96 protein-coding genes, 2 tRNA genes and 2 riboswitches (1 of these 100 running past the window's edge) are annotated in these 115,343 nt (G+C 44.1%); of the genes, 47 read left to right on the forward strand and 51 right to left on the reverse strand.

Annotated elements, in window-relative coordinates; translation table 11 throughout:
* Window positions 1-54: 54 nt before the first annotated feature.
* Together K7A41_RS09530 and K7A41_RS09535 are read left to right on the forward strand one after the other, a co-directional pair.
* Window positions 55-140: transfer RNA gene (locus K7A41_RS09530), tRNA-Leu, on the forward strand.
* 164 nt (window positions 141-304) lie between these two features.
* Entirely contained in the window at window positions 305-1,051 is a 747-nt protein-coding gene (locus tag K7A41_RS09535) for a DUF72 domain-containing protein (protein WP_265713559.1), read from the forward strand.
* A 13-nt stretch (window positions 1,052-1,064) separates the two neighbouring features.
* Here K7A41_RS09535 and K7A41_RS09540 read toward each other — a convergent pair whose 3' ends face one another.
* The gene (locus K7A41_RS09540) at window positions 1,065-3,719 is read right to left on the reverse strand and encodes an alpha-L-rhamnosidase (protein ID WP_265713560.1); all 2,655 of its coding nucleotides are present in this window, start codon (window positions 3,717-3,719) and stop codon (window positions 1,065-1,067) included.
* Window positions 3,720-3,863: 144 nt separating this feature from the next.
* Window positions 3,864-3,959, forward strand: a riboswitch (TPP riboswitch).
* 60 nt (window positions 3,960-4,019) lie between these two features.
* Here K7A41_RS09540 and thiS point away from each other — a divergent pair.
* From thiS to K7A41_RS09580, 8 genes are all read left to right on the forward strand, one after another.
* On the forward strand, window positions 4,020-4,226 hold the full coding sequence (gene thiS, locus K7A41_RS09545; RefSeq protein WP_028068300.1) for a sulfur carrier protein ThiS: 207 nt from the start codon (window positions 4,020-4,022) through the stop codon (window positions 4,224-4,226).
* 45 nt (window positions 4,227-4,271) lie between these two features.
* Window positions 4,272-6,086 (forward strand): phosphomethylpyrimidine synthase ThiC, encoded by a 1,815-nt coding sequence (gene thiC, locus K7A41_RS09550; protein WP_028068301.1) that lies wholly within the window; start codon window positions 4,272-4,274, stop codon window positions 6,084-6,086.
* A complete protein-coding gene (locus tag K7A41_RS09555; RefSeq protein WP_265713561.1) occupies window positions 6,083-6,694 on the forward strand; it encodes a thiamine phosphate synthase in 612 nt (203 codons plus the stop codon). Before thiC ends, K7A41_RS09555 begins: the two co-directional genes overlap by 4 nt.
* Window positions 6,646-7,293: a thiamine phosphate synthase gene (locus K7A41_RS09560; protein WP_028068303.1), complete on the forward strand. Its 648-nt coding sequence runs from the start codon at window positions 6,646-6,648 to the stop codon at window positions 7,291-7,293. The genes K7A41_RS09555 and K7A41_RS09560 overlap by 49 nt, the downstream gene beginning before the upstream one ends.
* Entirely contained in the window at window positions 7,275-8,045 is a 771-nt protein-coding gene (locus tag K7A41_RS09565) for a thiazole synthase (protein ID WP_028068304.1), read from the forward strand. Before K7A41_RS09560 ends, K7A41_RS09565 begins: the two co-directional genes overlap by 19 nt.
* Before the next feature lie 8 nt (window positions 8,046-8,053).
* A complete protein-coding gene (gene thiH, locus K7A41_RS09570; RefSeq protein ID WP_265713562.1) occupies window positions 8,054-9,178 on the forward strand; it encodes a 2-iminoacetate synthase ThiH in 1,125 nt (374 codons plus the stop codon).
* A gap of 5 nt (window positions 9,179-9,183) precedes the next feature.
* Window positions 9,184-9,894: a HesA/MoeB/ThiF family protein gene (locus K7A41_RS09575; RefSeq protein WP_265713563.1), complete on the forward strand. Its 711-nt coding sequence runs from the start codon at window positions 9,184-9,186 to the stop codon at window positions 9,892-9,894.
* Between the two features lie 141 nt (window positions 9,895-10,035).
* Window positions 10,036-11,277: a YaiO family outer membrane beta-barrel protein gene (locus K7A41_RS09580; RefSeq protein WP_028068307.1), complete on the forward strand. Its 1,242-nt coding sequence runs from the start codon at window positions 10,036-10,038 to the stop codon at window positions 11,275-11,277.
* On the opposite strand, the gene K7A41_RS09585 is transcribed toward K7A41_RS09580, so the two are convergent.
* The 7 genes from K7A41_RS09585 to K7A41_RS09615 all read right to left on the reverse strand — a co-directional run bounded on the left by K7A41_RS09585 (window position 11,274) and on the right by K7A41_RS09615 (window position 23,614).
* Window positions 11,274-14,699, reverse strand: a complete 3,426-nt coding sequence (locus K7A41_RS09585; protein ID WP_028068308.1) for a sulfatase-like hydrolase/transferase — start codon at window positions 14,697-14,699, stop codon at window positions 11,274-11,276. The genes K7A41_RS09580 and K7A41_RS09585 overlap by 4 nt on opposite strands.
* A complete protein-coding gene (locus K7A41_RS09590) occupies window positions 14,693-15,760 on the reverse strand; it encodes a hypothetical protein (protein WP_028068309.1) in 1,068 nt (355 codons plus the stop codon). The genes K7A41_RS09585 and K7A41_RS09590 overlap by 7 nt, the downstream gene beginning before the upstream one ends.
* Before the next feature lie 12 nt (window positions 15,761-15,772).
* Window positions 15,773-16,132: a response regulator transcription factor gene (locus K7A41_RS09595; protein WP_028068310.1), complete on the reverse strand. Its 360-nt coding sequence runs from the start codon at window positions 16,130-16,132 to the stop codon at window positions 15,773-15,775.
* Window positions 16,133-16,136: 4 nt separating this feature from the next.
* Window positions 16,137-20,039, reverse strand: a complete 3,903-nt coding sequence (locus tag K7A41_RS09600) for a response regulator (RefSeq protein WP_265713564.1) — start codon at window positions 20,037-20,039, stop codon at window positions 16,137-16,139.
* A gap of 292 nt (window positions 20,040-20,331) precedes the next feature.
* A complete protein-coding gene (locus K7A41_RS09605) occupies window positions 20,332-21,486 on the reverse strand; it encodes a TIGR03364 family FAD-dependent oxidoreductase (protein WP_265713565.1) in 1,155 nt (384 codons plus the stop codon).
* A gap of 15 nt (window positions 21,487-21,501) precedes the next feature.
* Complete coding sequence (locus K7A41_RS09610) at window positions 21,502-22,821, reverse strand: DUF5690 family protein (RefSeq protein ID WP_265713566.1); 1,320 nt, start codon at window positions 22,819-22,821, stop codon at window positions 21,502-21,504.
* Between the two features lie 214 nt (window positions 22,822-23,035).
* Complete coding sequence (locus K7A41_RS09615; RefSeq protein WP_028068313.1) at window positions 23,036-23,614, reverse strand: helix-turn-helix domain-containing protein; 579 nt, start codon at window positions 23,612-23,614, stop codon at window positions 23,036-23,038.
* Window positions 23,615-23,750: 136 nt separating this feature from the next.
* Between K7A41_RS09615 and K7A41_RS09620 the strand changes: the two genes are divergently transcribed.
* The 3 genes from K7A41_RS09620 to K7A41_RS09630 are packed head-to-tail and all read left to right on the forward strand — an operon-like array spanning window position 23,751 to window position 25,647.
* On the forward strand, window positions 23,751-24,683 hold the full coding sequence (locus tag K7A41_RS09620) for a ring-cleaving dioxygenase (protein ID WP_265713567.1): 933 nt from the start codon (window positions 23,751-23,753) through the stop codon (window positions 24,681-24,683).
* Window positions 24,684-24,715: 32 nt separating this feature from the next.
* Complete coding sequence (locus K7A41_RS09625; protein ID WP_028068315.1) at window positions 24,716-25,015, forward strand: GNAT family N-acetyltransferase; 300 nt, start codon at window positions 24,716-24,718, stop codon at window positions 25,013-25,015.
* Window positions 25,016-25,026: 11 nt separating this feature from the next.
* Window positions 25,027-25,647, forward strand: coding sequence for an alpha/beta hydrolase (locus tag K7A41_RS09630; RefSeq protein ID WP_037532086.1), 621 nt, complete (start codon window positions 25,027-25,029; stop codon window positions 25,645-25,647).
* A 27-nt stretch (window positions 25,648-25,674) separates the two neighbouring features.
* On the opposite strand, the gene K7A41_RS09635 is transcribed toward K7A41_RS09630, so the two are convergent.
* Complete coding sequence (locus K7A41_RS09635; protein ID WP_028068317.1) at window positions 25,675-26,961, reverse strand: Gfo/Idh/MocA family protein; 1,287 nt, start codon at window positions 26,959-26,961, stop codon at window positions 25,675-25,677.
* Window positions 26,962-27,274: 313 nt separating this feature from the next.
* Here K7A41_RS09635 and K7A41_RS09640 point away from each other — a divergent pair, with 313 nt between their 5' ends.
* Together K7A41_RS09640 and K7A41_RS09645 are read left to right on the forward strand one after the other, a co-directional pair.
* Window positions 27,275-27,466, forward strand: coding sequence for a cold-shock protein (locus K7A41_RS09640; protein WP_028068318.1), 192 nt, complete (start codon window positions 27,275-27,277; stop codon window positions 27,464-27,466).
* A 191-nt stretch (window positions 27,467-27,657) separates the two neighbouring features.
* Window positions 27,658-28,785 (forward strand): DEAD/DEAH box helicase, encoded by a 1,128-nt coding sequence (locus K7A41_RS09645; protein ID WP_265713568.1) that lies wholly within the window; start codon window positions 27,658-27,660, stop codon window positions 28,783-28,785.
* A 59-nt stretch (window positions 28,786-28,844) separates the two neighbouring features.
* Here K7A41_RS09645 and K7A41_RS09650 read toward each other — a convergent pair whose 3' ends face one another.
* From K7A41_RS09650 to K7A41_RS09660, 3 genes are all read right to left on the reverse strand, one after another.
* Window positions 28,845-31,115, reverse strand: coding sequence for a cation:proton antiporter (locus tag K7A41_RS09650; RefSeq protein ID WP_265713569.1), 2,271 nt, complete (start codon window positions 31,113-31,115; stop codon window positions 28,845-28,847).
* A 171-nt stretch (window positions 31,116-31,286) separates the two neighbouring features.
* Window positions 31,287-32,012, reverse strand: a complete 726-nt coding sequence (locus K7A41_RS09655; RefSeq protein WP_028068321.1) for a LytR/AlgR family response regulator transcription factor — start codon at window positions 32,010-32,012, stop codon at window positions 31,287-31,289.
* Window positions 32,002-32,739, reverse strand: a complete 738-nt coding sequence (locus K7A41_RS09660; RefSeq protein ID WP_028068322.1) for a histidine kinase — start codon at window positions 32,737-32,739, stop codon at window positions 32,002-32,004. The genes K7A41_RS09655 and K7A41_RS09660 overlap by 11 nt, the downstream gene beginning before the upstream one ends.
* A 298-nt stretch (window positions 32,740-33,037) precedes the next feature.
* On the opposite strand from K7A41_RS09660, the gene K7A41_RS09665 reads away from it, so the two are divergent.
* Entirely contained in the window at window positions 33,038-33,256 is a 219-nt protein-coding gene (locus K7A41_RS09665; protein ID WP_028068323.1) for a hypothetical protein, read from the forward strand.
* A gap of 78 nt (window positions 33,257-33,334) precedes the next feature.
* On the opposite strand, the gene K7A41_RS09670 is transcribed toward K7A41_RS09665, so the two are convergent.
* The gene (locus K7A41_RS09670; protein WP_028068324.1) at window positions 33,335-34,513 is read right to left on the reverse strand and encodes a thiolase family protein; all 1,179 of its coding nucleotides are present in this window, start codon (window positions 34,511-34,513) and stop codon (window positions 33,335-33,337) included.
* Window positions 34,514-34,885: 372 nt separating this feature from the next.
* On the opposite strand from K7A41_RS09670, the gene K7A41_RS09675 reads away from it, so the two are divergent.
* Complete coding sequence (locus tag K7A41_RS09675) at window positions 34,886-36,058, forward strand: acyl-CoA dehydrogenase family protein (protein WP_265713570.1); 1,173 nt, start codon at window positions 34,886-34,888, stop codon at window positions 36,056-36,058.
* A 27-nt stretch (window positions 36,059-36,085) separates the two neighbouring features.
* Window positions 36,086-38,212, forward strand: a complete 2,127-nt coding sequence (locus K7A41_RS09680; RefSeq protein WP_265713571.1) for a 3-hydroxyacyl-CoA dehydrogenase NAD-binding domain-containing protein — start codon at window positions 36,086-36,088, stop codon at window positions 38,210-38,212.
* A 63-nt stretch (window positions 38,213-38,275) separates the two neighbouring features.
* On the opposite strand, the gene K7A41_RS09685 is transcribed toward K7A41_RS09680, so the two are convergent.
* From K7A41_RS09685 to K7A41_RS09710, 6 genes are all read right to left on the reverse strand, one after another.
* Entirely contained in the window at window positions 38,276-39,727 is a 1,452-nt protein-coding gene (locus K7A41_RS09685; RefSeq protein WP_265713572.1) for a bifunctional 2-methylcitrate dehydratase/aconitate hydratase, read from the reverse strand.
* Between the two features lie 66 nt (window positions 39,728-39,793).
* Window positions 39,794-40,945, reverse strand: a complete 1,152-nt coding sequence (gene prpC / locus K7A41_RS09690; RefSeq protein ID WP_028068327.1) for a 2-methylcitrate synthase — start codon at window positions 40,943-40,945, stop codon at window positions 39,794-39,796.
* Between the two features lie 120 nt (window positions 40,946-41,065).
* Window positions 41,066-41,947 carry a methylisocitrate lyase gene (gene prpB, locus K7A41_RS09695; protein WP_028068328.1) on the reverse strand — a complete coding sequence of 294 codons (882 nt, stop codon included), beginning with the start codon at window positions 41,945-41,947 and terminating at the stop codon, window positions 41,066-41,068.
* Between the two features lie 244 nt (window positions 41,948-42,191).
* A complete protein-coding gene (locus tag K7A41_RS09700) occupies window positions 42,192-43,505 on the reverse strand; it encodes a PDZ domain-containing protein (protein ID WP_051606445.1) in 1,314 nt (437 codons plus the stop codon).
* Window positions 43,506-43,600: 95 nt separating this feature from the next.
* A tRNA-Leu gene (locus tag K7A41_RS09705) sits at window positions 43,601-43,680 on the reverse strand.
* Window positions 43,681-43,794: 114 nt separating this feature from the next.
* Window positions 43,795-44,529, reverse strand: coding sequence for an SIMPL domain-containing protein (locus K7A41_RS09710; protein ID WP_265713574.1), 735 nt, complete (start codon window positions 44,527-44,529; stop codon window positions 43,795-43,797).
* Between the two features lie 94 nt (window positions 44,530-44,623).
* Between K7A41_RS09710 and K7A41_RS09715 the strand changes: the two genes are divergently transcribed.
* The 6 genes from K7A41_RS09715 (at window position 44,624) to K7A41_RS09740 (ending at window position 56,193) form a co-directional block, all read left to right on the forward strand.
* A complete protein-coding gene (locus K7A41_RS09715) occupies window positions 44,624-47,458 on the forward strand; it encodes a prolyl oligopeptidase family serine peptidase (protein WP_265713575.1) in 2,835 nt (944 codons plus the stop codon).
* A gap of 171 nt (window positions 47,459-47,629) precedes the next feature.
* Window positions 47,630-49,819, forward strand: a complete 2,190-nt coding sequence (locus K7A41_RS09720; RefSeq protein ID WP_028068331.1) for a glutamine synthetase III — start codon at window positions 47,630-47,632, stop codon at window positions 49,817-49,819.
* 304 nt (window positions 49,820-50,123) lie between these two features.
* A complete protein-coding gene (locus tag K7A41_RS09725) occupies window positions 50,124-52,100 on the forward strand; it encodes an FUSC family protein (RefSeq protein ID WP_265713577.1) in 1,977 nt (658 codons plus the stop codon).
* A 125-nt stretch (window positions 52,101-52,225) separates the two neighbouring features.
* Window positions 52,226-52,338, forward strand: a riboswitch (SAM riboswitch).
* A 255-nt stretch (window positions 52,339-52,593) separates the two neighbouring features.
* Window positions 52,594-53,904: an O-acetylhomoserine aminocarboxypropyltransferase/cysteine synthase family protein gene (locus K7A41_RS09730; RefSeq protein ID WP_265713578.1), complete on the forward strand. Its 1,311-nt coding sequence runs from the start codon at window positions 52,594-52,596 to the stop codon at window positions 53,902-53,904.
* A gap of 27 nt (window positions 53,905-53,931) precedes the next feature.
* Complete coding sequence (locus K7A41_RS09735; protein ID WP_265713579.1) at window positions 53,932-54,975, forward strand: homoserine O-acetyltransferase family protein; 1,044 nt, start codon at window positions 53,932-53,934, stop codon at window positions 54,973-54,975.
* A gap of 36 nt (window positions 54,976-55,011) precedes the next feature.
* Complete coding sequence (locus tag K7A41_RS09740; protein ID WP_265713581.1) at window positions 55,012-56,193, forward strand: homoserine dehydrogenase; 1,182 nt, start codon at window positions 55,012-55,014, stop codon at window positions 56,191-56,193.
* 59 nt (window positions 56,194-56,252) lie between these two features.
* Here the strand turns inward: K7A41_RS09740 and K7A41_RS09745 are convergent, their stop codons facing one another.
* Both K7A41_RS09745 and K7A41_RS09750 read right to left on the reverse strand, forming a co-directional pair.
* Window positions 56,253-58,592 carry a GH92 family glycosyl hydrolase gene (locus K7A41_RS09745; protein WP_265713582.1) on the reverse strand — a complete coding sequence of 780 codons (2,340 nt, stop codon included), beginning with the start codon at window positions 58,590-58,592 and terminating at the stop codon, window positions 56,253-56,255.
* A 185-nt stretch (window positions 58,593-58,777) separates the two neighbouring features.
* Window positions 58,778-59,512, reverse strand: a complete 735-nt coding sequence (locus K7A41_RS09750) for a GntR family transcriptional regulator (RefSeq protein WP_028068337.1) — start codon at window positions 59,510-59,512, stop codon at window positions 58,778-58,780.
* Window positions 59,513-59,606: 94 nt separating this feature from the next.
* On the opposite strand from K7A41_RS09750, the gene K7A41_RS09755 reads away from it, so the two are divergent.
* The 4 genes from K7A41_RS09755 (at window position 59,607) to K7A41_RS09770 (ending at window position 66,714) form a co-directional block, all read left to right on the forward strand.
* Entirely contained in the window at window positions 59,607-60,941 is a 1,335-nt protein-coding gene (locus K7A41_RS09755; RefSeq protein ID WP_265713583.1) for a sugar porter family MFS transporter, read from the forward strand.
* 48 nt (window positions 60,942-60,989) lie between these two features.
* Entirely contained in the window at window positions 60,990-62,738 is a 1,749-nt protein-coding gene (locus tag K7A41_RS09760; RefSeq protein ID WP_265713584.1) for a class I mannose-6-phosphate isomerase, read from the forward strand.
* A gap of 31 nt (window positions 62,739-62,769) precedes the next feature.
* Window positions 62,770-64,065 (forward strand): amylo-alpha-1,6-glucosidase, encoded by a 1,296-nt coding sequence (locus tag K7A41_RS09765; protein ID WP_265713585.1) that lies wholly within the window; start codon window positions 62,770-62,772, stop codon window positions 64,063-64,065.
* A gap of 237 nt (window positions 64,066-64,302) precedes the next feature.
* Complete coding sequence (locus K7A41_RS09770) at window positions 64,303-66,714, forward strand: TonB-dependent receptor (RefSeq protein WP_265713586.1); 2,412 nt, start codon at window positions 64,303-64,305, stop codon at window positions 66,712-66,714.
* A 187-nt stretch (window positions 66,715-66,901) separates the two neighbouring features.
* Here K7A41_RS09770 and K7A41_RS09775 read toward each other — a convergent pair whose 3' ends face one another.
* The gene (locus tag K7A41_RS09775; RefSeq protein ID WP_028068343.1) at window positions 66,902-67,537 is read right to left on the reverse strand and encodes an NAD(P)H-dependent oxidoreductase; all 636 of its coding nucleotides are present in this window, start codon (window positions 67,535-67,537) and stop codon (window positions 66,902-66,904) included.
* A gap of 210 nt (window positions 67,538-67,747) precedes the next feature.
* Between K7A41_RS09775 and map the strand changes: the two genes are divergently transcribed.
* A complete protein-coding gene (gene map, locus K7A41_RS09780; protein ID WP_265713588.1) occupies window positions 67,748-68,512 on the forward strand; it encodes a type I methionyl aminopeptidase in 765 nt (254 codons plus the stop codon).
* 11 nt (window positions 68,513-68,523) lie between these two features.
* Here the strand turns inward: map and K7A41_RS09785 are convergent, their stop codons facing one another.
* The 6 genes from K7A41_RS09785 to K7A41_RS09810 form a co-directional block, all read right to left on the reverse strand.
* The gene (locus tag K7A41_RS09785; RefSeq protein ID WP_028068345.1) at window positions 68,524-68,769 is read right to left on the reverse strand and encodes a hypothetical protein; all 246 of its coding nucleotides are present in this window, start codon (window positions 68,767-68,769) and stop codon (window positions 68,524-68,526) included.
* Between the two features lie 19 nt (window positions 68,770-68,788).
* Window positions 68,789-69,064, reverse strand: coding sequence for a hypothetical protein (locus tag K7A41_RS09790; RefSeq protein WP_028068346.1), 276 nt, complete (start codon window positions 69,062-69,064; stop codon window positions 68,789-68,791).
* Between the two features lie 139 nt (window positions 69,065-69,203).
* On the reverse strand, window positions 69,204-70,634 hold the full coding sequence (locus K7A41_RS09795; RefSeq protein ID WP_265713589.1) for a TolC family protein: 1,431 nt from the start codon (window positions 70,632-70,634) through the stop codon (window positions 69,204-69,206).
* Window positions 70,635-70,647: 13 nt separating this feature from the next.
* On the reverse strand, window positions 70,648-73,800 hold the full coding sequence (locus K7A41_RS09800) for an efflux RND transporter permease subunit (protein ID WP_028068348.1): 3,153 nt from the start codon (window positions 73,798-73,800) through the stop codon (window positions 70,648-70,650).
* Between the two features lie 11 nt (window positions 73,801-73,811).
* Window positions 73,812-74,954, reverse strand: a complete 1,143-nt coding sequence (locus K7A41_RS09805; protein ID WP_028068349.1) for an efflux RND transporter periplasmic adaptor subunit — start codon at window positions 74,952-74,954, stop codon at window positions 73,812-73,814.
* Window positions 74,955-75,137: 183 nt separating this feature from the next.
* Window positions 75,138-76,037 carry an AraC family transcriptional regulator gene (locus K7A41_RS09810; protein WP_265713590.1) on the reverse strand — a complete coding sequence of 300 codons (900 nt, stop codon included), beginning with the start codon at window positions 76,035-76,037 and terminating at the stop codon, window positions 75,138-75,140.
* Between the two features lie 428 nt (window positions 76,038-76,465).
* Here K7A41_RS09810 and K7A41_RS09815 point away from each other — a divergent pair, with 428 nt between their 5' ends.
* A complete protein-coding gene (locus K7A41_RS09815) occupies window positions 76,466-77,245 on the forward strand; it encodes an alpha/beta fold hydrolase (RefSeq protein WP_265713591.1) in 780 nt (259 codons plus the stop codon).
* 59 nt (window positions 77,246-77,304) lie between these two features.
* Here K7A41_RS09815 and K7A41_RS09820 read toward each other — a convergent pair whose 3' ends face one another.
* The 4 genes from K7A41_RS09820 to K7A41_RS09835 form a co-directional block, all read right to left on the reverse strand.
* On the reverse strand, window positions 77,305-78,618 hold the full coding sequence (locus K7A41_RS09820) for a cryptochrome/photolyase family protein (protein WP_265713592.1): 1,314 nt from the start codon (window positions 78,616-78,618) through the stop codon (window positions 77,305-77,307).
* 49 nt (window positions 78,619-78,667) lie between these two features.
* A complete protein-coding gene (locus tag K7A41_RS09825) occupies window positions 78,668-78,799 on the reverse strand; it encodes a hypothetical protein (protein ID WP_265713594.1) in 132 nt (43 codons plus the stop codon).
* A 360-nt stretch (window positions 78,800-79,159) separates the two neighbouring features.
* The gene (locus K7A41_RS09830) at window positions 79,160-79,453 is read right to left on the reverse strand and encodes a hypothetical protein (protein ID WP_138097052.1); all 294 of its coding nucleotides are present in this window, start codon (window positions 79,451-79,453) and stop codon (window positions 79,160-79,162) included.
* Window positions 79,454-79,631: 178 nt separating this feature from the next.
* Window positions 79,632-80,219 carry a TetR/AcrR family transcriptional regulator gene (locus tag K7A41_RS09835; RefSeq protein ID WP_265713595.1) on the reverse strand — a complete coding sequence of 196 codons (588 nt, stop codon included), beginning with the start codon at window positions 80,217-80,219 and terminating at the stop codon, window positions 79,632-79,634.
* A gap of 77 nt (window positions 80,220-80,296) precedes the next feature.
* Here K7A41_RS09835 and K7A41_RS09840 point away from each other — a divergent pair, with 77 nt between their 5' ends.
* Window positions 80,297-80,860, forward strand: coding sequence for a GNAT family N-acetyltransferase (locus K7A41_RS09840; protein WP_028068355.1), 564 nt, complete (start codon window positions 80,297-80,299; stop codon window positions 80,858-80,860).
* 76 nt (window positions 80,861-80,936) lie between these two features.
* Here K7A41_RS09840 and K7A41_RS09845 read toward each other — a convergent pair whose 3' ends face one another.
* From K7A41_RS09845 to K7A41_RS09870, 6 genes are all read right to left on the reverse strand, one after another.
* Entirely contained in the window at window positions 80,937-81,332 is a 396-nt protein-coding gene (locus tag K7A41_RS09845; RefSeq protein ID WP_265713596.1) for a cytidine deaminase family protein, read from the reverse strand.
* On the reverse strand, window positions 81,329-81,955 hold the full coding sequence (locus K7A41_RS09850) for a GrpB family protein (RefSeq protein WP_265713598.1): 627 nt from the start codon (window positions 81,953-81,955) through the stop codon (window positions 81,329-81,331). Before K7A41_RS09850 ends, K7A41_RS09845 begins: the two co-directional genes overlap by 4 nt.
* A 20-nt stretch (window positions 81,956-81,975) precedes the next feature.
* A complete protein-coding gene (locus K7A41_RS09855) occupies window positions 81,976-83,115 on the reverse strand; it encodes an acyltransferase family protein (RefSeq protein WP_265713599.1) in 1,140 nt (379 codons plus the stop codon).
* Between the two features lie 114 nt (window positions 83,116-83,229).
* Window positions 83,230-84,015, reverse strand: coding sequence for a hypothetical protein (locus K7A41_RS09860; RefSeq protein ID WP_265713600.1), 786 nt, complete (start codon window positions 84,013-84,015; stop codon window positions 83,230-83,232).
* Window positions 84,016-84,273: 258 nt separating this feature from the next.
* Complete coding sequence (locus K7A41_RS09865; protein ID WP_028068360.1) at window positions 84,274-84,723, reverse strand: GNAT family N-acetyltransferase; 450 nt, start codon at window positions 84,721-84,723, stop codon at window positions 84,274-84,276.
* Between the two features lie 240 nt (window positions 84,724-84,963).
* Window positions 84,964-85,164, reverse strand: coding sequence for a hypothetical protein (locus K7A41_RS09870; RefSeq protein WP_265713601.1), 201 nt, complete (start codon window positions 85,162-85,164; stop codon window positions 84,964-84,966).
* Between the two features lie 298 nt (window positions 85,165-85,462).
* On the opposite strand from K7A41_RS09870, the gene K7A41_RS09875 reads away from it, so the two are divergent.
* Window positions 85,463-85,657 carry a YqaE/Pmp3 family membrane protein gene (locus K7A41_RS09875; RefSeq protein WP_028068362.1) on the forward strand — a complete coding sequence of 65 codons (195 nt, stop codon included), beginning with the start codon at window positions 85,463-85,465 and terminating at the stop codon, window positions 85,655-85,657.
* A 68-nt stretch (window positions 85,658-85,725) separates the two neighbouring features.
* Here K7A41_RS09875 and K7A41_RS09880 read toward each other — a convergent pair whose 3' ends face one another.
* Together K7A41_RS09880 and K7A41_RS09885 are read right to left on the reverse strand one after the other, a co-directional pair.
* Window positions 85,726-86,511 carry an alpha/beta fold hydrolase gene (locus K7A41_RS09880; protein ID WP_265713603.1) on the reverse strand — a complete coding sequence of 262 codons (786 nt, stop codon included), beginning with the start codon at window positions 86,509-86,511 and terminating at the stop codon, window positions 85,726-85,728.
* Between the two features lie 10 nt (window positions 86,512-86,521).
* Window positions 86,522-86,977, reverse strand: a complete 456-nt coding sequence (locus tag K7A41_RS09885) for an SRPBCC domain-containing protein (protein WP_051606450.1) — start codon at window positions 86,975-86,977, stop codon at window positions 86,522-86,524.
* A gap of 270 nt (window positions 86,978-87,247) precedes the next feature.
* On the opposite strand from K7A41_RS09885, the gene K7A41_RS09890 reads away from it, so the two are divergent.
* Window positions 87,248-87,697 carry a hypothetical protein gene (locus K7A41_RS09890; RefSeq protein ID WP_028068365.1) on the forward strand — a complete coding sequence of 150 codons (450 nt, stop codon included), beginning with the start codon at window positions 87,248-87,250 and terminating at the stop codon, window positions 87,695-87,697.
* A gap of 154 nt (window positions 87,698-87,851) precedes the next feature.
* On the opposite strand, the gene K7A41_RS09895 is transcribed toward K7A41_RS09890, so the two are convergent.
* The 3 genes from K7A41_RS09895 to arsC form a co-directional block, all read right to left on the reverse strand.
* On the reverse strand, window positions 87,852-88,283 hold the full coding sequence (locus K7A41_RS09895) for a hypothetical protein (protein ID WP_265713604.1): 432 nt from the start codon (window positions 88,281-88,283) through the stop codon (window positions 87,852-87,854).
* Window positions 88,284-88,488: 205 nt separating this feature from the next.
* Window positions 88,489-89,256, reverse strand: coding sequence for a DUF1266 domain-containing protein (locus K7A41_RS09900; protein WP_265713605.1), 768 nt, complete (start codon window positions 89,254-89,256; stop codon window positions 88,489-88,491).
* A 340-nt stretch (window positions 89,257-89,596) separates the two neighbouring features.
* Entirely contained in the window at window positions 89,597-89,947 is a 351-nt protein-coding gene (arsC, locus tag K7A41_RS09905; protein WP_265713606.1) for an arsenate reductase (glutaredoxin), read from the reverse strand.
* 147 nt (window positions 89,948-90,094) lie between these two features.
* Here arsC and K7A41_RS09910 point away from each other — a divergent pair, with 147 nt between their 5' ends.
* Together K7A41_RS09910 and K7A41_RS09915 are read left to right on the forward strand one after the other, a co-directional pair.
* Complete coding sequence (locus tag K7A41_RS09910; RefSeq protein WP_265713607.1) at window positions 90,095-91,003, forward strand: helix-turn-helix domain-containing protein; 909 nt, start codon at window positions 90,095-90,097, stop codon at window positions 91,001-91,003.
* A gap of 81 nt (window positions 91,004-91,084) precedes the next feature.
* Entirely contained in the window at window positions 91,085-92,086 is a 1,002-nt protein-coding gene (locus K7A41_RS09915; protein WP_265713608.1) for an aldo/keto reductase, read from the forward strand.
* A gap of 126 nt (window positions 92,087-92,212) precedes the next feature.
* Here the strand turns inward: K7A41_RS09915 and K7A41_RS09920 are convergent, their stop codons facing one another.
* Window positions 92,213-92,578 carry a hypothetical protein gene (locus K7A41_RS09920; protein ID WP_265713609.1) on the reverse strand — a complete coding sequence of 122 codons (366 nt, stop codon included), beginning with the start codon at window positions 92,576-92,578 and terminating at the stop codon, window positions 92,213-92,215.
* Window positions 92,579-93,042: 464 nt separating this feature from the next.
* Between K7A41_RS09920 and K7A41_RS09925 the strand changes: the two genes are divergently transcribed.
* A complete protein-coding gene (locus tag K7A41_RS09925; protein ID WP_265713610.1) occupies window positions 93,043-93,774 on the forward strand; it encodes a 3-keto-disaccharide hydrolase in 732 nt (243 codons plus the stop codon).
* 117 nt (window positions 93,775-93,891) lie between these two features.
* Here the strand turns inward: K7A41_RS09925 and K7A41_RS09930 are convergent, their stop codons facing one another.
* Window positions 93,892-94,362 (reverse strand): hypothetical protein, encoded by a 471-nt coding sequence (locus tag K7A41_RS09930; protein WP_265713611.1) that lies wholly within the window; start codon window positions 94,360-94,362, stop codon window positions 93,892-93,894.
* Window positions 94,363-94,568: 206 nt separating this feature from the next.
* Complete coding sequence (locus K7A41_RS09935) at window positions 94,569-95,168, reverse strand: nitroreductase family protein (RefSeq protein WP_265713612.1); 600 nt, start codon at window positions 95,166-95,168, stop codon at window positions 94,569-94,571.
* Window positions 95,169-95,309: 141 nt separating this feature from the next.
* Here K7A41_RS09935 and K7A41_RS09940 point away from each other — a divergent pair, with 141 nt between their 5' ends.
* Window positions 95,310-95,609, forward strand: coding sequence for a winged helix-turn-helix transcriptional regulator (locus K7A41_RS09940; RefSeq protein ID WP_265713613.1), 300 nt, complete (start codon window positions 95,310-95,312; stop codon window positions 95,607-95,609).
* Window positions 95,610-95,676: 67 nt separating this feature from the next.
* Here the strand turns inward: K7A41_RS09940 and K7A41_RS09945 are convergent, their stop codons facing one another.
* Both K7A41_RS09945 and K7A41_RS09950 read right to left on the reverse strand, forming a co-directional pair.
* Entirely contained in the window at window positions 95,677-96,585 is a 909-nt protein-coding gene (locus tag K7A41_RS09945; protein WP_265713614.1) for an NAD(P)/FAD-dependent oxidoreductase, read from the reverse strand.
* Between the two features lie 24 nt (window positions 96,586-96,609).
* Window positions 96,610-97,206 (reverse strand): class I SAM-dependent methyltransferase, encoded by a 597-nt coding sequence (locus tag K7A41_RS09950; RefSeq protein ID WP_265713615.1) that lies wholly within the window; start codon window positions 97,204-97,206, stop codon window positions 96,610-96,612.
* Between the two features lie 257 nt (window positions 97,207-97,463).
* Between K7A41_RS09950 and K7A41_RS09955 the strand changes: the two genes are divergently transcribed.
* Window positions 97,464-98,126 carry a DUF1349 domain-containing protein gene (locus K7A41_RS09955; RefSeq protein ID WP_265713616.1) on the forward strand — a complete coding sequence of 221 codons (663 nt, stop codon included), beginning with the start codon at window positions 97,464-97,466 and terminating at the stop codon, window positions 98,124-98,126.
* Window positions 98,127-98,191: 65 nt separating this feature from the next.
* Here the strand turns inward: K7A41_RS09955 and K7A41_RS09960 are convergent, their stop codons facing one another.
* From K7A41_RS09960 to K7A41_RS09970, 3 genes are read right to left on the reverse strand one after another with little or no spacing between them, the layout of a single operon-like run.
* Window positions 98,192-98,974: a response regulator transcription factor gene (locus tag K7A41_RS09960; protein ID WP_265713617.1), complete on the reverse strand. Its 783-nt coding sequence runs from the start codon at window positions 98,972-98,974 to the stop codon at window positions 98,192-98,194.
* Window positions 98,975-99,031: 57 nt separating this feature from the next.
* Window positions 99,032-101,584 (reverse strand): BamA/TamA family outer membrane protein, encoded by a 2,553-nt coding sequence (locus tag K7A41_RS09965; protein ID WP_265713618.1) that lies wholly within the window; start codon window positions 101,582-101,584, stop codon window positions 99,032-99,034.
* A gap of 52 nt (window positions 101,585-101,636) precedes the next feature.
* On the reverse strand, window positions 101,637-102,086 hold the full coding sequence (locus K7A41_RS09970) for a DinB family protein (RefSeq protein WP_028068379.1): 450 nt from the start codon (window positions 102,084-102,086) through the stop codon (window positions 101,637-101,639).
* Window positions 102,087-102,200: 114 nt separating this feature from the next.
* On the opposite strand from K7A41_RS09970, the gene K7A41_RS09975 reads away from it, so the two are divergent.
* The 9 genes from K7A41_RS09975 to K7A41_RS10015 form a co-directional block, all read left to right on the forward strand.
* Complete coding sequence (locus K7A41_RS09975; RefSeq protein WP_265713619.1) at window positions 102,201-103,505, forward strand: ATP-binding protein; 1,305 nt, start codon at window positions 102,201-102,203, stop codon at window positions 103,503-103,505.
* A 94-nt stretch (window positions 103,506-103,599) separates the two neighbouring features.
* A complete protein-coding gene (locus tag K7A41_RS09980; RefSeq protein WP_028068381.1) occupies window positions 103,600-104,199 on the forward strand; it encodes a TetR/AcrR family transcriptional regulator in 600 nt (199 codons plus the stop codon).
* A gap of 77 nt (window positions 104,200-104,276) precedes the next feature.
* A complete protein-coding gene (locus tag K7A41_RS09985) occupies window positions 104,277-105,473 on the forward strand; it encodes an efflux RND transporter periplasmic adaptor subunit (RefSeq protein WP_265713620.1) in 1,197 nt (398 codons plus the stop codon).
* Between the two features lie 24 nt (window positions 105,474-105,497).
* Window positions 105,498-108,686: an efflux RND transporter permease subunit gene (locus K7A41_RS09990; RefSeq protein ID WP_265713621.1), complete on the forward strand. Its 3,189-nt coding sequence runs from the start codon at window positions 105,498-105,500 to the stop codon at window positions 108,684-108,686.
* A 6-nt stretch (window positions 108,687-108,692) separates the two neighbouring features.
* Window positions 108,693-110,138 carry an efflux transporter outer membrane subunit gene (locus K7A41_RS09995; RefSeq protein ID WP_265713622.1) on the forward strand — a complete coding sequence of 482 codons (1,446 nt, stop codon included), beginning with the start codon at window positions 108,693-108,695 and terminating at the stop codon, window positions 110,136-110,138.
* Between the two features lie 369 nt (window positions 110,139-110,507).
* Window positions 110,508-111,614, forward strand: a complete 1,107-nt coding sequence (locus K7A41_RS10000; RefSeq protein WP_028068386.1) for a sensor histidine kinase — start codon at window positions 110,508-110,510, stop codon at window positions 111,612-111,614.
* Window positions 111,611-112,372, forward strand: coding sequence for a LytR/AlgR family response regulator transcription factor (locus K7A41_RS10005; protein ID WP_028068387.1), 762 nt, complete (start codon window positions 111,611-111,613; stop codon window positions 112,370-112,372). Before K7A41_RS10000 ends, K7A41_RS10005 begins: the two co-directional genes overlap by 4 nt.
* 214 nt (window positions 112,373-112,586) lie before the next feature.
* Window positions 112,587-113,708 (forward strand): efflux RND transporter periplasmic adaptor subunit, encoded by a 1,122-nt coding sequence (locus K7A41_RS10010; RefSeq protein ID WP_051606454.1) that lies wholly within the window; start codon window positions 112,587-112,589, stop codon window positions 113,706-113,708.
* 85 nt (window positions 113,709-113,793) lie between these two features.
* Window positions 113,794-115,343, forward strand: the start of a protein-coding gene (locus K7A41_RS10015; protein WP_265713623.1) for an efflux RND transporter permease subunit. It continues 1,600 nt past the right edge of the window; 1,550 of the gene's 3,150 nt are visible here — the first part of the coding sequence; the start codon lies at window positions 113,794-113,796; its stop codon lies off the right edge, out of view.

Below are 115,343 nucleotides of genomic sequence, written 5' to 3' on the forward strand. Positions count from 1 at the left end.
CACAACCTTGCCAAGGTTGGGGTCGCGAGTTCGAATCTCGTTTTTCGCTCACCTGCCTAGGTGGTGGAACTGGTAGACACGCAGGACTTAAAATCCTGTTCGCCCTAAAGCGAGTGCGGGTTCGATTCCCGCCCTAGGTACGAAGAAAGCCTCACTGGATCAGTGAGGCTTTCTTCGTTTACCTGCTGCGCCGCCCTCAGTTCTCCATCATAATTTCTATGCTGTGCAAAACTTTAAGGAGCTAGCCATTGTCCCCTGATAAAGGGTTCCCCTGACCGTAACAAGTTAGACAGATAATGTTATTATGAAAAAAGGAAACATTTACATCGGCACATCAGGATGGCACTATAAACATTGGAAAAGTATATTTTATCCCAAAGATCTTAATGAGCGCGATCAGCTCGATTACTACGTCAGAAACTTTACCACTGTAGAGATCAACAATTCCTTCTACCGGCTACCCGAACTGGACACTTTTGTAACCTGGTATAAAAAAGTTCCGGATAGTTTTATTTTCTCTGTAAAAGGGAGCCGTTTTATCTCCCATCTTAAAAAGCTCAAAGTCGATCAGGCTACAGTCACGGACTTTATACGGCGAGCAGAAGGCTTACAACATAAATTGGGGCCCATATTGTTTCAGCTACCGCCAAGCTGGAATGTGAATATTGAGCGTTTCCGGGATTTTTTATTGCTGCTGCCTGCCCAACACCGCTTTGCCTTCGAGTTCCGCAACCACAGCTGGAACAGTTCCGCCATCTATGAACTACTGGATAAACATGGCTGTGCTTATTGTATCTATGATCTGGCGGGATATCAGAGTCCGGTCAAGGTTACTGCCGATTTTGTTTACATTCGTCTACATGGCCCTGGAGAAAAATATCAAGGTAAATATGACGACACGAGCCTGAGAGAATGGGCAGAACGTTGTACTTCCTGGCAAACCCAAGGCAAAGATGTATTCGTCTACTTTGACAATGATCAAAATGCATACGCGACAGTCAACGCGGCAAGCTTGGCTGCAATGACGAAAAGCAGCTTTCCAAAAAGCTGAGCGGTGGGTAATTTTAATTTTGCTCTCTTACCTTTAATTTGAGGTGGAGTGTATGTTTACCCGCTTCGAGTGAGATTACTCGTCTATCCTCACAATCAATAGGTGGATAGAATGTCGCTGATGCATTTGCTGGGATTTTGACTTCGTACCGCACAAAACCATTACTAGACTTCCAATGGGAAGAAATCTGGCCATAAGGTGAATCATAGCTGATCGATGATTCCGCTAAACCTTCAGGGAAAATGGGCTTCAAAAGAATATGCTTAAAGCCGGGGTGCGCAGTATCCGGCAGTATGCCCCCTATCGATTTATAGAACCAGCCGCCAATTTCACCAAACATCATGTGGTTATCTGAAATGTCGCGTGTGGCTTTGAGATCCCAGTTCTCAAGCAAGGTCGTTGCCCCATTGACGATCCACCACCCCCAAGATGGATAGGTATCCTGAACCGCGACTTTATACGCTGTGTCACCGAAGCCATTGTCCTTTAGCGCCGTTAATAGTGCTTTTGATCCAAGCACGCCCACATCCAGATGATAACCTGTTTCCACTACCTTTTTATTCAGATTTGCAGCAACGGAATATTTCATTTCCTCGGGTACTACTCCCCAGTATAAGGGGACACTCAGTTCGGTTTGTGTGCCATTGCTGTAGATGCCTTTTGAGACATCCAGAAACTTGGCGTTGATGGCATTTTTGATTTTATTGCTCAACGCCTCGTATTTCAACTGATCCGCTGTTTTTCTGAACAATTTAGCTGCGCTGGCTAATATAGTTGCATCCGCGTAAAAATAAACCGAGGAAGTGAGCTCCAGATTTGATACGGACTTAACAGGCACCCAGTCTCCCCTACCAAAGGTGGTCAGGCCATTGGGGCTGATGCTGTCCACATAATCCACATACCTCTTGATATTCTCATAACAGGACGCCAGCAAACTGGGGTCACCATAAAATAGATAGGTTTGCCAAGGGATGATGGCTATCGTGCTGGTCCAATCCAATCCATTTGCAGTTCCATATCCCCATCCTCCCGTCGGAATAATATCGGGCAACACGCCGTTGGGCTGCTGTTCGTCCCGATGATCGGCCATCCATTTTTCATAAACCGTAATGGCGTCGAAATTGTACAGTGCTGTTTCAATGGCCAGATGCCCATCTCCTGTCCAGCCGTTCTTTTCACGTTGGGGACAGTCTGTCGGATACCCCATCAAATTGGACAAGTAAGCATTATTTGTTGCTGCCCACAGACGGTTGATCAATGGAGAAGATGTTTTCAGATGTCCGACAGGGCTTACATCGCTGTGCATAAAATAGGCAGTAATGGATGAGCTATCCAATACAATTGGCTGGCTGCTGTTGATCTCAACATAACGGAATCCCTTATATCCAAATTTTGCCATAAATTCGTCTTTCTCACGGCCGCTGAGTGTCAACAAATCTGTTTGAAAAGGCTCCAGTTCTTTGTTGCCCCTGTAGTAAACATCAATATTGGATTGATCCACATGGCCATCTTCAAGAAGACGTTCCCCATGTTTCATACGCACAACCGTTCCCGCTGGCCCGCCAACTTTTATTCGCGTCACGCCAGCCATATTTTGCCCAAAGTCGAATACATACGTATTAGCATTTATTTTTTTGACTGCTTTTGGCACATAGGATTTGACCAGACGGATGGGAACGAGCAGCTGGGATACTAGCTGCGAAGATGGCGGCTTCCGATACCGGACAGCTTCCCATTTGGAATCATCAAATTCGGACCGATCCCAGCCCGGCATTTCAAGACGCGCATCATAGTGTTCACCAGTATAAATATTATTATAACGAATAGGTCCCGCAGATGTCTTCCAGCTCTTGTCAGAAATGATTGTCTCCTCTGACCCGTCCTGATAGACGATACGAAGATCCAGGCGAAATGCTGGCCGGTCTCGCCAAGGTGCCTGATCAAAGTTCCAAACTGCTAAAGGCTGATGGTTATACCAGCCATTTCCCAATATAACTCCAATGGCATTTTTACCTTGCCGAAGCTGCGCCGTCACATCTTCCACAACATACAACGTCCGTCTATCGTAGCGCGTAAACATAGGGTCAAGACGATGATCACCGACCCTTCTGCCATTGATCGACAGTTCATAAAGACCAGCGGCAGCGATATAAATCCGGGCGGATTTGATCGGTTTGTCCGCACCGAATGCTCGTCTAAAATAAGGAGCTGACCGTTCATGCCTATCGTGCTGGTCACTGATCCATTTTCCTTTCCAGCGGTCCGCCTGCATCATTCCCGTCTCAAAGGAAGCAATTGTAGAGGTGCAGGCTTTCCCGTACTTATCCCAAACACGTACTTTCCAAAAATATTTCGTCTGCGGTTTCAATACATTACCTGCATATTGTACAAGCATGGCTGCACTTTTCTGTATCCCGCTATTCCAGACATCCGCTTTATCTTTTAAGAGTGCAAGAGAATCGCCATCGACCATAACCTGATAGGCTGTTTGTAAAGCGCCCTGCCGGTTGTCATCCAGTTGCCAGCTTAATCTGGGAGCCGCTTGATCCACCCCTAAAGGGTTTTGAAGATGTTCACAGGTTAAACGAATAGGTAGACATTGTTGCATTTGCCACCCGCTTACGACAGTAGCTGTACATAGCATGAGTATCGATAATATCTTCCGCATTTTGGTCTATTAAATTGTTTTAGCTATTCTATTAACTAAAGTATCAATTATTTTTTAAGATAGCGAACTATGCTGCACTGTCCTGCTTATTTCAAAAAATTAATAGATATCATTGTTTTATTCATTCAAATTATATTATCTTAGCATCAGCTTTAGGGGTGTCTGCATATGCAGGCTGAGATTTTACCCTTAGAACCTGATCCAGATCATACTGGCGTAGGGAAAAGTGCGATGTCTACAGGATACCTAGTGTATCTTTTTGTGGCCATTCCTAAAGTGGTATTAAAATAATAATTAGGAATGGAACTTACGATCAATCATCAAACCCGTTTTTTCGACCCCGCCCCCCACTCTTTGGAAGAGCTTTTACAGGCAGAACTAGCAGACAAAACACAAGGTGTCGCAGTCGCTGTCAATAACCGTGTTGTACCACAGCATATTTGGGCCTCTACACCGCTGAAGGCCAACGACCAAATCCTTCTGATCACCGCGACACAAGGTGGGTAAACTATTTCAAAAGAAAGTCTTTCACACAGCACTAATTTCCTTACCATGACATCACAAAACATCACACAGACACCCTTTCCGAATTCCAAAAAAGTTTTTGTTCCCGGAACACTTTACCCCATCCAGGTAGCAATGCGTCAGATCCAGCTCAGCTCGACAAAGCTGAGCAACGGCCAGGAGGAGTTCAATCCGCCCGTTACCGTCTACGATACATCTGGACCTTATACCGATGAGAATACCGCCATAGACATACGCAAGGGGCTTCCTCGTCTTCGTGAACAATGGATATTGGACCGAAATGATGTCGTCCAGCTGGATGGAATCAGTTCGGAATACGGAAGAAAACGGCTTGCCGACAAGTCTCTTGACAGCTTGCGCTTCGCCTACAGTCATAAACCGAAAGTCGCCGACAAAGGCAAAAATGTGACCCAGCTGCACTATGCGAAAAAAGGCATTATCACGCCAGAGATGGAATATGTGGCCATTCGTGAAAATCAGCGTATAGACCAGCTCGCCAACTGTACCCCCGGAATGGATCAGCAGCATCAGGGCGAGAATTTTGGTGCCAGAACTGCTGGAAAATACATTACTCCCGAATTTGTGCGTGAGGAAATTGCGGCGGGAAGAGCCATTATTCCCAATAACATCAACCATCCCGAAAGCGAGCCAATGATCATCGGCCGCAATTTTTTGGTAAAAATTAATGCCAACATCGGTAACAGTGCCGTAAGTTCGAGCATTGAAGAGGAGGTTGAAAAAGCAGTATGGGCCTGCCGTTGGGGTGCTGATACGATTATGGACCTGTCGACCGGTAAAAATATACACGAAACACGTGAATGGATTATCCGCAATTCGCCTGTTCCAATCGGAACAGTTCCGATCTATCAAGCACTTGAAAAAGTAAAAGGTGTGGCCGAAGATCTGACCTGGGAGATATTTCGGGATACATTGATTGAGCAGGCAGAACAGGGCGTTTCGTATTTTACAATCCATGCTGGGGTACTGCTGCGCTATATTCATCTGACAGCCAACCGCGTGACCGGCATCGTTTCCCGAGGAGGGTCCATTATGGCCAAATGGTGTCTCTTCCATCATCGGGAAAACTTTCTTTACACCCATTTTGAAGAAATCTGCCAGATTATGAAACAGTATGACGTGGCCTTCTCTCTGGGTGATGGTTTACGTCCCGGCGCCATTGCGGACGCCAATGATGCAGCACAATTTGCCGAACTGGAAACCTTGGGTGAATTGACAAAAATTGCCTGGAAACACGATGTTCAGGTGATGATCGAGGGGCCAGGTCATGTGCCTATGCAACTCATTAAAGAAAATATGGACAAACAGCTGGCCTGCTGTGACGAGGCTCCCTTCTATACATTAGGGCCGTTGACCACCGATATTGCTCCCGGATATGACCATATTACCTCTGCGATCGGAGCGGCGATGATCGGCTGGTATGGATGTGCCATGCTCTGCTATGTGACCCCTAAGGAGCATCTCGGCCTTCCCAACAAAAAAGATGTTAAAGATGGTGTCATCACCTACAAACTGGCAGCTCATGCGGCTGACCTGGCCAAGGGTCATCCCGGCGCGCAATACCGGGATAACGCACTCAGCAAAGCGCGATTTGAATTCCGCTGGGAGGACCAATTTAACCTATCGCTCGATCCTGATACGGCACGTGAATATCATGATGAGACCTTGCCGGCCGACGCCGCAAAGGTAGCCCATTTCTGTTCGATGTGCGGTCCAAAATTTTGTTCGATGAAGATTACACAGGAAATCAGAGACACTGCGGCACAGGGTATGCTCGAAAAATCACAGGAATTTATCGCCCAAGGCAAGGAAATTTACTTATGATCATAGCGCTGACCGCAGAAGAAACCGTTGTAGGCGAACTGGAAATCATCCCTGCTCTTTTTGAGCAGGGACTGGACCTCTTACATTTACGTAAATATCATTTTACGGATGCGCAGATGTGCCGATACATCGCATCTATTGGTGAGCAATACCATTCTAGGCTGGTCCTTCACTCACATCCCCACCTGTCCGCTGCTCTCGGCATTTACCGTGTTCACATAAATGAGCAAAGGCGGTCGCGCGGCCTATTCGACAAGCAGTTCGCCAACTGTATCTGCTCCACCTCAGTGCATCAGATACAGAAGTTCAATACCTTGGAAGACTGCTGGGATTATGCATTTTTAAGCCCGGTATTTCCCAGTATTTCCAAAAGTGGTTACGGAGAGCGGGATACGGTATTGGATCAATTGGCTTTTCGCTGCAATTTCAACGTAAATTTAATTGCTCTGGGCGGAATCACAGCGACAAACTGCCTCCTTGCTCTACAAGCCGGTGTAGATGGCATAGCGCTACTGGGCAGCTTATGGTGCCAGCCCGACCCCATACAAAATTTTATACTATGCAAAGAGACACTCTCCCAAGACTACAATATATTTCACAGGGGCTGACATTTGCCCAACAGAAGACCAACATATTGCGCGCATTGGACGCGGGGGCAAAATGGATTCAGATCCGATGGAAGCAGGCTGACGAGAAGCAGTTAGCGGCGTTGGCGATACACACCATGCAAGCCTGCGATCAATTTGGGGCTAAATGTATCATCAACGATGATGTGCAACTTGCTAAAGATCTGGATGCCCACGGTGTGCACCTGGGCCTGGATGATTGCGGCATCGCCGTGGCCCGGCAGATTTTAGGTCCCCAAAAGATTATCGGCGGGACGGCCAACCGCATTGAGGACGTACAGCAGCGCATTAGTGAACAATGTGACTATATCGGTCTGGGCCCCTTCAAACATACCCGCACAAAACATAAATTAAGTCCCTTGCTCGGTATAGACGGATACAAGAGCATGATGGAAGTGATCCAACATGCAAGTCCCTTCGTTCCTCCGATTTTCGCTATCGGTGGCATTGCAAGCCTAACGGACATCCAAAATTTATTGGCCACTGGAATATACGGTGTTTCCCTCTCAGGACTGCTGACAGAGACACCTCAGCTTATATCATCTATTCAAAACTTTTTATCATGCACACACTACAAATAGCCGACCGCCATTTTGACTCTCGATTGTTCCTGGGGACAGGCAAATTCGGCAACCTAGATGAAATGAGTGAAGCGATTATGGCTTCAGGAACACGACTGGTTACTGTCGCCCTTAAGCGGGTAGATCAGAACACTTTGGAAGACGATCTCATTGGCAGACTGAACCGTATGACAGTCGATCTACTCCCCAACACTTCTGGAGCGCGAACAGCAGAAGAAGCGGTTCTGGCTGCACAATTGGCCCGGGAAGCGCTCGAAACCAACTGGGTAAAACTGGAAATTCATCCCGATCCCCGGTATTTACTGCCCGATCCGGTTGAAACTTTGCGGGCGACCGAGACACTGGCCAAAATGGGGTTTGTCGTCATGCCTTATATCCATGCGGATCCCGTACTTTGTAAGCGTCTAGAGAATGCAGGAACAGCTGTTGTCATGCCCTTAGGTGCCCCAATCGGAAGTAACAAAGGCCTTCGCACCTTAGATTTTTTAGAAATCATCATTGAGCAAAGTACCGTGCCCGTCGTCGTGGATGCAGGGATCGGCTCGCCTTCCGATGCCGCGAAGGCAATGGAAATTGGAGCCGATGCGGTTCTCGTCAATACCGCCATTGCTGTTTCGGACAATCCATCCGAGATGGCCCGGGCGTTTAAGGACGCAGTTAACGCTGGCCGGAGGGCTTATGAAGCGGGCTTGGGTCCTGTAGTTTCCCGTGCTGTAAATTCAAGTCCTTTAACTTCTTTTTTATTTGATTAATAGCGAATATGAGCTCCTTTAAACATGTATTCCAACAATACCATTGGGAAGACGTTCAAAAGAAAATTTATAACACTTCCGAACGGGACGTACAAGACACTTTAAGCAAAACCCATCTAAACCTATCGGATTTTATGGTGCTTATTTCCCCTATCGCCACCCCTTATCTGGAACAGATGGCTGACAAAACCAAAAAAATCACTCAGCGTCGTTTTGGAAAAACCATCCAACTCTATGCGCCACTTTATCTCAGCAATGAATGCCAGAATATCTGTACCTACTGTGGATTTAGTATGGATAATAAAATTAAACGAAAGACTCTCAACAACGCCGAGTTAATGCTGGAGGCAATGGCTCTCAAATCCATGGGGATCGAGCACGTATTGTTGGTCAGTGGAGAAGCGAATAAAACCGTTGGTACAGACTATTTTATAAACGCGATACAGTTGTTAAAACCATATTTTTCTCAAATATCAATCGAAGTACAGCCGCTGGAGCTGGAGGACTATAAACGGTTACAATCTGCGGGTGTATATGCCATTCTGGTTTATCAGGAAACCTACCATCAGGAGGTATACAAGACCTATCATCCAAAGGGCAAGAAATCAAATTTTGACTACCGTCTGGATACTCCGGACCGCATCGGACAGGCTGGCATTCATAAAATCGGGCTGGGCGTACTTTTGGGTCTCGAAGACTGGCGGGTGGACAGCTTTTTCGCCGCGGTCCACATCGATTATTTAGAAAAGCAATACTGGCAAACCCGCTTTTCAGTCTCTTTCCCGCGACTGCGACCGGCAGCAGGCTCAGAGGCGCCCAATTTCCATCTTTCTGACAGACATTTATTGCAGCTCATCTGTGCCTACCGTCTGTGGAATGAAAATCTGGAGATATCCATCTCCACACGCGAGAACGAGAACTTTAGAGATCATATCATCCCAATTGGCGTGACAACCATGAGTGCAGCCTCCAAGACAAATCCCGGCGGCTATGTCGTCGACCCACAGGCCTTGGAACAATTTGAAGTCAGTGACGAAAGAGATATGGAAACAATAAAAAAACAGATCCGTAAAATGGGTTATGCGCCGGTTATGAAAGACTGGGAGCGTACGTATTCGGGGATAATACAATAATTTATATGGAGAAGGATCCTATTTTCGAACGCTACAGCAGACAAATATTTATTGAAGAAATTGGTGTTTCAGGACAGCGGAAAATCATGAGCAGCAAGGTGTTGGTCGTCGGCGCCGGCGGGCTTGGAAGTCCGGTATTGCAATATCTGGCTGCCGCCGGCGTTGGCCAGCTTGCACTTGTGGATTTCGACAAGGTCGAAATGCATAATTTGAACAGACAGGTCATTCATACAGAACAACATGTCGGTACAGCGAAAACGGTGAGTGCAGCCAAACAGATCCTACAGCTTAATAGCGCCCTTGATTTTCAAGCCTTTCACATTAAAATCGAGGCCGATAACGCCTCAGCAATGCTTGCGCCATACGATATTATCGTCGATTGCTGCGACAATTTTGAGACACGGTATTTACTGAATGAAACCTGCCTAATACTCAACAAGCCATTGGTGTACGGAAGCATACATGCCTTTGAAGGACAAATGGCAGTATTTAATTACAAAGGCAGCAAAAATCTACTGGACCTTTTCCCTATCGCTCCCGCTCCCGGACAGGTTCCCAACTGCGATATGAACGGAGTTCTAGGCCCCCTCCCCGGAATAGTGGGCAGCATGATGGCTATGCAGGTACTTAAAATCGCCGCGGGCCTACCAGTAGATAGGGATCAATTAACGCTTATTGACACCTATCATTGGCGCTTTAGTCAGATAGAGTTTTAACAGTGGCGTCAAATTTCGGGTTAAATAGTGCGTCGAACGGATCACATCTGTGGAAGTTGGCCAAAAATGCAAGCGAAAAAACAAAATTCGCTATTTTTAGTTATATATTAGCAGGCTTAACATGTCAACTATACATTCGGAATGAAAAAAGTATTGTATCCACTACTCCCCCTTGTTTTATTGCCCTTATTCTCCGTCGCGCAGGAGAGCACAATCACGGCAGATGACCTATTTTTGAAAGCCCGAAAAGTAGCTTTTGACACGAAGGATTATCCGCAGGCCATTCAACTGGCAAAGCAAGCACTCACCCAAGCTCCTGATTATACAGATATCCGTATTTTTCTGGGTCGGCTCTACACATGGTCCGACAAAATTGATTCCGCGCGAACGATCTTTACCGATCTGGACAACAAAAAAACTACAGATGAAGACTTTTTTCTGGCCTATGCCGCTCTGGAGTATTGGAACAACCAGGCTGATAGGGCAACTGAAATAACCGATAGGGGCCTCAATATACATCCTGAGTCTCAGGATCTGCTGCTGCTTAAAGCAAAAATCAACTACAGCACAAACCATTATGAGGTAGCCGAAAATGCTGTGCGACAGTTGTTGAAAATCAATCCAAAAAATGCTGACGCGAGATCGCTTGCCAAAAACATAGAAGAATATACCGCAAAAAATGCGGTCGGCCTAACCTACAACTTCGTCTATTTTGATAAGCAATTCGATGACAACTGGCATATCCTGGGCTTGAGTTACAAAAGGGCGACCAACTTTGGATCTCTTATTTTCAGAACGAATTATGCGAATAAATTTGCAGAAAATGGTGTGCAGTTTGAGCTGGAAGCATATCCACGTCTTTCAAAAATGTTTTACCTGTACTTAGGAGCGGGATACTCCAACAATGTGGGCATTTTTGCCAAATACCGGACTGGAGCATCGATTTATGCTAATCTTCCCAACAGTTTCGAAGCGGAAGTAGGCTACCGTCAGCTTTATTTTAGCGACAATATCTGGATGTATACAGCCTCAGTAGGCAAGTATTATCAAAACTATTGGTTCAACTTACGAACCTATCTTACTCCAGATGAGAAAAATATCTCACAGTCCTATACAGGCACTGTCCGTTATTATACAAAGGGGGCAAACGATTATCTCGGTTTCATCATTGGTACCGGTCTAAGCCCCGAGGAAAACAGAAACAATCTATTGGATAATGCCTTATATAAACTAAAAACATTCAAAATAGGTGGTGAATATAACCTTTCAGTCCGGCAAAGCAATTTGTTTTCTGTCTCCTGCACCTACTACAACCAAGAATTCAGGCCAAACGAAAAAGGCAATCAATTAGATATTATTTTGGGCTATATTCGCAAATTTTAAGGCTTGCGCAACTTATTGAAGTAGCTGATAAATACGCTATCCGGTAACAGCTGCTTCTCTGTATAAAACAATTTGTTTTTGCGCTTAAAGAGTTCAAATTTTCGGGATAAGGATTCCAGGACTGCAGGTTCGTCAGCTAGTTCTGCATTGAGCTTTCCATCCAGCCGATAAAGTTGTCCTTCTGAAAAGTGATAATTACCCAGCAAAAAATCGATAAGCTGGTTTTTACTCTGCATCATGGCAATACCATCACCTTCTGCTGAAATACCCTTATCCAATCCCCGTCCGATCCATGCTACCTGATCCGGTGTATTTAAACCGTAATTTTCGCGGTAATAGGCCAATATAGAAGGGGCTACATCAAAATGACTCACAATATGACGAAAATTATGAGATGTCTTTAGTAAAGGCGAATACAATAATAAAGGAACGTGATAACGGTCAATTTTGCTCTGCAACGGTACTTCAGGCATAGCGTGGTCTCCTGTGATCAGAAAAAGAGTATTGGCAAAATCGGGCCGCTTACTATAGGCAGTAAAAAATTGCCGCATTGCGTCATCTAGATTCAATACCGAAATAAGCTGCTTCCGGTTCTCCAAAGCCCATTTTTTGCGTTCTCCAGACAGATGAAGAGCCGCAAGCCGCTGGTCAAACAGCTGTTCATAGTGGCCGGCATTATTGATCAGGAAAGGATTATGTGTTGACAAGGTTAAAAGTACGTGAAAGTAAGGCTGTTCTGCAATATGTTGTACCTCTAACAATTTACTAAACACCGCCTGGTCTTCATATCCCCAGCTTTCGCCACTTTTTTCGGGCAGCTTTTTATACGGGGGACCAAAGGCATCCTGATCAACTAACGCGTCGATTCGATTGAACAGCATAAACTTTTTCATAAAATCAAAGTTTGAATGTCCACCGTAGAAAAAGCCAGTTTTAAAACCGTTTGCCTGTAGAATATTAAATAGATTAAAATTAGCGGGAAGACTATCCTGCTCCAAAAAACCGTGCATACCAAAAGGCAAAGAACCGGTTAAGGTCGGAAGGACGGAAAAAGTACGTCCAGAAGAACTTATATTATTCTCCCAATAAAGTGAATGCGACTTTAGGGAATCAATAAACGGAGTAAAGTTTCCTATATATCCATTGTCCGAACTGTAAGCATGCCCCAGCCCTTCAATAATAAGAACGACAAGATTGGGCGCTCTTTCAGATTTTTCCAGGTATGTCCCAAGAAAATCTCTAGTGTCCTCATTTTTTAAAAAAGGATATTTTACATTTATTTCTGTGGAAGATTCTTCTCTTTTTGAGAGGTAAGCTAACACTCCCGGATGCTCATTCACATAATCGGATAAATTGGAGTCAAAAAAATAACGCCACTTACTCCGGCTTGCATTGTTCGCAAATTCATCCCTCTCCAATTTTCCGTCAGAATATAGCGCTGGAGAAATAAAAAACGATAATAACCCGAAACCGATCAAAATCATACTCGGATATGCGTTTTTAAATGGTCGTTTATTGACCAGCCACAGTGGCGTCCAGGCGGCAACTATCAACAAAAGTAGCAAAGCAATATTAGTCAGGTTCAACATACCGCTGGCGTCAAGAATCTGTTTCATTTCGTCCGAACTGTAATAAAACACATCCGCCCCCAGCAGGTTTCGGGATTCCCCAAAATATAAAAACAGAATAAATTGCATCACTATAATAAATGAAAGTGACACAACCAACATCAATTTTGCCCAAAAACGGCTTACAAACTGAACGAGTAAATAAAGAACTCCCAAAACGGCTATCGACTGAAACACGAATAAGAGGTTGTCAATGAACAAATGACGCCCGGCATGCGTTTCGGCCAGCTGTACAAAACGGCTGTGATACCACCACCATTCTACGGCGATGGAGAACATGTATAGTGTAAAGAAGACCAAAAGCGACGGGCCCAGGAGCTGTAATGCAAAACTGAACTGGTTTCGGATATACTTCCATACCGGCTCGTTTGCATTTCGTTGCTGGAAGCCCTGCCTCGTCATTTCTCCCCAGCTATGTTTCTTCCGGAAGTAATCCGCTACTCCCTGCACGGCGGCCTTGACAACCAATGGATGAAAATAAAATGGTTCCAGAACCGCAGTAGTGATTAATGTCGACAGGTCACGCTTCTTACTGTAGACCTGATGGCTCACAAGATCCACCAAAATTGCATAAATTGAATATAGAATACCCGAAGCTAGAACAAGAGCAAACAATGCGAAGAAAAACGGCCAGTTTATAATTCCAAGTATAAAAAAGATCAGAAAAACAACATAACCAGAAAATTCTACCAGAGGTCCCAGAAATTCGAAGAAAAACCAATAAGGCATACTAATCATTCCCAAACGTCCATATTTCGGATTAAACAACAGTTTACGGTGCTTCCATAACGTCTCCATAGTACCCCGCATCCAGCGGTTACGTTGTTTACGTAATACATCTTTTGATTCGGGCACCTCAGTCCAGCACAATGGATCCGGAATATTCACCACTTCATAAGGTAATTTTTCCTCCTCCATATAACGCCGCATGCGAACGACAAGTTCCATATCTTCACCTACTGTATTACGGTCATACCCGCCACACGCTAATACGATCTGCCTATCGAAAGCACCAAAAGCGCCCGAAATCAAAATTAACCCCGACGCCCGTGACCATGCCATCCGCCCTAAAATAAATGCCCGTATATACTCCAAGGCCTGGGTGCGCCCTATCCACGTTTTCGGTAGATTTACATCCACAACCGTTCCGTTCACGACTTTACAGTTATTCGCAAGCCGTATGACGCCTCCACAGGCTATCACGCGTTTATCTGTTTGTTCTAAAAAAGGCTTGGCTAACCGTAGAATAGCATCCTGCTCCAAAATACAATCTACGTCAATACAGACAATATAGTCTCCCGAGGAAATATTCACACCAACATTGAGGGCATCAGCCTTGCCTCCATTTTCCTTATCAACAACCACCAGTTTTTTGAACGCCGGATTTTTGCTCTTATAAATTCCCCGTATCGGTTTGGTTTCGATGTCTCCCTGCACGAAGAATGAGACTTGCTCGAGCGCATAAGCCTCTATGAGCTTGAGCATAGAATCGTCACGACTTCCGTCATTGACTATAATAATTTCCAGATTGTGATAGTACAGGGACAATAATGAACGTACATTTTCAACAATTGTCATACCCTCGTTAAAGGCTGGAGCTATTAAGCTGAATGTTGGCGCGTTGGGGTTCGTAGCAATGATGCCATAATCGGTGAAGCTATTATCATGCTTGTACCGAAACACAGCTCCGTAGGCATACAAGCCTATCCAAGTATAGATGATAAAAACAGCTGCTGAATAAAGCAGGAATAACCAAACAACAATCTCATATACTATATGGCCAAATTCTAACATTGCTTCTCTTGTAACGCGTGGTTAATAATATGTGTAAGGGCAGTATCCTTAGTTGTTCCCCTTGCTATCTCGCGCAGATACTTTTCTTGTCCTAGGACAACAAGAACTTCTGCAGCGGCGATCTTAATTGCATTTTTTTCGCAGTGCAAGAGCTGTGTTTTTAGAAAAGACACACAATCCCTGCTTCTGGACTTTTTCATTGATTTTAAAATCTCAAGCTGCACATCGACAGGCTGCCCATTAAAACCGTTGATCAGCTGATCCATAGTTGTGCCGTTCTCTATTGCCTGCATAGTGCGGACTGCTTGTATACGAACCGCTGTTATTGTATGTGTCAACAGCCTTTGCACGGCATCGTACATGCTCATAAGCCTAAATTTGCGAATAAGTCTTAAAGTAAATATAACCACTGAAGCATTAGCGCTGGCGAGCCACAATGTAATACTTGGTTCGGATGCTTCCGGCACGATATGTATGGAATAGAGCAAACGCAGCTGTTGCCAATCGGACAAAGGACGATCAAAAGTATTTAGGAAGCTTAACCCCTCATAGCCCTTAAAGCTCACCAAAGCATATTGTGCTTCCTGATAAACGGCGGGTCTGGGGTCGTTCAATTTTGTTAAAATCGTAGGAATGGCCTCATGGACTGACATCGCGGCCAGCTCCTGAATGCCACCTGCAATCAGATAAGCTTCACGTTGACGCAACTTTCGCCAGGCCTCATCTTCCAGTTTAAAATCACTGAATAACTTCGCGATTGACTGCTTGGCAACGCCTGAAAATTTGCGCTCAGCATTTATTAGCAAATGTAAAAAGAGTTTCCGGAACGAGGGCTCACGTATATAAGTGGCAAATTTCACGTCACTATTATCGGAATCATCGCTTCCAACGATTGTCTTCATAATTTTATGCTCGATTATCTGCGTCCACAACTGCCTGTGATGAAGAATACGATAGCTGTAAAAACTATAACTCAAAACCGCGATGATTAACAACAACACGAAAATGAGCACCACGATGATGGCTACAATAAGTTCATGAAGCACGACCTGATGCTGCATACGATATTATGTTTATTTACTATTTGTTAATCGTTTGATTCTAAGCACAAGTTCATTCGGACTGAAAGGTTTGACCATAAAATCTGCTGCTCCGAGATCAAATGCGTCAACGACAACTTCTTCCTGGCCCATGCTCGACAATACTATAACCGGTATACTCTTCCCAAAGTTTTTTATGGCTGATAAAATTTCTATTCCAGAAGCAAAAGGCATCATAATATCGGTTACAATAAGGTCTAGATCCAGCTGGCTAATTTTTTCAATCGCTTCCTGTCCGTTGCGGGTTAAAATAACCTCATGTCCTTCATTTATTAACTTATGCTCCACGGTACGCAGAATCAATTCATCGTCTTCGGCAAGTAAGATCAACATAACACTATTTATTTAAGATTTTTGTAATCAATTTTATTCCGGTTTCTATTTCCCTTTCAATGGGTATTAAGGCTGCTTCCAGATCATCTGTTGTAGATACATGACTTTCAAGTTCGTTGGTAAGCTGAGCAAGTTTTACAAGTCCCGCCGTACCTGAAGTCCCCCGCAATTTATGAAGCAGCTCTTTTAAACGTTGACGGTCTTTCCCGTTTTTAGCTTCTGTGATATGCTGCCGTGCTGAGGTAATCTCCTGGATGACCAGATCGAGAAAAAAACTCAGGAATGCCGGATCATCACCTGTTTGTTCGGCCAGACGTTTCATATCCAGATGTTCATCAGTTTCTACGTCTCGCTTTTCCGTAACTATCGGTAATACTCGCTGTAAGGCATCGAAAAGATCCTGCTGCCGGATTGGTTTTGCCAGAAAATCTGACATTCCTGCCTCAAGGCAGCGTTCTTTCTCGCCAAGCACATTTCCTGCGGTTATACCAATTATGGGTGTATCAACATACTTGTCCATCTGCCGGATTCGCCTGCATGCTTCAATACCGTCTACTTCCGGCATCTGTACATCCATTAAAATGAGACCAAATGTTTTCGCTGTACATGCTTGAATCGCTTCAGCCCCGTTTGACACTTCCGTTAATATAGCATCTGGCATAATGCTATTCATCATCCGTGTATTTAGCGCCATGTTAACCGCATTATCATCAGCCAATAGAACCTCAATACCTTTACCATAGGTGTCAGCAAAAGTTAGCCCCTCCCGGCCATCGGACAAAACAACGTCTTCTTTATTTTGCTGTATTGCCTTCCGTAAGGTCTGATACAATTCGTCCGACTTAATGGGCTTAAGCAAACAAAATGAGCGTTCTTCCTGTCTAAATGACGAAATGACTTCATGTTCTTCCGAGGAGGTATGTAATACGATCAAGGGTATACCCTCTCCCTGCTGACGAAAGAGTTCCTTGATCTTTTCTATTGTTTCCAGTCCTGACAGTATAGGCATGTGGTAATCCATCAGAATAACATCAAAACGCTCACCTTTCATAAGCAGTTGAAGCGCTTCCATACCGTTCTCAGCAAGTACAGAATCAACCTCTTTGAAGGCTAACATATGCTGGATGATCATCCGGTTATTCGCATTGTCATCCACTACCAGCACACGATTCAAAGGCAACATATCATCCTCATAAACAATCTCTTCACAAGCCACATTTAAATCAAAATAAAATGTAGATCCTTTACCGACCTCGCTGTATAGATTTAATTGACTGCCCATATATTTCAACAGATTGTTAGAGATGGTCAAGCCAAGTCCAGTTCCGCCGTAACGTTTGCTGACCGAACTGTCTTCCTGAGTAAAGGCATCAAAAATACGCTGTTGCTTTTCAACTGGAATACCTATGCCTGTATCTCTGACCTCAAACCGCAACGTTAGCTTCCCCTCTTCATGATGAAGTTTACTGATTTTGAATTCTATCTCACCTTTTTCGGTAAACTTAACGGCATTCCCCAGTAAGTTAATCAACACTTGCTTTATACGGGCTTCATCGATCCAAATCAATGCCGGAAGTCCTTGCTCAATATTGAGAAGCAATTCGACTTCTTTGCGTTGAGCCTGATACAATACCACGTTGATCACCTGATTCGCGATATCATACACATTGTATTTATCCACAAAAAGCTCCAGCTTTCCCGACTCAATTTTTGAAAAATCCAGAATATCATTAATGATATTCAGCAGATTATTACCCGATTCGTTGATATAGCCCAAATATTGACTTTGAATATCGTTAAGTGGAGTCTTCAATAGGAGATCTGAAAAACCGATAACGCCATTTAGCGGGGTCCGAATTTCGTGACTCATGTTTGCGAGAAACTCCGATTTCGCTCTGCTTGCCAAATCCGCCAATTCCTTAGCCCGTTTTAGTTCCGCGTTGATTTTCACGGACTCGGTGATGTTTTGTGTAAAAATGATAATCCCTCCAATACTTCCGTCGCTAAGATGCCAAGGTCTTACTTCCCAATTAAAATGCTGAGGTTCGGCTATCCCTCCGACCTGAATGACTTCGTCCGTATTCTTATAGGGGACACCATCCAGCGCCGCGAGATAAATCTTTTTTCTTTGATCTGGAATCTGTGGAAAAAGCTCAAATAGATTGCGGTTGAGCAAATCTCCCCCGTCTTTATGGAAATCCTCTATCCATTGATTACTTAATGATACAAAGTTAAAATCACGGTCAAACATCGCCACCGATGCCGGAACATAATTGACGAAAGCGCGCAACATGGACTCTTTACGTTCGAGTTCCAGATAAAGCGATTTACTCTGATCGATATCCTGAATGATACCGAATACCCGCTTGCAGCTACCGTTGTCAAACTCTGGTATCCCTTTCACTCTGACCCAAATTGCAACACCGTCCTGTTTTAGCAGCCGTAATTCGGTATCATACGGCTTGCCAGTGGTAATGGCCTCCGCGAATATATCCCGCAATTTTTCCTGACTCTCGGGCTCGTAAAAGCCAATGGCATGCTCGAAATCTGGCGTAAAGTTTTGATCCACCCCGTGAATCAGTTTGGTCATGTCGGACCAATATATCTTATTTTCGGCCAAGTTAACTTCCCAACCACCCACCTGAGCCACGGCATTTGTCTGCTCCAAGATTTGTTTAGTATGTAATAAATCGTTTTCCAGGCGGAGACGCTCCGTCATATTTAGAGCTGTACTGACGACATAAGATTGCCCATTCTCATCTGTTTCTACCATATTGTGATATAACCATGAGATATTTTCTCCTTCTTTCGTCTGCAACACCATCATACCCGAATCTTCTTTATTTTTTGCGATCCGCTTCAAATACTCGACAACAAGGTCCACGTTCTGCGTTGGTACCAGTTGTTTAAGATTCAAACTTCGAACCTCCGCCTTTTCATATTTGAGTATTTCCCTACCTCTTTCGTTAACGGCTAGGATGTTACCTTCCATATCATGCATACTCATCAAACCAATGGCATTCTCAAAAAAACTACGAAAGCGACGTTCAGAGTTTTCCAATTTTAGCTTTTCATTGCGTTCTTTTGTCACATCCCGTCCAAATGCCAGAATTTCATCGTTCGCAACATCATATTTAAAATGCCACTCGATGATTACCGTACCACGTTGTGGTATTTCAGTATATGTTGTCGACTGAGCTCCATGAGAAAGATTAGTTAGCTGGGCAAGCGTCGCTTGCAAGCTGTTATCCTCGTCCTGCAATAGATTTAAAATGGATTGACCAATACTATCTGATCTCGACAAACCGAGTATTTTAGAGAACGCGGGGTTGATATCTTTAATAAGATGTGCTTTATCTAATACACAAATGATATTATTGGTCAAATGGAATATCTCGGAGAAATAACCGGCTTGTACTTTTCTCTTTTTTCCAAGCAAAAGCTTGGATACTGCTCTTCCGAGTTCCACCAGCGAATTTCGCTGTTTGTCCGACAGCGTCTTAGGCTGAAAGTCGATAACACAAATGGTACCTAATGCATCGCCCTCATCATCCATGAGCGGTACGCCAGCATAAAAACGGATATTTCCCTCCCGGATCAGCGGATTGCCTGATGAACGTTCATCCGAAAAGGTGTCTTCAATGACAAGTAACTCCTGACTCATAATAGTATACTGGCAGATCGTATTTTTCCTTTCCACAGTGTCCAGTTCTATTCCGACGCAGCTTTGGATGCGTTGGGTTTCCTCTTCCATCATAGCAATCAAAGCAGCAGGACAGTCGGTGATTAAACACGCCGCCTGTGCAAATACATCCAATTCAGGATCTTTACCTAGTCCCATTAATTCGTAAGATTTTAATTTTTCAATCCTAGCTCTTTCATTTTCAGGAAAAATCCGATTTGCCATGTATTTATATCCGTTAATTTGGTTTTTGCGTTTGTGAAGTTAACAAAAACATCAGTCAACGCATAAACAATAAGGAAATATTGCGTTTACACGCATTATCTATTAAACAACCTCGCTAAAAAATAGTTGGCGCCTTTACTGAGTAAAAAACGTTTTTTTGTATACGGGCCCTGCAAGCCGCTAGGTCGTGACTTCAGAAATTTTATTTCGTAGTGTCAGGATAGCAACAACCAAAAAGGTCCGGCAGCCTTTACAGCTGCCGGACCTTTTTGGTCTTGTAGGGAACATCATGCTAAACAAGCTTTTCGATACTCTGTTCCGCGTACCCAGCGCTGGCAGTCATGCCCTTCCCCCCGATACCCGTACGGATGTGTATACGTGGGCTGATATCAATCTCCAGCATATGGTCTTTATGCTGGGAATAAAACCCAGCCCAGGAAGAAGCAATCCAGTCTTTTTTTAGTGGGACAATGCGATTAGCTTCTGCGATCATCAACTCATTGATATGGCTGCTCACCGCAAACCCCAGTTCATCAAGGCAGTTTGCCGCTGCATATTCATGCGAGTCCCCAATAATGATACTGCCGTCGGCAGCTTGTTTGAATAAAATATGAATACCATATTTGCGCAGTTCCTGATAATATTCAGGTATAGGAATGCTCTGGAATGAAGGACAATATTCCTCAAAGCTTTCATAACGGCGGATGGTCAGTCCCGTCAGAATATTGCCGGGGAGATAAAGCTGTGACAATGGCTTGGTTCGCATCATCTGCAGTTTACTGATTTCTAAACCACTATCATTAAATAGCTCACGATACAGAATCTTAAACTCGTACCCGTTACAAATAAGAACTTTCGTTGCCTCGAAAACTTCAAGACCGCTTGTTGTTATACTGGCCTTGTCATTCCCCTCCTCACAGGTGATCACGGTCGTATCGTATTTCAACACATATTTTTCAAACTTGGTGCGCATAAAAACATGCAGCTTTTGAATCATAACTTCAGGCTCTATGCTGAGCTCCTGGTCAAAGACAATGGCTTCTTTGACATAATTAGGATTCAAATCTGGATACTTGGACAAGATCTGGTCTTTGGAGTACAGCTCATGTACATAGCCTTTTGTATGATAATGTGCTGCTAATTCGTGGATAACCTGCACCTCGTCCATATCGGATGCAATATAAATGCTACCATTGTTTCGGACAGATATATCCATTTCCTTTTGGATAGACTGATAGATATCTAATCCCCGCACACCATAGTCAAACCACTCTCCGGCCATACCGGACGGTACGACCTGACCAAAATTACGTACTGTGGAACCTACTGGAAAATTATCCTTTTCCAGTTGAAGCACGCGCAATCCTTTCTTCAATGCATGGTACGCATGGAAAGTTCCTAAGATCCCCCCTCCGACCACAATTAGATCATATGTATCTGTTCCCATTTTTTTAATATATTTTCATTTTACTATTTGTACTGTAGTCGTGGATGCCTGCCAAGCTTTGGCCCCCTCCCCCTCTTTTTCATCTTTTATCCGTTCTTTCTTTCGGACAAAATATATAAAAGAAAAGATACTTAAGATAGCGCCGATAGCCGAAGCCACGTAAACCAAATGAATAAAATATTCTCCCCAACTGACGGAAGTTGGTAAAAATTCTTTGTTCATGAGGACTAGGAAGCTTCCAAGATAACCCACGGCGTCGGCCATATACATCACAAATCCAATATTGCTTTTCATCTGATAGGTTGCTATCATCCGCTCAAAGAATATCGCATTGTAGGGAATATAAGCCATATATAACCCCAGACCAACCAGGAGCATCCAACTAAGTCCCCCAATACACTGATTCGTAAATAAGTAATTAGATACACCGGTAATTAGAAAGCCAGCAATAATCATATAATGAATCAGCTTAAATGCTTTCAGATTATCCTTAATAACAATTAACCCACCTATCAAAACTAACACGGCCAAAGCGATGACCCCGTCCACCTTTGCAAAGATGCCCACACCTTTAAGATGCAGCATCTGCCAGATCTCAATCTCAAAATTATCCCTGACATCCCGCAAAATTGTCAACATGCTATAAATTATGACTGTCAATGCAATACCCGGCATAAACATACTAAAGAAACTTCTGCGCATTGCCGCATCCATTGCCACTCTTTCGGTCCGCAGGAATTTGTCCTGAGAAGTGGGTCCCGGTGCATTTTCCAGCACCCAGACACACAATAGGAAGGGAAGGAAAAACAACATTCCCGTAAAAAAGGGCATCCAGAATTCATTGACACCCACAGTGACCATGAGCAATCGTCCCACTGATTTAATCAGGCCGGAAGCGAATACCAAGCTCACAGACATCACAGCACCCATGATCTCGGTAAACCGTCGCCCTTCCAAATAGCTAAAAACCAAACCCCAGACCATTCCCAGTGGAAATCCATTGATAAAAAGAAAAGCGACATTCCAGGGCCTGGGAAAAAGAGCAAAAGCCAGAAGGGCGCTCCACGAAACACAGATTAAAGTGACTAAATAACGGCCCCTATGGCTGTGTTTGCTCTCCGAAATAAATCGAATACCATAAAATTTAGAGAACAGATAACCGAACATCTGTATAATGACCATAATCACTTTATAGTCTATCCCGAGAACAGACTGATTGGAAAAGCTCGTAGCGGTAAACGATTTCCGGAATGAATACATACTCGTATAACATAAAAATGCTGCTATTGCCAGAAGTATGGCTACAGAACGCTCATCTAATTTGCTTATACGCATTTTTAATCGTTGATTAAACCTCATGATCCTGCTATTTAACAGGCTTTTCGCCCGCAATCAAAAGTAAATCATGAGAATTAATACAGAACTAAACTTTTGTTAAGTATTTATAAACAAATATAAGAAATATGTTTTTGTATATAGAACGGTACGTAAACATCAATGCAGCTGATGGGCTAACAGACCGTATTTACGCAGGTCATAAATAGCTGGGTCAGCGTTTGTTGTCGAAAAAATAAACGATAAGCATTAAAGCGTTGTCTTTACCGGTATTCCTTGGAGTATGGGGAAGCCGCCCATTAAAGAATATGGAGTCGCCTTCTTCAAGACGGACTTGCTGATCCTGAAATATATATTCAACCTGGCCTTTAATAATATATTTATATTCGTAGGCTTCTGTTTCCACTACCGGCCGTTGCGAATTAGGAAGTAGTTCCAAAAGGACGATATCTATGTTCGAACTATCTATTGCTGAACTAAAAATACGCTTATAAAGAAATCCGTCAGCAGATTCCTTTTCAAAAGGAATATAACTCTCTTTTTTTCGGACAGTGACCGGGCCGGAGTCTAAATCCGAATTAAAGTCCTTAAAAAATTCGTTCAAGTCGACATTCAGTGCACGGACGATGTTGATCAATACCAATAACGAGGGTATCGTCCGATTATTTTCGATCTGCGATATCAACCCCTTGCTTACCCCCGCTCTATCGGCAACCTCCTGTATGGTGATGCCTTTAACCTTGCGGATTTCCTTTATTTTATAGCTGATCTTAAATAATGTATTATCTTCCATAATCAATATCAAATGTAAATATTATTTTCTTGAGCGCTGTATTAAGTTTTTTGTGTCGATGTCTTTATTGATCTAGTTCAATGGATTTACCGGCGGTCATCCGTAATTTTACATCAGATAAAAAAAATTAAAAGTTATGGACAATTCAATTTTAGGATTGCATCATATTACGGCCATCGCCGATAATGCAAAAAGAAATCTTGACTTCTACACCAAAGTCTTGGGTCTCCGTTTGGTAAAAAGGACTGTCAATTTTGATGACCCTGGAACGTACCATTTTTATTTCGGAAACGAAAAAGGTGAGCCTGGTACGATATTGACGTTCTTTCCTTGGGAGGGAATTGGGCGAGGTGTACAAGGGACTGGTATGGCGACACATATAGGTTATGCGGTGCCTCCGGGCAGTCTGCCGTTCTGGAAAGACCGTCTCGATACACACCGTGTGGCTTTTGTTGAAAATGAAATCTTCGGGGAGAAACTGATCGAATTTAAGGATCCGGATGGTTTGCAGTTGCAATTTATTGAGCCCAACATCGAAGACGACAGAAAGGCCTGGACCACAACTGATATTACGAGTCAGCAGGCGTTAAAAGGCTTCCACAATGTCACGTTATCGCTGAAACGTGCTGACCCTACCTTAAAGGTCCTGACAGACATTTTAGGCTATTCAGTAAGGGAACACGAAAATGAAAGATACCGGCTGAAGACCGATAGTATCACAACTGCCCATACTGTCGACATTGTTGAAAATCCAGATCTTTCATATGGCAGGAATGCCGGTGGAACCAATCACCACGTGGCTTTCCGCGTAAAAAATGACGATATCCTTATGGAATACCGTGAAAAAGTTCTTTCTGCAGGGTTGGATATTACACCTAAAATTAACCGCGATTACTTCTTTTCTCTTTATTTCCGTGAACCGGGGGGTGTATTGTTTGAACTCGCGACGGACAATCCCGGATTTACGGTGGATGAGCCGCTGGAAAGCTTGGGTACAGCGCTCAAACTACCAAAACAATACGAAAGCTACCGTGCACAGATTGAAGAGTCGTTACCAAACATTGATTAAATATTCATTAAACAAGAACAAATACACAAAATATGGAAAGCACAGAGATTGTACTGGATAAAAATCAGCGTGGCGAACTGCAATTATTTTCCGATGGAGCAAAAGCTGGTTTGATGAGCATAGCCCTTATCGACGGAAAACTCGTCGTTTATCATACTGAAGTAGACGAAGCATATGAAGGACGTGGATTTGCTAAAATACTATTGGAAAAACTCGTTTCTTATGCCCGCGAAAACAAGATAATGATCGTGCCCCTCTGCCCTTACGTTAATGCCCAATTTCATCGCCATCCCGACATCTATAAAGATGTATGGTTTAAGAAAACAATTTAGAAACAAATATTATGAGTCATTTGGTTAATATCATAACAGCTGGACAAGCTCTGGAAAAAGCAAAGAAAGTACTGATCATGGTTCATGGACGTGGTGGTACCGCGACGGAAATCTTGCATTTGTCTACTTATTTAAAAGTGGATGGTTACGCACTTTTAGCGCCGCAGGCAGCTAATTATACGTGGTATCCTTATTCATTTATGGCTGCCAGGGAACGCAACGAACCTTGGCTGACCTCGGCAATTCAGGTCCTTGCGGATACAGTACAGCAGGCTCAGGACAACGGAGTAAAAACAGAAAATATCTACTTTTTTGGTTTCTCGCAGGGTGCCTGCCTGATTCTTGAATATTTAGCACAGCATGCCAATCGTTATGGTGGAGCGGCTGCAATTATTGGAGGCCTGATCGGCGAGGAAATTGATACCAGCAAGTATCAGGGTGATTTCGGGCAGATGCCGCTGTTTATCGGTACAAGCGATCCTGATCCACATGTACCATTACAACGTGTCCAGGCCTCCGTTGCCATACTAAAAAATATGAATGCAAACGTGCAGCTGTCCATATATCCCAACTTTGAGCACTCAGTCAATCAGGACGAAATCGCTATCGCCAATACATTTGTCTTTGGATAGCTTCTGCCCTACATCCGTTCTCCATGGCTATATTTTAGGGTATTTGTAACCGTTATGGTATACTGCTGCCAAATATCTGTTTGCATTGGAGTCTGTAAAACGCTGCTTGCCCTGATCCCAGTAAAGCTTCTGTCCAGTCCGGAAAGCAATGTTGCCCATCTGCGAGAAAATCGCGATGTGTGCTCCTGCTTCGATCGGAGCATGTAATAATTGTGGGTTTCGTTGTCGAATAGCTTCTACGAAGTTTGCCATATGTCTTTCCAGCCCATTGTCAGATGCAGGTTGGAAAGGCAGTGCTTCCATGCGCCCCTTTTCTGGAATCACCTCCCAGCCGGATCGATTTAATACCAGTGTACCATTGTTGCCTATAAATGCAACACCATGATTACGGCCGTAGGGGCCCAGATCAATTCCTTTTGCATGCTCCCACTGGATATTAAAACCGTCAAATTCGTAGACTGCAGTCATGGTGTCGGGCGTTTCGCCGGCATCGTCAGGAAACGCAAACTTACCGCCCGATGCCATCACGGATTTTGGGTCTGACACTTTCATCCCCAGTAGCGCGTAATCCAGCATATGCACGCCCCAATCGGTCATCAATCCACCCGCATAATCCCAAAACCATCGAAAATTAAAGTGAAAGCGGTTGACATTAAACGGCTTCTTTACTGCCGGACCCAGCCAGTCCGCATAATGCACTCCACTAGGTACAGCTGTATCGGGTTGCACTGGAATGCTGTTTTTCCAGCCCAAATACGACCAGGCCTTGACCAACCGTATTTTACCCAACTTACCGGAATGCACAAAATCAATCGCATCTTTAAAATGCTGCTGGCTCCGCTGCCATTGTCCCACTTGCACAATGGCATTATTTTTCTTTGCCACCTGCACCATCACCTGACATTCCCGGACAGAATTGCCGATAGGCTTCTCCACATAGACATGCTTTCCCGCCTCAACAGCATCTACCATCTGCAGACAATGCCAGTGATCAGGCGTTGCAATAATAACTGCGTCTACATCCGAACTGGCCAGCAACTGTTTATAATCGAGGTAAGTGGCGACAACCATATTTCGTTCTTGTAACTCTCGGGCCCTTTTATTCAAGACGGTCTCATCTATATCACAAAGAGCCGTACATACAATATTATTTTGCTTCAACAGCGCATTCAGGTCAGACCATCCCATGCCATTGACACCAATGACCCCAACACGGATTGGCTGATCAGACAACTGAGACGCCCGGGTGCTGGAGAAGAATGATGCGGCTGCTAAAATACTGGAAGTACGGATAAAATCTTTTCTATTCATCATATACGGGTTTAAGTACACTTGGTTTTGCTGATGATGAAAATACAAAAATCAATTAAGGCATGCATACAATGATTGTAAAATATATATAGACATTATAAAAAGGTGTTTAGATAAGCGGTTACCCTCACTGTTACATGGCATACATGATTTACCAGGTGCCCCCCTCATGCATCAATAGAAATAGCCACTTAAAGGGCTTTGAACGACTATTATTGTTGACAAAACGTCATCATAAAAAAAACTTGACGATTTACGAAAAAAAAACACGATTACTCATTTATTATACCTACCTTGCGACACTTAATTAAAAATAATGAATACAGGTAAAATTAAATTTTTCAATGAAACTAAAGGTTTTGGTTTTATTACACCAGAAGACGGTAGTGCAGACGTTTTCGTACACGTTTCTGCGCTTAAGAACCAAGTAACTGAAGGTGACGTTGTTACTTATGATGTAGAAAGAACTCCAAAAGGAATCAACGCTACAAATGTAAAATTGGCGTAATCCAAAAAATACACTTTCTTGTTAATGGGGTAATTCTTACTGATTTATCCCATTTCTTTTACATATTCATCCCTTGTTATTTCCTGTTTGTTTGCTTCCATCACTGCATGATAGATTTCTGAACAGTTATGAACCGCTTCAACGAAAGTAAATCAAGGTGTATTTAAGCATAATTTCCCAGTTACATTTTAATGGAATTCAAACAACTTAATCTGATCTCCCCACTTTTAAAGGCAGTCGCCGAAACGGGATATACTACGCCGACTGCTATTCAGCAAAAGGCTATTCCGGTCATTTTGGACGGAAAAGATCTCATCGGATGCGCACAGACGGGCACTGGAAAGACAGCGGCTTTTGCGTTGCCCTTATTGCAACGCCTGGCCGAAAAGAAGACGGGCATTGGTAAACAAGTACCTATCAGAGCGCTTATCTTAACGCCGACACGTGAACTGGCAATACAGATTGGCGACAATATAAATCTATACCGTAAATACCTGAGTCTCCAATACTGTACCATCTTTGGCGGTGTGAATCAGGACAAACAGGTTAAAGAAATAAAAAGGGGGGTCGACATCCTTGTTGCTACTCCAGGCCGTTTATTGGACCTCATGAACCAAAAACTGGTTTTTATTGATAAGATTGAGCTGCTGATCCTTGACGAGGCCGACAACATGCTGGACATGGGCTTTATCCACGATATCAAAAAGATTCTCGCTAAAGTTCCCGAAAAACGCCAGACTTTATTTTTCTCTGCCACAATGCCTCCAAATATTCGCAAATTTGCACAGGGCATACTCCATAAACCGGTTGAAGTAGATGTGACACCAGTCAGCTCCACCGCAGAGAAGGTAAATCAATGTGTCTACTTCATCGAGAAAAAAGATAAAATCAAATTGCTGACCAGCCTTCTTAAACAGAAGAAACATGAACGCACAATTGTATTTTCCCGAACCAAACATGGGGCTGATAAAATCGTCAAGCTCTTGGCAAAAAATGGTCTTCGAGCTGCTGCCATTCACGGAAATAAATCGCAAAATGCCAGACAAAGGGCACTGGGCGAATTTAAGGAAAGTCGTATTAAAATACTGATTGCCACCGATATTGCGGCACGTGGCATTGATATAGAACAGTTACCGCTAGTCATCAACTACGACCTCCCCAATGTTCCCGAAACCTATGTGCACCGTATTGGCCGCACGGGCAGAGCGGGTATGGAAGGTCAGGCGATTTCTTTTTGTGATGTGGAAGAAAGAACTTACCTGAGCGATATTGAGAAATTAATCGGACTGAAGATAAAGGTGGACAAGATCTCAACATAGCCAATTCCTGTATCGTCGTCAGGTCGAAATATTCTATTTCGACCTGACGACGATAAACACTATTTTTTCCGGTCCGCCACCAACAGGGTCGACGGTGTAAGCGGTAGCCAATCTACCTTTTTATTGACTATTTTATGCCAGCAGGGCAAACTCATTAACATAAGATCCTGTTGTGCCCATAGTTCCGCCCCTAACTTTTTAACGTCCACTACCGTCAGATGATTGGGCACAAGCTGCTCGATCTGACGAAGTTTTTCTCTAAAGGCTTCTTGCTTGCGCAATAACTGCTCACAATCCCATACGATCACCTGCGCGTCCGAGTGATGAATTAGCCGCCGTATAATAGCGCACAAGAATTCATCGTCTTTCAACAAAACAGGAACAATGATGCGCTGAGCTTTCACAAAATTTTTATCGATCAGAATGCCCACCATAGCATTGACCCTCGCATTGATCTGCTGATTCCTGTCAAATGTTGAAAAAGGAGATTCAGCATTTGCTACCGTATGCAAAAGTTTTTCTGGATTAATGATACGTGACGTAAAGTCTAAAAAGCGCCCTAATAGGCTGCCCCCATAAATCGACTCGCTCACCCCCAATAAGAGTAGATCTTGCTCCCTCTCGTTGGAAGTCTGCACAATTTCACGATCAATATCACTGGATATCTTAAAAACTGTCCGTATAGGCTGTTCCAGATGCTGCGCAGTCCGTTTTATCTCACGGAAACTATCCTGCTCCTGAGTTTCGACTTCGTAATGTCGAAGCTCATTTGACGGTTCAATATGAAGAGCAGTGATTTCAGCAGTATGTTTGGATTTCGCGGTAAGCGCATTTGCTAGATAAAGGAGTGAGATGCCGGTATTGCTCTTCGCAAAAGAAAGCAATATTTTAAACTTGGATTTTGTCTGTATTTCCTGCTCCAGCGACCGCTTTTTTGGCCGAAATACATAATGGATCAGATCTAATGAAGGACCTGTCATAAATGTGGTTACCAGCGCCATCACCACCATCATCGAGAAAAGCTCAGCGCTCAGAACCCCAAGGTCATAACCGATGTTTAACACGATGAGCTCCATCAGTCCCCTGGTATTCATCAGCGCACCAATGCTCAGACTATCCTTCCAGTTCTGGCCTACAAATCGGGCTGCCAAGGCACTGCCTGCAAATTTTCCGATCACCGCCACCAGAATAATCAAGCTTGTAATCAACCACAAATCAGGATCATTCAATAGCCCGATCTGCGTACGCAGTCCGGTATAAACAAAAAACAACGGCAACAGCAATAAGGTAGAGACATCTTCAATTTTTTCAATAAACGCAGTCCTAAAACGGCTATTTTCAGGCATGATCGCTTCTGCCATAAAAGCACCGAACAATGCATGTATTCCGAGTATCTCCGTTGTATAAGCGGAAAACAACAGAACGATAAAGAATATCGCAACGACCGATTTGCTCAGTCCTTCCCGAGTGCCTTTTAACTCACCCACACGCATCAGAAATGGACGTACAATTTTAATCATTAACAGGACATAACCTATGGACAACCCAATGGTATACAATGCGCTGGCGAAATTTCCGGCCTTTACAATTGCAATGACGACCGCCAAAATACACCAGGCGGTAATATCGTCAGCAGCGGCACAGGTGATCACCATAGCCCCAAGCTTACTTTTCTGCAATCCCCGCTCCTGTACTATCCTTGCAAGAACCGGGAAGGCCGTTATACTCATCGAAATACCAATAAACAAGCTGTATGACAGAAACTCCACATTAGCTGGAGCGTGATGCTGATAAAGAAAATAAGCGAGTGAAATGCCTAAAGTGAAGGGAATAACAATGCTCGCATGGGATATCACTACAGCATCGTGAGCCTTATTTCTGAGCACATTTAGATCGAGTTCCATACCGATAATGAACATAAAGAGAATCAACCCGATCTGACTCAGAAATTGAAGATTGTTGAGTGACACTGCAGGGAAGAGCGTTTGCGACAACTCTGGGAAATATAGACCCAACAAAGAGGGACCAAGAATAATTCCGGCAAGCATTTCTCCTATGACGACAGGCTGTTTGATTTTGATACATATCCAGCCCATAATGCGAGCTGCTATGATTATTGTTACAATCTGTGCCAACAGGATAGCCAAAGGATGGCCAAAGCTGTGGATCAGCGTCAACTTAAAATCTTCCCAGGCACCATGGCTCAGCTTTGTTCCGACGGGCATTTCCTGATGCTGCAATCGTACTCCCAAGTGGACGACCCAATACATGACAGTTAGCAAGGAGCCAATTAACGCCACATAAAAAATCGTATTTCTGTGTTTCTTCATCTTCGTCACAGTTCAATAAATACTGAATTAACTCTTTTTGCAGCTACCGTAAGACGATCTGTCATACCGCAGATCCAATAGCTATAGCAAAAATATGATTCTGCATGCGCTTTAAAACCTGCTTGCCATCGTGGAAACTAAAATATGTAATGAACTAAGGTAATTTTGTAATCAAACAATTTTTTTGAGGAAAGATCTCTTATAAGAATCCCCTAAACTAAAGACAATCGCATTATCTTCTGCATCAGGTAAACTGCTGATTATTTCATCTCCTGCAATGAATTTCACGATTCTTAACGCAACAATCTCCTTCTTATTAATACGGCAAAAATCCTGTGGTGGCAAAAAGGCAAGTAATTTATCAAAACTGATATTCTTGAGCAGAACAGTAGAGCCGTCGCGAAGGAAAACACTCTTATCGCGACTGTCCACATCCGCAATCCGTATGTAATCGATCTGATCAAAGTGGAGGATTGCTTTGCCCTTATTGGTATTGAACTGAGCAAAAGACGGCAGTTGAGGCTGTTGTAAACTCATCGCCCGTCTGACTTTTCTGATAGCCTGTTCGAGACGTTGCAATGATATGGGTTTGCGGATGTAGTCCACCGCGTTGATGTCAAAAGCTTCACTTGCATATTCCTTGTAAGCCGTGGAAAAGACAATTGGATAACCGGTCAGGATCTTAGCGACATCAAAGCCGTTCAAATCTGGCATTTCAATGTCCAAAATGCAAAAATCAAAATCCAAATACTTAAACTCCTTTAACAGGACGGCGGGATCATTAAAGGCTCTGACAACTTCCAGTCCCCGAATCTGCTCACATAACATCCTCAAAAATCGCAGGCTTGGAATCTCATCATCCAATAGTATACATTTCAGTTTTCTTTCAGTCTTCATATAATCTGATCTGGAGATACGCATTGTACATGTCATTTTCTGTAAAACGCCGTAGTATATGTCTGTTGGGATAATATAACATCAGCCGTTCTTCGAGCGTCTTGCTCCCTATTCCGCTTCTCGTTTTATTTAAGGGCGACCGTTTCGAAATTTTATTAGTGACTGTCAGTTCCAGCACGCCATGACGAAAGATGAATGTAATCGAAATAAAAGAATCCGGATGGTGGAAATCAGCATGTTTAAACGCATTTTCGATTAGGTCAACGGTTATCAGGGGAACCAGCGAAGGCCTTTCCAACATTTCGAGGTCTGTTTCGTCGATGTCAAATTTGACACGTATATCAAATAAAGGACTCAGCTTCACCTTGTTGACTTCTATCAAATTACGCACAAATTCAATATCTGCTTTTGGCGACACCAGTTCCATCTCGCTCTCATAAAGAACGTAATCCAACAGCATGGCGAGCTTGTCCATCGTGTAATAAGTTTGATAAGCGTGTGACAGAATACCGTTTAATGAATTTTTTAACAGATGTGGATTAAGTCTGTTGCGGTGCATTCGCTTCATTTGTTCGTTGTCCATCCGTTGGAAAATTTCCCGTTGTCTACGTTGCTCCAGCTCCAGCTTTTTGTACCTGAACCTAAGCTTAACATACAAAATCCATGGTACAGCAGCAGCCGGAACGAGCAATACCACAATTACATCGATAATTTCAGTCTTCATCATCCATTCAAACTTAACTAAAATTTTGTTAGCAGCGAAGGCCTCCTCGACAGCCAGCTGCTAAGAGCAGCGCAACCACAGCCTCTTCAGATCCGCGGTAGAACATTTAGATTAACGTGCACAAAATTTACAGCAATTAATTACAAAAATTAACAGTTTCATTACATTTTAATCATTTTAAACTATTAATTTCAAATAATTCTCCTTATATTGAGACTATTGTAATTAGCCGATCAATGATTGTCTGCGCTATTTTGGTTAAACCTGCCTGATTTTCAAATTGGGCCTAATACGAAACACAATGGAAAAGCTCATTTTCGAAACTAATGCACAACACCCCAGCCTCGTTGATAAGATCAAACAAGCTGTTGAGAAATTAAACGGTATTCATGACTGGAAAATAGACCTGGATTCAATTTACAATCTATTAACTATTGAGGGAATCCGGCTGAATCCGACCGAAATCGAGTCCGAACTCGCTCTTCACGGTGTAGAAGCCAGCCGTCTGTATGAAGAATAAATAGGCTGATTTTATTCATGGCCGCGCAAGTATCGAGGGTTTCGTCCAGTTAAACCGATTGTTTACCTGGACGAAGTACTATGCTTTTTTTATGATCATTGCGGAACCTCCACCACCACCATTGCAGATTGCAGCTAACCCCACTTTCCCGCCCTCCTGCTGCAGGATACTGGTCAGGGTCACCAGAATCCGGGCTCCCGAGCAGCCAAGCGGATGCCCAAGCGAAACCGCTCCCCCATAGATATTCACTTTATTTAACGCAATATCCAAAATTTGGGCATTTGCCAGTGCCACAACAGAAAAAGCCTCATTAAACTCAAAATAATCGACGTCCGCTAGTGTTAAACCCGCCTTTTTCAGAACTTTATCTGTTACCAGACTCGGTGTGGTAGTAAACCATTCAGGTGCCTGCTCCGCATCTGCATAAGCAATAATCTCTGCTAAAGGACTCAGCCGCAGTTCATTCATCCTTTCTTCACTCATCAACAATACAACGGCCGCTCCGTCGCTCAATGTGGAAGCATTAGCTGCAGTTACCGTCCCGTCTTTTTTAAACGCCGGTTTCAACTGCGGGATTTTATCAAAATTTACCTGTGAAAATTCCTCATCTCTGGAGACCACCTGTTCTCCTTTTCTTCCTTGGACAATTATCGGAGTGACTTCATTCGCAAATTTGCCTTTCTGCCAAGCTTCCAGACTCCGCTTATAGGAATTGATTGCATAGGCATCTTGCTGTTCGCGGCCGATGCCATATGTCTCGGCACACAACTCCGCAAAACTGCCCATGGGCTCGTTTGAATAGGCATCACTTAAGCCGTCCCGCTGTAAACCGTCTACTAGCGTCTGATCACCTAATTTTACGCCCCAACGCATGGCTCCCGAATAAAAGGGTGCTCTGCTCATACTCTCCATACCGCCCGCAACCACGACCTCCGCATCGCCCAGCAAAATGGATTGCGCGCCGAAAGCAATAGCTTTCATACCGCTTGCACAGACCTTATTGACCGTAGTTGCCGCTACCCCATCAGGCAAACCAGCAAGCTTGGCGACCTGTCTGGCAGGGGCTTGACCCAAATCCGCCTGCAACACATTGCCAATCAATATTTCATCGATTTGGCCGGCTACAACCTCAACTTGATTCAGCAGGGCACGAACCGCATGCGCACAGAGCATAGGCGCCGTCAGTGAAGATAGTCCACCTCCAAAACTTCCGATTGGTGTGCGCTTTGCCGCGACAATAAATACTTTTTTTGACATCACATATAGTTTATAAAGGTTCTTTGATATGTCGGCCTGCGCCGACAGTCGTTCCAAATCCCAAGGAGTATACTTCCGTCGAATTCTTATTTAAAGATAGAAAATATAATGTACGCTAACGAACACTCTGCGACTATTCTTTGACACAAAACAGAATAAATAGAAAAAAAACAATGGAATAACTTCCATAGATGATCTATATGATGAAAAATAAACAATAATAATTTGCTGGAAAATGAGACCTTTTCAGTAAATTAGATCAGCATTTCACAGCAGTCTCCACCTAAGGGTCATCCAGCGTAGGACAGCAGAAATGAAGCTTCCATGGATTTTCATTCCACTGAAAAAATAACCAATGTAAAATAAATTATTATGCACGCAAGAAAACTGTCCGCTGAACATCAAATTTTCCGCGAAACGCTCCGGGCATTTATTCAAAAGGAAATTCTTCCGCACATTGATGACTGGGAAAAAAGAGGTGAAATCGATCGACGTATCTGGAAAAGAATGGGCGATATGGGGTTTATGGGACTCAACTATCCAGAACAATACGGTGGTCTGGCTTTGGATTTTTATTATTCGATGATTTTATGCGAGGAATTATCCCATTGTTTCTCTGGGGGATTCACGATAGCGGCTTTGGTAATCCAATACATGTCTGCACCTTATCTGTTAAAATATGCAACCGAGGAATTAAAAGAACGTTATCTCAGGCCTGTCATTGCAGGAGAGATGGTCAGTGCTGTCGCGATTACGGAGCCGGGGGCGGGCTCCGATGTAAAAAATATCAAGACTACTGCTGTTCGAACGGGAGATTACTATATTGTCAATGGATCCAAAACTTTCATTACCAACGGGTATTATGGTGATTTTTTTATTACGGCTGTCAAAACCGCCCCTGATAAAGGAACGAAGGGCATCAGTTTACTGCTCATCGACAGGCATACGCAAGGGATATCGGCAAATAAGATCAATAAATTGGGCTGGCATGCCTCTGATACTGCCGAATTGGCCTTCGATCAGGTTAAGGTACCAGCGAGCAATTTAATTGGTGCGGAAGGTGAAGGATTCCGCTATCTAATGGACGGTTTACAGTTGGAACGCCTCACCGCTGCTATTCATAGCGTTGCAACAGCCGAATCGGCCTTACAGTACACGCTGGAATATCTGCAGCAACGCGAGGCCTTCGGGAAAAAAATTGCAGAATTTCAGGCTGTCCGCCATCGCATTGCCCAAATCACCGCTGATATCGCGACGACGAAGGCATTTGTTTACCACTGTTGTGACCTTCAGTACGAGGGAACATATGCAGTCCGGGAGTGCTCCATTGCCAAGCTCCAGGCCAGCGAGCTCGCTGGCCAGGCAGTCGGCCAATGTCTACAACTTTTTGGCGGTTATGGGTTCACTGAAGACTATAAAATCGCTCGTCTGTACCGGGATGTACGCGTGGGGACCATAATCGGCGGGACCTCTGAAATTATGCTGGAGATTATTGCAAAGATGTCCATTGACCATATCAACTATCAATCCCAAAAACCTGCGTAAAGCCAATTATCCACAACAAAGAAATAGATGATGATGCAAAAAAAAGAAAACCCCGACCCATCGCCGCTGTTTGACATACAACGGGACAGCGATGGAATTGTTTTCATACAGCCGCTGATCGAAATCCCCAGTGCCCGACCGGGCATACAGGTTACACTTGAGCACTTCGTCGTATTAATGACTAAGCTGCTCCAAGAACAAGAAACCACCGCGTTGGTGTATACCTCACCATTGAACGCCGATCAGGGAAACTATACGTCCCTGTTTAATCAGGTTTACGAAGGCATGTTCGACTCCAGCAACATGTACCACATGATGCTGGAGGTAATAAAATGGAAATCATTCAACAAGCCTATTGTATCGATACTTGACCGCTCCTGCACAGGCGTCAGGCTAGCGCCAATGTTATGGTCTGATTATCGAATTGCTATACAAGGGATCAGCTTGGGCTTTCCAGAAAGTAAATTTGGCGCCTTTACCGGCTTAGGAACAACCGTGCTCCTGCCTCAGATCATTGGCTACACTCAAACGTTGCAGCTATTAACACAGGGGAATTCAATCGGGAGTACAGATGGTCACAATTTAGCTTTGATCGATCATGTAGCAACTGATTTTGATGGCGGTATAGCGACGGCAAAACGCTGGATATTGAGCAAAAATAGAGCTACCGATCCGGCATTCCGCTCCTCTTCGGCGGACATGGAAAATACGGTGGCGGCGATTCAAAAAAAAACACGGGGGCTGCTTCCCGGTACCAATGCGGTCATCCAGTTGTTGCAATCAGCAGTATCTCGTCCGCTGGACGAAGTGCTGCAGGCTGAGGCTACAGTATATCTAGCTGTTCTGAAGACACCCGAAGTGCTGCACATGGTGCGCACCCTTGATCATGGTATACATCGCACACAACATCCTGACTGGCTAGGATGTACCTCAGATAATACGATCAGACAGATAGGCATTCTCGGCGCTGGCATGATGGGATCAGGTATCGCCTACGAGGCAGCTAAGGCCGGTTTAAATGTGATTTTGAAAGATGTCACCCTACTACGGGCCCAGCAGGGCAAAGCGTATTCAGCTCAGATTTGTGAAAAATTGCTGGCACAGGGCAATATGGACAGCGAGCAGCAACAGGCACTGCTGTCTAGGATTACGGCTACCGAGCATATCCACGATCTTTCAGGATCTGATCTCATTATTGAAGCCGTATTTGAAGATGCAACATTAAAAGCAGAGGTGACAAAACAAAGTTTTTCCTACCTCACCAAAAATGGTGTGTTTGCCTCCAATACAACGTCTCTTCCTATTAGCAACCTAGCCACAGCAACTCCTCATCCCGAGCGCTTTATCGGCATGCATTTTTTCTCGCCGGTAGATCGCATGCCCTTAGTTGAGATTATCCGCGGCCAACAAACAGATCAAAACACATTACAACAGGCCGTATTGGTCGCATTAAAACTGGGCAAAATTCCGATAGTCGTACATGATGGCCCTGCATTTTTTACTTCCCGCATCTTTTTCAACTACCTTCTGGAAGCCATCACCATGTTACTGGAAGGCATACCGGCCCAGCAGATCGAGACCGAAGCATTGACTGCCGGATTCGCTGTGGGACCGCTCGCGGTGCTGGACGAAATTTCATTGGAACTTATGCTGCATGTGTATGATCAGTTGCCCACCCTTCACGCCAGTCAGCACAGAGCCTATGCTTATCTCGCCAATATGATCAAAAATCAGCGAAAAGGTCGCAAATCGGGACACGGATTCTATGACTACGACAGCACTACGCGAACTAAAACAATTTGGCAGGACCCAACTTTGTCCATGTCCATTGATAGTGCCGCCCCCACATTAATACGAAAAAGACTACTTCATGTCATGGCTTTGGATAGCTATCGTTGTTTAGAGGAGGGTATATTGGATCAGCCCATTGACGGCGATATCGGTTCTATTCTTGGTGTAGGCTATCCTGCTTACACAGGCGGCGTATTTGGTCATATCGATCTTACCGGTTTACCGCTTTTTGTTCAGGAGTGCACATCATTCTTTCACTTCGGTGAACAATGGGAACTGCCCCCATCGTTAAAGACACTGGCCTGCAAGGACTTTAAATTTTATACAGGTTTTAGATCCAACTGGCAAAAAAGGGAAGAATAGGATGAATAGCGATAAGCTATTGTTCTGTTATATGAAGAAACAACAGAACAATAGCTTTCTATACTACCGTGCGTAGAGGTCCATAAGTTCAGACACATCGAGGTCGATAAAGGTGTCATAATCCAAGGTAACTCCAAGCAGCTGTCTTTGCTGCTTTTCTGAAAATACACGAGCCAGATTGATTTTGTACTTTTCGATCAATTTGGGAATACCCTCTTCCCTACGTCGGGGATGTCCGATCGGATATTCCACGATCAACTCCGGCAATACCGTTCCGTCTTTCAGTTCGACAGTCAGCGCATTGGAAATCGCCCGCTTTTGCGGATCATGATAATCCCTTGTAAACTGGCTATCTTCGACACAGAAAATCCTATTGCGTAAATCATCGATACGTGGATCTGCTGCCACCTGATCTTCGTAGTCTTCTGCCGTCAGCCGTCCAAAAATTAAGGGTACAGCAACCATATACTGGATGCAGTGATCCCGGTCTGCAGGATTATGTAAAGGCCCTTTTTTGTCAATGATGCGAATAGCCGCCTCGTGAGTCCGAATCGTCACACGCGCAATATCGGCACTGTCTTTGCCAAAATTTCGAAGCTGTTGCTGCAGCTGTATCGCGGCTTCGACGGCCGTCTGTGCATGGAATTCTGCAGGGAAAGAAATTTTAAACAAAATATTCTCCATGACGTAACTCCCATATTCACGCTGAAACTTAAACACATTACCTTTAAACAAAACATCGTAAAAGCCCCATACTGGCGCCGTCAGCACCGAAGGATAACCCATTTCGCCTGTCTTTGCAATTAAAGCCAAGCGCACTGCCCGGGAGGTAGCGTCTCCGGCCGCCCAGGATTTACGGCTGCCAGTGTTGGGCGCATGCCGATAAGTGCGCAGAGCTTGCCCGTCCACAAAAGCCAACGAAACTGCATTAAGCAGTTCTTCCCGGTTTAGACCTAGCAATTTGCCCACAACAGCAGTAGAAGCCACTTTCACCAAAATCACGTGGTCAAGTCCCACTCTATTAAAGGAGTTTTCAAGCGCCAATACTCCCTGTATCTCGTGCGCCATGATCATCGCTTCAAGGACTGCTTTGGCTTTCAAGGATTGTCTGCCTTGCGCCATTTCCGTTCTACTGAACCAGTCTGCTGTCGCTAATATACCCCCCAGATTGTCCGACGGATGTCCCCACTCGGCCGCTAACCAGGTGTCATTGAAATCCAGCCAGCGTACAATTGTACCAATATTGAATGCCGCTTGTACAGGATCCAGCTGATAGTTTGTGCCCGGCACTTTAGCACCGTTCGGAACGATCGTCCCTGGAACAATAGGCCCCAGTAATTTTGTACAGGCAGGATAGGTCAGCGCCTCCAGACCGCAGCCGATTGTATCAAGAAAACAGTAGAATGCCGTGTGCCAGGCCCGCTTGCTTTCGATTTTATAATTCAGGACATAATCCACAATAGCCACCAGGACCTGGTCTGGCTGTGGTCTTTCATTGGTTAAGATTGCACTCATTATTATATTTCTGATCAAATAGTAGTAGTTAACTTACTTATTGCATTTTAAAGGGCGTTACGTATTCTATCTTTCGGCGATGGGCACATAAGTCCTATCGTCTGGTCCGATGTAATTTGCGCTCGGTCGAATTATTTTTCCATCTTGGCGCTGTTCAAATACATGAGCAGACCATCCTGTAATACGCGACAGGACAAATAAGGGCGTAAACATTTCCGTAGGAATGCCCATAAGATGATACGAAACAGCAGAATACCAATCCAAATTTGGGAACATCCGTTTCTCCTCCCACAGGACCTTCTCCAGACGCTCTGCAATTAAATAAAGATTCATATCGCCGGCCTCCTCTGACAGTTCCCTGGCGACCTGCTTAATGACCTGATTTCTTGGGTCTGAAATCGTATAGACAGGATGACCAAAGCCAATGATCACTTCTTTATTTGCCAACCTTTTACGGATATCCACCTCAGCTTCATCCGCATTGGCGTATCGGCTCTGAATCTCAAAGGCGACCTCGTTGGCCCCACCGTGTTTTGGTCCCCGCAATGCACCGATTGCGCCCGCAATACAGGAATACATATCCGACCCTGTGCCCGCGATTACCCTGGCGGTGAAAGTGGATGCATTAAACTCATGTTCGGCATATAAGTTAAGCGAAATCTGCATTGCCCTAACCCAGGACTCGGAAGGCTCCTTACCATGAAGCAGATGCAAAAAATGCCCTCCGACAGTTGTATCAGAAGTCTCTACCTGAATCTCGCGGCCATGTTGACTGAAATGATACCAATATAATAAAGCAGATGCCATGGACGCCATCAGCCGGTTGGCGATATCTCTGGCTCCAGCCAGCGGATGGGTCTCTTTTTCGGGATTTACACTGCCGAAAAATGAAACATATGTGCGCAGCACATCCATCGCGTGTGCGGTAGATGGCAATTGTTTTAATACTTGCTGTACCGTGATCGGTAGTCCACGCTGGCTTATCAACTGACTCTGATAGCTTGTCAGCTGGGCTCGCGTAGGTAAGCTTCCAAAAATCAACAAGTAGGCTACTTCCTCAAAAGTTGCTTGATGTGCAAGATCCAAAATATCATACCCACGGTAATGTAGATCATTACCACTTTTTCCAACGGTACTTAAGGCAGTATTCCCTGCTGCTACGCCAGAAAGTGCTACACTTTTCTTTGGTTTAAATCCAGTCTCTGTTGTCTCTTTCATTAGAATAAGTATTTGTAAGCGTGTCTATCCTATTGCAACTACGCCTTATCCTACTGCATGTATTGTCAGGTAAGGCGATCTCATTCCTTTATGCATTCCTCAATGGTCATACTGGCATGATTATGTCTTTTTATTGAATAGCTGATCCAATCTGCTTTCATAAGCATAGTAATCGATACTTCGATAAAGCTGCTCCCTTGTCTGCATCTGGTCCAAGACTGCTGCCTGGCCGCCATCTTTACGGATATGGTCATAAACATCACTCGCAGCTTTATTTGCTGCACGAAAAGCCGACAATGGATATAATACGATCGACACATCCGCATGACGGAGCTCATCGAGGGTAAAAAGCGGCGTCTGTCCAAACTCCGTAATGTTGGCTAGAATAGGCAGTCCTGTCGCCCTGCTAAACTGCATATACTGATCCAGATTATGTACCGCCTCAGCGAAAATAAAGTCAGCCCCCGCCTCTTTATAAGCCACAGCCCGGTCGAGAGCGAGTTCCAGCCCCTCGGATGCCAAAGCGTCCGTACGTGCCCCAATGACGAAATGTTCGTCAGTTCTCGCATCGACTGCAGCCTTGAGACGGTCTTCCATTTCCTGCTTAGAGACCAGTTCTTTTCCAGGACGATGTCCACAACGTTTGGCTCCTACCTGATCTTCCATATGTACTGCCGCGGCACCAGCTTTAACCAAGCTTCTTATCGTGCGTGCAACATTAAAGGCAGAGGGACCAAATCCGGTGTCTATATCTACCATCAATGGAAGCTTGCAAACATTTGTTATGCGATCTACATCAATCAACACGTCCTGCAAAGAAGTAATACCCAGATCCGGAACACCCAATGATCCGGCGGCAACACCACCCCCAGAGAGATAAATGGCTTTGAAACCCGCCTGCTCAGCCAAAAGTGCGTGATTTGCATTGATAGCGCCCACAACTTGCAGCGGTTTTTCTTCAGTGATTGCTTCCCTAAAACGGAAGCCAGGAGAGTGTATCATATCATAGAAAATTTGAAATTTCACCAGCTATAAATCTCCAAAGAAAAACGCCGGAGCATTTACAGACGGATATTTAAGTTTACGTTTAGCCATGGCAGCAACAAATACGCCATCTTAAAGATACCAATTATAATGGGATACAAAAAAAATTATTTTCTAAACTATCTTCTTTTTACAGAAGAAAATACGGCTATAAGGGGAGCCAACTTCTCTCGGACACTAAGCTAGCAATAAGCCTGCAAATTCAATTCGGGTGAAAAGGCAACGGATCTTTTAAATAAAATCTATATTCCAGTTGTTGTCCGTCCCTTTCTACTTTAAAACGCATCTCCCTGCCCTCCTCCGATTTAAAAAGCGTGTGTATGGATTCCAGTGAATACGAAGAGGCCGGCCGCCCGTTAATTTTCAGTAGTTTGTCGTCCGGCATTAAGCCAGCAATCGCCGCAGGCGAACCAGCGCGTACTGTCGCAACCTTATACAGATTTTTCAACACAAAGCGATATTGAACGCTGTTGCCCATACGCACCTCAGTGCCCCCATCTTTCTTTAAATAAACAGGAACTTCCTCCTTCTCATATTTAATACCATCGTGAACAATTTCCAGACCACTCATATTCAAATAATAGAACTTATCAAAATTTCGGTTTTTTTGAAGATAAATTACATGATTAGGATAATCAAAAACTACTTTAAAACGACGCAGCAATTCGTTGCCTACAGACCCTATGCGTTCGTTAACAAAGGTAGCATGTTGGGTCGAACTCAATTCCGGATAAGCAACCAAAGGATAGTGCATTGTGAAAGACCCCAGCTTTAGGGATTTAATCCGATTTCTTTTCCCGTAAATCTCCCCATTAAATCCCTGCCCGATATAGTCGTGTATAAATGGAGTTTTAATTACGAATTTTTCTACTTTTGAGGGAATTAGCATAAGTGCATCACTGTTGCCCATATCAATTAGTACACGCCCTTCGACAGCAACATCGTCCTGATCAAAAGCAATAGCTGCATAAGGTCTACTATTCAGAATATCGATCGGCACACGTTGCATCTTGTTCAGTCCTTTTGGATAAACCTCCTTTTGAAAGACGGTAATCCTATGCTTTAAAAAGTCCATTTCAATAAGGTGATCATTAAAAAAGCGGCTGCCCATGATGCCGTTGACCTCCACTCCGATGCGCGTAGAAATGTCAATATGTGCATTATTTAAAATATAAATGGGTTGATCTAGGTCTTCATATACACCTGCTATCGTAACCTGATTATTTACGGACAAGTAGCCATCCAGTCCTTCGTCTTTACCTAACCCCTGAAATTTGTTGACGAAAACAGCGCTATCAATGGATTTGAGGGTCTCACCGAATATCATGGTCTCTTTGACCCCCGTATCTAGCAGAAAGTTCATAGCAAATCCATTGACCACAACCGGTATGATCACTAAATTATGGACAAAAAGAAACGGAAATTTGGCACTCTTTTTTTCCTTCAGAACAAAACTGTCCTGTCCCCAGACCAATGCATAGCAGCATAGCGCAACCGACAAAAAAAGTGCTTTCATTCGAGTTTATATTTGGTATTTCCAATTTAAACAAGAATATCTGAAAATAAAAAGGTTTAGATAAAAAAAGCCCGAAACCATGTTTCGAGCTTTCGTACCCGGAGCCGGAGTCGAACCGGCACGGTTTCCCACTGGTGTTTGAGACCAGCGCGTCTACCAATTCCGCCATCCGGGCATATCCGTTTGGGATGATGCAAAAGTAGGTTTTTTATTGATAAGGAGAAAACTTTTTGAACAAATTTAACACCCTTAACAATAGTGCTCTGACATACAGCCAAATAATTTTAGGCTAATCACTGATAAAACTCGCCTTTACGGTTATATTCGCGGTTTTCTTACGCGAAGTCGTATTAAAGGCCCCACCCGAAGAATATTCTTCATTGTCATTTTGACCGGTGATCTGAAATATTCCGAGATCTGCTTTCACCAGATCGCCCAATGAAGCACTGGATTCTTTGGCAATATTTTCCGCACGCTGATGCGCATTTTTCGATGCTTGCGAAATCAGTTCCAATTTTAGGTCTTCCAATTTAGAATAATAATAATTTGGCGTGCTTGAACTGAGCTCTATTCCTTTCGAAATCAACGTGGAAATCTCCCGTGAAGCATTGTCAACTTTATTCAGATCTCTTGATTCTACACTTACGGTCTGCGACAGTGTATACCCCGAAAAGGTGTTATAACCATTCCCCTTACCATCCGTGTGGTATTCAAAATCTTTAGCAATATTGACCGCTTCAAAGCGAATTTCCTCAGGTTTTATTCCCTGTTGAACCAGAAAGTCACGTACCAGGTTACGATCTGTTGCCAACTGCGCAGACGCAGCACTTAATTCATAATTCTTTCTGCTGAAAGTAGCATTCCACTTGACCAGGTCTGATTCAAAATCCTTTTTTGCATTGCCATTGACCGTAATTGTCTGCGTCGATTTAAATTTATACCGATATGCACTGCCAAAAACCCATGCCGCCAACAAAATCACAGCGCCTGCTATGACCGAAACAATAATAGATGATGATTTCATAACCAGTTTTTTATGTATTCGTAACAATGAATATACCAAAAAAACAACGATGTTTTATTTTTTATGGATAAATTGCAGCAAAAAGTATTACGATATGAATAAAAGAAATATCTGTATCTCCTTCTGTTTTCTCGCTGCCCTCACGGTGCAAGCGCAAAAGAAACCTTTGGATCATACGGTATATGATAGCTGGCAGAGCATATCATCTCCTTACATCAGTAAATCCGGTAAATTTGTTCTCTTTCAAGTGATGCCTCAGGAGGGCGATAATCAACTATTTCTGAAAACAAAAGATAATAAAGAACTGATTCAGATCCCGCGTGGCTATAATGCCAAGCTCAATGACACGGAGAATCACCTGATCAGTTTGATAAAGCCGCCATTCGCAGCAATACGGGAAGCAAAAATCAAAAAGAAAAAAGCGGATGAGTTTCCAAAAGACTCTCTCGCAATCTATGATCTGACAAATGCATCGTTGATCAAGTTTGCTGCAGTCAAATCGTATAAAATTGCCGAAAAGAACAACAATTTCGTTAGTTTCCTTTTTGATAAAGAGACAGGAGACAAAACATTTTCAGCTAAAAGTACTGTAGATTCAGACCAAACCAAAAAACAAAACAACGACAAGAAGAAAAAAACAGTTGCAACGCTGACTGTCTATAACCTTGTTTCGGGAGACTCTCTACAATTCTCTTCGGTAGACCAATATGCATGGAATAAAGATGGGACTAAGCTCGTCTTCTCGAAAAAAACCGATGTTAAAGACAGCCTATCCAAGGAATCAGGCGTTTATTTATACGACGTTGCAAGTAAAAATTTAAAGAAAATATCAAACGGAAGGGGCGAGTACAAAAACTTTAGCTTCGACGAGGCAGGCAACCAGCTGGCTTATCTTGGGGATCTTTCCAAAGAAAAAGCATTGGTAAAAAATTATAATCTCTATTATTACAGTGCTAGTGCTGGTGTAGACACCGCTCAGTATCTAGTGACCAAAAACAGCAGTGGTATGCCTGCAAATTGGGCGGTCAGTGGCGATGGGGATATACGATTCAGCAAAAATGGTGAAAAGCTGTTTTTCGGCATTGCACCAGTTCCTCGCGTCAAAGATACCACGCTCGTCGAATTTGAACACGCTAAAGTCGATGTCTGGAGTTGGCAGGATGACTATCTGCAGCCCATGCAGCTAGTCAATTTAAAGAAAGATCTGTCCAGGAACTTTCTGGCGGTTATCTATCCCAAAAACAGCCGTTCCGTCATACCGCTCACAGACGAGACCTTTAACTCTACCTCCTTAACGCACGATGGCAACGCAGAGTACATGCTGGCACGAACTGATTTCGGTAAGCGCATCGAAAGTCAATGGAAAGGTGGCACAAGAGATGATATCTATCTTGTTTCAACAAAGACCGGCCAGCGGGAGCTGATCCTCTCCAACTTCTCAGGATACGCCACATTGAGCCCTGACGCTAAATACATCTTGTATTTTGACCGCGACAAAGGCACATGGAATTCTTACCAGATAAGCTCTAAAAGAAAATTTGTATTGACAGAGGGGATTCCAGCAGCCTTCGCTGATGAGGAGAATGATATGCCCACCCAAGCAGAAAGCTACGGTATGGCCGCCTGGACTCCAGATTACAAAGGTGTTTACCTCAATTCACACTATGATATCTGGTTCTTTGAACTGGATGGCTCAAAAAAATCCATACTCACCAATGGCTATGGAGCGGCTTCACGCACAACGCTCCGCTATCTACCCCTACAAAGGGAAGAAGAACGGGACCAGCCGCTGATTCTCGATTATAAAAAAGGCGGTTTGCTCACTGCCTTTGACAACAAGACAAAAGAAGCTGGCTTTTACCAGTTCAAAGGACAGCATAACGATCCCAAAAATTTGCTTGTCGAAGCCAAGACGTTCAGAAATATAAGTGCCTCCGCTGATCTGCAGACGATTCTTTACAGCAAGGAGGATTATGCAAATTCACCCAATCTGTATACGAATACGATCAAATTAAACAACGAACTACAATTATCGGATATCAATAGACAACAGGCCAGTTACAATTGGGGAACAGCAGAACTTGTGCACTGGACGACGCCAGCCGGCCATCAGGCTGAAGGTATTCTTTATAAGCCGGAAAACTTTAATCCGGCGAAGAAATATCCGGTCATCGCCTATTTTTATGAGAAACTGTCAGACGGGCTTTATACGTATCAGCCGCCCGCCCCTACTCCTTCACGGCTAAACATCCCATACTTTGTCAGCAACGAATATTTGGTATTCGCTCCCAATATTAGCTACGAAACCGGGTATCCTGGAAAATCGGCTGAAGAATATGTTAATTCGGGTATGCGGCATCTTGCCCAAAACCCTTGGGTCGACAGTACCAAAATGGGTATTCAGGGGCAAAGCTGGGGCGGCTATCAGGTCGCACACCTCATCACCCGGACAAATATGTATGCTGCCGCATGGGCAGGTGCTCCTGTAGTGAATATGACCTCAGCATACGGCGGCATCCGCTGGCAGTCGGGTATGTCACGGCAATTCCAGTATGAGCATACCCAAAGCCGTATCGGCAAGACATTATGGGAGGCGCCTGAACTCTACATCGAAAACTCACCGTTGTTCCATCTGAACAAGGTCAATACACCGGTTGTCATTATGGCTAACGATAACGACGGTGCCGTGCCTTGGTATCAAGGAATAGAAATGTTCACCGCATTACGCCGCTTAAATAAGCCTGTTTGGATGTTAAATTATAATGGCGATGAGCACAACTTGATGCAACGCCAAAACAGAAAAGACATCCAGATTCGCGAACAGCAGTTCTTCGACCATTATTTAAAAGGGGCTCCCGCCCCCAACTGGCTGAAGAAAGGTGTACCAGCAACACTAAAAGGAATAGACTGGGGTCTGGATTACAAGTAAAAACGATAGAAAGAGGTCAATTTTAACAAATCGACCTCTTTTTTTTAACACAACAAGCCCAGAAAGTCATATTTTTTCAAAAAAAACATAAAAAAATTTCAGTTTTCCATAAAAACACAATATTTTTGAAACACAAAATCAACAAAACTGTAATTTAATTATAAAATACAAATGTCGAACCTAAGATTCAAAGCAGTAGAAGCAGCAGGATCACGCCTGATTGCTCCATTTGAAAAAGTTGAAACTAAAAAAGCAACTGACATCTACGGAAAAAACGTGTTTTCCGTAAACAAAATGAAAGACTACCTTCCTAAAAACTCATATAAGGAGTTAGTTGCATCTATTGAAGAGGGACAGATTATTTCTCGTGATCTTGCTGAGCACATTTCTCAGGCCATGAAGACATGGGCACTTAATCACGGCGTGTCTCATTACACACACTGGTTTCAACCTTTGACTGGTTCGACAGCTGAAAAGCACGATGCATTTTTTGAACCTGATGATGACGGAGAAGCGATCGAAAAATTCACGGCCGATGCTCTGGTACAGCAAGAGCCCGATGCTTCTTCATTCCCTAACGGTGGTATCCGCAATACTTTTGAAGCTAGAGGATATACCGCATGGGATCCTTCTTCCCCAGCGTTCATTTATGAGACAGGCGCAGGCAAGACTCTTTGTATTCCTACTGTTTTCGTGTCCTATACAGGCGAGTCTCTCGATTACAAAGCACCTTTATTAAAAGCCATCAACGCGGTCGATAGAGCAGCGACGGATGTTGCGCAATACTTTGACAAATCCGTCACTAAAGTAAACGCTTCACTTGGTATTGAACAAGAATACTTCTTAGTAGATCTTTCCTTATACAATGCCCGTCCGGACCTTCAGTTAACTGGCCGCACATTATTTGGCCATATGTCAGCCAAAGGCCAGCAATTGGAAGACCACTATTTTGGAGCTATCCCTGAGCGTGTACTGGCATATATGGTGGATCTCGAAAACGAAGCGTTAAAACTAGGCATCCCTCTAAAAACACGTCACAATGAGGTTGCGCCGTCTCAGTTCGAATGTGCGCCAATGTACGAAGAAATCAACTTGGCGATTGACCACAACCAATTATTGATGAACGTCATGGAACAGGTCGCTTTAAGACATAACTTTAAAGTCTTGTTACATGAAAAACCATATTCAGGTGTAAATGGCTCCGGCAAACACAACAACTGGTCGTTAATCACCAACACAGGTGTTAACTTGTTATCTCCGGGCAAAACGCCAAAAAATAATCTGATGTTTTTGACCTTCTTTGTCAACACCATCAAAGCAGTATACGAGCATGCAGATCTGCTGCGTGCTTCCATTGCCAGCGCGAGCAACGACCACCGTCTAGGCGCGAATGAGGCTCCGCCAGCCATCATTTCGATCTTCTTGGGTTCCCAACTGGATGAGCTATTGGAGGAAGTGGAATCTGCACGTGTAGCCAAAAAAGTAAAAGCTGAAGCGAATTTATGGCACGGTATTCCGAAAGTTCCGGAACTAAAATTAGATAATACAGATCGTAACCGTACTTCACCCTTTGCCTTTACCGGTAATAAATTTGAGTTCCGCGCCGTAGGTTCTTCTGCGAATTCAGCGTTGCCAATGACGGTATTGAATGCGATCGTCGCAGCGCAGCTTATCGAATTTAAGGCTGAAGTGGACAAACAGATCAAAAAAGGCACGAAGAAGGATCTGGCTATTCTCAATGTTGTTCGTAAATACATTAAGGATTCAAAAGCGATCCGTTTTGAAGGAAATGGTTACAGCGAAGAATGGGAAAAAGAAGCCGCTGCACGTGGTCTTTCTAACATCAAATCTACTCCTAAAGCCTTAGACGTCTATGTGAAAGAGGAATCATTGGCGTTGTTCGAATCACTGGGCATTTATTCAAAACGCGAGTCAGAAGCCCGTCACGAAATTTTGCTGGAAAACTTCTACAAGAAACTTCAGATTGAGGCACGTGTCATCGAAGAGATGGTCAATAACCAGATCGCACCGGCATGTTTTAACTATCAAAACGAACTTATCGAAAATGTGAAAGGCCTAAAAGAACTTGGCTTGGCAAAATCAGCATATAGCTCCCAGCTGAATTTCATAGAACGCATTTCCACGCATGTAAATACGATCCTTGAGCAAACTGAGGCGATGCGTCAAGAGCGTAAAAAAGCAAATCAGATTGAGGATGTACGTGAAAAATCAATCGCTTACGATGAGCTGGTCAAACCTTATTTTGATGTGATTCGCTACCACGTCAATAAACTCGAAAAAATCGTGGATGACAAAAAATGGCCTCTGCCTAAATTAAGAGAGATCTTATTCTTAAGCTAATCTTCATCATAATTTAAAACACGAAGAGCATCCAAGGGATGCTCTTCGTGTTTTAAGAGACCGCTATCAGCTGCTCCCCCGCCTTATTCCGTCGCCATTTGCGGTGACGGACACAGTTTATACTCGTTCGCTACACGCATACACATCAAAATAAAAATTTAAAAAAACTAGATAAACCCAAACAAATAAAATGTTTGTGAAAAATATAAAGTATTTTATTTGTATTTTTGTCGCATTAGTAATAAACTGATTGATGAACTTTGTATTATTGAAAGAGAGATGCTATCCGATTTGTAGCCAAGTTATGCGGTTCGTTCAAGGCGAGCATAGTGGTGACGCGCTGCGCAATGTATCGATCAGTATTTTGCCGAGCTTGGCAATTTTCGTAATGGGAGCTTCGGCCAGTACTGCTATCGGCATTGGCGTGGGATCTTTGTTAACCACATTGACCGATCCGCCCGGCAACCGAAAAGACAAGCTGGCTTCCGCAGCCATCTGTATCCCGACCTTTTTTGTTGCTTCGCTGCTAACGGCTTATCTATTTCCTCACCATTGGCCATTAGTCATTCTGCTTGCAATAGCTGGATTCGTCTTTACCTTATATGGTTTATTTGGTCCACGCTATGCTGCAATAGGCAATATGACACTCATTTTAATGAGCTTTGTTATTGGTCTAGCACCAAAGGATCCGCTAACCGTGAGTCTACAAATTACCAGCGGTGCAACGATTTATTATTTTTTTAGTCTCCTACAAGCTTATGTACATCCCTATCGGTCATTAAAATACGCCATGTCCAATGGCTTTAGAGGTTTATCTCAATTTTTGCTTGTGCGCACCCAATCCTATGATCCGGCTATCCCGCTCGAAACGACTTATAGTCGCGTTGGAAAAGTCCACAGCCAGATCAGTGAACAGCAGGAGTTGATCCGTTCTCTGCTGTTCCGCGAACAAAAAATCATCGGGCAGCAGTGGCACAAAAGCAATTATTGGCTCAGTCAGGTTTATGGCTTGATCGATCTGCATGAATTGATTACCGCACTGGACCACGACTATGATTCCATACGGAAAAACCTTTTGAATACTGGCAGCCTGCCTTTGATCCGGCGTGCCATTCAGGTTCTGGCAGTAGAAATAGATAGCTTTTCCCAGCCCAAAAAACGGTTTCGATATGCACAGCAGCTTTACTATAATAATGTTAAACTTGGAGAAATCCTTGCCGAACTCACCGGAATACAGCAGCAGCAAAGCGGAACTGCTCGTGTCATTCTTCGATCGATTATCAATAACATGCAAGCCATTATCGAAGTGCTCGGCCGCATTCAAGTGGCTTTCTATCAAAATCAGCAAATCCGGGACAGCATAGACAGCACAGAATATCAGCAATTTATCAACCGTCCCCTGAATAGCCCAAGCGGTATAAAAAGTCAGCTCCACCTCAAAAATCCCTTGTTTCGCTTCGCTCTGCGGATGGCTTTGCTTTTTGGTGCCGGCGCGTTAATTGGAACACTTTTGCTGGATTTTAAGTATACTTATTGGATCCTGTTGACTGTTGCAATTGTCGCAAGGCCCGCTTTCGCAATGACCAAGACCCGTAATATTGAGCGAATATTGGGGACAGCTTCAGGTATTTTAATCGGGATACTCAGCCTGACCTATTGTAAAAACCTTTCCATATTGCTTGTTCTTTCAGCAATGGGGCTTTTTGGCTTTTTCCTGTTCAACCGTTCCAACTATATGGTGAGCGTCATTTTTATTACATGGGGTATTGTTATCGCGCTCAATTTATTTGAAGGTAATATCGATGTGATACTGGGCAGCCGTATGATATTTACGCTGATGGGCGCGCTACTTGCTATCGCTGGCTACTTTTTAATTCCGGTACGCCAAAGCTCCGGCATGATTCAGCTGGCCAAAGATGTGGCAGATTTCAACCAGCAGTATTTTCAGATCATCAATAAAAGATTGTCGCACAATCTACAGAGCACGTTCGATATCCGCTTAGCCCGCAAAAAAGCACAGACCGCCATGGCTCAGTTTTCAGAAACCATCTCTCAACTCAAAAAGGAACCGGAGAAAAAATGGATGAATTGGACGCATATTCACCATTTTCAGGCGCTCTCATATCGTGTCAATTCGCATTTGGTCGGCCTATCCATTTCACTGGGTAAGACCAACAATGACAACTTGCACGACGACATAGAGGCCAGAATCAATGAATTAAAACCTTTATTAAAGGATCTGGAACAAACGGCCACACAGCTCCAAGCAAGCAAAACTTAACACGGAAATGATTCCTGAATTAATTAAAAATTGTTTTTCTTTTGCATTAATAGAAAAGAAGTTTATATTTGTATTGTCTTCTGAAGAAGATTTCTAATCAACACCTCCCTTAATCAGCAGGTCTTGATTTATAAAGAAGTGGCGAGAGACTGGCTCTATGACCCACTGGCAACCTTCAATTTGGTTGAAAAGGTGCCAAATCCTGTCCAAAACAATATCGTTTTGGAGCATATAAATGAAATAAGACAATGATTATTACATTACAGCAAACTATCCACACTTTAGGTTCCTATGAGACGAGCCTATTAACAACGAAAGAAGTACAACATCGCATTTCTATGGCTATGCGAATGCGTATGCATATGCACCTTTCAGCTTGTTAAGAATCATTTCCTCTTTTCTGGATAACGATGTTAACAGACCTGCCTGACGGGTGTGTATGCTTCTATTTACCTTATTAATAATTTTTTTGAAACCTTAAATCCGAAATATTATGTCTACAAAAAAGAATTTAAAATTTGAAACACTACAAGTTCACGCTGGCCAAGTGGCTGATCCAACCACCGGATCAAGAGCTGTACCTATATATCAAACAACCTCATTTGTATTTGAAAATGCCGAACATGGCGCTAATCTGTTTGCGCTGAAACAGTTTGGTAATATCTATACACGGATCATGAACCCGACAACCGATGTCTTCGAGCAACGCATTGCTGCGCTGGAGGGGGGCGTCGCAGCTGTAGCTGTCGCTTCCGGACAGGCTGCCCAATTTATCGCGCTCACCAATATTCTGGAAAGTGGTGAAAACTTTGTTGCTGGTTCCAACCTCTATGGCGGCACCTTCAACCAATTCAAAGTATCGTTTAAACGGCTAGGGATTGAAGCGCGCTTCGCCGCAGACGCAGAAGCAGATAAGATCGAAGCATTGATCGATGACAAAACTAAAGCGATCTATGTGGAAACGATTGGTAATCCCAGTTTTAATATCCCAGATTTTGAAAAGATCGCCGCTGTGGCCAAGAAATACGATCTGCCACTCATCGTTGACAATACCTTTGGGGCAGGCGGCTATTTATTTAAACCGCTCGAGCACGGTGCTCATGTCGTTGTTGAATCAGCGACCAAATGGATCGGAGGCCATGGAACAAGTATTGGAGGTGTCATCATCGACGGAGGTAATTATAATTGGGGAAATGGCAAGTACCCTCAGTTTTCTGAACCATCCGAAGGTTACCACGGTCTGGTATTTTCGGAAGTATTTGGTGAAAAAGGCCCTTTTGGCAATATTCAGTTCGCTATCCGCGCGCGGGTTGAAGGATTACGTGATTTCGGTCCAGCACTTTCGCCGTTCAACTCCTTCCTTCTTTTACAAGGACTTGAAACGTTATCTCTACGCGTACAACGCCATGTGGACAATACACTGGAAGTAGCCAAATGGCTTGAGGCTCACCCACAGGTGGAAAAGGTAAATTATCCGGGCCTGAAAAGTTCCCCAAGTTTTGCCAATGCGCAAAAATATCTGAAAAATGGTTACGGCGCGGTCCTGTCCTTTCAATTGAAAGGTGATGCCGCTCAAAAGGCAAATGATTTTATTGATAGCCTCGAACTGATCAGCCATCTAGCCAACGTCGGAGATACCAAATCACTGATCATCCACCCTGCAGCAACGACACACCAGCAGCTTAGCGAAGCCGAACAGGCAAATGCAGGTGTATTTTCTGGCCTGCTACGGTTATCAGTAGGCATTGAGCATATCGATGACATTAAAGCAGATCTGCAACAGGCATTCGATAAGATTAAATAACAGATACCAGACAAAATAGAAGTATACATGAGCAGGCATATTTATCAGCATTCTGAACCTTTCGTTTTTGAAAATGGAAGGGAAATTGCCGATTTACAGATTAGTTATGAAGCATTTGGCCAACCCAATGCCGAACACAGCAATGTCATCTGGGTCTGCCATGCCCTGACAGCAAATGCTAATGTTTTCGACTGGTGGCCCGGACTCTTTGGGACGCATGATCTGTTTAATCCCAATGACTATTATATCATCTGCGCCAACGTCATTGGCTCGCCATACGGCAGCAGCAACCCCTTGTCGGTCAATCCGGATACGGGTCAGCCCTATTACCTCTCCTTTCCCGAGTTCACCGTAAAAGACTTGGTGAAGGCCCATCAGCTGCTTGCAGCACATCTGGGAATTAGCCAGATTGAGATTTTGATCGGGGGCTCTCTTGGTGGCCAACAGGCGTTGGAATGGGCAGCATCCAGGACGATCAGCATTAAGCAACTTATTGTCGTGGGAACCAATGCGGTGCACTCTCCATGGGGGATCGCCTTCAACGAGAGCCAGCGTCTTGCCATTACCGCAGACCGCACCTTTTATGCCAACCAGCCTGATGGTGGCATAAAAGGGCTTAAAGTAGCTCGCTCGATCGCCTTGCTATCCTATCGCAACTACCATACTTATAATCATACACAACGCGATACCGACGACAGCAAACTGGGAGCATACAAGGCATCCTCCTATCAGAATTACCAAGGTGAAAAGCTGGTCAGCCGGTATAATGCCTACAGCTATTTTTACCTCACAAAAGCCATGGACAGTCACCATCTCGGCCGTGGCAGAACATCGGTGGAAGCTGCCTTGGCAAACATAGAATGCCCAACCCTGGTATTAGCAGTCAACAGTGACCTTCTGTTCCCGCCTGAAGAACAGAAGTTTATCGCCAGACACATCCCAAATGCCCATTATCAGGAAATCGAATCCACATTTGGCCATGACGGATTTTTAATTGAAACGGCAAAACTGACGACAGCAATTGCCGAATTTTTAAAGAACAAAGAAACGCAAATCAGCGAATTAGTATAAGAGCAATAAAAAAGATAAGAGAACTTAAGAAGAGATATGAGTAATAAATTAACGATAGGGATGTTTGGATTTGGTGTCGTGGGCCAAGGTCTTTACGATATCATCAAAACCAAAAATCTGAACCTGGAAATCAAAAAATTCGTTATTAAAAATGCCGACAAAAAGCGCTCACTACCAGCAGATCTATTTTCAACAGATCCCGAAACGATTTTGGCCGATCCTGTAATCAACACTGTTGTGGAACTGATCGACGACGCGGATGCGGCCTATAAGTTAACTGTGCGCGCCTTAAAATCAGGTAAAAATGTGGTCTCAGCAAACAAAAAAATGATTGCCAGCCACTTAGAGGAACTGGTAGACATCCAGCAGGAATACGGTACCAGCTTACTTTATGAGGGTGCCGTATGCGGCAGTATTCCAATTATCCGTAATCTTGAAGAATACTATGACAACGAGCTTCTACATTCCGTCAGCGGTATCTTCAACGGGTCTTCGAATTATATCCTTTCGAAAGTTTTCAATGAAAATCAGCAATACGCAGATGCGTTGAAAAAAGCACAGGAGTTGGGCTTTGCCGAAACAGATCCGACTCTTGATGTCGGCGGGTATGATCCCAAATTCAAAGTCTGTATCGTCGCATCCCATGCCTATGGCATCTATGTCAGACCTGACGACGTCTTCAACATCGGGATAGACAAACTAGGACAGCAAGATATTCGATTCGCCAAAGAAAAGAACTTCAAAATTAAGCTAATTCCTACGGCCAGAGAAATCGATGGGGACAAAGTCGTGCTCTACGTACTGCCAAGGTTGGTAAGCAAAGAGAGCATGCTGTATAACGTGGAAAATGAGAACAACGGCGTTTTGGTTAAAGCTGCATTTGCAGACGAACAATTTTTCTATGGTAAAGGTGCCGGCGGCCATCCTACCGGATCCGCGGTGCTATCAGATATCGCGGCACTACGTTATGGCTATCGTTATGAATATAAGAAGCATTTAACATCCAATGCGCTACAGTATAGCCAGGACTATCTGCTTAAAGTCTATTTGAGATATGAAGATGACCTGCTCATTGAGAAATTAAATTTCAGCGAGATTACGGAAAGATATTACGCGGCAGACTTCAAATATGTTATTGGCTATATCAACCTTCAGCAAATTGCAGCCCATAAGGCTGATCTGAACAAAGAAGGCAATTTCATTGCGGAGATCGCGTAGGCAATCAACAAACCAACCTACCTTAAGAATAGCCCCAAGGGGCTATTCTTGTTTATATTCTACTTACCCGCTGCATTGTTCTTGAGCTGCACCTGCAGCACACCTCCCTTTCGTAGTTCTTGAAAAGGAAGCTCCCAGCTGGCCCAGCTCCTGTTGTTCAGCCGGATTCGGTCGACATAGAAGCTGTCTGGCCCATCTTTTTTGACCTCGATAATAAACGGCTGTCTGGACTGCTTCCCTGGCAACTGTATGGTAATGCGGTCAAATAAGGGTGCTCCGATCTGGAAGGCTGGATTTTCGGTGGTCAAACTCCGGACGTCGAACAATCCCATGCTCGACAAAACATACCACGCACCTAATTGCCCCTGGTCTTCATCTTGTCCATAGCCATAACCATGCGTGGCTTCAACACCATAGAATTCATTACATATGGCGCGAACCCATTTCTGGCTCAAATCCGGTCTGTTCGAAAAATAAAACAGCCAGGGAATATGCAAATTCGGCTGATTACCATGATTATATAGACTCTGGATTCCCGCAAAGGCATCAATATGCGTGCCGCCACCAAAGACATGCTTTTGCGACACCATAAATATACTGTCGAGACGATGGTTGAATAGGTCTTTGCCGATCTGCTGAACTAATTCCCCGGGCACATGGGGCACATAAAAGGTATACTGCCAGGCGTTCCCTTCCTGAAAACCACGCCAAGGCTCATACGGATTAAAATTTGCTATAAAACTTCCTTTGTTGTCCCTCGGACGTATAAATTTGGTTGATGGATCATAAAGAACCTTCCATGCTTCGGACAATTTGCGGAATTGAGTGTAATCTGCATCACGTCCCAATGACTTGGCAAATTGCGCAGCTGCTGCGGCCGAAAAGGCATATTCTAACGTGTGCGATGCGCCAAACGGAGATCCAGCAGTTAATAGTTCAGGACTTCCAGTTTCATCCGCTATATAAGGTGAATATCCCTTCTCCACAAATACCCCCACATCCAGCTTTCCCGCACCCGGGATACGCCCATTGGATTCGAGCTCATTTTTTCGGACAGCTTCATAGGCGAGGTTGACATCGTAGTTTCGGATCCCCACATTATAAGCAGCAGCTATCGCCAGTCCCGTAAAGTTGGTCCCCACACCAGATACATATTTACTGTTGGCAATTCCATCACCAAGCCAGCCTGCATCACGGTATACCAGTAGTTGACTCTGTATCCAATCATTGTAGTAATCTGGATAAGCAATGGACCAAAGCTGGGTTAAATTCCAGAACGCACCCCAGATGGCATCCGTATTGTAGTGATGGTGGACAGGCTGTCCCTGCGCATTTAAGGCGATCTTTCCTACCGAACCATCATTTTTTGGATATGAGCCGTTTACATCACTCGCCAGTCCGCGCCCGAGCAGAGCATGGTACAACCCCGTGTAAAACTTGACGCGATCTTCAGGTTTTCCCCCTTCTACGATGATACGCCCCAACGCCTTGTTCCAAGTATCGAGCGCCTGAGATTTAGCCAGATCAAAACTGAGCTTACCAGCTTCCTGCTGAAGATTTAATCGCGCATGATCGACGGAAGTATAAGATAGCCCCGTTTTAATCTCAATGGGTTCACCTGCTTTGGTATCAAATTGCAGATACATGCCGCTTCCCGCCCCCTGTATATCTTTCCGCTGCGAAAAAGTCAAGCTATCCCTAAAGGCACCAAAAGATTTGGGCGCTTTACTCAATTCCGCAAAGAAGTACATCTTGATGCTGGCACCAGGCTGATATTTTTGTACATAGACCGGATTTGTTTCGACATAACCCCAGATACGTTGTTTGTCATAATGTACAGCTGCGTCCACAACGGGGCCGCTTTCCCCCATAATATGTCCGATATCAAAAATAATATTGGCCGCATCGGTTTGAGGAAAAGTATATCGGTGGAATCCAACGCGCTTGGTTGCCGTCAGTTCGGCCAGGACAGCATAATCTTTTAGTTTGACGCGATAATAACCTGCTGTGGCAAATTCGTCGGCCTTATCAAATGATGAGCGATAACCACTATGAGGAATATCCAGTTTCCCCGGCACAGTCCTGATTGGGCCAACAGTAGGTGCGAAAACAATGCCGCCAATCTGAAATTCATGAAAATTAGCAAAACCCTCTATGGACCTGTGACGGTCGTCGTACCCAACGGCTTCCCATCCGGACTTATTGCCGTAGCTGCCGTTGGTACTGGGAGCTACCTTAGCCATACCAAATGGTAGTGCTCCGGGAGTATAAAAAAAATAACGGCTATGGACAGATCCAAGATTGGGTTTCACCCAGGAAACCAGGTCACACTGCTGTTGTCCGCTGACATGGGCTGCAGCAAATAATAAAAATAAATAAGTAATAAGATGTTTTGCCATCGTTGTCAATTAGGTTTACAAACAAACTTACAAAAAAACAAAGAATGTATGAACATATTGACAGTAATAAATCGGGAATAGACGACCGCCCCATTATTAAGCACTTCGCGGTTTCAATAGCATGAACAAATTCAACTCGCTGCTCCTTAATGGTGCTCATGCTCTAAGATGGGCGATCCTGCCTTTCAGTAATCTCTTCGACTTTCCACCGTATAGGTAAAGCTTTCGGCTCGGTAAAAGCCCAGATTATATTCTATTGGTTTACCTGACTGATCATAAACAAATCGTTTACGGGATAGGATCGGATCCCCCATATTCACCTCTAGTTTATCGGCTATGAATTTATTTGCGGCAATAGCATCGATTTCTTCCTGAGAGAGATCTGCTACAACGTGGTAATCGGATTCTAGTATTTCATATAATGGGCGCTTAAAGTCTTCGTCTCCGGTCAGGCCAATCCGGGGATGAAAATAAGAGATAAAATATACAAATGGATCATCTTTCTTGCCTCTTAACCGCTCTAGTTTCAGTAATTTCTGATTTTCATCAACATTAAAAAATTTACTGATGATTTTATCAGGTACGACCCAGCTTACATGAAGTTCAAAATTTTTGACTTCTAAACCTCGATTCTTCATTTCTTGGGAAAAACTCAGCCAATTTTTCGACTTCGAGCTAAATTTAGAGTTGGCAACCTTCGTACCAATGCCTTTCTTTCGGATCAGAAGTTCTTCGTAAACGAGTTTGTTGATCGCCAAACGCAGCGTCGAACGGGAAATGGCCAAACGTTTGGCCAGCTCTATTTCATTGGGCAATAACTTTCCTTCAATATATTCCGGTTGTTTTATCAACTCCCGCAATAGATTCTCTGCTTGAACATGCAATGGAACGGGACTTTTATGGTCTATTTTTAAATTCATGATATCATCTTGCTCAGGCTAAATTAAGATTTTTTGCATAATTAAAAAAATAGACATATGTTTGTATGTATATACATACAATTATAAACTGGTTATGTCGAAAAACTTACTCACCATTTTATGCATCGTCTCTCTTGGAGGGCTTCTTTTTGGCTTCGATATGGCCGTGATCGCCGGAGCCCTGCCTTTGGTTAAGCCATTTTTCGCATTATCTCCGGCACAGGAAGGTATCTTTGTGAGCTCTGCTCTGATAGGTTGTATTCTGGGCGTGCTCTTTACTGGTCCTTTTACAGACAAATACGGACGGAAGCAGCCCTTTATTATGGCATCGCTCCTCTTCTTGCTTTCCGCTATCGGTTGCGGATTCAGCCCAAATTATACGATACTTATTCTGTGCAGAGCCATTGGCGGTCTGGGCGTCGGAATTGCCTCTATCGTTGTACCGCTTTACCTGGCCGAGATTTCTCCCAGTAAATTCCGGGGCAGATCAGTCACCTGTTATCAACTGGCCATTACATTCGGGATTCTGCTTGCCTATATTAGCAATTATCTTATTCTTCAAAAGTATGGGCTGCCGCAACCAGAGCTCTGGCGTACCATGTTCTTAGTTGGAGCAGTACCAGCGATTCTGCTGTGTCTTGGCGTCTATTTTATTCCGGAAAGCCCGCGCTGGCTCGCTAAAAATGGACGGATAGCCGAAGTCGCTCTGATTAGCGCCAAGCTTGGACTATCCGATTTTCAGAAAGCGACTAGTCCTGCCAAAGGCAGCATCAAAGATCTTTTTTCACCTATATACCGTCGCGCTTTTCTGCTCGGGTTGTTTCTACCCCTATTTTCTCAGTTTAGCGGCATTAACGCCATCGTGTACTACGGGCCAAGCATCCTACTCGAATCGGGTATTTCGCTGGATAGCTCTTACCATGCACAGTTGTTTTTTGGCGCCGCAAACGTGCTCTTTACCTGTTTCGCGCTTTGGAAAGTCGACAACTGGGGCAGAAGATTATTGTATATAGTGGGAACATCAGGTGCGGCCTTGAGTTTGCTTTTGACAGGATACCTCTTCGGTCAGCAACAGCAGGCAAGCTCCATTGCCCTGGTTTCTTCTATCCTACTGTTCTTATTTTTCTTTGCCTTCTCCATCGGCCCACTAAAATTTGTCGTCGCAGCAGAAATATTTCCCAATGCCATCCGTGCACGGGCAATGGGAATCAGCATCATGGTCATGTGGGTTTCCGATGCAATCGTGGGGCAGCTGACCCCCATATTGCTGGCCACCTGGGGAGCCCAGTATACGTTCTGGCTTTTTGCTTCGTGCTGTGCTATTGCCTTTGTCGTTGTACTGACTTATCTGCCCGAGACAAAAGGCAAACCTTTAGAGGAAATTGAAAAATATTGGATCGAAAAATCAGAAACAAACGCTAAAGCGTAAACCTATACAAGCAAGTAATCAATTTTTATACGCAACAAATAACATGTTATGTTTTCCAATATCAAAACGACATCTTTTCAATACGACATCCAGCCAACATTCCCTGTTCAGGGCAGATTATCGAACTCTTATGCTGAACTTGTTGATCACCTTCTTGAACATGATATACGTCACATTGACGGTTTTATCGGCGTAAACTGGACAATCCTCATACAACGCATCCAGCAGGAATTCGCAAACCGTGGACTACCTGTCCAATTTATAGCTATGGAAAGCGCCTTCCTGCCTGAATCCGTCATTCAACAAAAAGTGGGCCCTTATCTTGGTGGTAACGATCCTTTATTTGGCAAAAAAGCCACCTTAACACTTTCCGAATATTTCGATATAGCGAAGATGGAAGTTTTACAGAAAACCTTTAGGGAAGCGATGGAAGATGAATATATCTTTTTTTATGGTGTAGGCGCAGCCCTGCTCAATGGTGCTGACAAAGTGATGTATATCGATCTACCCAAAAATGTACTGATCCAACACATGCGCTCAGGGCGCGCATGGAATCTGGCCTGCTCGCCGGATGCTAACCAAAAGGAAATTTATAAACGCTACTATTTTGTCGACTGGGAAATACTCAATCGCCATAAAAGGGCTATAATGCCACGCGTCGCCATCATGGCAGATCAACAGTCGCCGGATGATCTGCCTTGGATTACGGGCTCCGATTTAAGGGCAACGTTAAACCTGATGTCCGAAAACTACTTTCGCGTACGACCGACCTTCGAACCCGGCGTCTGGGGTGGGCAATGGATGAAACAACATCTGACCGGCATTGACCAGAGTGCAAAAAATTATGCCTGGTCTTTCGAAATGATTGTACCCGAAAACGGTATCTTGCTTGAAAATAACGGATTGGTACTGGAGATCTCCTTTGATCAATTGATGTTTCAGGAATGCTTCAATGTATTGGGTAAAGCCCAAGCGCGCTTTGATGTTGAATTCCCCATCAGATTCAACTTTTTAGATACATTTGACGGAGGCAATTTATCTATTCAGTGCCATCCCAGCCCTGATTATGCAAAAACTGAATTTGGGGAAAACTTCACTCAAGATGAATCTTATTATATCGTCGATACAAAAGACAATGCTCAGGTATATCTGGGATTTCAGGCAGACATAGATGCCGACGATTTTCGCGACGCTCTTGAGCAAAGCTTCCATTCAGGCAAACCCATAGCAATTGATAAATACGTTCAAAAGTTTAAAGCTCAAAAACACCAACTGTATTTGATTCCGCATGGCACTGTACACTCATCGGGTAAAGACAATCTGGTTCTGGAAATCAGTGCCACACCCTATAATTATACGTTCAAGATGTATGATTGGCTTCGCCCCGATTTGGACGGCAAGCCTCGGCCATTGAATATTGATCGCGCTTTTGCCAACCTCAACTTTAGCCGCAAAGGCCGGGTTGTCAGAGACAGTCTGCTTTCCCGGCCACAACCTTATGACCTGGATGAACAGTCAAAAAAAATCCATCTTCCGACACACGAGGATCATTTTTATGATGTACTCAGATATGAATTTACACAAGGCGTCCGCATCGAAACACAAGGTCAATGCCATATTATGATGCTCGTTGAAGGTGAAGCTATAGAGCTGATCACCGCTGGTGGAATGAAAAAGATCTTTCACTATGCGGAGACATTTGCTGTGCCCGCAGCAGCCGGCTTCTATTCCCTGTGTAACCTGGGAAAAGGCACTGCCAAAGTAATACAGGCTTTTGTCAAAGACAGCAAATGTTAAATCCAATATATAGACCTAATTAAATAGCACTATGAGAAATTTATTTTTCGCCTTGGCCTCATCCTGTATATTTCTGTCCTGCAATAATGGTGGCAGTAAGACCGCAGGCAATACTATTACAGAGAGCATTCGTCAAGACAGCAGCTTTCAGCTCGTAAAAGATATGGCGAGCAATGTGATCAAGTCTGGATTCAATGCCGGAGACGGCTATGGCGAAGTTTGGATCAGAGACTACAACACGTTTATCAACCTCGCAGTACAGGTACATCCGCATGAACAGCTAAAAGAGCAATTGGCCATATTCTTCAAACTTCAGGGCGAAGATGGCAATATCGCCGACGGATTCGTCAAAAAATCGACTTTGAAAAACGGCACATCGGATTACTATACGATTACCAGTACCTTGGCTCCAGAATATGCCGGCCACAAAAACACCGTTGAAACCGATCAGGAGACTTCGCTGATTCAAGCAGTACACAAATATGTGACAGCGACCAAAGACAGTTCGTTTCTCACACACAAGATAGGCAGGACAACTGTTAAGGACCGAATGGAAAAAGCATTGCAATTTCTGATGGACAAACGCTATAATAGCACCTATGGGCTGCTGTGGGGCGCAACAACAGTCGATTGGGGGGATGTACAGCCCGAACACGACTGGGGCGTCCACCTCGACGAAAATTCACACATTGCTTTGGATATCTATGACAATGCCATGTTTTTGACAGCACTCGACAACTATATGGAACTTGTCCCTGAGAAAAAAGAAAAATGGGCCCGCATCAGGGAGACGATTGCCAGCAATACCATGAAACATCTTTGGGATGACAAAAACCAAAAGTTTATTCCGCACATTTATATCGCTGGCTCTCCATTCCCCAAAGACTTTGACGAAAATAAAATCTATTATCACGGCGGCACAGCTGTGGCCATTGAAGCCAACCTGTTGAGCAAAGCACAGATCAAAACGTCCTTGGACAAAATGATCAAAAATGTAAAGGATGCAGGCGCCGCTACAATTGGTTTGACGATATACCCCACCTATCCTGCCGGTTTCTTTAAAAACAAAGGCATGTATCCCTATGGCTATCAAAACGGGGGCGACTGGACCTGGTTTGGAGGGCGAATGATCCAACAACTGGTCAAAAATGGTTTTCAGCGAGAAGCGTATGAACAGATCAAACCAATGTTGGCACGCGTGATAAAAAACAAAGGTTTTTACGAATGGTATACCAAAGATAACCAGCCTGAAGGCTCAGGAACATTTCGGGGCGAGGCCGGCGTACTTTATGATGCCATCATCTTATTGGAAAATACTACCGAATAACAACCCACTGCCAGGTCCAATCAACAAGCCGTCTACTTTACTTTTGGCGGCGGCTTGTATATAGCCGATAACCAACGTAAAACTTCCGTTGGCATCTCTCTTTGTCTCCAATATAGCTCGTCCGGATGCTACGTCCCCTTCCTCGATTATAAAATAATCCAAATATTACTTTGAAAAATATCCAGGGAACAATACCTTTGCGTTGTTTATAATTAATCTAATTAAGACTACTGTCAAATGAATAAATTTATCATCTACCTTTTCTTGTTCATTCCGGCCTCTCTCCTCGCCCAAGTGCAGCACTCAGCGGAAGTTTACGGTAAAATTTTCTCTTCAGACGGCAAACCCATTACAGGAATAACCGTTAAATTGCTCCCGCAGGATATCACAGTGATCACCAAATCCAATGGCTCATTTCAGTTCAAATCATTGCAGGCCGGTGCGGCGCGACTTGAAATATCAGCTGTCGGGTTACAGCCTGTGGTAAGGGATATCCAAATCGAAGCCAGCAAAAATAGAATTGCGGATATCTACCTCAATGAAGATCAGACTACATTAGAAGAAATCGTTATCAACGGCAACGGCGTCAACAAGTATACACGCAAACAGAGTCTTTATGTTTCAAAAATGCCGCTCAATAACCTCGAAAATTCACAATCTTACACGGTTATCACTAAAGAGCTGTTAAAAAGTCAGCTTAATACGAACTACGACGATGCGCTCGCTAATGTTTCAGGGGTTGACAAACTGTGGGCCTCAACTGGAAGGCCTGGAGATGGCGTCTCTTATTATACTTTACGAGGATTTAGTACGCAGGCTGCAATGGTCAATGGCGTTGTCGGCATCGCCAGCACAAGCCCCGATCCTGCCAACCTCGAAACCATTGAGGTAATCAAAGGCCCCTCGGGAACGCTATATGGTGGCGCTGCAGTAGGTTTTGGAGGCTTAATCAACAACATCACGAAAAAGCCGCTTGACACCGTCGGAGGCCGGCTCAATTACTTGTTCGGCAGCTACGCGCAGCATCGCTTTACCGCGGATATATACGGCCCGCTGACGACCAACAAAAAACTCTTGGGACGCATCAATACTGCATTCTCCAATGTAGGAAACTACCAGGATGCAGGATTCAACAGATCTATTTTCGTAGCACCATCCATCCTTTTCAGAGCCAACGAAAGACTTGATATCCAATTGGATGCCGAACTGTTTCAGAATAAAGCCACCAATCCGTTAATGGTATTTTTAAACCGCTCGAGACAATTATTTGCCCGAACGCCTGATGAATTGTCGTTCGATTTCAACAAGTCTTATACCAATAATGACGTGACCTTCAAAAACCCGACTACAAACATTCGGGGCAATGCAACGTATCGATTCAACGAGCAGTGGACATCGACGACAACAGTTAACTACAATCGACGTAAGGCCGATGGTTATTTCCAATATGTCATGTACCTGCAGCCAAGCAATGATACTTTGATTAACCGATATGTGGCAGACCAGAATTATACAGCCAGTAATTTCAATGCGCAACAGAATTTTGTTGGTGATTTTCATATCGGAGATCTCCGAAACAGATTGCTCGTGGGTGTTGATTATCTTTTCCAGCAGGCAGAGAGTCACAACTCACCATACATTCTGTTTGATCAGCTCAACACATCCTTTGATGATCCGAGATATTCGAGATTCAATGCCGCAAACATCGACGCTGCCATTGCCGCTTCCACAGGTGCCAAAACAAACAACAGAAGCCGTAACCAAGTTGTAGGAGCTTATGTGTCCGATGTATTGGACCTGATGCCGCAATTGCATCTGAACCTGGCCTTGCGAATGGACTATTTCGACAATCGAGGAACTTATAATTTTGATCAGAACACCACAACTGGAGCTTATCATCAGACCGCATTTTCCCCCCGTGCAGGTGTAGTATACGAATTGCTCAAGGACAAAGTTTCTTTCTTTGCCAATTATCAGAATGGCTTCAAAAATGTAGCGCCTGTAGTTCAGCCACATCCGGACATTTCCGGAGATTTCAAGCCTCAACAGGCATCACAATGGGAAGCAGGGGTGAAATTAAGCCTCCTCAACGACAAGCTTGGCCTGACAGCGAGCTATTACGATATTACAGTTGATAATATGCTTCGTACAGAAACCCAGATCATTGATGGCGAATCTTACAATATCACTGTACAAGATGGGACCAGACTGAGCCGCGGAATAGATTTCGACCTGACCGCCGCTCCCATAGAAGGAATGAATCTGATTTTTAGTTATAGTTTCAACAACAGCAAGACCACAAAGGCTGCAGAAAGCGTCAATAACTTACGGCCTACGGAAGCGGGGCCGAAACACCTTTCAAACGTGTGGGCCAATTATACAGTTCAAAGAGGGGCGCTGAAAGGATTTGGAATAGGTGCTGGCCTAAACTACGCTAGTAAAAACCTGATTACAAACAGCGTACCTACGGGTGTATTTACGCTACCTGCTTACTTACTCGTAAATACAAGTCTCTCCTATCGTTATAAACAGGTAGAGTTCGCCATAAAAGGCAATAACCTGACGAACCAGACTTACTTTAAAGGCTGGACGACCGTCAACCCGCAGATGCCCAGAAATATTCTTGGCAGTATCGCCTATCAGTTCTAATAACACATGCAGAATTTATAGGGACAGCTCAGACAAATGGAGCTGTCCCTATTTTCTTTTCATTTTGCACAGAGCTTCTGTTACAATCCCGTTTCTGAAATACATTCTGCAGCTGGAATTCGTTGATTCTCATCTATCAACAAGAAGATGGTATCAGCCCAGCATATTTACATTGTTATTGAGACCATTAAGGCAATTCAATCAGGAACTCATGTTTCGGCAATCTGAATTTTTTCAGTTTCAACAGCCAGTCTTCCTCGGCCTGACGATACCCCAAAGGTAAAAGAACAACACTTTTTAAGCCTATCGTGTCCAACCCCAAAAAATGGTCTAATTCAGCATTCGAAAACCCTTCCATGGGCGTAGCGTCTATTTTCAGTTCAGCTGCCTGAGCAATGGCCATTCCAAAGGAAATATAAGCTTGCTTAGCCGCATGTGCAGCCTGCTGCTCTTCCGTAAGCGCCGCAAACATCGCCTTTAGCCTATTCTTATAGTCATCGGTCGTGTCCAGCGGAAGTCCCCTGTAGGCATTCATCTGATCAAACGTCGTATCTATCCGCTCATCGGTATATTTATCCCATGCAGCAAATACCAAAAGATGCGAGCTTTCAGCAATATTCTGCTGCCCCCAGGCGATCGGTACAATCTGTTCCTTTAACTGCTGATCGGTGATCAGTATCACACGAAAAGGCTGTAATCCCGAAGAACTCGGAGCCATACGCGCTGCTTCAATAATCTTATCTACGTCCTTTTGGTCTACCTTTTTGGTCGGATCGTACTTTTTGGTCGCATAGCGCCATTCTAATGTTTCAAGTAGTGCCATATCTATAATTTACATGCGTTTGCTATATCCTCCGTGCTTAATGTCCGCCGCTAGGACATAGTAGTTTGTTCCCCTCTCTGCAGTAAGCTTAGGGCAGTTAAATATAACAAAATATCAATGTCTAAACATCAATATCGATCGTCTTTTCCATTTTTGTGCAGATTATCTATTTTTTTTAGATCTTTGTTTAATATTAATGAGTAAAAAACGATGTCCATTACCAACGAAAACGAACTGACTGGGATGCAAAAGGCAAGTCAAGCTGTTGCAACAACGTTAAAAGCTATGTGTGATTATGCTAAGGTGGGTATGTCAACCAAAGAACTGGATGAATATGGCGCCTCGATATTGGCGGAGTTTGGTGCAAGATCTGCTCCTGCCCTCACATACAATTTTCCGGGATGGACCTGTATCAGCGTGGACAACGAATTCTGTCATGGCATACCGAAACAAGAACGCCTGTTGGCAGAAGGCGATCTCATTAATATCGATGTATCGGCCGAACTTAACGGATTTTGGGCTGATAATGGGGCTTCTTTTGTCCTGGGACGCGATATTCACCAGCACCAAAAATTAGTACATGCATCAAAAGAAATATTACAAAAAGCCATCAAAAACATTCGCGGTGGTGTCAAAATCGCAGATATTGGACAGCTGATGGAAAGCGAGGCCAAAAAAAGAGGGTATAAAGTCATAAAAAACCTTGGCGGCCACGGCATCGGAAGAAGCCTTCACGAAGATCCGGATGAGCTGCTCAATTATAAAAATAGATTTGACCAAAGGCGATTTCGAAAAAATACAATAGTAGCTATTGAAACTTTTATTTCAACTGCCTCCACTTATGCGACAGAACTAAATGATGGGTGGACGATGGTGGGTGACAAAGGTGGCTACATGGCACAGCATGAACATACGATCATGATTACCGATGGAGCCCCCCTTATCTTAACAGCGGAGAATGGCATCTTCGATTAAGAAGTAGCTTTTCATTCGCCAACCTTGTTTTCCATCAAATCGATAAGCTTTATTTTTAACTGCTTTTGTTCGACAAGCCGCAGCACCAGTTCATCAATCCTTTTGCTCGACTGTACCGCCATTGTGAATAATTTGTCATTCAGGTCGAATGAGATTGATATCACTCCCGGTACCAGTAAAAAAATATAGGTTTCAAGTTCCTTTCTTCGCGAAAGAACGGCTTTGCCTACCGCAAATAGTTGTACATAACGAATCATAACTGACAAAAAATATAGACTATAAACCTGATTGTTCACTTGCTCCATAGCATTTGACAACAACCTTGTACTGAAATTGCTTATAGCTGAGAAACAGTCCCTCCAACCCTTCCAGCCGTCGTAATATCTTCACCTTTCGTCTCCGGCTTTCAAGTATCTGAGCCAGATGGTCGGCAAAATCCAGATCTGCATCAATAAGGATAAATTGGTCCGCCCTGCCTTCGGACACCATCTCCTCGGTCTCTTTGCGATTGAAACTCGGGTTGATCATAATCATTGTATTTACTACTTTCATGTCGACCGTAATTTGGGACACTCTGGGTGGAGGCAGCGTGTCACATCTACGACAAACCATCCGCCCCAATGCCTGTTTTTGAAAAAATGCCCGTTCCACTGTGGGAACGGGGGTTATTCGCCCTTAAAAAATAAAACGATTAGAGCCATCCTCCACCAAGGGCACGATAGAGTGATGTTATAGCATGTATTTTCTGAGACTTTATCGCTGCTTGGTCGAGCTCCGCTTGTAGTTTGTTGGCCTGCGCCACAAGTACTTCCAGATAGCTTGCCTCATTGAATTTATAGAGCAGAAGCGCATGTTGGACCACTTTGATCGAACGTTCGACCTGTAGATCGGAAGTTTCCAGCTGCTCGTCCAGCTTATCCAGCTGAACCAGCGCATCTGAAACTTCACCAACTGCTTTTAACATTGTCTGCTTGAAATTTAGCTCTGCCTGATCTTTTATGATTCTAGACTGTTCAAGCTGCGTTTTTAACCGCCTTCCGTTCAAAATCGGTTGCACCAAAGTGCCTGTTGCTGCAGCAAATAAAGCTCCTGGGAAATTAAACCAGTTGCTCGCCTTGAATGCATTTAAGCCTCCTTGAGCCGTAATATTTAAACTGGGATACATGCTCGAACGGGCCACATGTATACTAGCCACGCTCCGCCGGATATCCAGCTCACAGCTGCGGAGATCGGGCCGGTAACTTAATAAGTTCGCTGGGATACCAGCAGATAGTCCGATCGGAAACTGCACCTTTTCCAACCTTGTAGTCCGCCGGATAGGCCCCGGCACTTCCCCAACCAAGATGCTAAGCGCATTTTCCTGTACCTGAATATTCGCTTCGATGACCGGTATCTGTTTGTTGATCTGATCACGCGCGACTTCCTGTTGCTGTGCCGACAGGATGTTCCCCAAGCCCAGTTCCACCTGCTTGTTCAAAATAAAAAATGTACTATCGGCCAGCCGTAGGTTGCTGCGCGTAATTTCCAATTGCCTATCTAATAACAGCAGGTTATAATAACCACGAACTACTTCCGCTACCAACCGTGTTTTTATTGCGCGGGCAGCCTCTTGTGTTTTAAGAAAGTCTGCAAGTGCCTCCTGTTTTTGCGCCCGCAGTTTACCCCAGATATCTGCCTCCCATGAAAGCTGGATGGAGGAGGTGTAATCCGTAGTATATTTCTGCCCCATAAACTGACTTGCCATCATTCCATTCATACTATTGTCTGATGGCCGATTGATGCTTGCATTAGCGAGGTTCGCATGAATGACCGGCACTTGAAGCCATTTCGCCTGCTGATAACCCTGCGCAGCAAACTCAATCTGCTTCAATGCAATCCTGAGATCATTATTCTTGGCCAGCGCGCTGTCCAGTAAGGCGACAAGCAACTCATCTTTAAAAAAATCACGATACGAGACCTTTGCAATACTACTGTCCACCTCGGCCACGCCAACCTGATTGCGGTAGTGTTCCAGCGGTTTAAGCTCCGTTTCTGCATATTGTGGTACACGGCATGCCTGCAGGGAAAACAGGATGGCAAGTACACCTAGATAACACCTGCTATTTTTTCTTATTTGTCTCATTGTCCAATATTCTTTATAGTTCATACTCCCACTCGGTTTCATCGCATTTTTGTCCATTTAGCTTTTCATGAAAATATTGGAATACGACAAAGAGTACCGGTGTCAAAAATACCCCTAATATCGTTCCTACGAGCATGCCGAATATAGCCGCATAGCCAATGGAATGGTTGCCCATCGCCGAAGGACCGACGACAAAAACAAGTGGAACAATGCCGGTAATAAATGCCAGCGAAGTCATTAAAATAGGCCGCAACCTGGCCTTTGCTCCTTCTACGGCAGCGGCAATCAAGCTTTTTCCTGCTTTCCGTCGCTGGCTGGCAAATTCGACGATAAGGATACCATTTTTAGCCAATAGACCAATGAGCATGACCATAGCAATCTGTACATAGATATTATTGGCTATTCCGGCCATGCCGATCCCCATAAACACCCCCGAAAGACCCATCGGAATCGAAAGCAGAACAGCAAAAGGTAAAATGTAGCTTTCGTATTGAGCAGAAAGCAAAAAATACACAAAAACAATACAGAGCACAAAAATGAGAGTTGTCTGCGATGTTGCCATACTTTCTTCCCGGCTCATTCCTTTATAATCAAAGGTATAGCCAGGAGGAAGAACCTGTCCCGCAACCTCCTGAATCGCAGACATCGCCTGCCCTGTGCTGTACCCCGGAGCAGGCATAACAGTGAGATTGGAAGCGTTAAACAGATTAAAACGCTCAACCACCTCAGGTCCTGTAACCGGCTGTATGCTGACGAGGCTGCTGATCGGTATCATCTCCTGGCGACCATTCTTCACAAAGACGCCCTGCAGCGACTGTTCGTTGGTCCGGTTCTCAGGACTGGCTTGTACCAGAACCCTGTAATACTTGCCGAACCGGTTAAAGTCCGATGCCTGAATGCTGCCATAGTAGCCCTGCATAACACCGAGAACCTCACTCACAGCTACGCCAAACTGCGCTGCTTTCGCCTCGTCTACTTTAACTTCATACTGCGGATAGGTGACATCGAATGTGGTGAAGGCCACTGCAATTTCTGGTCTCTGCATCAATGCTCCCATCATACCATAGGAAATGTTGCCCAATTTTTGCAGCTCAGCATTTGTTCTATCCTGCAACACCAGCTCCATACCACTCGAATTTCCAAATCCATCAACAGTTGGCGTGTTTAAAACCAAAAAATTAGCCCGTTTATCACTGGCAAGCATAGCTTGCAATTGCCCCATAATGATGGGAAGCTCACGGACCTCACCCCGGTCTTTTCCGGCTTTCAGACGGATAAAAAAGGTTCCTGCAGCAGAAGACATCGCACCCGTAAAAAGGCTTAAGCCATTTACCGCCATTACTTCGCGTACTGCTGGATGTGCCATCAGCTTGTTTTCTGTATCCGACATCAGTGAGGTGGTCCGGTCTTTAGAGGTACCGGCGGCGAGATTTGCCGTGATAATTATAAATGACTGATCCTCATCGGGAATAAATCCCTTGGGGGTATGCATACCATACCAGGCAAACAAACCACCAAAAAGGGCCAATAATGAAAATGCAATCCACTTGCGCTTGATCAACAACAATGTCGCCTTGCCGTACCGAAAGGTCAGCTTATCAAAAGCAGCATTGAAGCCAGCGAAAAAACGCTCTTTGAGATTCGATTTATAAGGGCTATGCTGGTGATCCTGATGTGGTTTTAACAATAATGCGCATAAAGCCGGACTTAAGGTAAGAGCATTCACGGCCGAGATCACAATGGCGATAGCTAGTGTCAGCGCAAATTGCTGATAGAATAGTCCAGTAGAACCCTCCATAAAAGCAACAGGAACAAAGACCGCCGACATGACCAGCGTAATTGAAACGATAGCTCCGGAAATTTCCCCCATCGCCGACATCGTCGCCGCTCTGGCATTTAACCTTCGGCGTTCCATCTTAGCATGTACGGCCTCCACCACAACTATAGCATCGTCCACGACGATACCGATCGCCAGTACGAGGGCAAAAAGTGTTAGGATATTAATCGAGAAACCAAATACCTTCATGAAGAAAAACGTTCCCACAATAGATACGGGTACGGCAATAGCGGGAATCAGTGTCGAACGGAAATCCTGCAAAAAGATAAATACCACGATAAACACCAAAATAAAAGCCTCGATCAGTGTCTTGATGACCTGATCAATGGACTGGTCCAGCGATTCCTTGGTAGCATAGGGAATTTTATATTCCATTGTGCCGGGAAAAGACCTGGCAAGTTCTTCCATCCGCTGCTGCAGCGCGATCTGTACCTCATTGGCATTGGAACCGCTCATTTGGAAAATTGCCATGGTAACTGCTGGCTTCTTGTTGTAACTTGAGACTACGGTATAGCTGTATGCTGCAAATTCCACTTTGGCGACATCCTTCAGCCGAAGTAGCGAACCATCATTCTGCGCCTTGATGACAATATTTTCATATTGCTGTGGCTCTGTAAACTTTCCCTTGTAGCGCATCACGTATTCTTTTACTTCTGCGCTCTGTTCTCCGAATCGGCCCGGAGCGACTTCGAGGTTCTGGGACTGGATAGCACGTGATACATCGTGGGGTGTCAGGTTGTAAACCGTTAACTTATTCGGATCCAACCACACGCGCATTGCGTAATCTTTGTTACCATATACCATGGCATCTCCGACCCCTTTGATTCGTTTGAGCTCGGGAACCACGTTGATTTTACTGTAGTTCTCTAAAAATAGATCGTCTAGTTCACCGTTCTTACTGGTCAACGTGACCATTGCGATCATGCTGTTCTGTCGTTTCAGCGTTGTGATACCGCTCTGGATAACTTCAGCAGGAAGCTGATTGGTCACCTGGGCAACGCGGTTCTGAACATTGATCGCAGCCTGGTCAGGGTCGGTTCCCAGCTTAAAGATCACTGTAATATTTAAGGTTCCATCATTGCTCGCCGTTGATGAGATATAGTCCATATTTTCGACCCCATTTATCGCATTTTCCAATGGCGGCGCAACAGATCTTGCGATGGTCTCGGCATTAGCTCCGGGATAAATCGCGGTCACCATCACGGTTGGAGGCGCAATATCGGGAAATTTGGTGATGGGCAGGCTGACCATGCCCACCAATCCAAGAATGACCAGCAGAACAGAGATAACAGTGGCCAACACTGGTCGTTTTATGATCGTTTTTAACATGAAATCAATACTTATTTTTGGTTGTTAATTTGCTTCTGTGCGGTTACTTCCATCCCCGGTTGCAGGCGTTCAAAGCCTTGGGCGATATAACGGTCGCCCTGCTTTAGACCGTCCCGCACAATAAAATGATCCCCAGACTTTCCCGAAACAGAAACAGGTATCTGTACCACTTTATTATCCTTGTCCACGCAATAAGCAAACACCTTGTCCTGATGTGAAACAGTAGACGCAATGGGCAACAAAGGAATGTCTTTAAGCTGCTGATGCATGACAATTTTGCCTGTATTTCCACTGCGAAGCTCCGACTTGGGATTGTCAAATCGTGCGCGGAAGGTAATGGAACCTGTACTTTTATTGAACTGCCCCTCGACCGCGTCGATATATCCTTTAATAGGATATTCTTCGCCATCCGCAAGCAATAGGCTCACCGGTGCTGCATTCCTTAGCTTTTCCGCAACAGTATTCCCGGCATGTTGCCGCTGAAACCGCACAAAATCAGCCTCGCTTAAACTAAAATAGGCGTATACCTGATGAATATCGGAGATAACGGTCATTGCTTCTTGATTGGCTGGAGACAGTAAACTTCCCAATCGGTATCTGAACCGACCAACATAGCCGTTAACGGGCGACTTGATTATCGAAAAATCCAGATTGATTTTGGCCGATGCAATTGCTGACCTAGCCTGCGCCACCGAAGCCTTGGCCGCCGCGTAGCGGGCTTGTGCTTCCTGTAACTGTATATCTGAAACAATTTTGTTGCTGACCAATGCTGTTTTCCTGTCCAATTCTATTTTCGCAGTCAATAAATTGGATTCGGCTGTTGCCAGCAGCGCTTTGGCATTGGTCAACTGTTCCTGAAAAATACGGTCTTCAATTTGGAATAACGCTTGTCCAGCCTGTACGTAATCCCCTTCGTCAACAAATATTCTTTGCAGATAACCTGTCACCTGTGGTCGTATTTCGATCGTAGAAACGCCTTCGATCGCACTGGCGTACTCATGCTGTACAGCCGCATTTCCTGTGGTCACGGTACCAAAAAGCACTTCCGCAGGTCCCTGCTGATAACCTTCTTGTTGCTTCCCCCGACAGCCGGAGAGCAGTGCCAAGGCGATAAACAGGTTTGTAGCTTTCTTTTTTATGGCATTTTGCTTCATATGGATTTTTGCTTATTGTTTTTATGTGTAGCAAAAGTCCAAAAAAACCGATGTGAGAACTCGGTACAAAGACGCTAAAATTTGTCCAAAAGACGCTAAAAAGAAAATCGCGCAGCTCCAGCTGGAAAAACTCCAGCCGTATAAACGCTATTGGATTCTGCATAGTCCGCATGACCAAATCGCTTAGAAAAAATCGTCCATTTTATAGTCGCTTGGCTTCCGATTGGTGTGTTTTTTAAAAAACTTGCTGAAGACCGTCTGGTCCGAAAAATTCAGGGTACAAGCGACCTGACTCACATTGCTGGCCGAACGCTTCAGCAGGATTTTCGCTTCGATCAGTAAAATTTGGTTAATAATCTCCTTTGGAGTACGCGACATTGCTTTTTTTACCACTTTCGTTAAATATTTTCTACTAACGTACAAACGGTCCGCGTAAAACTGTACGTCATGATGTGCCGCAAAGTGCTCACGTACCAACGCGAAGAAAGCACTGGTAATCTCTTCCTCACGTGGAGAAAAGTTGGTCTGCAGGCGAAGCTGTTTGGAATAGTTTTCAATATCATACATGAGCAACGAAAAGAAATGCCATATCATCTCGCTGCCATAGTAGACAATATTTTTTAAATCATTGAGACTGCCTAGCTCCTTCATATAGAAAGCAAGACGATGATAAAGCGCCGGCTCGTCGCGGATGATATATGATGGATGGCTCGAAAAATTCTTTAAGATCTCATTTGAACGGTAATTGAACCCAGCGTCAGACAACATATCGATGGAGAAAAAAATCTGCTTTTGTCTAACATCCGCAGAAAAGTAAATAACTTTAAAGATCTCCTGTGGGACACAGAAAAGAATATCCCCTTTCTGGAGCTGGTACTCATAGTCCCCCACCCGATAGTAAGAAGTACCTTCTTCGATTAATATGATTCCAAAAAAGGATGCGCGGTAGTAACAACCACGTTGGATATGCATGGTCTCCCCATTTACGTCAAGGACCATATATTCTTTGCTACGAAGCGGAAATAATGAATCGCCTATCATATCCTCCATAGTGAGGGAAATGACATAATCCCTTTTCTTCATCAGTATACATTTAGCTTAATATGATTATGAAATCGTCAAAAATAAAGGATACCAACAGGTTAAAAATCATAGAATCGTCTTCCTTTACAATTTGACATTAAACAAACGGAAGCAAAAGCAACGGCAAATAAACTTTACAAATGACCACCAAAATATTAGGGGGGCCTCTCTTCCGAGAAAACCCCCAAATAATATATCTTGTTGCGCCTGATCTTCAAGCAGCAAATTAGCCGCTGCGATGATACTACAAAGATACAACCGATACTCGAACAAAAAAGTGACCAAAATCATATGGACATAAAAATTGGAAAATTTACGGCACACACACATGTTTTACACCAAATAGATTAAAAAAGTCCCTTATAACAGCTAACTTAGTAGCCACAATCGCCTGTAAAGGTTATTACTGACTTAAATCATTTACGACATTGGGAGAACTTATTCATAGTAAAATATATGGAGCGGAAAATGGCGGCACCCCACTTCTCGTGCTGCATGGTCTCTTTGGCATGGCAGATAACTGGGGGTCTTTTGGCCGCAGTTTTGGCGAAAAAAGACAGGTACATCTATTGGATCTTCGCAACCATGGACGCAGCTTCCATAGCGATGATATGTCCATTGAGGTTATGGCAGAGGATCTCCTAAATTACATTCTGTCCATAGGTGCACAAAAAGTAGTCTTGCTGGGGCATTCACTGGGTGGTAAGATCGCCATGCAGTTTGCTTTTGATCATCCTGCCCAAGTAGAAAGATTAATTATTGCCGATATTGCGCCTAAAGCATATCCGCCGCATCACGGAGATATCTTCAACGCCTTATGCGCCGTGGATTTTAACAAGGTAGACAATAGAAAGGATGTCCAGGACAAACTGGAACAGTACCTTCAGGATCCAGGTGTCATTCAGTTCCTGCTCAAAAACGTCTACATAAAAGAAGACCGGACATTAGGCTGGCGGTTTAATTTGGATATTTTGCAAAAAAAATACGCCGATTTTATTACTGTCGGCATAAAGTCTGGTCTATTCCCCGGGCCTACTTTATTTCTCGCAGGAGAAAAGTCCCGCTATATTCTCCCCGAGGATAAAGACGACATCAAAAGACAGTTTCCAAATGTCAGATTCGAAACGGTACCGAATGCTGGTCATTGGGTGCAAGCAGAAAATCCACAGGCCTTCGATTCCTTTGTAGCAGATTTTCTGGCGAATTAACCAAGCCTTCCAGCCCCAGATGAATAAACGAACATTATGGGGCTGGACGAGACAGTGTCTTATGTATTGGTTTTTCCCAAAGCAGCAGCATACGCTTTTAGTGCACGGTCCCGTGCAAATGCGTGGTCGACCATGGCCCCCGGGTATCGACCCGACACGAGCTCGGGAATCCAGCGGGAGATATACACCCTATTTTTATCATATTTTTCTGCCTGAAGTATTGGATTAAAAACCCTAAAATAGGGTGCCGCATCACATCCGCTTCCTGCCGCCCACTGCCAGTTCCCGTTATTGGCGGCCAAATCATAATCGTTCAATTTTTCGGCAAAATAGGCTTCGCCCCAGCGCCAGTCAATCAACAGATGTTTGCAGAGGAAGCTGGCCGCTATCATCCGAACGCGGTTATGCATAAACCCCGTCTTGTTCAACTGTCGCATGCCTGCATCAACCAAGGGGTATCCGGTCTGTCCTTCGCACCATCGGTCAAATTCCTCCTCATGGTTACGCCATTGAATATCATCATATTTCTTTCTGAACGACTCCTTGACGACATGTGGATAATGATACATTATTTGCATAAAAAATTCACGCCAGATAAGCTCTGAAAGCCAAACTTCATTTTTTTCCAACGCAAAGGCCACACATTGACGGATACTGATCGTACCGAAGCGGAGTGCCATGCCCAAATTTGTCGTTGCCGACAATGCCGGAAAGTCTCTATATCTGTCGTAGTTCGCTATAATTTCAGCATCTAAACGCGGAAGACGAAATAGCAAATCCGTCTTTTTAAATCCCAGCTGCTCTAGGGGCATCAAAGGGATATGCTCCTGCTGAAGAAAATGACCCACTAGGCCAGATGACGGCTGATAAGTATGCCGTTCTAATTCTTCCCGCCATTTTTTGGCATAAGGCGTATAGATCGTATAGGGTGTACCGTCATTTTTCACAAGCTCGTTTCTATCAAAGATGACCTGATCTTTTACGCCTCTAAACGGAACACCGGAAGCTTTCAGGAACTCGAAAATTTCCCGGTCTCTTTGAATAGCCTCGGGTTCATAGTCGCGGTTACAATAGACTTCCTGCAGATCATAATGCGTCGCTAAGGTGCCAAACACGGTTAGCGGATCACCCCTGAAGACATTTAACCTGGCACCGTATTTTTGTAACTTTCGGTTGATGCCCTCCAGTGCCTGATGGATATAATCTACGCGCCGGTCGGTCTTACTGGCAAGCCGCTCCAAAATATTGGTGTCAAAAATAAAAATAGGCAACACAGGCAGCCCCGTGGCCAAGGCTCGCGACAACCCCTTATTGTCTTCCATACGGAGATCCCTCCGGAACCAAAACACAACAACTCTCGTAGCTTTTTCCATCAATTATACGCTCGCTCTGTGGCCAGCTCTCTTTCTGTTACTTAGTTTTTCAAATCTGCCTGTCAATGACAAAACGGTAGTTCATATCACTCTTCAACAACCGCGCGTAGGCCTGGCTGATATCCTGTATCTGCTTTGGTCTGTTTAGACCTGCTGTGGAAGCCACTGTCTCAAAGCGCATATTGAAAATGTCCTCATATCAAAAAAAGATAGATGAATTGTGTTAAACTATTTTATTGTCAAACTGGCTATTGTCCATCCGATTACAAGTTAGAATAACCTTTAACGACATAAAAAGTTTGCTACCACCCTATAAAATTCAAATATTAGACGACTTTTCGGTTTCGTTGCCATCCAATGGCTACATTACGACAAATGGCAACCCTACACGGCTAAGGTTAACAGCCGATAGCTTCATACGACTTCGACTTGAACCAATTGGAGTGCAAGGCCTCATTGCTGGTAGGTATTCAGGATTGAAAACGCCAAACGGTTATGATCCTGACAAAAAGTAAAAACTCACGTGCATCCAGCAACAGGGTTATTTCAAAATTTTAATCACCATTTGTTCCAACTGATCTACCCCAATACCTCTGACATTTAACTCGTTAATGTTGCGAGCAAGTAATACCTCTTTGCCTGCATTTTCCAGTGCAAGCGCCAACTCATCCAATCTCTCCACTTGGTCATGAATTAGAATATATCGTTCAACGGTTATTTCAAGCAAGTCAGAAGATAATGAATCGATAACTTCATCCGTATCCATCAGGACGAACAAGTCACGTGATGCACCATTCTCCCCGTTCATATAGCCAATTTTTACATTTTTTCCCATTATATTTCTTTTGCTTTTATGAGACGCATCATTTTTTTATCGAAAGAAATTGAATAATCTGAATAGCCGATTCATCATCTGGACAAATTTTGTATTTATGTCGAATATTCACGCAAAAAAAAACGCGATTTTCGTTTATATTGAAAAGAATTCCCTCTCCGAAACTCCGTTCATTCGGTCAGCACAAGCCTTTCACACAGATACTTGTTAACCAGGCGAGCCTTGTTTCGAAATCTGGAAACCGGTCAAAAAGGATAACTTCCTGTTCAAAACAACGAGACGTTGTGACAAGCATTTCCGAAAGAAACAAAACATCTTTTTTCTCTAAAGACTGAATCTCCTTTTTGCTTATCGCCACTTCGATCATTTCACGAACCAGAGCAATCTCTTCATCCAGCATATACCGTGTCTTAGAAAGCAGTAGTGCGGGATCAGATTTGAGGTCCTCAAACGCCAGATGGAAACGTTTAGTAATCAAATTGATCTGTCTCAGTTTCGCTCTTAGGAACCCCGTCAGGTTGTGCTCCAAAGAGGCGTTTCTATTATAACTCGCTTTCGCCATGGTAAATACCTCTCGGCATAAATACATCGCTATTGCATCGAAAACAGCCATCTTACTGTCAAAGTAATAGTACAATGTACTACGTCCCTTACCACATGCTTTTGAAATATCTTGCATCGAAACGCGCGTATAACCGTAAGTCTCGAAGACTTTCATCGATGAAAGAATAATTTCTTCCCGGATATTTTCTTGCTGCACTGTCATTACTCGACAAACATACAAAAAATGTCGAAAATTCATATATTTTTTCGACTTATTGCAAAAAAGATTAATTTCACACCATGATCGCAGATACTTTTCCTATTTTAACAACGAGCCGACTCTATTTACGTCAGATTCTGGATAGTGACGCTGAGTCGTTATTTGCTTATTTTTCAAAAGACGAGGTGACTGTATACTATGACTTACCTACGTTCGAGTCTATTGAAGAAGCGTATACACTGATCAGCAACTGGCAGCAAAATTTCGAAAAGGGGACAGCTATTCGATGGGCCATCTGCTTAAAGACCGATCCGCAACAACTGGTCGGTACCTGCGGCTTTCATAACTTTTCCGCCGAGCATTTTCGTGCAGAAATCGGCTATGAACTTCACCCTGATTTTTGGCAGCAAGGAATCATGACCGAAGCAATTTGTGCGATCATTTCTTTTGGATTTGATAACTGTAGACTGAATCGCATCGAAGCCTTTATTGATCCTGATAATCTCGCCTCCCGTAGGCTGCTGGAAAAAATGAACCTGACCTCCGAAGGAGTTCTGCGTGATTATTTCTTTGAAAAAGGACGTTTCGTCGATGGCGAAATCTTTGCCTTACTAAAGAAGAATTATGTTGAGCCAGTTTCCTGACCTGTCACTATAGGCGATACTGATCATATCTGCCCAAGGGTTCGTGCAATACCTCTCCTTCTCCAGCATTATAACTTTACCAATTTCGCTTCTGATCTTCTTTCCAGTCAAAAGGCAACAATTCTTCTAGCTTCTTAAATACCCCTTTTTTGACTTCTACCACAGCCTCTAGGTTTTGCCTGGACAATTGGCTGATCAATTCCCTGCAACGGCCACATGGCGGTACAGGATTGCCAGCACTGTCGACAGCTACAATTGCCCTGATCACAGACTCATGATGTTTTAGCATTTCGGCAACTGCAGCATGCTCTGCACAAAATCCCATAGAACAGGCGGTATCTATGCTGATACCCGTATAAACATTTCCCGCAACGGTTTCTATGGCCGCTGCGACTCCTCCATATTCAATAAAATCGTTCAGCACTCTCGTACCTGCAATTTCTTTTGCGATTTCTTTAAGGTTTTTATTCATTTCACTTTCTCCATGCGCCCGTTTCGGTTCAGCTCATCGCCATACCAGGCCAATGCAAGTTGTTGTTGTGTCTTTAGAAACTGGTCCTTTTCTTTATTATAATCATTTCCATTTTTCCAGTCCTGCTGGACTAGCTGTTCTTTCAGCTTTTGATAAGCTGACCGTATTTCCGGATGTGCTTTTAAATAATCACGAAAGGCAATATGCCGAACCCAATCTGCGGTACCTTTTACAAATGCATGCACCTGTGCCAGCCGGAGACCGTGGTCGTGCAGTATTTCCGGAATCTCCTCATCCACCTCGACCACAGTGGGAATACCAAATTGTAGGGCTGGCTGCTTCAGGAATACAAAAAAGCGACGTCCCGGCCAATCTCTGTTATACTTCTGATAATAAACCACGTGCGGTAAGCGAAGCAGCTCGGGAACACGGTTCAGATCAGCCTCACTACGCAGACCAAGCTGTATATCAATGATCGGTTTTGCGGAAAGTCCTTCTACAGCTGTACTGCCAATATGTTCAATACGTGGTTTCAGTGGTTGTAGAACATCGCTTAATTGTTTTTTGATGCCTTCAAATTGATCTTTCCAGATCTGCTGGTAAGGCTGAAAGGGTAGTTTCATATGGATAGTAGCCAGTATTGTTATTTACGTTTGTATGTCAGGAAACGCTGGGTTAAATATTTTCGTACAGGAATATCATAATATCTCAAGCAGCCATAGGCCAGCACAATACTCCCAAATACCACAGCGGCAGCTCCCGGAAGAGACTGTTCAAAAGTAAGCTGTTCATTCTTTACCCACGCATAATAGACATAAATAAAAGGATAATGTACCATATACAGCGGGTATGAAATATCACCAAGAAATTTGCATAACCAGTTCGTCAGCCTATCGCTGGCAGTTCCGCTGGCCCCCAGCACAACGAGCAATGGAAATACCATGACACAGCAGAAAGTATCGTACAGCCCGTTCATCCAAAGGTTCTCGGCTCCACCGATACGCGGAATGGCTAATAATGCGACAAGAATAAGACCACAAGTCCAGAAGGCGCCCTTAAACCGGAAGGGTTTAAAAACTCGGGACAACAATAGGCCCGCAGAAAATGAAAACAGAAAACGTAACGATCCAGCGGTAAACTCAGTTGATGTCAGTGAAAAGCCAGCACAGATATCACCTAATGGGCCCCATACGGCGAAAATCGCCAATCCACATGCGGCCATTGCGACTACACCACCGAGTAGCCCTGTGGAAAGTCTCCGGAGAACCAAAGCATAAAGGATATTGCCGATATATTCAAAAAGCAAGGACCAGCTCGGGCCGTTCAATGGAAACATCTCCCCCAGTCCCCGCACTTCCTGACCCGGAAGTGCGGGAAGCAGCAGCGCATTCAACAACGTAGCGATAAAAAGTGACGAAACTGTCACCTGCGTCACGTCCCATACCGAACATTCCTGGAAATAAAATAGCCCAGCACCCATAAGCGCACCCGCTATGACCATAGGGTGAAGACGTATAAGTCTGCGCTGGATAAAATCCTTAGTCGTCATCCTGTCCCATCGGTCATCATAGGCATAACCAACAACAAAGCCTGAAAGTATAAAGAAAAAATCTACCGCCAAGTAGCCATGGTTGATCCGTTGATCCAAGTGGCTGCTCGCAAAAGCTTCGAAGATATGAAAACACACAACGGTGATTGCGGCGATTCCACGGAGACCATCCAATACCGGATAGTGTGGTTTGCTGTCTTTAAAAACAGGGGTTGAAACAGACGAATTTGTCATAAAAATTTGTTTGACCGAACCTGATATCTCAAGCAGCTAAGATAACAAATTTAAACAAGAGAACAGAGCTCAGCAAAGCATGAAACAAACCATCAGAACGCGCTGTATAAGTTGCTAATGAACCACCGGTATGTAATCCCGCAGATAGGCTTTTTCTTCACGCATGCGCTGTATATATGTTTTACTGTAAATCTCGAGAAGGATATCAGAAATATTTACACTGGTATTCTCCTCCCCGGCTTCCTCACCAAAAGAGAATATCTGCTCCTCTTTCCGCTCTTTTTTTGACAGAAAATAATAAAAATCTTCGCTTTCCCAGCCACTTATACCGGTACTAACATCTGCGGTCACCGGCAATGGCTTGTATTGCTCTTGAAGAAAGCTACGGATTTTTGCGTAATCCGTCTGATTCTTTGAAGACTTTGTAGCATGTAAATAAGCAAATTGGCCATCCTCGCTCTCCGCCATGCTGACTGCCGGAAAAGCAACACCATTAAGTACAGCTAAAGTATCTTTATCTTCATGATATGATACCGTAGTATACCTGTAACCAAAATATTTGTGCGGTTTACGATTTCTGGTCTCCCAGTTCGACGTCGACTCTAAATAATAAGCGGTGGGCAGACTTCCTTGCGTATCAAAAAACGCCAGTGTATCCTTTTTGAATGTCGCTGTCTCAAATACTTCTTTCAGCTCGCTTTTATCCAGGCTCTTGACATCTAAGGCGAGTATCTCCGCTGTTTTTTTTACCTTAGGGATATAAAATGCTGAAACATTGAACGTCTTGTCCAACTGCTCCAATGCAATGATTTTTGGTCCTTCAGATTGGCAAGAAATAAATAAGGTAAAACCTGATAGCAGGGCAAATATATTTTTACAGGTAGCGTCAATTAATTTCATGTGTATTTATAGCCATTGCATTTTCGATCTTAGTAGCAAGACCAAAGTTTTTCAAACTTAGGCAAATTGTAAATTAAATGCAATATTGTGCTGGCTGCCAGAAACCCATAGGAATATTTACAATCCGTGGACCTTGTGTTTATTAAACGTGATGGGGCCGTTTTAACGATTTCTTATGTGTTGGAATAAAAAATGTCCAGGACTGAATCAAAGATTACCCTCCCGGACATTAAGGATCTTAACCCCAAATTCTCCGCCTTACGAGTTCCACCAATGATAATAATTATGTATGTTGTCGTATTCAAAGCCACAACGCGGGTACAGGTTGTTCCCAATATCATTTGTTTTCTCGGTTTCAAGCATAAGACCGCATGCTCCTGTTTCAGCACACCATTGTTTGCTACGGTCAATAAGCGCGACTGAAAGGCCTCTCCCCCGATAATCAGCATGCACAAATAAATCGCTCAACAGCCACTGTAATTTGAGTCTGGTGTAATGGAATAATTTATAAAGCTGTACAAACCCTACTGCTTTACCATCCACAAACAGCAGAAAAACGTGCGATTCATCCCTTAAAAACCTTTCTTTTAAAAAGGCTTTACCCTTTTCAAAATCCGGTTCCTGGCGGTAAAAAATCCGGTAAAGATCAAATAGTTCGGCTGTCGCGTCCAAATCGTCAAGACTTGCTTTTTTAATTTCGTATTTCATTGTCTTACTTTTTGATTATACGGACAAAAGTAAGTTCCAAGTCATTTCCCTTAATCATCCAGATTAAAGATATGAAGTAGTCCAGCGAATAAATTATTATAAAATAATCAAGAAAAGATAAATAGTTGGAAAATAACTGTCTTCGAGTCTTGGGATTCACAGATAAGCCTGCCAATACGATACACCTAATATATTATGCCAGACAGTACATTCGGAAGATTCTATTGGCAGACTTCAATATTAAACACCCAATAACTTATCAACATGTTCGCGAATATCCTCTGGCAACATGAGATAAATGGGGGTTTTTAGGTTTTCCCTGTTGGGTTCACCATCCACGAAAATGTTTTTAAATCCTTCATTGAGCCATTTGCCTTCCTCTGCCAGATATCCCTTATAGCTGTCATCCAAAATCTCAATAATGCTTTTGTTGTTTTCCATGTGTTCCGTCATTTATGCTAATTGTAAACTGCATCTAAAAAAATATTCGACAGGGAAACATCAACATTGATGCCACTCCTATTTTAGAAATCTCAAAGATGGACAGAAACCAAAAATTTTAAGTTTTCTTAACGTTTTGGTTCCTGGAAATCCAATATCGACTTAAACGTCCCTGCATGAGACCTTTCTACATTTGTTTTATTTCGGATTATTTTTAACTTTTGTATTGGAGATGACATAGAGCCTAAGCGAAAGGCTAACGTGTAAATCCACCAATAGACATGATAAATCAATACATATGATCTTAATCGCCGTACTGCTACCATGGTTATCGTTCTTTTTACGTGGTAAAATCTTGAGCGGAATAATCTGCCTGATTCTTCAGCTTACTATTCTGGGATGGTTACCTGCTGCTATTTGGGCGGTAGCTTCGCGTGTCGATGGCAAAAATAAGCAACGTATCAGGAGCCTCGAACGTAGAATGGGCCGTTAAAAACGGAATCTTTCATTTAGCCGTGGACAACAGCTCCGGATCAACGATCTGCTGGACAAACAGTGCGCTCATTCAGTATCTAAAAAGGCCTTAATTTGTCCCAGGGTAAAATCAATCAGTACTTCATCCACATTACCAAAGAAGTCCCGCATCATATAATTCCCGTGATTGGCAGGTAGGATCATCAACCGGCAATTGGGAATCTCTTGATGCATTGACGCCAGATGCTGCGTTGTGACCACATCCTGGTCCCCGCCCAACAAAAAGACTGGGCACTGTATTCCCGCCAGCACCCCCTGTTCAAAATCCTGAAAGTGGATCATGCGTTGGCTGTCCTTTTCATACATGTTTTTAAATTTATCAGGATCTGGATTAAGCTTTAAAAAGTTATCTTTCAAAAATTGAGGCACAGCATCTATGGTAGACGATTCCATGCTCTCAAAGAAGCCGTCTATCAGTCCGTCCCGTTTAGTATTGCCTGAAGCCGCAATCAGCTTATCGACTTTGTCCGGAAACAGAGCAGCTAATTTCAATGCCGTGGTCGCTCCGTTGCTGAAACCAAAAATTGAAGCTTTCCCGATAGACAAGTGGTCCAATAGACTTATTATATCCATGACGTCCTGCTCGAATGTTTCTGGTACTGTTCTATGGGCTGATCTCCCATGATTTTGCATGTCCGGTAAAATCAGCTGATAGCGATCCTGCAAGCGTCTTACAGTTTCCTCAAAATCAGAAAAACCAGAAGAGCCACCTCCATGGATAAGTACCAATGGCCTGCCATTTCCATATATCTCATAGTAAAGTTTTATTCCATTTATGGGCGCGTAGCCCATCTTCGGCTGTAATGCATGCATAACTTTTGTTTTAATATTGATCAGCTCCCAAAGATAGCTGTGTTTTTTCGACAAATTTTTTAAAATTCATGAGGACGGCATCAGTAAAGGCTTGTTGCAAATCAAAAGGCACCATCGTATCCGGCTCAAATGTCTCTCGTACGATTGTATTGTCGTCAATGGCCTGAAACTCAACAATGCAATTTCTGCCATTGCCTGTACTTTCGATACATTCCAATGGTATAATACGATGATATATTCCCCGATAATTAAAGCCCTCGTGATTATTCCGTTGCTCCATTCTGAAATCGAAGAGTCCGCCTTCCGTAAGGTCGTTGATGACCAGCGGACAATGCCAGTCATCAAAGGGAATGTTCCATTGCCTGATAGACTCGGGCTTACCCCAGTGCCCCCAAACCTCCTCGATAGGCCGCTCCACCAAAACGACCGAAACAAGTTTTTTAGTACTTAGATTTACTTCCTCCATAATCCCATGATATTCAGTAGGTATTTACCTCAGCAATGCGGTTATCTCGACGAGCGATGGTAAAAACTCACGGACAATATTAAAAAACTGCAGGCTGAAAACACTTGCCCTATGACAATATTTTCGTCCGGCAAGTATAGCAATAGCTTGAGTCTCTTAAATCAGGTCTATGCCATGCGCCTATCGACATGCAGAGCCGAGTATTTACGGGAGCATAAGTATGGTATATTTATTGCACGTGTTGAGAAAACATATAAAAAACCGTTTCGAATGAAAAAATTAGCACTAGTGGCATTGAGTCTGATGATTCTTACCTCAGCTTGTAACAATGCAGAAAAATCAGGTTCCTCCGATCACACGGACAGCGTAGCCAATGAGGATGCCCACAGCATAGGCGGCGATAAGGACGAGCATGGATGTCTTGTCGGCGCAGGTCAGACATGGAGTCAAATCAAACAGGGCTGTATTCAGGTCTTTAATGTAGGGCTCCGGCTGAATCCTGTGGACATGAAAGAAGGGGAAGCGGTCATCAGTGCATTTGTTGTTGCTAATGATGACCAATCCAAAGTGGAGCTTTTCTTGCCCGATAATACAAAGAATACCATTATTATGGATAAAACGGACAACAATATCTACCAAAAAGACAGCTATAAATATGATGCCAACAAGGCTGATCTGTATGTTAATGGCGAAGTAAAATATAAAGGAAATGTGGAATAGCATTTCTGCAGCCTAATCCATAGCTACGTTCATGCCTCCGCATGAACGTAGCTATGGATTTATCTGATCACCTACAAATTAGCCACCAATTTTATCCCCAATAGACCTGCTTACATTGGGAATATCGCGTACGCTAATACATAGGATTGGCTATTCAGGGATTGATCACTGCAATTTCCGCTGTGTACGGTCCAGTGTATGTATTTCCGATCATTTTATTTTCGTTGACGGTCATATAATACCTACCGCTATCTCTGAACCGATACTTGAGTTCCCGTCCATATGGGCCGTCTACTGACCCATCGGGACAAAAGAGCTGACTGATTCGGATATTGGCTGTATCAGATGCTGTCTTGATTGTGATACGGACAGAGTCTGCGGCATGCACGTTGATATGGAGGGTATCTGTATGTCCCGAACTAAATTTCATCTGTTTGACAAGCTGCCCGTTATCAAAATAAATTTTCTCTGCTCCGTTTTGTGAGCCAGTACCTTCAGGCGTGCCTCTGCGATCCGCAGTTGGCCGACAGGCGTTCTGAACACTGCATAGCGTCATGAGCCCGATAATTGACAGGAATTTATGCATAGCTGTTTATTTTTTAGAACAATCGGGATCAAAAGCAGTTTTTACTACTGTACACAAGCTGATTCCTATTGATGCTTCCGACCCAGAATGCCGGACTGCCCACTTCGAGATAAAATATAGGTACCTGCCTATTACCCTCTTTAGAGAGTACAATTTCGTCTGCTTTCCACGAAGACATCACAGCGGGATATCCTGCTGGTGGACGCTACCTATACCCCGACATGGGGCGCTCAATCCACCGAACGTTATTCCATGGGCTGCCAACTTTGCCCCTTAAATAACCAATATATCTTTTAAGATAAGACCTTCCGATTTTGTTATTCAGGCCCACATTATTTTCACCTTCCAGAAAACACTGGGAGTATGTTTCCCAGCTATTAAAGCGCAATCCTGCACAATCTGAAAGCTTCTCCAACATCGTTAATGCCGCTGATTTCGAAAGAAGTCCAGCGTCAGTTGCAGCTGTGATCAGATGGCTGGCAACAGCAATGGCCAATGCATCCGCTCCGGGCTTACGAATATCCCACATAGCAGGACCGATTTGCTCGCTTGCGCTTTTCAGTGCGGTGCTAGACACAGGTATATCCAGCAAGTTAAAATAAAAGGCTAAAACCGCAAGGCAGCTTCCGGCATCCTCTATTCCAAAATCCCTTTTCAATAACTTCAAAAATTCACTTTGATATTCTGGCTGTTTAGGATAGTCTCCAAACTGATAGAGATGCACAGGGTATGTGCCATCGTCATTTTTACTCCCAAATACCGTAAACCAGTCACCGAAGACAATAGTCCTGAATGGAGCCCCTAATGCTGTACCAAACTGCTCATCATACGGAACCGTTTTTAATAGCTTCTGATCAACTATTTTCGCACTATCGTGGGCTGCCAGTACAGCATTATGCGCCATCTCTTCTTTTGCTTCATCCAGCCCTTTTCTGGCACTACTCCATAGTTCTCTAAAAAATTTAAACATCATGTTAACGATTAATTGCTTGTTTACACAATCCTGGTCCATGCCTTGTACAGTAGGCACCATGGTTCCCATTTATACTGTAAATCTGAAAATAATTGTTTGCTTGCCGGCAACCGGATATATATTGGTGTGATAGCCTCCCATATTTGCTGGATCCGGCTCTATATTTGAAAAGAAAACTCAACTGATTATTGCCACAATAGCCAAAAGCAGGCTAAGTGTCCAGGCTTTGCACTATAATGAAGCCACTTCACGTTTAAGAAAACAGTCTGATTAAATCAAACAATGCCACAAATGTATTCAGTACATGTTTCATGTTCTTGGTCAAACAAATATTGCACCATTACCAATCTCGTAGAAGCTCGACTACCTTTTCCAATGGGCGTCCTATCACGGCTTTGCCATCTTTTATGACAATGGGCCTTTCGATCAATACGGGGTTGTTTACCATCACCTCGATCCACTCATCGTCGGTCAGCTGAAGGTGCTGGAATCGTTCACGGAATAGGGATTCGTTTTTCCGGATCAATTCCAAGGGCTTCATACCGAGCATAGCCAGAATTTCCTTCAGTTCAGCTTTGCTGGGAGTGTCGTGCAGATATTCCTGTACCTGCATCTCCTGCGCATTTTTTTGCAAAAAATCCAACGCTGCACAACTCTTGCTACATTGTTGATAATGGTATATTTTAATCATATTTACTGTCATTGTGGCCGTCTTTCCAAAAGTACAACCTGTAAAGTCAAGCAAAAATACGAGTAAATCAATACACTCTTGCTCTCTCAATGTAATTTGATCCGGATACAAGCCCAGAATGTAGATGATTTTTAATAATTTAGTATCATGAAATCAGCGGAAAGCGTCATCGATTTTTATAAAAGGCATCCGGAAATGGTAGAGGTCGACCCCGCTCTAAACAATATGGGCTTTGGACACTTTAACGTCTTTAGCCGGGCCGCCTGTACAGTGGCGTCTCCCTACAATCGCCGTGATTTTTATAAGACCTCACTGATTATTGGGAAAGGAAAGCTGTACTATGCCGATAAATGGATACAGATAGACCGGCCGGCAATGTTATTTGCCAACCCGGTGGTACCCTACTCCTGGGAACCTGAATCTTCAGAGCAATCGGGATGGTACTGTGTATTTACCGAAGAGTTCATCCAGCATAGTGAGCGCATCGAAAGCCTAAAAGACTCTCCTCTCTTTAAAATTGGGAGCAATCCAGTTTATTTCCCAGATAGGGAACAGCTGGTAGAAATTTCGGCAATTTTCAAAAAAATGATGGTGGAGGTCAGCTCATCCTACGTGCATAAGGATGATGTATTACGCAGCTATCTCCATTTATTGATCCACGAAGCGATGAAGTCAAGTCCTGCTCAGGAGTATGGTACTTATACCAATGCGTCCTCTCGTGTATCCAGTCTTTTTCTGGAATTGCTGGAACGCCAATTTCCGGTAAACACGACCACCCCCGGCCTGCAGCTGAAAAGTCCGGCTGACTATGCCCATGCTCTTTCGGTACATATCAATCACCTCAACCGTGCGGTTAAAGAGACCACAGGCAAAACAACCAGCGCGCATATCGCTCACCGTGTCGCACAAGAAGCCAAGTCATTGCTCTTACACACCCACTGGAACATCGCCGATATTGCTTACAGCCTAGGTTTTGAATACCCATCCTATTTCACTAGTTTCTTTAAAAAGCATACGGGAATATCGCCCAACCAGCTACGGACCAATACTGTTTGAAAAGTGTAAGAATCTGTTTGATTGTCTTAATTCAATCCCGCAGAGCCGTGACTACTTTTGTATGGAACAAAGAGAATAGTCATGAAATATAGAAATCTTGGAACAACAAACGAAAAGTTATCGGCCATAGGCTTAGGCTGTATGGGCATGAGTTTTGCATATGGTCCCAGCGACGAAAAGGAAAGTATTGCCACATTGGAGCGTGCGCTGGATCTAGGTGTGAATTTTTGGGATACTGCAGATATGTATGGTAACGGCGCCAATGAAGAGCTCATAGCAAAAGTGCTGGTTCCTAATCGTGATAAAGTATTTATTGCGACCAAATTTGGTTTCCGTTTTAAAGATGGAAAAGCCGGGCCTAGCGGTACCGCGAACACCTATTTTGACGGCTCACCCACCTGGATAAAAATAGCTGTGGAAAATAGTCTACGCCGTCTTCGTGTGGACACTATTGATTTATATTATGCGCACCGCATTGATCCCAATATCCCAGTCGAAGATACGGTAGGCGCCATGGCTGAATTGGTTAAAGAAGGTAAAGTGAGATACCTGGGATTAAGCGAAGCATCGCCAGAGTCCATCATCAAAGCAAACGCCGTACATCCCATTGCAGCGCTCCAGAGCGAGTATTCGCTGCTCACCCGCGATGTAGAAAAAGAAATATTACAAACAGTACGTCACTTAGGTATTAGCCTGGTCCCTTACTCTCCGCTAGCCAGAGGTCTATTTTCCAATGCACTGGATCTGCACAGCCTCGCGGCCGACGATTTTAGACGGACATTGCCTCGCAATCAAGGAGAGCATGCGGTCAACAATGCACAGCTAGTTTCGGAGTTTGCTCTACTGGCTAAAGACAAGCGGTGCTCACCTATACAACTCGCTCTGGCTTGGGTATTGGCTCAGGGAGATGATATCATTCCGATTCCGGGGACAAAGAAACGAAAGTACCTGGAAGAGAATGTCGGAGCTATAGAGCTACAACTATCAAATACGGATCTGGCAGCCATCGACGCTATCCTCGAAAAGTATCCCAACATCGGGGCACGCTATAGTGAAGGTGCCATGGCCCTGGTCAACAACTAGGACGATCCGGCTCACAACAGTACCGCTACAGCGCAGAGCTTGCTGTAGCGCTGTTTCGCTCTCAGGATGACATAACAGCCAGATCCCAAAAAAGAGCACGACTAAAATAAAGCGTCATATATCAATTTAGATAAATTGGTGTTGCTGTTTCCACTGGATTTCCAAAAAAGATAGCGGGAGACGGTTTTCAACCAGCGTCCATTCGTGTGGGGAACAGATTCGTCTCATTCCGGCCAGAGAACGAACAAACAGATTCTCTATGATATATCTGACATAATGATTGCCTCTGCGATATAAGGTACCTACGAAGTAAATATGGCGACACAATTCATCTACCCGATGGTCGGCAGTCAACGACCTGAGATAATTGATGATTGCCTGTAGGGCCCCTGCAAAATTGTGTTGACGGATCAGCTGATTAAGCTCTAAACGAATCTCCCGGTAATGGAAAACCAGATACATACCAGCGCGGTAACGGTTTAACTTTTTCATTCTATAAGTAATTTGTCTTTACCAATTACGAGGAACCTGTTGTACAGTATTCCCCGCCGTCTGAAATATATTCTTTTCCCCCTGCTCATGTTATTACGCTGTTTGATTCTTGTATGCCAAACAGTATTCCATTATTTTGACAAACGCATCAAATCCATAAATATCAACCACTTAAAAACATATCAATTAAAACGAAGAAAACAAAGTCCTATCAAAATGATATGCGACTTTATCAAAATGATAAATAACGGAACAAAAAGATATTCCCTAAACGGATTAGAGTAAATCAATGCCGGGCTTTTTACCCCCTTTGGCAGTATGGTCAGGAAAATGACAGTTAAAGGGTAAAATCAGGAATGTAACAAATATACCATGTGCCGCAATTCATCTGGGAAAAACAAACTTTAACCATTATTTTCGTAAATATCTGTAGAAGAGTTAATGATAAAAAACAACTATATACAATGACAAACTTAAACCTGTTCAAAAAAGTTCTGCTTGCAGCTTGTCTGGGCTGTCTGTTTTACTCCTGCAAAAATGATACGAGTACTCCCAACACCCTGACAAACGAAGAAAAGAATGAAGGATGGGAGCTACTATTTGATGGTTCCACACTTAATCATTGGCATACATACAATAATGAGAAAAAAGCACCAAATGCCTGGGTGGTCAAAAATGGTACAATATATTGCGATCCCGGTAGTGAAAGCCAGAAATATGACCTCGTTTCTGACGCGGAGTACAAAAATTATGAATTTAAATTTGAATGGAAGCTGGAAAAGGAAGGTAATAGTGGCGTTTTCGTCAATGTTCAGGAGCGGCCGGATATCAATGCTACTTATCATTCAGGGCCGGAGTACCAGCTCTTGGCTGATTCACACCCCGACTTTGATAAACCGCTAAAACGCGCTGGCTGCCTGTACATGTTTTTACCGCAGCAAAACTTTGTCAATACAAAGGCCGGAAACGACTGGAACCAATCGAGTATCATCCAAAAGGACGGCAAAATCACCTTTTATCTCAATGGAAAGGTTACCGCCGAAATGGATTTCACTTCAGCAAAGTGGAAAGATCTGGTCAAACACAGCACCTTTAAAGATTATCCGGAATTTGGTCAGCATGTAAATGGTAAGCTGGCCCTTCAGGACTGGTCGCGCGGAGTCTCCTTCAGAAATCTGAAAATCAAGAAATTATAAAAAAAATATTTTTTTCAAAGTCCTTGGTCCACGCTAAGGGCTTTGGTTTTCCCGTCGTTCTGGCACTGTTATGCCTCACTCGGCCCCAATTGGATACAGCAGCGTGTGATAACCTATCTACCGGAACTCCACGCGGGTATCAATCCAAAAATACGACCGATTTTTACGAAAAAGTTCTTCGGGCAACTGATGATTGTAAATCAGCTCTTCCAGTGTATTGAAATTGTAACGCAACAAATCGCCATCCTTCGACTGAATCGGCCGCAAGATGGCATCTTCATCGTCGATAAAGATGTCCGATTCAAAAAGACTGACTTGATGGGTGGCCACCCAAGACATCGCCTTCATTCTATCCATCCTTTCCAGCGCCTTGGACGCCTCCTGATATTGTTTCATTTCCCAAGGCAAGTCTTCAGGATAGTGGGAAGCGATATAATCCTGATAGATTTTAATATCGCCTACACGAAGACACTCGTTGCGAAGCAGCAGTCTTGTTGTATCCCGGGCAAAACTAATATACTCGGGGTGCATAAACAATCCGTACCGTTTACTATACAATTTTATCTTTTCTGCCAATTCCTGCCTCATGATATTATGAGCAACAAAAATCATCCCAACATACTCATTATAACTATGTTGTCGCTCACTTTATCTTATTTTATCATCGAAAGGGCACATTATTTTTAATTCTGCCCGCGACGATGGGTGTGCTCTACCTCATCGCTTATATGTAGCTGAAGTGTCCCTTATCTGCTCAAAAGCTGGGATATTTTCACTCCCAGCTTTTTGAAGCGTTACAATGTCTGGATGACCTCTTCCATTTTCAAACGTGATTTGGCGGTGATCGCAGGCTGGTTTGTGTCCGCTGCATGCCGGTAACCTATGGCTACAGCAAACATCGTTTTATAATCTTGAAGCCCCAAAATCTCGTCATATACAGTATTCTCAATCCCCTCCATAGGCGTTGCATCGATTTTATTCGCGGCACATGCGGCAAGAAAAAAACCTAAAGAAAGATACACCTGCTGTTTCATCCAGGACTTTACATGTGCATCACCCTGAGATTTTAGAAACTGATGGTAGTAATGTATAGAGCCTTCGGGCAGTGTACTGGCGATCTGTTCTTCAAAGCGTTGTACATTTTCGAGAGTGCTAAATACCACGAGATGACTGGCTTCATTAATTTTCTGCGCATTCCAATACGATGCAGCTGCAAGTTTCTGTTTCGTTTCACCTTCCGAAATAAAGAAAAATTTCCATGGCTGACTATTGATGGAAGACGGACTCAATCGCAGTATCTCCTTCAGTTCGGCAATCTGTTGTCCTGAGATCCTTTCTGCTGAATTATACTTCTTTGTTGTGTAACGCTGTTGTGCTGTTTCTAAAAATGTCATAACCTACTTTGTTAATTAACTATATTTTTTATAGTTGCAAACTTAAATATAGTGCTCTATATTTGCAATAACGGTCAATTTTGATAGTAACAGATGTATTTGATAGACAACAAACAATATCCCTGCAGTACGAGCCTGACAATGAAATATATAGGCGGAAAATGGAAAGCAGTAATTCTAATTCATTTAATCGAAAAAAAACGTTATAATGAATTGAGGAAGGAATGCCGTTTAATCACTGAACGCACATTAAGTCTACAGCTGAAGGAACTGGAGGCCGATCGTTTGGTCAAACGGACGGTTCACACAGATAAAGCTCCTTTGAAAGTAGATTATGAGCTGACAGAATTTGGGAAAACATTGATCCCGCTACTGCAGTCCCTAGCGGCGTGGGGACGGGACACGGCTGCACGGACAGCGGCAGTTCGACAGGTAAAATAATGGTAGCCCACCCGCTGCCCTCACCAGATCCAGTCCCCATAAAAATCGGTGTATGGGCCTATTTGATCTAGAAGATTTCGTCTACCAGCTCCTTATTGGCCATCGCTCCGGCAACATTGCCTGTTGCCACCGCATTGGCCACCGACCGCATCATACTGGAATTATCACCACAGGCAAAGATGCCCTTCACGGTTGTCTTTTGAAAATTGTCAACGACGATGTGCCCCATTTCAGTCATCTCGCAGCCCAACGTGGCTGGCATAGCTGAATGCTGTCTGAAAGGGACTGCAGCATACACCGCATCAAAAGCCTGTGACTCGCCATCTTTAAAAACCACCTGTTGCACCCAGCCACTCTTGTGCTGGATTTTGCTGATCTCTTTTTCCAGAAGGGTGATGCCTTTTGTTCGCAGCTTTTCGAGCTGTTCTGCATTAAAACTCGTTTCTCCTGTAGTCAGTATCGTCAACTCTTTCGTTAGATTATGAACGAGAGAGGCGAGGTGCATGGCTCTCTCGCCATTGGCAATAATTGCGGTTTTCCTGCCCCTGAACTCGTAGCCATGACAGTAAGGACAGTGAATCACCGAAATGCCCCAGCAAGCCGCAAATCCTTGGATACTGGGCATGATATCCTCGATACCGCTAGCGAAAATAAGTTTGCGGCCGCTAAACAGTTCGCCATTTTCTGTCTGTATCTCAAAACCCGCCAGAGTTTTTCTTCCACTCACGGCCAATCCCTTCTGTAATGTCACAGTAGCATAACGCTTGACCTGTTCCTTCGCCTTGTTCGCTATAACTGCTGGCTTTTCACCGTCTTGTGTTATAAAATTATGGGAATGAGGCGTCTGTCGGTTGCAGGGCGCGCCGCTGTCCAATACTAATACGCGCCGCAAGGAACGTCCCAATGCCATGGCCGCAGAAAGACCTGCATAACTGCCACCAATAATAATCACGTCGAATTCTTTATCGTCTTTCATCTTACTATACTTGTATATTCGTTTTTATTTTTTGCAGCTGATCAGGTGGAATGGAAAATTCTCCTCGACTTCACTGATGTCCATCAATCCATAGGCACCAAACTCTGTCCGGATGGAATTTTCATCATAGAAGAACATGCTAACGCCATCAAATAATGAGAATCGATCCACACCTAGCTGTACCCCCTGCCCGTAAATAGCTGCTGCCTTTGACACTGCCGAGAAAATCATATACCCCCCATCGGCCAGTTGCCCAAAACAATCTTGGATAAACTTCGCCCTTTCATCCCTGTCAAGCAAGTGAATCAATGCATGGCAAAAGATTCCGTCATATTGCTTATTGTCAAACGGCATCGCTGTGACCGACCCTTGATAAATTGTCGTTTCATCTCCAAAATGCTTTCGAGCCAGTGCAATTGCTGTGGGCGATATTTCGATACCAGTCACCTGTATGCCTTTGTCCAGAAAAACAGCGGCATTTCTACCATAACCAAATCCGGGAATCAAAATGTCCTTTATATTTTTTTTATAAAAGAAATCTTTCGCAATAATGGCAGAGCGGGCAGGGCTTCCCCCCCACATCTCACCTTTTTCTATAAAATGACGTTCCCAAAATTCCATACAAATACCTTTTAATGGCGTTTTATTTCCGCTCCGTAACGTAGCGTACGCCAACCCCTGACGTAATAATAGTACGAAGATATCATTTTTTATTATTGCAACTATGTAGCAATAATATTAAATGCAATTAAATTGCAAATAAATTACAATTGTTTGTGATGCTCACGATAATGGTTATTTATCAGTATTGAAAATCTCGCTTCTTACGGGATATCTTTGTATCGGAAGTACAGCGCTTCTGCTTATATAATATTCGCATGAAAAACATAAAGATCTTTTTTGCCGCAGTATTGCTCCAGGTAACGGCTGCTCCTGCAATGGCTCAACAGCTTGATAAAATGACCTGGTATAATGAACCTGCCGAATGGAGCGTGACTGCAAACACGCTCTCCATGCAGGTCACTCCCAAAAGTGATTACTGGCGCCTGTCACACTATGGCTTCACCGTAGATGACGCTCCATTTCTATACACCGAACGTGGTGGCGAATTTGAAGTAAAGGCTAAGATTACAGCAAAATATCAAAACCGATTCGACCAAGCTGGCATCATGCTGCGCATCGACCATGAGAACTATATTAAAGCAGGAATTGAGTATGTTGATGGGAAGTACAATCTAAGCACAGTGGTCACCCACCGGACAAGCGACTGGAGCATCATTCCGATCGAGAAAGAAATCCCTTATATTTGGATCAAAGCAGTGCGCAGACTGGACGCCGTCGAGTTTTTTTATTCTTTTGACGACAAGAAGTACACAATGATGCGGAATGCCTGGTTACAGGACAACCACCCCGTGCGGGTAGGGGTCATGGCGGCTTCGCCGGATGGCAATGGTTTTCAGGCCACATTTGAACATTTCAGCATAAAACATCTCCCCCACCAACGCCGCACAAAGTGGTTGAAGGAAAACAGCGCCGACTGAGTATCTTATGCTGAGTATCTTATGCTATCTGCCCGAATTTCAACTGGCAGATAGCATAAGATACCTTATCGTGACGACATCCTGCTAAATACCTGCACTGCCTCATGCGAATTGCGCACCTGTAATTTCTGAAGAATATTTTGCCGATGCCGGTTGACCGTATGGATACTGAGATCCAGTTTCGCGGCAATATCTTTACTGATCATCCCCTCCTTTATGCAGTTCAATATCTGTTTTTCCCGGTTACTGATCGTTTCTTTCAGCCCCTGCTCATTCATGGGATAACGCATGCCTGTCAACTGATTAAAAATATAGCTACCGTTATTTTCTGCGATTTCGGTATCCGGAAGCAAAGTATAACAACACAGGGCTAACTGCGGAAATACCGCACCGGGAGCATTCAGATATACGATCTGATGTGACATGGCTAACGTTTGCCCCCCCTTTCCGCCGATCCGTAATACGGTATTCGCCCGATAATTAAACCGCTCTTTCAAGGGAACTCTTTTCAGCAGATCCAGAAACTGCAGTTCGAGCGCATGTTTGACAGCAAGATCCTCGGGGTGTACGCGTTCTAGCAGAAAATCTTCCCAGATACTATTGATTTCCAGCTTTCTTTCCGCTTCTGAAAGATGCAAACGCTGTGCGATTTGGCCCATAAAGGTGTAGCTCCAGTTCGCGGTAAGGTCACTGAGCACCGCTATTCCGTTGTGAATCTCAGCATAAGTCTTCGCATATTGTTTATAGTGGTGCAGGATGGAAAGTTCGACACGGCTGTTTCGTTGTTCCTGGCTTGCTAGATATTTGTTCAATTTTTTTTTAGCTTCCGATTCCATATGCCTATTCATTCAATATCTTTTTTAGTATGACTGTTCCACAACAACAGGCTGCAGGCCTGTTATTAGTTAGAAGGAAAGCCCGACCCGAATATAGGGTAAAGTCGCTTCCCTGCTAAACCCGAGCACACCCTGAATCATCAATAGATCACCGGGCATAAAATAGACCCCTCCTCCATAGCCCATATGCCAGGTGTCCGAACGATCGCCGGTCATCCAGACACGGCCTATATCGTAAAAACCGATCGCTCCTACCGTACCCGGAACAAGATAGGAGGAATAACTGAATAGCTTCAGGCGCACGTCAAAATTATTATAAAGAGTCGTCTTTCCTGTAAAACGTCTTGAGTTGTACCCCCGAAGGCTCATTTCCCCGCCAATCTGTGCATGCTGATAAAAATAGGGATTCCCCCACACCGCATCCAGTCCCAGCCTGTTGGCAAAGGTAAGATAGTCGCTCACAACAGTTTTATACACAGCCATACTGTGCTGTAGTTTGGTATAACTCCGCTGTTCGCCCCCCAGTTCGGTATTCCAGACCAGACGTGAATGAATATGCACGCCTGACTTTGGCGCGGAGGTCTGATCCCGTGTGTCGTAATCCATGCCAGCAGCGACGCCTGTAAAAAAATTGCTCCCATAGATAGGCTCAGCAGGGTATTTCGCATTAAATTCCTCAAAAAAACGACCGACGTTATTAATTGCCTTGCTATGATAGTACCCGGAAGACCAACCGTAGAACAATTTTAACTCTGGCTTCAGAAATTTCTCCAAAAGAATGTCAGCCTGTACAATATCAAATCTATTGCGATAGTAGGAAATACCTCTTTCTTCCGATTTTTCAAAGACCGTGCTGTTTCCATAGCCAAAAAAGTTACTGAGGTTTTTGGGGCCGAGCGATGAAAGATGAACAGAAAGATCCTGTCCTCCGATGAGATCCTTATAATTGCCCTTATAATCAAACATGAACGACTCCCGGCCGGTCAGATAACTTCCCATTATCTGATGCCTATAGGCATACGGTTCCTTTCTAAACCCCTGATTTTCGATCAGATATCCTAAGCCAAAAATCAGTCCCCGATCCACTCCATAGTCGATGTTAAAAACGACGCCTTTGCGGTCATAGGCAAAACCATTATATTCAAATTGATGCACAGTACTATCGTTGCTCAACTTAAGCCTGAGCGAATTGGCCACTTGACCTAATTCCGGTCTTTGGTCCTTCGAATCATAAATATATACCTGCCGACCGTTATCAAATTTTTCACCGACACGATAACGGTCCTTGTCCTGCCCTCCGATTAGTCTTAGCCGAATAGGTGAACGTCCTGATCCATGCAGCTTATATTCATCCTCCCCCCCTATTCCATAAACCCTGATCTCCTTGGTTTCTTCGGGCCGGAATGTACGTTGTATAAGCCTCCGGCCTACTGTACCATCCTTTTTCTTGTTACGGATATCTACCTTAACCGAGCCATCGTGCTGATAATCGATATCGATAAATTCTGATTTTGCGGACAAGGGCAGATCAACGACCTGGGCCAATGCACGGTAATAGGTGATGCCGCTCTGCATAAGATCATCCCTGCGCGAGCGGATGTTTTTTTCCAGTTGCGCAGCACTCAGTTTGACAATGGTGTCCGGCATCGCCAGCATAGCCTGATGAATCAATGTATCTGAAAGACTTAGCTGTACCAGCCTGATTTGCTCTTTCCAGTCCCCCTCACTGAGATGATTCAAAAAAAAGCGGTCAAAATGACGCGCATTAAAATTCCAATGAGCTATGTTCCGGATATGCGGTCCGAAGGGCTGCAAGTGAGCTTTCAGCCATTGGTAAGAAAGTAATACAGGAAAGACGCCTGAAGTTTTATAATATACCTTGTCACGGTCCCGTGGAACAGGTGTATAGATCCTTTTGCCTTTTTCCTTCTCCGGATCCCATCGCCAATTATCTTCATGCCGATCCCAATCCCCCAGTACAAAATCAAGCAACCGCGCCCGTAACGTTAATAGCTGGTCAGTCTGTGTATCATTGTCCGCTAATGTTTTTCGGATTACTTTTGCGGTGTTATCGGTTTTCTGATCTTCAAAAGGGGTCCGTGCTTCAAACATATAGGCTCTGTTCTTAAAAACGTCCCGGTATTCACCAAACGCGGCATCGTCCCCCACATAAACAAGCTCCGGAGCTACATGGGGTATCCCCAGTGCCCTATTGAATACCGGAACCGTCAGCGCTCCAAAAGGATGTGCGATAGAAATCTGATCTTGGACGATGTCCTTTGCAAATGTTTTCCTGAGGCTTTCGGGCAAGCTTCGTTCGGGATATTTCTGAATAGACCTGAGCACCCATTCCCTTCCTGTAGGATCAGCCATCCGAAGGGACTGTGTCTGCATGCCTCCCCCCAGCTTGATTACCCGGAGTCCACCTTGCTCACTTTGCAGATCCATGATCCGCATACGGACAGGCGTATTGTACAACCTGCGGTAACTATCGCCCAGCCAAAACCGGTGAACCATACTAACCTGGTCGTATTCCGGCGCGATCACCACCGTTATGCTGTCTTGCTGCGCCTGTGCATTTAAAATGCCACAGCAAGCGATCAATGTCAAAATTCTTCTCATGCCAATAATTTTACGCCACTGCCGACTCCCACAGCCTATCACGCTGCCGACTTCAGATGATGTCCAGCAACCGACGGTGGTAATTGATCTGCCCTAAATGGTAAGTCAGATGGGTAGTTAAATGAACTAATAAATAGCCTGTTGTTGTTTTCTCTTCGAACACCAATAACGGATAAACATCCGCCAAGACATCATCTGTTAGCTGATCCAGCGCGCTGTCAACGACAGCGATCGTGTCGTCTATTTTGTTCAGAAGCTGCTCACGCGGAACATCCTTCAGCGAAAATTCCTGTTCCCGATTTCGAACATAACCCGTTTTTCCGATCTCGGCACCGATATACGTCTGCAGGTTACCAATTAAATGCAGACATAAATTTCCGGCGGAATTCGCAATACGATTTTCCACCCTCCAGATATTGCGCTCATCCTGATATAGGGCAATTTCCGCCCGAAGTCTTTTTAAGTCTCTGTCAAATAGAAGCTTTAGTGTTTTTATAAGCATAAGTTCCTTACTTTACATATTCTTGTGGATAATGGGTTCTCTCCGGCATTAAACGAGATAAGCAGCCAGAATTCATTTTATTCGTTAAATTTAACGCACCGAAACGATTAAACCATGAAAAAAGACACAAAAATCACCAACCTGAGTATCGAGTCTGCCGGACTACCCAAAGATCCGAAACATGCGATTGCAGAATATGTGTGGAACGGATTTGATGCAGGGGCTACGGCGATAGACATCGATGTCGACAGCAACGATCTGGGTTATATTCATCAGATCAGCATCCGGGACAACGGCGCAGGTATTGCATACAATCTGCTGGAATACTCCTTCGGAAATTTTCTGGATTCCGTAAAGAAAAATAACCTTAAACGGAGTTCCTATACCAGAGGAAAAAAAGGTAAAGGGCGCTTCTCTTTTTCGCTCTTCGCCACACGGGCAGTCTGGACAACAGTAGTCAACGAAGACAACGCCTTAAACAGCTACCAGATTCAGATCGACAGGGACAGCAAAGAACACTATAATATCAGTGAGCGCACAGCCGTGAAAAACCGGGACACCGGAACAGACGTCAAGTTACAGGGAATTTTTGGAGTACACGCCGCCATGCTGGAATCCGAAGACTTGCTTGATTTTATGGCGCAGGAGTTTGGCGGGTTTCTCTATCTAAACCGTCATGCAAACTATAGCATCCGGATTAACGGTAAAGCCTTGAAATATGATCACCTGATCCAGGAAACCGACCAGCTTACCTGGACAATGTACAGCCCTGACGACAACGACTCTTATGTTTTTGAGGTGGACTATATCCGCTGGAACCGGCAGATTGGCGACCGCTACTATTACTATTTTTTAAATAGTGAAAAAAAAGAAGTTGCGAAATTACTCAGCAGCTTCAACAACAATGCTATTGGTTTTCACCACTCGGTTTATATCAATTCTAATTTCTTCGATCAGTTCAAACAGGATGACATCAGCTTATCCATGGATGAAAACCTGTTTACCGGGAGAGCCAAACAGCTTGTTTACCGCCAGGTATTGGCTGAACTGCGCGAGTTTCTAAACCGAAAACAGAAAAAATATGTTCATGAAAACGCAGTAGCAAATCAGCTTGACGAATTGGAAAGAAAGGGCTACCTGCCAATATACAATCAGACAGCAGCGGACAAAAGACGGAAAGAAACTCTTCTGAAACTCATTCAGGAAATCTATACAGCCGAACCCCGTATTTTCTATGGTGTTAAATCCGAATTGGTACAGTCCTACTTAGGTTTTCTGGACCTGGTTCTTCAGACACATAAGCGCGCCGATGTTCTTACGGTCATACAGAATACCGTTCAGCTGTCAGAAAAAGAAAACAAGCGCATTCGTCAGATCCTCGAAGAAGCATCCATCCATACACCCCAGATAACCTCGTAGCGATGGATTTTTAATTAATGACTTTCAGATGTCATTAATTAAAATAAAAAGTTTCAATTTTGCTTAACAGTGTTAAATCATTTATGAAATAAACATGGGTAGCAAGGAACGCATACAACGTCTCAAAGATGAGAACAGAAACAATATTTTGGATGCTGCACTTCAAATCGTAAAAGAAGAGGGGTGGCAGGCCTTGAGTATGCGTAAGATTGCGGATATCATCGAATACACCGCGCCTATGATCTATGAATATTTTGCCAATAAGGACGCTATCCTAAACGAGCTCGCCAATCAGGGATACCTACTGCTCGCCAAGAAAGTAAAGCAAGCACGATCAACCGAAACCGATCTGGAAAAACAATTGGAAGCCATGTGGTTTAGCTATTGGGATTTTGCTTTTGACGAACGTGAACTATACCAGCTGATGTTTGGTGTAGGTACAGCCTGCTGCGGATTTGAAAAGACCTATAAATGTGCAGAATCACATGGCAAAATCATCAGCGATGTAATCCGCGAAATCATGAAGGACAAAGACCCCTCAGAAGATCTGGTCTGTAGAAAATACTTTACTTACTGGTCGATCATTCACGGCCTCATCTCCATTAATCTGGTCAACCAAGGCAATGGGGATAGCACGAATCAGGAGGTACTAAAAGATGCTATTTACGGCATCACCCGCTCGTTAAAAGATTAATTTTTTTTATACAAGAATATACAACGTTAAAAAATCTAACACCGTTAAATAAAACCAAAACTCAATTTTAATATCACATGAAAACAAATGTATCACCAAGTCTTAAAAAGATTTACATTCCAGCACTTAACAGTGTTAAACGAATTAATATCGTAAAGACTGCATATGTGCTGAGCGCTATTTTCTTATACAGCTGTTCGACAGGCACAAGCAAACCAATGGATGCTCCTCCTGTCAGCCTTCCAGTTATCGCTATCGAACAAGGCAACGAGACGGTATACCAGGAATATCCCGCTACCATAGAAGCTTCATCGAATATTGAAATCAGACCCCAGGTAGAAGGAATCCTCGAACAGATCTATGTCGATGAGGGCGCTAGAGTACGCAAAGGTCAGGCACTTTTCAAGATTAACGACCGCCCATATCAAGAGCAGCTAAACCAAGCCAAGGCAAACTTGCTGGCTGCAAAAGCGACCTTGGAAAATGCGGAGCTGGAAGTTGAAAAGAAAACTAAATTGGTCAACAACAAAGTACTGACTGATTTTCAGCTGAAATCTGCCATTAGTGCCCGCAATGCAGCAAAAGCCAATGTACAGCTGGCGGTGTCTGCGGTAGAAGCGGCAAAAATCAACGTGGGTTATACCTTAATTCGCGCATCGGCCGATGGTTATATCGGAAGACTGCAGCGTAAGCAGGGAAGCTTGGTAGGACCTACGGACGGTCAGCCGCTGACAACGCTTTCCAATGTTAAAGATCTCCATGTTTATTTTTCTTTGGGCGAGAATGATTTCATTGCATTCAAAAACAATACAGCAGGCGATAATCTTCAACAGAAATTAAACAACCTTCCCCCCATCAGCCTGGTACTTTCTGATCAGACCGTTTATGACCAAAAAGGAAAAATAGATATGGTGGATGGCCAGTTTGATAAAAATACAGGCGCCATTACACTCAGGGCTACCTTCAGCAATCCAGAGGGTGTCCTGCGCAATGGAAACACCGGCCGTGTTAGACTTCAGAAGAAATACGATCAAGCACTATTGGTTCCTCAGCTAGCAACGCTGGAAATGCAAGACAAAATCTTCGTTTACACCGTCGGGAAAGAGAACAAAGTGGTGCAACAACCGATTACTGTCATCGGAAAAAGTGGTGCCAACTATCTTGTCAGCAAAGGGATCTCTGCCGGGGATCGTATCGTCTATAAAGGCATCGACCTACTTCAAGATGGCCAGAAAATCACTCCACAAGCTTTTTCAAAAGACAGCATCAATTAATATTATAACTCGACAAACATTATTATGCTTAAGAAATTTATAGAAAGGCCCGTACTTGCCACCGTAATTTCCATATTACTGGTCATACTGGGAATTATCGGTATACTCAAACTGCCTTTACAGCAGTTTCCCGACATTGCTCCCCCAGCGGTACAGGTAACGGCACTATATCCGGGTGCCAATGCCGAGACTGTACTCCGCGCTGTGGCCCCTTCATTGGAAGAATCGATCAATGGAGTGGAAAACATGAGCTACATGAGCTCAACGGCAAGTAACGACGGCTCACTGATGATTACCGTTTATTTCAAGCTGGGCACCGATCCTGATCAGGCAGCTGTCAACGTACAAAACCGTGTTGCTCAAGCCACCAGCCAGCTTCCCGCTGAAGTGGTTCAGGCCGGCATAACAACGGCTAAACAGCAGAACAGCCTAATCATGGTATTGGATCTCTATACCGAAGATGAGAGTAAATATGATCAAACTTTTATTACCAACTATGCGCAGATCAACATTATTCCCGAACTGAAACGTATCCCTGGCGTTGGGCAAGCACTGGCGTTTGGAGGTAGCAAAGACTATTCGATGCGTGTATGGCTAAATCCGAATCAGATGGCAACCTACAAGCTGACGCCCGAAGAAGTAATGGCTGCCATTCAGGACAAAAACGTGGAAGCTGCACCGGGAAAATTCGGTGAAAGCAGCCGCGAAGCCTTTGAATTTGTAATTAAATATAAAGGTAAACTCAATCAGCCCAGCGACTATGAAAATATCATTATCCGCTCAAATACAGATGGATCTGTATTGAGACTTAAAGATGTTGCCCGAGTGGAACTTGGATCGTATACCTATGCCAGCCATACCCGCATCAATGGGAAGGCTGGACTCAATATCGGTGTGATGCAGCTCGCAGGCTCCAACGCCAACGAAATTCAGATCGCCATTCAGGAGTTTATGGAGAAAGCGTCCCTAAGCTTTCCTAAGGGAGTGAAATACCTCGTATTATACAATACCAAGGATGCACTTGACCAGTCTATCGATCAGGTTAAACATACATTGGTCGAAGCTTTTATCTTGGTCTTCTTAGTGGTATTCTTGTTCCTGCAGGATTTTAGATCAACCTTGATCCCAGCTATTGCTGTACCTGTTGCGATCGTGGGTACGTTCTTCTTCATGCAGCTATTCGGTTTCTCTATCAATCTCCTGACTTTGTTTGCGCTGGTGCTGGCGATCGGTATCGTCGTCGACGATGCCATTGTTGTAGTCGAGGCCGTGCACGCCAAGATGGAACATAATCACCTGCCGCCAAAGCTAGCGACAACATCCGCCATGAGCGAAATCACTGGAGCGATTATCTCCATTACCTTGGTGATGTCTGCTGTCTTTCTGCCCATCGGTTTTATGGAGGGCTCGACAGGGGTATTCTATAGGCAATTTGCTTTTACCCTGGCCATCGCTATTGTTATTTCTGCAATCAATGCACTGACCCTGAGTCCAGCACTCTGTGCATTGTTTTTAAAACCAGTACATCATACAAACGGTGAAGCGAAGCAACTCAACTTTAAAGATCGCTTCTTCGCGGGTTTCAATGTTGGGTTCGAACGAATCACCAAAAACTATCTGGGAAGCTTACGCTTTTTGATCCGTTACAAATGGGTCGCATTTGCTGGCCTGGGCATCACCTTGCTGTTGACGGTTTTCATGATCCGTCGTACGCCTACAGGTTTTATTCCCTCAGAAGATCAAGGGTTTATCGCCGTGTCGCTTTCCATGCCTGCCGGAGCATCGCTGGACCGTACATCGGGAGCATTAGCCGAAGCAGAAAAACAGCTTCAACATGCTGACTTCACCAAAACACTCAACGTACTTGCCGGTTTCAACATTTTGACACAGTCCACCAGCCCTTCTGCAGGTGTTGCCTTCATCTTGCTTAAACCGCACGAAGAACGGGGCCATATCAAAGATATCAATGCCATTATGGCCGATGTCAACCAACGCCTTGCAAATATTAAAGGGGCCAACTTCTTTGTATTCACCTTCCCTACTGTTCCCGGATTTAGTAACGTGGACGGACTGGATATGGTACTTCAGGACCGCACGGGAGGGCAGCTCGGCAAGTTTAGCTCGGTCGGACAGAATTTCATTGGCGAGCTCATGAAACGGCCTGAAATCCTGATGGCTTTTACCACTTTCAAAGCGGATTACCCACAATATGAGCTGCAAGTGGACGACATCAAGGCCGAACAGCTCGGCGTGAGCACCAAGAGCATTCTGCAGACCATGCAGGCTTATTTTGGCAGTGCGCAGGCTTCAGACTTCAACCGGTTTGGCAAATATTATCGGGTGATGGTCCAGGCAGATGCCAAAGACCGTAGTGAACCTACAGCTATGGACGGTATTTTTGTAAAAAACAGGCTTGGAGACATGGTGCCCATCAATACCCTAGTAAAATTGGAACGTGTTTACGGTCCAGAGACCGCTTCTCGATACAACTTATTTAATTCGATTGGTATCAACGCCATCCCTAAACCCGGATACAGCTCGGGAGATGCAATCCGCGCGGTGGAAGAAGTTGCCAAACAACAGTTACCCACGGGCTTCACCTATGAATTTTCGGGCATGACCAAAGAGGAAATCGTTTCTGGCGGACAGTCTACGCTCATTTTCATCCTCTGTCTGATCTTCGTTTACTTCCTGCTTGCGGCACAGTACGAAAGCTATATCATTCCGTTGGCCGTCATACTGTCTATCCCAACAGGTATATTCGGGGTGTTCGCGGCAATCAGTCTTACTGATATTGCGAATAACATCTACGTTCAGGTGGCCTTGGTGATGCTTATCGGGTTACTGGCTAAAAACGCGATCCTGATCGTCGAATTTGCAATTCAGGGCCGCAAACAGGGCATGTCCATACCCAGTGCTGCCCTTAATGCTGCAAAGCTGCGTCTAAGACCGATTATCATGACCTCCCTAGCTTTCATCGTTGGTATGATCCCGATGATGTTCGCTATAGGGCCTTCAGCTCAGGGTAACCACTCTATCAGTATTGCCGCAGCAGGGGGCATGCTTTCAGGAGTTATTTTAGGGCTTTTTATCATTCCGATCCTCTTTATTTTCTTCCAATTTATCCAGGAAAAATTGAGCAGCACAGCGACACAGGAACACCAGGCAAAAGAACCGGCTGCTCTGGAAATTCCGGTACATACAAATAATTAGCATATCATGACAACAACGAAATATATGAATAGACAAGCTAAACTTCTGGCGGTTTCGATCTTATCTTTTGTCGCATGGTCCTGCAGCACGGAAAAGCTGGTGAGCAACAAACAACATGCTCCCAGCCTCCCCGAGCAGTATCGTGATCAGGGCGCAGTACCGCAAGCAGGCAACATCGGCTCTATTCCATGGCGGGATTTCTTTAAAGATCCTACCTTACAAAGCTTAATAGATAGCGCCATTCAGCATAACCTTGATATGCAGCTGGCCCTAAAAAATATCGAAGCCGCGCAACTGAGTTTAAAACAAGCAAAAGCCAGTTACCTTCCGGCAGCACAGTTGCAGATCAGGGCAAATAGTACCAACCCGTCCAATAACAGCATGAACGGATTGAGTCTCGGCCAGTTCTTAGGTCAGCACCATGTCGAAGATTATACCGCCTCAGTAGGACTCTCCTGGGAAGCCGACTTGTGGGGTAAAATCAAGAGCCAGAACGCCGTCGCCCTGGCATCCTATCTGCAGACAGAAGAGGCCCGAAAACTTATTCAGACTCAGGTGGTCGCCCAGGTGGCACACGGCTACTATCAGCTTTTGATGCTCTATACGCTTCGCGATATCGCAAAGCAGAATCTGCAGCTCAGTGATACGACCTTGCGGATTGTCAAACAGCAATATGAAGTAGGCGATATTTCTTTACTTGCCTTAGAGCAGGTAGCGGCACAACGCTTATCGGCAGCAGCCCTGATTCCTGATTTCGAACAGCAGATCCGTATCCAGGAGAATGCCATCCAGATTCTCAGTGGCAAACTCCCAGCGCAAATCAACATAGTGAAGCAGCTGACTGATGTACGCTTTCCCGAAAATCTGGCGACCGGCGTCCCAGCGGACTTATTAAGCTACCGACCGGATGTCAAACAGGCTGAACTTGCAGTTACCGGATCACAGGCTTATCAGCAGTACAGCAAAGCAAAGATGTATCCCTCGCTCATCATCAGCGCCGAAGCAGGTGTAAATGCGTTCAAAGCGAGCAATTGGTTCAATATTCCCGCCTCCCTGTTTGGTGCCATTACGGGAAGCATCACCCAGCCTATTTTTCAACGTAAGGAATTGAAAACGCAGTACGAGCTCGCGCGGGTGGAACAGGAGAAAAACGTAATGATCTTTAAACAAAAAGTCATTGCCGCGGCAGGAGAAGTCTCCGATGCACTGATCTCCATACAAAAACTAAAAGAAAAACAACAAATCGCCTTGGACAGGACCAACCGGCTAAAAGAGGCGACCAAACACGCCAACCTCCTTTTCGAGACCGGCATGGCCACTTACCTGGAGGTTATTACCGCACAGAGCAACATCCTGCAGAGTGAACTTGAGCTCGCTCAGGTCAGCAAAGCGGAGCTTTCGGCCGTGGTAGACCTTTACCGTTCCTTGGGCGGTGGATGGAGCAACAATTAACGTGCAATTTTTCTAATTTTATATCACATATCTGGACGACAGGGGACCACCTAATGGGTCTCCTGTTTTTTGTTTATAAATCTTTCAAACGATGGAATAAAAAAGAACAAATGCCCCTCAGATTTGCAAGTCGGCCTTTCATTTCCGGCATAAAAAGATATTTTTCTGCCAGGTATACAAATTCAAAAAAAATCGCTATCTTATAGGGAAAACCAGTCACTCTTAAGCAGTGGGCCACATACGATTGGGTAATAATAAAATGATATTTCGGAATGCTGTTTGTACGCTTCGGCACAAAATTGTCATTCAATCCTTAGATGAATTGCGAAATTTGCGTAGATTTCAAAAGGTAAATATTAAGTAAAACGAATGCAGGATAAAGTCAACTATAAAAATGATGAAAATTTAATCAGTAAAAACAAGAAAAGGCTATTATTCACCATCCTGTCTTTTCTTCTCATCTATCTTATCGCTTATATTATTGACCCTTTTGCCAGTTGCTGGAACGGCTACTTTCAGCGAAATATCTTTGAAATACTGGGAGAATGGACATTTACCATCATTTATAGTTTCGCGATTTCCGAATTCAGCATTTTTATGCACGGCAGGCTGGACCGTGTCATTACCTGGAAAGACAGCCCCATGGAAAGACTGATCATAGAGACCGTCATCAATCTTTTCGTCGTGCTGATGATCAACCTCCTCTTGGTTTATATCATATCCCGCTATTATTATGAACTGCAGAATATCACCGTGGCGGGATCATTGGAAGAAAAAAGAGGCGTCATACAAAATATCTCAATCAGCGTGATGGTGGCACTCCTGATTATGGGAATTAACATCGGGATTCATCTGATCAACAACTGGAAAAACGAATCCATACGTGCTGCAAAACTCGGACAGGTTATCTTGGAGACCGAACTGCAATCGCTAAAACTGCAGATTGACCCCCACTTCGTTTTCAACAACCTCAGTGTACTCTCCGAAATCATTCTGGAAAATCAGCAGCTGGGTTATGAATATGCCGAAAATTTTTCCAAGATATATCGCTATCTGTTGGTCAACTCCAAGAAGGATGTCATCTCACTGGAAGAAGAACTTAATTTTCTCGATTCCTATATTTTTTTGATAAAAAATAGATTCGGCGACGGTGTTCATTTTGAGATCAACGTGGATCCGGCCAAATACAGCTACCAGCTCCCTCCTCTCACCCTACAGCTGCTCGTCGAGAATGCGCTCAAGCACAATCAGACAAACAAAAAACGGCCGTTAAGAATTAAAGTATATACCAACTCACAAAACCAGCTCGTCGTCGAAAACACCCTGTTACCTATTGAACAGGTATCGGAATCATCTGGGCTCGGCATCTCCAATATCATCAAAAGGTACGATTTACTGTCCCACCTGCAACCTCAGATTTTGAACACCGGGAGAACATTTAAAGTTAATTTACCACTAATTGAACAAGCGTCATGAGTATCACCAATATATTGATTATTGAAGACGAGAAACTGAACGCCGATCGCTTAAAACGTCTTTTGCGCGAGATCAAACCCACCGTCCAGATTCTGGATGTGCTTGATAATATTGCAGACAGCATAAGCTGGTTTAGCGACAATGAAACACCGGATCTTGTGATGATGGATATCCGCCTCTCCGACGGCCTGAGTTTTGAAATCCTGGAAAATGCCAAAATCGATTGTCCCATTATCTTTACAACCGCATTTGACGAGTATGCCGTACGCGCTTTTAAATTCAATAGCATAGACTATCTTCTTAAACCGGTAGAGAAGAAAGAACTCGCAGATGCGTTGGAGAAACTGGAAAATCTGCTGCTTCAGCAGCTAAATCACGTACCCTTACAGGGTTTGCTCGATTTTATCGCGCCTAAGGATTTTAGGGCACGTTTTTTACTTCCGTATAAAGACGGCTATAAAACCGTGGTCGTAGAGGACATTCTGTATTTCTATTCTGAATTTAAAATGACTCACGCCCGTCTAAAATCCGGACAGGTCGAAATCGTCCCCCAGACCATGGAAGAATTGGAACAGCAACTGGATCCCAAGGTCTTCTTTCGCGCCAATAGACAGTTTATCATACATATAGACGCAATTAAGAGATTGCACAATCACTTTAATGGCAAACTGAAAATAGAAATCAGGCAAAGCGAAGATGTCGAAATTCTCGTCAGCAGGGAAAAGGCGCAACTGCTCAAAAATTGGCTGGACTACTAACCTTCCCTCCGCTCTTAACAACGCTTCAAACGCATTTAGCGCTGACGTGGTCCAGCTTTCTGATACCTCGTTGCCGGATCCATATTTTTGGCTGTTAAATGATAAATTCAGGTCAGAACATCTACGGTTCAGCGGCCAATTGTAACGTCTCGGTAGATTTTTCCTCCCTGAGCGTCAAAACAATTCTTTCTTTTGCTTTACAAAAAATGATGATATGGCACAAAGAACGATGACTCTAAAACCTTTTCTTACTTTAATTACAGCAGCTACCTTATTATCGTCCTGTGGTGGCAACCAGGAGCAACCACAGGAGCAGGCCATTACTGTTGATTTTATCGAATTGTCTCCTACCGAAGCGGAGACTGAAAAAAAATATCCGGGCGCCCTGGAAGGTACCGTCAATGTTGATGTCAAAGCGCAGGTAACAGGCTACCTGGATCAGATTTATGTAAAAGAGGGTGACTATGTCACTGCTGGTCAAGCGCTTTTTAAAATAAAACCCGATGTATACAATGAGCAGGTAAACAATAGCAAGGCGGCTTACCAGGCGGCTTTGTCCGCCGAACAGAACGCAAAGCTGGAGATTGAAAAAATACAACCATTGGTCGAGGGCAAAGTTTATACTGAACTTCAGCTCAGAACGGCTGAAGCAAACTATGCGGCCGCTAAGGCACAAGTAGCACAGGCACGCGCCGCTTTGGGATCATCGGAGATCAATGCACGTTTCACTCAGATCAACGCCCCTGTGAGCGGCTACATCGGACGTATACCGAACCGCATCGGCAACCTGATTACGCCCAATGATGCTATACCGTTGACCACCCTGTCGGAAATCAATACTGTGAATGTTTACTTCGCTTTAAGTGAAGCGGATTTCATCGCATTCGTACGGGATCAACATGGCAAAACAGGCAAGCAGAAAGCCAGCCTGATCCTTGCTGACGGAACGGTATACGAACACAGCGGTCAGGTGGAAGTCGCCAGTGGAAACATTGATAAAAACACCGGCAGTATAACCCTGAAAGCAAGCTTCCCGAATCCGAATAAGGTATTGCGTTCGGGCGGTTCGGCCAAGGTGGTATTGACAAAGAAACATGAGGATGTGCTGCTGGTTCCGATGGCAGCGGTTAAAGATATTCAAGACCGGTACTTTGTTTATGTCATTGGAGAAAAAAACAAAGTGGCCATGAAACAGATCGAAATCGCCGGCAATACGGCCAACGAATACCTGCTTAAATCTGGACTAACGGCAGGAGAAAAAATCGTAATGAACAGAATTGATGTACTCAATGATGGAATGCAGGTGCAGCCAAGCAAAGTACATATAAAACCGTAACCCGGTTTGGATTTTATCTGTAGTAAGCATAAGCGGCTAAACAAGATCCATTCTGTATTTGAGATCCTATAAAATTTAAAATAAAATGCTGAAAAAATTTATTGACAGGCCAGTGCTGGCGACTGTTATATCGATCATATTTGTTATACTCGGGATAATCGGGCTTTTGCGGTTACCTCAAACAAGGTTTCCCGACATTGCCCCGCCCACAGTGCAGGTGACCGGCAGTTACCCCGGCGGTAACAGTGAGACCGTATTACGCTCGGTCGTCACACCACTCGAAGAACAAATCAATGGCGTGGAGGATATGGAGTATATCACATCTACGGCAAGCAATGATGGTACCTTCTCAGTCCGCATTGTATTTAAAGCAGGAGTGAATCCGGATCAGGCGGCAGTGAACGTCCAGAACCGTGTACAACAGGCCACGCCCATTTTACCACAGGAAGTGGTACGCATGGGACTTACAACCTCCAAGCAGCAGAACAGCATGATCATGATCTTTAATATCTATACGGTCGATAATAAGAAATATGATGAACTGTTTTTGCAAAACTATGTTAACATCAACTTGATTCCGCAGATCAAAAGGGTACCGGGTGTAGGCCAGGCAATGGTCTTCGGTTCCAAGGATTATTCCATGCGGGTATGGTTGAATCCGCAAAAAATGGCGAACTACAGTCTTGTACCTCAGGAAGTGATCGCTGCCATATCAAAGCAGAGCCTCGAATCTGCGCCCGGCAAACTGGGTGAGGAATCCGATGCACCCCTTGAATATGTAATTCGATATAAAGGAAAAAAAAATCTGCCAGAACAGTACGAAAATATCATCGTTAAAAATGATGATGTTCAGATCGTCAGGCTCAAAGACGTCGCCCGAATAGAATTTGGTTCGATAAGTTATAGCGGTAATTCGCAAAACAACGGTTTGAATACTGTAACGATCGGTATCTTCCAGACATCGGGTTCCAATGCCAACGAAATCGAAATCGGAATTGACAGACAGATTGAAATCGCGGCTCGTTCTTTCCCGCCCGGAATCAAAATTTTTAAGCTGGTCAGTACCAAAGAGCGTCTGGATGAAAGTACTGCTCAGGTCCGCTCGACGTTGATCGAAGCCTTTGTCCTGGTCTTTTTGGTGGTATTCCTGTTTTTACAGGACTTGCGGTCTACGATCATTCCTGCCATAGCAGTACCAGTCGCTATTGTGGGTACCTTTTTCTTCCTGCTGGCCTTTGGTTTTACGATCAATATTTTAACTCTTTTTGCATTGGTATTGGCTATCGGTATCGTCGTCGATGACGCGATCGTCGTTGTCGAAGCCGTTCATGGCAAGATGGAGACCTCTAGTATGACGGGCAACCAGGCGACACACAGCGCCATGAGTGAAATCACGGGAGCTGTTATTTCCATCACCTTGGTTATGTGCGCCGTGTTCATTCCGATTGGTTTCATGACCGGTTCATCCGGAATGTTTTACAAGCAATTTGCCTATACCTTGGTGATTGCAATCGTCATTTCGGCCATAAACGCGCTGACGCTGACACCCGCATTATGTGCTTTACTGCTCAAAAATACGCATGCCGAAAATCACGGAGAACAATCACGGAAGTCCGGATTCTCGCAACGGTTTTT

The sequence above is a fragment of the Sphingobacterium sp. InxBP1 genome, from assembly GCF_026191775.1.
Classification (GTDB): domain Bacteria; phylum Bacteroidota; class Bacteroidia; order Sphingobacteriales; family Sphingobacteriaceae; genus Sphingobacterium; species Sphingobacterium thalpophilum.

What these genes read in the sequence shown, in the direction of transcription:
- K7A41_RS09535 (WP_265713559.1), top strand. Translation starts at nt 305, where the DNA reads ATGAAAAAAGGAAACATTTACATCGGCACATCAGGATGGCACTATAAA.
- K7A41_RS09540 (WP_265713560.1), bottom strand. Translation starts at nt 3,719, where the DNA reads ATGCGGAAGATATTATCGATACTCATGCTATGTACAGCTACTGTCGTA.
- thiS (WP_028068300.1), top strand. Translation starts at nt 4,020, where the DNA reads ATGGAACTTACGATCAATCATCAAACCCGTTTTTTCGACCCCGCCCCC.
- thiC (WP_028068301.1), top strand. Translation starts at nt 4,272, where the DNA reads ATGACATCACAAAACATCACACAGACACCCTTTCCGAATTCCAAAAAA.
- K7A41_RS09555 (WP_265713561.1), top strand. Translation starts at nt 6,083, where the DNA reads ATGATCATAGCGCTGACCGCAGAAGAAACCGTTGTAGGCGAACTGGAA.
- K7A41_RS09560 (WP_028068303.1), top strand. Translation starts at nt 6,646, where the DNA reads ATGCAAAGAGACACTCTCCCAAGACTACAATATATTTCACAGGGGCTG.
- K7A41_RS09565 (WP_028068304.1), top strand. Translation starts at nt 7,275, where the DNA reads ATGCACACACTACAAATAGCCGACCGCCATTTTGACTCTCGATTGTTC.
- thiH (WP_265713562.1), top strand. Translation starts at nt 8,054, where the DNA reads ATGAGCTCCTTTAAACATGTATTCCAACAATACCATTGGGAAGACGTT.
- K7A41_RS09575 (WP_265713563.1), top strand. Translation starts at nt 9,184, where the DNA reads ATGGAGAAGGATCCTATTTTCGAACGCTACAGCAGACAAATATTTATT.
- K7A41_RS09580 (WP_028068307.1), top strand. Translation starts at nt 10,036, where the DNA reads ATGAAAAAAGTATTGTATCCACTACTCCCCCTTGTTTTATTGCCCTTA.
- K7A41_RS09585 (WP_028068308.1), bottom strand. Translation starts at nt 14,699, where the DNA reads ATGTTAGAATTTGGCCATATAGTATATGAGATTGTTGTTTGGTTATTC.
- K7A41_RS09590 (WP_028068309.1), bottom strand. Translation starts at nt 15,760, where the DNA reads ATGCAGCATCAGGTCGTGCTTCATGAACTTATTGTAGCCATCATCGTG.
- K7A41_RS09595 (WP_028068310.1), bottom strand. Translation starts at nt 16,132, where the DNA reads ATGTTGATCTTACTTGCCGAAGACGATGAATTGATTCTGCGTACCGTG.
- K7A41_RS09600 (WP_265713564.1), bottom strand. Translation starts at nt 20,039, where the DNA reads ATGGCAAATCGGATTTTTCCTGAAAATGAAAGAGCTAGGATTGAAAAA.
- K7A41_RS09605 (WP_265713565.1), bottom strand. Translation starts at nt 21,486, where the DNA reads ATGGGAACAGATACATATGATCTAATTGTGGTCGGAGGGGGGATCTTA.
- K7A41_RS09610 (WP_265713566.1), bottom strand. Translation starts at nt 22,821, where the DNA reads ATGCGTATAAGCAAATTAGATGAGCGTTCTGTAGCCATACTTCTGGCA.
- K7A41_RS09615 (WP_028068313.1), bottom strand. Translation starts at nt 23,614, where the DNA reads ATGGAAGATAATACATTATTTAAGATCAGCTATAAAATAAAGGAAATC.
- K7A41_RS09620 (WP_265713567.1), top strand. Translation starts at nt 23,751, where the DNA reads ATGGACAATTCAATTTTAGGATTGCATCATATTACGGCCATCGCCGAT.
- K7A41_RS09625 (WP_028068315.1), top strand. Translation starts at nt 24,716, where the DNA reads ATGGAAAGCACAGAGATTGTACTGGATAAAAATCAGCGTGGCGAACTG.
- K7A41_RS09630 (WP_037532086.1), top strand. Translation starts at nt 25,027, where the DNA reads ATGAGTCATTTGGTTAATATCATAACAGCTGGACAAGCTCTGGAAAAA.
- K7A41_RS09635 (WP_028068317.1), bottom strand. Translation starts at nt 26,961, where the DNA reads ATGATGAATAGAAAAGATTTTATCCGTACTTCCAGTATTTTAGCAGCC.
- K7A41_RS09640 (WP_028068318.1), top strand. Translation starts at nt 27,275, where the DNA reads ATGAATACAGGTAAAATTAAATTTTTCAATGAAACTAAAGGTTTTGGT.
- K7A41_RS09645 (WP_265713568.1), top strand. Translation starts at nt 27,658, where the DNA reads ATGGAATTCAAACAACTTAATCTGATCTCCCCACTTTTAAAGGCAGTC.
- K7A41_RS09650 (WP_265713569.1), bottom strand. Translation starts at nt 31,115, where the DNA reads ATGAAGAAACACAGAAATACGATTTTTTATGTGGCGTTAATTGGCTCC.
- K7A41_RS09655 (WP_028068321.1), bottom strand. Translation starts at nt 32,012, where the DNA reads ATGAAGACTGAAAGAAAACTGAAATGTATACTATTGGATGATGAGATT.
- K7A41_RS09660 (WP_028068322.1), bottom strand. Translation starts at nt 32,739, where the DNA reads ATGATGAAGACTGAAATTATCGATGTAATTGTGGTATTGCTCGTTCCG.
- K7A41_RS09665 (WP_028068323.1), top strand. Translation starts at nt 33,038, where the DNA reads ATGGAAAAGCTCATTTTCGAAACTAATGCACAACACCCCAGCCTCGTT.
- K7A41_RS09670 (WP_028068324.1), bottom strand. Translation starts at nt 34,513, where the DNA reads ATGTCAAAAAAAGTATTTATTGTCGCGGCAAAGCGCACACCAATCGGA.
- K7A41_RS09675 (WP_265713570.1), top strand. Translation starts at nt 34,886, where the DNA reads ATGCACGCAAGAAAACTGTCCGCTGAACATCAAATTTTCCGCGAAACG.
- K7A41_RS09680 (WP_265713571.1), top strand. Translation starts at nt 36,086, where the DNA reads ATGATGATGCAAAAAAAAGAAAACCCCGACCCATCGCCGCTGTTTGAC.
- K7A41_RS09685 (WP_265713572.1), bottom strand. Translation starts at nt 39,727, where the DNA reads ATGAGTGCAATCTTAACCAATGAAAGACCACAGCCAGACCAGGTCCTG.
- prpC (WP_028068327.1), bottom strand. Translation starts at nt 40,945, where the DNA reads ATGAAAGAGACAACAGAGACTGGATTTAAACCAAAGAAAAGTGTAGCA.
- prpB (WP_028068328.1), bottom strand. Translation starts at nt 41,947, where the DNA reads ATGATACACTCTCCTGGCTTCCGTTTTAGGGAAGCAATCACTGAAGAA.
- K7A41_RS09700 (WP_051606445.1), bottom strand. Translation starts at nt 43,505, where the DNA reads ATGAAAGCACTTTTTTTGTCGGTTGCGCTATGCTGCTATGCATTGGTC.
- K7A41_RS09710 (WP_265713574.1), bottom strand. Translation starts at nt 44,529, where the DNA reads ATGAAATCATCATCTATTATTGTTTCGGTCATAGCAGGCGCTGTGATT.
- K7A41_RS09715 (WP_265713575.1), top strand. Translation starts at nt 44,624, where the DNA reads ATGAATAAAAGAAATATCTGTATCTCCTTCTGTTTTCTCGCTGCCCTC.
- K7A41_RS09720 (WP_028068331.1), top strand. Translation starts at nt 47,630, where the DNA reads ATGTCGAACCTAAGATTCAAAGCAGTAGAAGCAGCAGGATCACGCCTG.
- K7A41_RS09725 (WP_265713577.1), top strand. Translation starts at nt 50,124, where the DNA reads ATGCGGTTCGTTCAAGGCGAGCATAGTGGTGACGCGCTGCGCAATGTA.
- K7A41_RS09730 (WP_265713578.1), top strand. Translation starts at nt 52,594, where the DNA reads ATGTCTACAAAAAAGAATTTAAAATTTGAAACACTACAAGTTCACGCT.
- K7A41_RS09735 (WP_265713579.1), top strand. Translation starts at nt 53,932, where the DNA reads ATGAGCAGGCATATTTATCAGCATTCTGAACCTTTCGTTTTTGAAAAT.
- K7A41_RS09740 (WP_265713581.1), top strand. Translation starts at nt 55,012, where the DNA reads ATGAGTAATAAATTAACGATAGGGATGTTTGGATTTGGTGTCGTGGGC.
- K7A41_RS09745 (WP_265713582.1), bottom strand. Translation starts at nt 58,592, where the DNA reads ATGGCAAAACATCTTATTACTTATTTATTTTTATTATTTGCTGCAGCC.
- K7A41_RS09750 (WP_028068337.1), bottom strand. Translation starts at nt 59,512, where the DNA reads ATGAATTTAAAAATAGACCATAAAAGTCCCGTTCCATTGCATGTTCAA.
- K7A41_RS09755 (WP_265713583.1), top strand. Translation starts at nt 59,607, where the DNA reads ATGTCGAAAAACTTACTCACCATTTTATGCATCGTCTCTCTTGGAGGG.
- K7A41_RS09760 (WP_265713584.1), top strand. Translation starts at nt 60,990, where the DNA reads ATGTTTTCCAATATCAAAACGACATCTTTTCAATACGACATCCAGCCA.
- K7A41_RS09765 (WP_265713585.1), top strand. Translation starts at nt 62,770, where the DNA reads ATGAGAAATTTATTTTTCGCCTTGGCCTCATCCTGTATATTTCTGTCC.
- K7A41_RS09770 (WP_265713586.1), top strand. Translation starts at nt 64,303, where the DNA reads ATGAATAAATTTATCATCTACCTTTTCTTGTTCATTCCGGCCTCTCTC.
- K7A41_RS09775 (WP_028068343.1), bottom strand. Translation starts at nt 67,537, where the DNA reads ATGGCACTACTTGAAACATTAGAATGGCGCTATGCGACCAAAAAGTAC.
- map (WP_265713588.1), top strand. Translation starts at nt 67,748, where the DNA reads ATGTCCATTACCAACGAAAACGAACTGACTGGGATGCAAAAGGCAAGT.
- K7A41_RS09785 (WP_028068345.1), bottom strand. Translation starts at nt 68,769, where the DNA reads ATGATTCGTTATGTACAACTATTTGCGGTAGGCAAAGCCGTTCTTTCG.
- K7A41_RS09790 (WP_028068346.1), bottom strand. Translation starts at nt 69,064, where the DNA reads ATGAAAGTAGTAAATACAATGATTATGATCAACCCGAGTTTCAATCGC.
- K7A41_RS09795 (WP_265713589.1), bottom strand. Translation starts at nt 70,634, where the DNA reads ATGAGACAAATAAGAAAAAATAGCAGGTGTTATCTAGGTGTACTTGCC.
- K7A41_RS09800 (WP_028068348.1), bottom strand. Translation starts at nt 73,800, where the DNA reads ATGTTAAAAACGATCATAAAACGACCAGTGTTGGCCACTGTTATCTCT.
- K7A41_RS09805 (WP_028068349.1), bottom strand. Translation starts at nt 74,954, where the DNA reads ATGAAGCAAAATGCCATAAAAAAGAAAGCTACAAACCTGTTTATCGCC.
- K7A41_RS09810 (WP_265713590.1), bottom strand. Translation starts at nt 76,037, where the DNA reads ATGAAGAAAAGGGATTATGTCATTTCCCTCACTATGGAGGATATGATA.
- K7A41_RS09820 (WP_265713592.1), bottom strand. Translation starts at nt 78,618, where the DNA reads ATGGAAAAAGCTACGAGAGTTGTTGTGTTTTGGTTCCGGAGGGATCTC.
- K7A41_RS09825 (WP_265713594.1), bottom strand. Translation starts at nt 78,799, where the DNA reads ATGCGCTTTGAGACAGTGGCTTCCACAGCAGGTCTAAACAGACCAAAG.
- K7A41_RS09830 (WP_138097052.1), bottom strand. Translation starts at nt 79,453, where the DNA reads ATGGGAAAAAATGTAAAAATTGGCTATATGAACGGGGAGAATGGTGCA.
- K7A41_RS09835 (WP_265713595.1), bottom strand. Translation starts at nt 80,219, where the DNA reads ATGACAGTGCAGCAAGAAAATATCCGGGAAGAAATTATTCTTTCATCG.
- K7A41_RS09840 (WP_028068355.1), top strand. Translation starts at nt 80,297, where the DNA reads ATGATCGCAGATACTTTTCCTATTTTAACAACGAGCCGACTCTATTTA.
- K7A41_RS09845 (WP_265713596.1), bottom strand. Translation starts at nt 81,332, where the DNA reads ATGAATAAAAACCTTAAAGAAATCGCAAAAGAAATTGCAGGTACGAGA.
- K7A41_RS09850 (WP_265713598.1), bottom strand. Translation starts at nt 81,955, where the DNA reads ATGAAACTACCCTTTCAGCCTTACCAGCAGATCTGGAAAGATCAATTT.
- K7A41_RS09855 (WP_265713599.1), bottom strand. Translation starts at nt 83,115, where the DNA reads ATGACAAATTCGTCTGTTTCAACCCCTGTTTTTAAAGACAGCAAACCA.
- K7A41_RS09860 (WP_265713600.1), bottom strand. Translation starts at nt 84,015, where the DNA reads ATGAAATTAATTGACGCTACCTGTAAAAATATATTTGCCCTGCTATCA.
- K7A41_RS09865 (WP_028068360.1), bottom strand. Translation starts at nt 84,723, where the DNA reads ATGAAATACGAAATTAAAAAAGCAAGTCTTGACGATTTGGACGCGACA.
- K7A41_RS09870 (WP_265713601.1), bottom strand. Translation starts at nt 85,164, where the DNA reads ATGGAAAACAACAAAAGCATTATTGAGATTTTGGATGACAGCTATAAG.
- K7A41_RS09875 (WP_028068362.1), top strand. Translation starts at nt 85,463, where the DNA reads ATGATCTTAATCGCCGTACTGCTACCATGGTTATCGTTCTTTTTACGT.
- K7A41_RS09880 (WP_265713603.1), bottom strand. Translation starts at nt 86,511, where the DNA reads ATGCATGCATTACAGCCGAAGATGGGCTACGCGCCCATAAATGGAATA.
- K7A41_RS09885 (WP_051606450.1), bottom strand. Translation starts at nt 86,977, where the DNA reads ATGGAGGAAGTAAATCTAAGTACTAAAAAACTTGTTTCGGTCGTTTTG.
- K7A41_RS09890 (WP_028068365.1), top strand. Translation starts at nt 87,248, where the DNA reads ATGAAAAAATTAGCACTAGTGGCATTGAGTCTGATGATTCTTACCTCA.
- K7A41_RS09895 (WP_265713604.1), bottom strand. Translation starts at nt 88,283, where the DNA reads ATGCATAAATTCCTGTCAATTATCGGGCTCATGACGCTATGCAGTGTT.
- K7A41_RS09900 (WP_265713605.1), bottom strand. Translation starts at nt 89,256, where the DNA reads ATGATGTTTAAATTTTTTAGAGAACTATGGAGTAGTGCCAGAAAAGGG.
- arsC (WP_265713606.1), bottom strand. Translation starts at nt 89,947, where the DNA reads ATGATTAAAATATACCATTATCAACAATGTAGCAAGAGTTGTGCAGCG.
- K7A41_RS09910 (WP_265713607.1), top strand. Translation starts at nt 90,095, where the DNA reads ATGAAATCAGCGGAAAGCGTCATCGATTTTTATAAAAGGCATCCGGAA.
- K7A41_RS09915 (WP_265713608.1), top strand. Translation starts at nt 91,085, where the DNA reads ATGAAATATAGAAATCTTGGAACAACAAACGAAAAGTTATCGGCCATA.
- K7A41_RS09920 (WP_265713609.1), bottom strand. Translation starts at nt 92,578, where the DNA reads ATGAAAAAGTTAAACCGTTACCGCGCTGGTATGTATCTGGTTTTCCAT.
- K7A41_RS09925 (WP_265713610.1), top strand. Translation starts at nt 93,043, where the DNA reads ATGACAAACTTAAACCTGTTCAAAAAAGTTCTGCTTGCAGCTTGTCTG.
- K7A41_RS09930 (WP_265713611.1), bottom strand. Translation starts at nt 94,362, where the DNA reads ATGAGGCAGGAATTGGCAGAAAAGATAAAATTGTATAGTAAACGGTAC.
- K7A41_RS09935 (WP_265713612.1), bottom strand. Translation starts at nt 95,168, where the DNA reads ATGACATTTTTAGAAACAGCACAACAGCGTTACACAACAAAGAAGTAT.
- K7A41_RS09940 (WP_265713613.1), top strand. Translation starts at nt 95,310, where the DNA reads ATGAAATATATAGGCGGAAAATGGAAAGCAGTAATTCTAATTCATTTA.
- K7A41_RS09945 (WP_265713614.1), bottom strand. Translation starts at nt 96,585, where the DNA reads ATGAAAGACGATAAAGAATTCGACGTGATTATTATTGGTGGCAGTTAT.
- K7A41_RS09950 (WP_265713615.1), bottom strand. Translation starts at nt 97,206, where the DNA reads ATGGAATTTTGGGAACGTCATTTTATAGAAAAAGGTGAGATGTGGGGG.
- K7A41_RS09955 (WP_265713616.1), top strand. Translation starts at nt 97,464, where the DNA reads ATGAAAAACATAAAGATCTTTTTTGCCGCAGTATTGCTCCAGGTAACG.
- K7A41_RS09960 (WP_265713617.1), bottom strand. Translation starts at nt 98,974, where the DNA reads ATGAATAGGCATATGGAATCGGAAGCTAAAAAAAAATTGAACAAATAT.
- K7A41_RS09965 (WP_265713618.1), bottom strand. Translation starts at nt 101,584, where the DNA reads ATGAGAAGAATTTTGACATTGATCGCTTGCTGTGGCATTTTAAATGCA.
- K7A41_RS09970 (WP_028068379.1), bottom strand. Translation starts at nt 102,086, where the DNA reads ATGCTTATAAAAACACTAAAGCTTCTATTTGACAGAGACTTAAAAAGA.
- K7A41_RS09975 (WP_265713619.1), top strand. Translation starts at nt 102,201, where the DNA reads ATGAAAAAAGACACAAAAATCACCAACCTGAGTATCGAGTCTGCCGGA.
- K7A41_RS09980 (WP_028068381.1), top strand. Translation starts at nt 103,600, where the DNA reads ATGGGTAGCAAGGAACGCATACAACGTCTCAAAGATGAGAACAGAAAC.
- K7A41_RS09985 (WP_265713620.1), top strand. Translation starts at nt 104,277, where the DNA reads ATGAAAACAAATGTATCACCAAGTCTTAAAAAGATTTACATTCCAGCA.
- K7A41_RS09990 (WP_265713621.1), top strand. Translation starts at nt 105,498, where the DNA reads ATGCTTAAGAAATTTATAGAAAGGCCCGTACTTGCCACCGTAATTTCC.
- K7A41_RS09995 (WP_265713622.1), top strand. Translation starts at nt 108,693, where the DNA reads ATGACAACAACGAAATATATGAATAGACAAGCTAAACTTCTGGCGGTT.
- K7A41_RS10000 (WP_028068386.1), top strand. Translation starts at nt 110,508, where the DNA reads ATGCAGGATAAAGTCAACTATAAAAATGATGAAAATTTAATCAGTAAA.
- K7A41_RS10005 (WP_028068387.1), top strand. Translation starts at nt 111,611, where the DNA reads ATGAGTATCACCAATATATTGATTATTGAAGACGAGAAACTGAACGCC.
- K7A41_RS10010 (WP_051606454.1), top strand. Translation starts at nt 112,587, where the DNA reads ATGGCACAAAGAACGATGACTCTAAAACCTTTTCTTACTTTAATTACA.